Below are 81,777 nucleotides of genomic sequence, written 5' to 3'. Positions count from 1 at the left end.
CGCGGGGTGACGGGGGCGAGCAGGTCGAGCAACTCGGTCTGCAGGGCCTCGACATGGGCCGAGTGCGAGGCGTAGTCCACGGTGACCCGGCGGGCCTGGGTGCCGTCGGCGGCGCACCGCCGCAGCAGCTCGTCCAGGGCGTCGGCGTCACCGGCGACGACGGCGGAGGAGGGGCCGTTGACGGCCGCGACGGAGACGCGGTCGGCCCACGGCGCGATGGTGGCGAGCGCGTCCTCGGCGGACTGGGAGAGCGACACCATGCCGCCGTTTCCGGCGATGGCGGTGATGGCCTGGGAGCGCAGGGCCACGACCCGGGCGCCGTCCTGGAGGGTGAGCGCGCCGACGACGGTGGCGGCGGCGATCTCGCCCTGGGAGTGGCCGATGACGGCGTCGGGCTCGATGCCGTGCGCCTGCCAGAGGGTGGCGAGGGAGACCATGACGGCCCAGAGGGCGGGCTGGACGACGTCCACCCGGTCGTAGCCGGGTGCGCCCTCGGCGCCGCGCAGGACGTCGACGAGGTTCCAGTCGGTGAACTCGGCGAGGGCGTCGGCGCATTCGGCGATCCGTGCGGCGAACACCGGCTCGCTGTCGAGGAGTTCGACGGCCATGCCGGCCCACTGGGAGCCCTGCCCGGGGAACACGAAGACGGTCCCGCCGGTGGCGTCCGCCGTACCGGTCAGCACGGTGGCGCTCTCGGTGCCCTCGGCGAGCGCCCGGAGGCCTTCGGTCAGCTCGGTACGGTCCGAACCCAGCACCACCGCACGGTGGTTGAACAGCGAGCGGGTCGTCGCCAGCGAGTGGGCGAGGTCGAGCGGGGCGGCCTCGGAGTCCTGGAGCAGCGCGGCCTGGGCGCGCAGGGCGTCCGCCGACTTCGCGGACAGCAGCAGCGGCAGCACGCCGTGCGCGGCGGGCTCGCCGGTGGGGCCTTCCTCCACGACGGGCTGTTCGATGATGACGTGGGCGTTGGTGCCGCTGACGCCGAAGGAGGAGACGCCGGCCCGGCGGGGACGGCCGGTCTCCGGCCACTCCCGGTCCTCGGTCAGCAGCTCCACCGCGCCCGCCGTCCAGTCCACGTGCGGCGTCGGCGCGTCCACGTGCAGGGTCCGCGGCAGCACCCCGTGCCGCATCGCCAGCACCATCTTGATGATGCCGCCGACCCCGGCGGCCGCCTGGGCGTGCCCGATGTTCGACTTCAACGAGCCGAGCAGCAGCGGAAGTTCGCGGCCCTGGCCGTAGGTGGCGAGGAGGGCGTTGGCCTCGATCGGGTCGCCCAGCTTCGTGCCGGTGCCGTGCGCCTCCACCGCGTCGACCTCGGCCGGGGCCAGGCCCGCGGCGGCCAGCGCCTCGCGGATCACCCGCTCCTGCGCCGGGCCGCTCGGGGCGGTCAGCCCGTTGGACGCGCCGTCCTGGTTCACCGCCGTGCCGCGGACCAGGGCCAGCACCGGGTGCCCGTTGCGCCGGGCGTCCGACAGCCGCTCGACCAGCAGCACGCCCGCACCCTCGGCCCAGCCGGTGCCGTCGGCGGAGGCGGCGAAGGACTTGCAGCGCCCGTCCTCGGCGAGGCCGCGCTGGCGGCTGAACTCGACGAACACCTCGGGCGTCGCCATCAGCGCCACGCCGCCCGCCAGGGCGAGGTCGCACTCCCCGCGCCGCAGGGCCGCGACCGCCAGGTGCAGGGCCACCAGGGAGGAGGAGCAGGCGGTGTCCACGGTGATCGCCGGGCCCTCGAAGCCGAAGGTGTACGACACCCGGCCGGAGGCGACGCTGCCCGCGGTGCCGGTGCCGAGGTACCCCTCCACCTCCTCGGGCACCCGGGGCAGCCGGCTGGCGTAGTCGTGGAACATCACGCCGGTGAACACGCCGGTCCGGCTGCCGCGCAGGGCCTCCGGGTCGATCCCGGCCCGTTCCATGGCCTCCCAGGAGGTCTCCAGCAGCAGCCGCTGCTGCGGGTCCATGGCGAGGGCCTCGCGCGGGCTGATACCGAAGAAGTCGGGGTCGAAGTCGGCGCTGTCGTAGAGGAATCCGCCCTCCCGGACCGAGGAGCTGCCGACCGATCCGGGGGCGCCGCCGAACAGGGCGTCGGTGTCCCAGCCGCGGTCCGTCGGGAACTCCGAGACGGCGTCCCGGCCCTCGGCGACCAGCTGCCACAGGGCCTCGGGGGTGACGGCTCCGCCCGGGTAGCGGCAGCTCATCGCGACGATCGCGATCGGGTCCTCGTCCGCCACCGCCGGACGGGCCGGGGCGGCCGGGGCCGGTGCCTCGTCGAGGAGTCCGGCGAGCAGGAAGCCGGCCAGCCGGGCCGGGGTGGGGTGGTCGAAGACCACGGTCGCCGGGAGGCGCAGGCCGAGCGCGGTCCGCAGCCGGTTGCGCAGCCGGACGGCCGAGGCGGAGTCCACCCCGAGGTCCTTGAAGGCCCGCTCGGGCGCGATCGTCCGCGGCAGGCCCCGGCCGAGCACCCCGGCCGCCTCGGCCCGCACCAGGCCGAGCAGCGTCTGCCGGGCCTCCGCCCGGGGCAGCGCGCGCAGCCGGGCGGCGAACACGGTGTCCGCCGCGCCGTCGGCGGCGGCCGGGTCGCGGAAGAGGACGCCGGTGGTGTCCCGGGTGGCGACCACGGGGGTGTCGGCGCCGCCCAGCGCGGAGTCCAGCAGCGCGCCCAGCTCGGCGTCGGACACGGCGCCCGGGTCGGTGGTGTCCCAGGCCAGCGACACGGCGTGCCGGCCGGTGGCGCGGCGGTGCTGGGCCAGCGCGTCCAGGAACGCGGCGCAGCCGCCGCGGTCGCCGTCGTCCGCGCCCCGCAGGGCACCGGTGGAGGAGACCAGCAGGAAGGCCGTCAGGTCGAGCCCGGCGGTGAGCTCGTGCAGGGCCACCGCGCCGTCGACGCCGGTGCGCACCCAGCGGTCGGCCTGCCCGCCGGCGGCCAGCCCGGGGGAGCCGGCCGCGTGCACCACCGCGGTGAGCGGGTGCTCGGCCGGGACGCCCGCGAGCAGCTCGGCGACGGACGCGCGGTCGGCGGCGTCGCAGGCGGCCAGGGTGACCTCCGCGCCGGACCCGCTCAACTCCACGGCCAGCGCGGCCGAGTCGGGGGTGGTGGAGGCCAGCACCAGGTGCCGGACGCCGTGCTCGGCGACCAGCCGCCGGGCGATCGCGGCCGCGGCCGTCCCGCCGGCGCCGGTGACCAGCACGGTGCCGTCGAGGCGGCGGCCGGACGCGGCGGCGGTGACCGGCACCAGGCGGGGCGCCCGCAGCACCCCGCCGCGGACGGCGAACTGCGGCTCGCCGGTGGCCAGACCGGCCGGCAGGGCGGCCGCGGAGGCGGCCTCGCCGTCCAGGTCGGCCACGGTGAAGCGGCCGGGGTGCGCGGTCTGCGCGGCGCGCAGCAGCCCCCAGAGCGGAGCCTGCGCCAGCCCCGGGACCTCCTCGCCCGGGTGCACGGCCAGCGCGCCCCGGGTCAGCACCACCAGGCGGGTCTCCCGCAGCCGGTCGTCGGCGAGCCAGCGGGTCAGCAGCTCGGCGGCCTCGCGGGCGGTCCGCCGGGCCGCGTCCGCGACCGGCTCCGCGCCGGCGGCGGGCCAGGGCAGGTAGACGACCTCGGGCGCACCGGCCGCGGTGAGCTCCGCCAGGTCGGCGTAGCGGTCGACCGCCAGGCCGTCCGGGCCGTCCGGGCCGTCCGGGCCGTCCGGGCCGTCCGGTCCGTCCGGTCCGTTCAGGCCGTCCGGTCCGTTCAGCCGGGCGGCTCCGTCCGACGGGCTCGCCAGCAGCGCGGCGCGCACCGGCTCCACGGACCCGGCGGGCAGCGGCACCCAGTCCATCCGGTACAGCGACTCCTGCCGGACGCCCCGGGCGCCGAGCAGGGTGCCGGGCTGGTCGAACAGCCGGTGCCGGGTGACCTTGCCCGAGGCGGTGCGCGGCACGGCGGCGATCGCCCGGACCTCCTGCGGCACCTTGAACCAGGACAGCTGCTCGGCGCAGGCGGCGAAGACCAGTTCGGCGTCGACGCCCTCCGGCGCGGTGACCACGAACGCGACCGGCACCTCGCCGAGCACCTCGTCCGGCCGGCCCGCCACGGCGACGTCCAGCACGCCGGGCACCGTGCGGACGACGTCCTCGATCTCGCCCGGGTGGATGTTCTCCCCGCCCCGGATGATCAGCTCCTTGCGCCGCCCGCTGATCGTCAGCTGGCCGCCGGCCGCCCGGACCGCCAGGTCGCCGGTCCGGTACCAACCGTCCCGCAGCGCCTCGGCGGTGGCCTCCGGCCGGTTGTTGTAGCCCTGCATCAGGCTCGGCCCGCGCACCCACACCTCGCCCTCCGTCCCGGGGGCGGTGTCGATCCCGGTCTCCGGGTCGACCACCCGCACCTCCAGGCCGGGGACCGGCAGGCCGCACGAGCCGGAGACCCGCTCGGCGCCCGGCGCCTCGGTCGCGATCGCGCCGCAGGTCTCGGTGGAGCCGTAGCTGTTGAGCAGCGGGATGCCGAACGCGTCCTCGAAGTCCCGGGCCAGCGAGGCCGAGGTGACCGCGCCGGTCGACAGGCAGACCCGCAGCCGCGGCATGTCCAGCCGGCCGGCGTCGGCCTCCCGCAGCAGGTGGTGGTAGAGGGCGGGCACCCCGGCGAGGAAGGTGTACGCGTCGCCGCGCAGCTCGGCCAGCACCTCGTCCGCGGAGAAGCCCGGCATGATGCGCGCGGTCGCGCCGGTCGCGGTGACACCGACCACGCAGACGATGTGCGCCAGGCTGTGGAACAGCGGCAGCGGCCAGAGCACCAGGTCGTCGCGGGAGAGTCCGAGCAGCGGTGCGTAGCAGGACGCCACCGACCACAGGCAGCTGCGCTGGGTCGACAGCACGCCCTTGGGGGCGCCGGTGGAGCCCGAGGTGTAGAGCATGAAGGCGGTCTCGTCCAGGCCGAGGTCGTCGCGCGGCGGCACCGGGGGCTCGACGGTGGCCAGCGCCTCGAACGACGGCAGGTCCCGCGCCGCCTGCGGCCCCTGCGGCCCCTGCGCCGTCGGACCGGAGACGACCACCAGCAGCCCGGGCCGGTCGGCCCGCAGCCGCAGCACCTGGTCCAGGTGGCGGGTGTCGGTGACGACCACGGCGGCGCCGCTGTCGTCCAGGATGTGGGCCAGCTCCTCGTCGCTGGAGTGCGGGTTGACCGGGACGGCGACACCGGCGGCCCGGACGGCGGCCAGGTAGGCCTCCACCACCTCGACGCCGGCGTCCAGGTGGATCGCCACCCGCCCGCCGCGGTCCAGGCCCAGGGCCGCCAGGTGGCCGGCCAGCCGTCCGGTCCGGAGCTCCAGCTCGGCGTAGCCCACGGACCGGCGGCCGTCCCGGAAGGCCGGCTTGTCGCGCAGCGACGCGGCCTGGGAGCGCAGCAGTTCGGGCAGCGGCCTGATCAGCTCGGTACGCGGCATGTCAACGGCTCCTTGGGCACGCGGAAACAGCACGGGAGGCTGGGGGCTCCCGGAGAACAGAGAGGGGTGACGCATCATTCGGTATCCCGTGGCAGTCTCGTCCAGCCGTCCGCGGGGGCCGCACCCCTACGGTTCCCCTACGGGCCCTTGTCCCGGCCGGCTCCGCCGCGGGAGAAGGGGGGTGGTGGTGAGGGGTTGTCCGGCCGTCCGGCCTGCACCAGGCTCGGAGTGGGGAGGACCCGCCGGCGGGGCGAGGACCCCGTCCAGAAGGGACCACCGGAACACCATGACGCTCACCGACGGCGCGGCCGACAGCTGGATCCGCCGCTTCCACCCGGCCCCGGACGCCCGCGTCCGCCTGGTCTGCCTGCCCCACGCGGGAGGGTCGGCGAGCTACTGGTACCCGATGTCCGCCGCCACGGCGGCCGGGATCGAGGTCCTCGCGGTCCAGTACCCGGGACGGCAGGACCGGCGCCACGAACCCTGCGTCGAGACCGTCGAGGCGCTGGCCGAGCAGGTCACCGAGGCGCTGCTGCCCCACCGCGACCTGCCGCTCGCCCTGTTCGGCCACAGCATGGGCGCGGTCGTCGGCTTCGAGGTCGCCCGGCGCCTGGAGGACCTCGGCACCCCGCCGGTCGCCCTGTTCGCCTCCGGCCGCCGCGCACCCTCCCGGCACCGGGACGAGGACGTCCACCTCCGGGGCGTCGACGGCATCGTCGCGGAACTCCGCAAGCTGGACGGCACCGACCCGCGGGCCCTGCAGGACCCGGAGCTGCTGCGGATGATCCTCCCCGCGGTCCGGGCCGACTACAAGGCCGTCGAGACCTACCGCTACCGGCCGGGGCCGCCGCTCTCCTGCCCGGTCGACGTCCTGGTCGGCGACAGCGACGAGAAGGCGACCGTCGACGAGGCCGGGTCCTGGCGCGACCACACCACCGGCGGCTCCGCCCTGCACGTCTTCCCCGGCGGCCACTTCTACCTGGCCCACCACCAGGGCGAGATCGTCCGCATCGTCACCGACCGCCTGCTGCCGCCGGTCTCCTGAACCCGGCGGGCCGCGCCGCGGCCGGTACGCCGCCGCGCCGGTACGCCGCCGCGCCGGTACGTCGCCGTGAGGGCGCCGGGGTTGCGGAGCCGGCGCCTCCGCGAGCGGTCCGGGGCCCTTCCCCCGCGCGTCCCAGGAGACTCATTCACCCCCTGCGCACCATCTTGGGTGCGTTGTGGCGGCTTTGGCCGAAGTTCGCCTCCGGCAGGTCTACGATCTCCCAACGTCGGACCGAACCAAGGCCGTTGACGATCTTTGGGGGGTGACATGGGCCTGCTCGGCGATGACCTGCCGTTCGCCCGTACCCTGAGCGCGCACGACCATGAGGCGTTTCTCGCACTCGGAGCCCCGAAGACCTACGCTCCCGGGCGGCACCTGGTCTCCGAGGGGGACCGCACCACCCACGTCCTCCTGGTGCTGGCCGGCTGGTCCATGGTCTACGTGGCCACCGACCGCGGGGCCACCCGGCTGGTCCTCGGCCTGCGCGGCCCGGGCGAACTGGTGGGCGAGCTGGCCGCGTTGGACGAGCGGCCGCGCAGCGCGACCGCACAGGCGCTCGGCACGGTCCAGGCGCTCGTGATCCCCGGCGACCGGTTCCGGCGGTTCCTGGCCGAGACCCCCCGGGTCGGCAGTCAGGTGATGTCCCAACTCGCCTCGCGACTCAGGGAGTCCGACCGCGAGCGTTCGGCCTTCGCCTCGCTCACCGTGGTCCAGCGCCTGGCCAGGCGCCTCGTCGAGCTCTCCGCCACCGGCGCCACGGCCCGGACGGCCGACTCTCGTGGCCCCTGCGGCGGTTCGACCGCCGTCGTGCACCTGGCGCAGGACGACCTCGCGGCCACCGTCGGTGCCACCCGCGAAGCGGTGGCCAAGGCCCTGAAACTGCTCCGCGACCAGAGACTGGTGCGCACCGGCACCCGGATGGTCGAGATCCTCGACCCCGCCCCGCTCCTGCTGCTCGCCCAGGGGCCGTACGGGCCGGGATCGGGGAGCCGTCCGAACACCTGAGACCCGAACGCCTGGGACCGGTGTGGAGGGACTCCGGCCCGCATGTAAAGCATCACAGACAACCCGGCATGCGGCGCCGGATTCTGGCGGCATGTCGAAGACAACCGCGGGGGTGACCGTGCTCGACCACGCAGTCGACGCCGTGTACAAGCTGGTGGTCAGCGTGGACGTCCGGAGGTCCGGCGCCTACGACGACGCCAGCAAGACCCGGATGCGCCGGCGGCTGTACGCCGTGATCGACCAGGCGTTCACCGAGGCCGCAGTGCCGGCCGGCGCCGTCCACCGGGAGGACCGGGGCGACGGCATCCTGGCGGCCCTCGGCCCCGGCATCGCGCCGGCCCGGATCCTCGGTGTCTGGGTCACCGAGGTGCATGAGCAACTACGTCAGCTGAACGCGGAGTTGGCGACGCGGCTGGGGCTGCGCATCGCCCTGCACGTCGGCCCGGTGATGCACGACGCCCAGGGCATCAGCGGCCACGCCGTCGACCTCGCCTGCCGGCTCGCCGACGCGGAGGCGGCCCGCCGGCTGCTCGACCGGGACCGGGCCGACCTGGTCGTGGTCGTCTCCGACTCGCTCTACCGCGAGGTGGTCTGCCACGGCGGCCGTTTCGTCGACCCAGAGGACTACGCTCCGGCCCGGCTGCGCCTCAAGGACGGCGCCACACCGGCCTGGGTCCGGCTGCCCGGCCGGCCCCGGCCGGCACCGCTGCCGGACGACGGGGGGCCGGAGGAGCCCGGCTCCGACGGCCCGCCCGACAACCGGCCCGCCGGCCCGCCGGGCCCCGCACCGGGTGCGGCGCCGGGCGGGGCGGACGACACCCTCGCGGCCCCGCACGCGCCGGGCGGGGTGTACGTGGGGGGTGATGCGTCGAACAACGAAGGCAACGTCTACCACGGGCCGGTGCACATCGGCCGCACCGTCAGGGGGACGTACCGTGCCTAAGCCGCTGAACGTCGTCAAGGCACCCGAAGTGAGCCTGTGGAAGCCGCCGCTGGGCGACGACCGCCCCGAGGCCGGCTCCGACCCGAACGGCTCCGACGCCGGCCGTCCGCGGACTCCCGCCGACCAGGGCCCCGCCCCCGTCGGCGGGGGAGCGGGCGCGGGGGCGAACGCCGGGCCGGGCGCCGGAGCCGGCGTTCCGCAGCCGGAAGGCCACGTCGGGGACGGCCGCCGTCCGGACCCCGAGGAGCAGGAGCGCGCCGAACGCGAGCAGGCCGCCGGCCGGTTCCGCGAGCGCAGCCGCGACAGTCTGCTCGACGAGGAGGACGACGAGGGCGGGCCCGCCGCCGGCCTGGGGGCGACCTCCCGGGCCCACCGCGAGGCCCGCGGCTCCTACCGGGTGGCCGGCGACCACAACCTGTTCGACCGCACCGTCTTCCACCAGGCCCACATCGGCGACATCCACCTGCGGCTGGACAGCCGGCAGGCGGTCGGCGGGGTCGGCGGACCGGTCCCCGAGGCGGAGCTGCGGCGGGTCCGCCGGATCTACCGGGAGCCGGCGGGCTACGTCGAGCTCCAGCGGACGCTGCGCCGGCAGCGGGTCCTGGTGCTCGCCGGCGCCCCCGGCACCGGGCGGACCTGCACCGCGCTCGCCCTGCTCGACGAGCTGACGCAGCACCGGCCGTCCGCCGAGGGCGCCGCGCAGGACGCTCCGACGGACGGCCCCGCGGCCGGCGCCGTCGCGGAGCCGTCGTCCCGGGTCTCCCGGGTCTCCCCGGAGACCGCCGTACGGCAGCTGGCCGCCACCGTGTCCGACGACGCCCGGCGCGGGCACGGCTACCTGCTCGAACTCCCCTTCGTCCGCGGCGGCGTCGCCGAGCCCCCGGGCGAGTTCGAACTGGACGCCCTCGCCACGGCGCTCTCCGCCTCCGGCTCCTTCGCCGTGCTGGTGGTGGCCGCCGGTCCGACGGCGACCCCGCTGCTGTCCGGCCGGTACGGCCTCATCTGCCCGCCGGCCCCCACGGAGGAACTGCTGCGGGCCCGGATCGCCGTCCACCTGGCCGACGGGGCCGCGGCCGCCGCGGAGTCCCCCGAGGACCTGGTCGCGCGGGCCGACGAGCTCGTCGACGACGCCGAACTGCGCTCCGCGGTCGGCCTGGAGGACCTCCGACCCGCCGAGGCCGAGCTGCTCGCCGACCTGACCGCCGCCCACGTGCTCGGCCGGCTGACCCTCGCGGAACTCCTCGCGGGCTGCGCCAGCCTGGCCCCGCAGCAGGCCCAGGAGTGGTTCGCGGGCGCGGACCGCGAGATCGCCGACCCGGCCGATTCCCCCGGCCCGTCCACCCGCCGGGCCTCCGGGCAGTCGGCCGCCGCCGTCCTGCACCCGACCGCCTCCCGGATCGCCCTGGCGGTCCTCAACGGTGCCGCCCACAGTGCGGTGGCCGAGGCCGCCCGCCTGCTGACCTGGGAGCTCGCGGTGGCCCGCGACCCCGGCAACACGCCCGCCCGCCCGCTGTTCTGCGACGACCCGGTCTCCGATCTCGCCTCCCTGCGCGCCGAGCTGACCGACGGCGAGGTGGAGACGGCGGGCATCCGGGCGCCGGCCCGGATCGTCCGCTACCGGGGCTCGGCCCTGTCCGGGGCAGTGCTCGCGGAGGTCTGGGACCGGCACCACCCGGCCCGCGAGCCGGTGGTCCGCTGGATGCGGCTGCTCGCCGACGACCCCCGGCCCGAGATCTGGGTGCGCGCCGCGCTCGCCTCCGGCGAGCTCTGCGCGCGCGACTTCGCCACCGGCTACGAGAAGCTGGTCCGGCCGATGGCGACCGCCCGCGCCGCCCGGCGCCGGGCCTTCGCCGCCACCGTGCTGGACCAGGCGGCCCGGCACGAGAGCCACCGGCCGGCCGTCCACGCCCTCGTCGGCGACTGGAGCAGGTCGCCCTCCGCGCACCTGCGCTGGACCGCCGCGCTGGTGCTCGGCTTCGGCCACGCCTCGCCCGTGGAGGCCGCGCTCGACGGCCTGGCCCGGATCGGCACCCACGAGGACGGTGACAAGGCGCCGATCGCCTCGCACGGCATCGTCCGGCTGCTCGCCGGCCCCGACGACCGGGCCGTGCTGCGCCGCCTCGCCGAATGGACCGCCGACAAGCGGGTGCCCTACCAGGACCTGGGCCTGCTGGCGGTCGTCCGGCTCGCGGTGACCACGGTCGGCGAGGTGTGGGACGGCGAGGCCTGGCCGGACCTGGGCCGGTACCTGGAGTGGCCGCTGCCGCTGGCCCTCGCGGCCACCCGCCCCGACCGCGCCGTCCCGCTGGCCGACCTGCTGTGGACGGCGCTGCGCACACCGCGCTCCTACGAGGCCGCCACCGACTGCCTGGAGTTCTGGCTGCGGACCGCCGTCGACGAGGACGGCCCGGACACCAGGGCCGGCCTGGCCGCACTGCTCCCGGCCCTGGTCGGCACCGACCGCGAACGGCGGCTCCTGGACTGGCTGTTGCGACGCATGATGAGCGACCCGGACGAGCCGCTGCCGACGGCGCGGGCCCGCGAGCTGTGGGACCTCGCCACCGGCGGCCGCCCTGACGGCGACCGGCGCGGCGGACCGGAGCGGCCCTCGGACCGCCGTGAGGACGGGCGGCCGGGCGAGGGCACCAGGGAAACGGAGGAACGACGATGACGGACGATCCACAGGCCGCCGGCCCACCGGCCCTCGCCAAGGCGGGCCGGCCCGAACGGCCGGCCGGACCGCTGCTGAAGGAGTACGGGAGCCCGGCCGAGTGCACCCGCAAGCCGAGCGCCGAGGTCGCCCTGGTGCACTTCTACCGCAACGGCGGCCACAGCGTGGTCACCGCGATGGGCACCGAGCACGTCGACCGCCCGCGCTTCGCCCGGCCGGTGACGATCTGCGAGGTGGCCCGGGGCACCCACCTCTGCCAGCTGTCCCTCCAGATCCCGGCGGTCGGCAGCGCCACCTTCTTCGAGGTGGAGGTGGACGTGCACTGGTCGGTCGTCGACTACCGCAAGGTGGTGGACGGCCAGGTCAGGAACGTCGCGGAGCGCCTGAAGGGGCCGCTGCTGGAGCGCCTGCGCGCGATCTGCTCCGGCTACCCCGTGACCGCCGCCGCCGAGGTCGACCGCGCGGCCAACTCCGCCTGCCGCACCGGGCAGTGGAACGACCTGGGCTACGACCTCGGGCTGCACGCGGACGTCTACGTGCGGGTCGCGGTGGACAGCACGACCATCCGGCACGCCGACGCGGACCGGAACTCCGCCTACGAGGACCGCACGACGGCCCGGGACTACGACCGCGAGGTGGCGGCGGAGCACCACCGCACCGGTTTGCTCCAGATCCGCATGCGCACCTTCCGGGCGATGCTGGACGGCGGTGAGTGGAACCAGATCTGCTTCATGCTCTCGGACAACCCGGACCAGGCGCGCGCCTTCATGGAGCTGCTGCGCCAGGAGTCCCGCGCGGACAAGCACGAGCTGCTGGAGCACACCCTGCGGCTGGTCGAGAAGGGCGTCATCCAGTCGGCCGAACTGGAGTCGCAGGTGCGGGAGTTGCTGGGCACGCCCGCGTATCGCATCGAGGGCTCCTTCGGCCGGCCGCCGATCCGGGAGCCGGCGGCGAGGCCCGAGCTCCCGGGGAGCGGCCACGGCGGCCGGGACGACCGCCGGGACGGCGGCCCGGCGTTCACCCCTATGTGGGTGCAGGCCGAACCCGCCCCCCGGGACCGGATCCCCGCGCAGGCTCCGCCCGCGCGCCGGCCCAGCGAGGCCTTCGACGACTGGGGCCGCACCGGTTCCGACACCGCACCGCAGGACCACGCCGCTTCCGAGGACGACCGCCGCAGGGACCGCCACGACGACCACGACGACGACCGGGACCGCCGCCCGTGGTCCCCCGGTGACAGGAGCTGACCGCTCATGACCGCTACCGGACCCGCCCCAGCACCCGCGCCCGCCCCCGAACCCGCCCCCGCGCCCGCCCCCGAACCCGTCCCCTGCTCGGACGAGGCCCGCTTCGTCGCGGACCGCCTCCTGTGCGTCGTCCGCGAGGACATCGGACGGGCCGACACCAAGTCCTCGATCCTGCTCACCGCCGCCCTCGGCCTGCCCGCCCTGCTCCTGGACCGCAACTGGGCCGACGGCCGGCCCGGGACGCTCGCCGCCGTCCTGCTCGCGCTCGGCGGCGTGTTCTGGGCCGCCGGGGCGGTCGCGCTGGTCCGGGCGATCCTGCCCCGCACCGGAACCCTGCGCGACCACGACGGCGTGACCTTCTTCGGCGACCTGCTCACCTCCGAGGGCCGGCCCGCGCTCACCGAACAGATCGTCGCGGCCGGCCGGGACCCGCTCGACTGGCTGCTCGTCCAAGCCGTCGACGTCAGCACCATCCTGGCCGCCAAGTACCGCCGAATCCGCTGGGGCGTCGCCTGCCTGGCCCCCGGCTCGGTCCTCGCCACCGCCGGAATCCTGCTCACCTGAGCCGCCCGGCCCCGACCGCCCCACCTCGACCGCCAGACCCCGACCGCCTGCCACCGGCCGACGCCTGTCCGTCCGCCGACCGGTGGAACGCACCCCCGATCCAGAGGAGACGACGGTGCCACACCTGCTCTTCGCACGCCCTCCCGGGCGCGGCCCGACCGGCGCACGGGCCCGTGGGCGCCGGCGTGCCACCGGCGGACTCGGGCGGGCCGCCGCCCTCACCGCGGCGTCCCTGCTGACCGTCGGCCTCCTGCCCGGCCCGGCCTCCGCCGAGCCGAGCCCCACGGCGGCCCCCACGACGGCCCCCGCGCCGACGAGTGCACCGCCGGCCGCCGTCGGCCCGGTCGACTACGCGATCGCCGTGGACGAGTCGGGCAGCCTCAAGCCCGCCGAGGTCGACCGCGAGCGGGCCGCCGCCGTGGGGATCGCCCTCGGCGAGGTCCACCCGAAGTCGACCGTCACCGTGCTCGGCTTCGCCAGCGCGGACAACGAGTCCCAGCACCCGGTGGACGAGGTCTGCCCGCCCACCGTCCTGGACGGCGCCGGCCGCGACCGGATCGGCAGGTGCATCAGCGACCTGCGCAGCCGCAGGCCCGACGAGGGACAGGGCACCGACTTCCCGAACGCCGTCCTCCAAGGGGTCAGCCGGCTCGCCGCCGGGGCCGACCCGGCCACGCCCCGGGTCCTGTTCCTCCTCACCGACGGCAGGCTCGACGTCGGCGACAGCCCGGCCTACGGCGACCCGGCCCACCGCGCCGCTGCCGGCGAGGAGGCGCTGACCCGCGCCCTCGCCGCCGCTCAGGCCGCCCGGATCCAGGTCTGGCCGCTCGGCTTCGGCTCGGACATCGACCGGGCCGCCCTGGACCGGATGGCGGCCGCGGGCTTCCAGGGCGGCTGCGTCGACCTGCCCGACGCCCAGCCCCGGGCGACCGTGGTACCGGACGCCACCGCCGTCGCCGACGCGATGCGGACCGCCTTCGCCGCCGCCCACTGCCTGCGCGCCACCGCAGGCGGCACCGGCCACCCGCCGATCGACATCGAGGTGCGGATCTCCCCGCTCACCACCGTGGGCAGCATCGTCGTCGACAAGGGCGACCCCCTCGTCACCGCCACCTACGTCGACCCCGACGGCCGCGAGATCACCGGCACCACCACCGACCCGGTCTCGAAGTTCGAACTCTCGCCCCGCGACCAGACGGTCGAGTCGCTGCGCATCACCGACCCCAAGCCGGGCCAGTGGCGGGTCCACCTGGACGCCCCGGCGGACCACCGGGCGCAGCTGGCCACCGTCAACGTGCTGTGGCGCGGCGCGCTGCGCGGCTCCATCACCATGGCGCCGCCCTCGCCGCGGGCCGGCGAGCGGGCCGTGGTGACACTCAGGCTCCAGACCCGCCAGGGGGTGGAGGTGACGGATCCCCAGGACCTGAAGGACCTGCGGGTCAGCGCCGTCCTGAGCGGCGAGGGGTTCGCGCCCGTGCCGGTCAAGCTGGCCGACGACGGCTCCGCCCCGGACGGCAGGGCCGGCGACGGCGCGTTCAGCGGGACGGTGACCGTACCCGCCGCGGCGACCGGCCGGATCAAGGTCTCCGGCACCCTCGCCGCGTCCGGGCTGACAGCCGACGAGGACCGCTCGCAGGGCACCCTGGTGGCCCCGGCGGTGCCGCTGGTGACCGCAGCCCTCACCCTCGACGACGGCGCCGGGCGGCGGCTCCACCCCGGGGACGAGCTGGCCGGCAGCCTCGCCCTGCACAACGCGGACGGCGCCCCGCACACGCTGCGGCCGGCCCTCCGGGACACCGCCCCGGGCCTGCTGGCCGTGACCCCGGAGGAGATCACCCTGGCGCCCGGCGAGTCCCGCCGGGTGGACGTCGCGGTGACGGCGGCCCGGCCTGGCGCGTTCCACGGACTGCTCGACGGCGGCGACCTGCGGCTCGGCGGCAAGGTCACCGTGGTCGACACCACCGACCGGGACCGGGTCCTGGTCGACAGCCCCCTGTCGCTGACGATCACCCGGCCGCCGACCTTCTGGGAGACCTGGTGGTGGGCGCTGCTGCTGGGCGGCCTGGTGGCGGTGCTGGCCGTCCTGGCCGGGCTGGCCCTGCGCCTGCGGGCGCGGCTGGGCAAGGACCCGGCGGGGCTCAGGCTGCTCCTGTTGGACCCGGAGGGCCGCCAAGTCGCCGACATCGCCGCGGACTCCGGCACCAAGCGCTGGTACGCGTTCGACGTGCACGGCCTCGGCGGCCCCGACCCCCGGCTCGTCCGGCAGCCCGGCGGACCGTACCGGGTGCAGCGCAGCCTGGACGGCGGAGTGGTGCTGGAGCGGCGTGGGCAGGCGAGGGCCCGGATCCAGCCGGACCGGCCGGTGCCGCTCGCGGGCGGGCTCGCCGTGGGGATCCGGGACGAACGGCGCGGCAGGACCCGTCCCGCGGGGCGTCCCACACCACCCGACGCCGGCGCGCAGACCGTCGTCGACGACTACATCTGAGCTCCCCCGTCCCTGAGGACCCGTTCCACCACCCCTGACCCGTGCCGGTCGATACCCGAGCCGGCCGCGCCCGCGCGGCCGGATGAAGGCGGAACCCATGAAGATCTTCCAGCCGATGCTGTTCGTCGGCCTGGGCGGTACCGGCGGCCTCGTCGGCGCCGAACTGGAGCGGCGCCTGCGCGCCGAACTGTGCGGCCCCGACGGCACCGCACTCACCCACATCGGCGGCATGGCGCCCCACCAGCTGCCGGACTGCCTGCAGTTCGTCTACGCCGACTTCAGCGAGGCGGACCTGGCCCACCTGCCGCTCGCCACCGCCGATCCGGCGCTGCGTGCCGCGTACAGCCGCACCTCGCGCGCCACCCCCAACCTGCTGCCGAACTACGACAGTTCGCCCGACATCACCAAGATGTTGCGGGCCAGCCTCTCCGACGAGACGGCCTCCTGGCTGCCGCCGCGCGCCAACGAGCCCAGGGTCGTCCCGCTCAAGAACGGCGCCGGGCAGCTGCCGACGGTCGGCCGCGCCGGGTTGTTCGGCACCCTCCGCGACGGGCTGGACCCGGTGCTGGCCCCGCTGACCGACGCCATCGACGTGCTCGCGCGCGCCGGCGGTGTCCTGAGCCAGCTCGGCGGCGGCCAGGTGACCGGCTGCGACGTCTTCGTGGCCTTCTCGGTCGCCGGTGGCACCGGCGCCGGGATCTTCCTGGACTACCTGCACCTGATCAACCACGCCTTCCAGGAGAAGCGCCTCGACGGAGTCAAGATCCACCCGCTGGTGGTGATGCCCTCCGCGTTCCCGGCGGCGCGCGGGGGCGGCCGGGAGGCGGAGCTGAACTCCGCCCGTGCCCTGGTCGACCTGTTCCGGCTGGTGGACGAGCAGAACGCGCCGATCGAGGGGGCCGAACTCGGCGACCTCGACAAGGACCTGACGCTGCGGATCCGCTACCCGCACACCGCGCCGATCCGGCTGCGCAGCGGCATCCTGCCGACCGCCTTCCTGTTCAGCCGCACCGCCGGCATCCGCCAGGACGACCTGCGCCGCTCGATGGTCTCGCTGGTGATGTCGCTGATCGGCACCGAGCTCGGCGACGGCCGGGAGAACGGGCGGTCCCGGGCCGACGACGACTACCAGACCTTCGCCCAGAGCTTCATCAACCGCGGGGTGTCCCGGTCGATCGTGTCCGACGCCGGGATCGGCCGCAAGGGCGTCTCGACCAGCCTGGTCGCCTCGATGACCGCGCCCGTGGACGAGTTGGCGTCCCTGGTCTCGGGCCGCTTCCTGCGCGCCTCGGTCGAGCAGTTGAGCAGCGGCTCCCGCCGCACCCACCGGCCCGCCGAGGAGCTGGTGAAGCAGATGTTCGCGGACTCCGGTCTGGAGGAACTCCTGGAGCGCCGGGCGTTGGAGCTCCAGCCGTTCGCCTCGGAGCCGCGCGGTGGTTCGGCGATCGAGGCCGCGCTGATGGCCCGACAGGGCGACATGCAGCAGGCCCTCGCCGACCTGGCCCGCCGGGTGGCGCAGCGCACCGCGGACATGGCGCAGAACTTCGCGCCCCGGCGGGCGGTGGACAAACTGCTCGCCACCGTCGACCCGTTCACCGTCGAGCGGATCGTCAAGGGGGTGCCGGAGGAGGCCAACGACCTCGCCCGCCTCGGCTTCCTCGGCCTGCTCGACAACCGCACCCGGCGCCCGGCCCTGCCCCCGGGCACCCCGGACCAGCCGCCGCCGGTGCCCCGGATCAGGCGCCGGGCCTACGGGCTCGCCCAGCCGCGCTGGGGGGACGAGGACGTCCAGACCGTGCTGCGCGAGCAGGACGCCTGGTACCGCTGGCGCGGCCGACAGATCTGGCACGACGGCTGGCGGGACCAGCAGCAGCGCTGGGAGCCGGCCGCCCGGGCCCTGGAGCGGGAGGTCACCCGCCTGGTCGAGGCCCTGCACCGGCACTCCGCGCAGGAGCCGAAGGCCTTCGCCGAGCAGTCCCGGGTGCTGTACGAGGACCGGACCGGCGTCTCCTACCTGCTGCCGCCGCAGCGCGACCTGCGGCACTTCTACGACGACCTGGTCGCCAGGCTCGCCACCAGCCAGGGCCTGGCCGACAGCGGGGACCAGGCCGCCCTGCTGCTGCGGCTGGTCGGGGGTGACGAGTGGCGCACGGCGCACGCCGCGAGCCGGCGCGACCCCGACGGCGCGGTCGGCGGGGTCAAGGCGATCGTGGAGGCCGGCGTCAAGCGGCTCTTCGCGGATGGCGGCGAGCAGTTGGAGGAGCGTCCGCTGCTGCCGTCCATGGGGGTCCTGCTGGCCGCGGCGGCGGGCAGCGCCGAGGCCGGCGACCAGGTCAGCAGGGAGGCCCTGGAACAGTTCGGCCGCAAGGTGGCCGGCCTGCTGCCGGCCGGCTTCGTGCCGGAGGGCACCGGGCCGCTCAAGGCGCTGGTGACCTACCCGAAGGTCGGGAACGTCGACGAGGCAGTGGACTACCTGCGCCGGGCGCTGCGGCTGCCCGGGGACGCGCGGGCGGAGTTCCGCGGCGTCGAGACGGAGTCGATCACGGTCGTGCTGTTCCGCAGCGAGATGAGCCTCACCGAGGTGCCCGAGGTCCGCAAGGTGCTGCGCCAGTGGGCCAAGGCGAGGGAGGGGGAGCAGGCCGAGGACGTCCTGCGCTGGCGCCAGCGCCTGGGCCACCGGGACGACTGGCTGGTGTCCACCGAGGCGGACCGCCGGCACGTGCTGCACCGGCTGCTCTGCCTGCTGTGGAACGGCCAGGTGGATGTGCTGGAGGGCTCCGAGGACTCGCCCCGGGTGATCCGGCTGCGGCTGCACCGCGAGCGCGGCACCGACGCGCCGGGTGTGCGGCTGCGCCTCGGCGCGCAGCACGACGGCGTCTCCAGCTGGGCCGAGCTGCTGCGCGCCTACGAGCGCTGGACCGTGCTGGACGACGAGCGGACGGTCTGGGACTACTGCGAGCAGCTGATGGAGGCCCGTCCGGTCGGGCTGACCCGGTCGGTCGGCCGTCCCGACCCGCTGTTCGTCCGGCTGGTCGAGCAGATCGCGCCGCAGCAGCTGCGCCTGCTCGCGTCCCGCCGGGAGTCGGGCGGGGAGCGCGTCGAGGGCTGGTTCCGCCCGCTGTGGGAGTTCTGGGCGGAGACCCTGCCGGAGGCGCTGAAGGCGGAGTTCCCCGACCACCGCGCCGTCGAGCCGAACCTGGGCCGGCTCCTGGAGGCGGTCCAGCGCGGCGAGCTGTCGTCGCGTCCGGTCGAGGAGATCGAGGAGGTCGAGGACGACGGGCCCGCGCGGCTTTCGCGCGGCGAGGAGAACGACTGGGGCACCGTCCGGCCCGCCGACGGCGGTGGCCGGCGCGAGACCGGTCCGGACCGGGAGCGGGAGAGCGGGCCCGAACAGGACCGGCACCGGGCGCGGGAGCGGGACGGCAGGTGGGAGCGTGAGCCCGAACGGGTTCGGGCCTTGGAGCAGGACCGCGACCGCGACGATGAGCGCCGGGGTGCCCCCGACCACCGGCACGAGAACGGCGGGCCGTACCGCAAGCCCGCCGAGCCGTACGGCAAGCCGGCCGAGCCGCAGCACGGGCCCGCCGAGCCGCCGTCCTGGTACTACGACGACCTCGACGGACAGGCCGGCGGCCGTGACGGAGGCGAATCGGCATGAGTGAGTCGATCCGTCCTCACACCCCGGTCGTCCACCTCGACCTCCGCACGGCCGAACTCGCCGGCACCGACCCGGCCGACCTGCGGAACGCCGTCACCGCCCGGCTCCCCCGGCCGCGGCCGCACGACCACCGCTTCCTGGTCGTCGACACCCCCGCCGGCCTGGTCGGACACCGCACCAGGTACGAGCAGCTGATGGGGTACCCCGCGCCCGGCCGGGTGCGGGTGCTCTGCCTGCTGGTCGGCGACCTGACCGCCCATCCCCCCGAGGGCCACCCGGCCGAGCGCCGACTGGTCCGTCCCGACACCCTGCGCGGCCCCGAGGCCGGGCTGATCTGGGCCGGCGACCTCCACGCCGGCGACGGCCGGCCCGGGGCCGCCGCGCCCGACGACCCGCACGCGCTGGCCGTCCTGGTCGACCTGCTCGGACTCCCCGAGGTGTTCGACGAGACCCTGGACGTGCTGGGCGCGCTGCCCGAAGGGGTGGCCGCGCCCGGTCTGCGGGTGCTGGAGCACGGCCTGGCCCCGGAGGTCCGGAGCCAGGCGTGGAGCGAGGCGCTGCTGCGGTTCGCCGGTTCCCGCACCGCCGCCCCGGCCGGGGCGGCGGCCCACACCGGCGCCGACCTGCCGCCCGCCCTCTCCACGCTGGCCGTCGGCGCCGCCTCCGGCAGCCCCGGCCGGCGGGAGGAGGGCGGAGACGCCGCCCGGGCCCACGACGCGGCGGCCGAGGCCCTTGCCGACGCGGACGCCGGACTGCTGGCCTTCGGCAGGCCCGCCGGCCTGCTCACCGGCGCGGGCCGCGCCGAGCTGGAGTCGGCGCTCGGCCGCGCCCGGCAGGCACTGGACCGCTACCACGATGTGGTCGGACAGGTCCTGCGCAGCGACGGGGGGACGGCCGGTGCGCAGCCCGCCGCCGAGTCCGCGGCCCGGCTCGCCCGGCTCGGGGTGGCCGTGGCGCCCGCCGCCACCAGCGGCGAGCGGATCGGCGACAGCCTGCGCAGCCTCGCTCTGGGGCTGTTGCGCGACGGGCTGCCGCTGCGCGCGGTGGCGCAGCGCTTCGCCCAGCTCGCCGAACAGGTGCAGCCGTTGTCCAACACGCCGCTGCTCGCCGCCCTCGACAGGCTGCGCGCGGGCGGACCGGACGGCCGGCGCCCGGAGCCCGACCCGCCGGGGGCCGGCGTCCTCGCCCTCACGGCGCTGACCGGCGTCCTCGGCGGGCTGTGGAGCGGGGCGGCCCTGCCGGCCGCGCTGACCGTCCCCGTGCTGGTCCTGGTGGGCGTGCTGCTGGTCGCCCGCCGGTTGCCGGGCGGTTCGGCGCGGGCGGTGTACGCGTCGTGGTTCGGCGCGGCCGCGCTCGTCGGCGCCGCCGGGGGCGTTGCGGGCGCCTGGCTGACCGGTCTGCCGGTCTGGGCGGCCGCGCTCGCCCTGCTGCTCGCCCTCGGCTGCTGGGGCCGGCTGCTGCTGGGGCTGTGGCACGGCTACGCCCAGCGCTGGGGCCGGGAGCGCGGCGTCGTCCCGCTGCGGGGCGAACTCGACGGCCTGGACGCCCTGTTGACCCGCGCGCTGCGCGAGTTCTGGGCCGTCGAGGAGCGGCGCTACTGCGCGGACGCCGCGCTGGCCGTGGTCGGGGTGCTGCGGACGACGGCCGACACCGCGGAGGAGGAGGCGGCGCGCGGCCTCGCCGCCGACCGGCCCGAGGCGGCCGAGGGAGCCGAGGGCTCCGAGGAGGGGGCCGAGCTCTGGCTGTACGAGTCCGGTGAGGAAGGGCCCGAGTTCGACGAGCCGTCGTGGACGGAGGACTACGACTGGAACCTCGAACCGCCGCGGTCCGCGGGGGAGTTCGGCGCCGCGGGCGACAGCGGCTCCGGCTTCGGGGTCGGCTTCGGGGCCGACGGGTCCGGCGCCGGGGCGGATCCCGGGCCCACCGCGGTCGTGCCGCCCTGGCTGGAGCGCGGCGAGGCCAAGGGCGGCCCCGACCTCGTCACGGTGCTGACCGGCGATCTGACCGACGCCGCCCTGACCGCGCTGGAACCGTACTGGGGCGCGGTCGAGCGCGGCCACGTCGGCGACGCCGCCCAGGAACGGATCGCCGAGCGGGTCCGGGAGCTCCTCGGCGTGGCCCGCGACCACCTGCGGCACAACGACGTGCTCTCCGCCCCGCCCTTCGCCTCGCCGCACCGCGACCGCGGCGGGCCGGTCGGCCTGCTGGGCATCGACGCCCGACGGGCCGCCGACTCCACCGCCCTCGACCCCGACGGGCACACCGTGGTCCAGCTGAACGCGTCGGAGCAGCTCGACCTGCTCAGCCGCGATCCGTCGGCCGTCGCGCTGATCCGCTTCGGCCCGGAGGCGGCCCGCGACACCGTCGGACCCGACACGCCCTACGGTGACGGGTACTTCGGCGGCGCGCCGGGCCCGCGGGGGGAGCGGGAGGTGCTGACCGCGGCCGGCCGGTACGCGGGCCTGCTGCGGCTGACCGGCCTGAAACCCGGTGTCGTCAGGACCGTCCGGCAGTGGCACGACGAAGCACCGGAGAGCGAGGAGTACGAGTGGTGACCACCCCGGGGCCCGGTCCGCGGTCCGGCGAGCCCGCCCGCGCGAAACACGTCGAGCTGTCCTTCCTGACCCCCGACGGGCGGCGGAACCGGACCTGGGCCCGGTTCGGCCCCGACTCCGGCCCGCTCTCCCGCGGCCCGGTCCGGACCCGCAACACGCTGCTGAACAACACCGTCAAGTGCGTCCAGGTCCGGGCCGCCGGGACGGACGCGCCCGGCGGCGCCCAGGCGGCCTTCGCCTCCTCCGCGGCCATCGACGCCGAGACCGCGGTCGCGCTGCGGCTGCACCGCGCGCTCGGAGCCCCCGGCGCGAGCGGGCCGTTCCCGGTCCTGATCGGCTACGAGCTCGACGCGGCCGAGCCGTTCGCGCTCTACCGGCCGCCGCGCGGCCGGACCGTCGAGCGGATGCACGGGCTACCCGGCGCCCAACTGCGCGTCATCGAACAGGAGTTGGTGGACGCCCTCGCCGTGCTGGCCGAGCTCGGCCTGGTCCACCACGGGATCGCCCCGGAGACGGTCCGCTGGGACGGCCGGCGGATCCAGCTCTGGGGCCTCGACGCGGTGACCCACACCGGCCGCCCCCGCACACCGCGCGGCGCCGCGCCGTACGCACCGCCGGAGGTGCGCGAAGGGGCCGGTCGCAGCGACCCCCGCGACGGCCTGTGGAGCGCCGCCCAGGTGATGTACAGCCTGGTCACCGGCCGGCCCGGCGCCCCGGACCGGCCGCCGCCCGACCTGGCCGACCACCGCTCGCTCGCGCACACCATGGGCTCCTCCTTCGCCCCGCGCGCCGCCGACCGCCCCACCCCGGCCGCCCTGCTCGCCCTGCTCGCCCCCGACCGGGCCCCCGCCGCCGACCGGCTGCCCGCCGACGGGCTCGCCGCGCACCGCGCCGGGTACGACCGGGCGCTGGCGTCGAAGCGTCCGGCCGGCGCGGTGGCGCCCGGCGAAGCGGTCGGCGAGGCCGTCGGCCACCCGGCCGGTGCTCCGACCGGCGAGGTGCTCTGCCCGTACTGCCTGGAGCCGATCCGCTACGACCCGACCGCCCTCCACACCCCCGACGCCGTCCAGGAGCTCCGCCCCTACAACCCGCACGCCCAGCCCAACCCGCGACTGCTCGCCGACGAACTGCGCGGCGCCTTCCAGCTCTGCCCGGGCAACGGCACCGTCCGGGAGCACCACATCCCCGTCCCCTACCTGACCAACGGCCGCCCGCTGACGGTGGCCATGATCGGGCAGTCCAACACCGGCAAGAGCCACCTGCTCACCCAGATGGTGGCCGAGATCGCCGACGACCGGCTGAAGCCTTACGGCATCAGCTGGCAGTCCGTCAACCCGCGCCAGCACGCCGGATTCCTGAACAGCCGGGTGGTGCCGCTGCGCGACGGCCGGGTGCTCGCCCACACCGCCGGCCTCGGCCAGGACGAGACCGCCCGGTTCGTCGAGTCCCTGCTGATCACCGACGCGTCCGGACGGACCAGGCCGCTCGCGTTCTTCGACCTCGCCGGCGAGGACCTGCTGCGCACGGACGCCCTGCTGCGGTTCCTGCTGGGCATCGACGCCCTGATCTTCGTCGTCGACCCCACGATCGCCATGCCGCTCGCCCAGCTCGACGAGGTCCGCACGACGCTCGACCAGCACGTCAACCGGGACGGCGACCCGGCCTTCGCCACCGTCCTGGACCGCGTCCCCCGCACCGGCCCCTACCTGACCGTCCCGTCCGCCGTGGTCGTCGCCAAGGCCGACCTGCTGCGGTCCGAACCCCCCGTCGACCGCTGGCTCGGCGAACCGGGCCACACCGCACTGAGCCGCCGACGGCTCCACGAGGAGAGCCGCGACGTGTACGCACTGCTCGACCGCGATGCCGGAAAGGCCTGGCTGCGCCCCTTCGACACCGCTCTGCACTGCACCCTGCACGTGGCCTCGGCGACCGGTGGCCGGCAGGAGGACAGCCGCTACCCGCGCGGCGTCCGTGCCCAGCGGGTCCTGGAACCCCTGCTCTCGCTGTTCGCGATGCACGGCATCGTCGAACTCCCCGAGGGCCGACCCGTCGACGAGGTGGACCGATGAGTGCTCAGGGCCCCGGCTCCGACCGGGACGCCGTCGACCAGATCGTCTTCCGCTGGCAGGGCAACCAGGGCCGGCGCAGCGCCGGCCTGACCGCCGCCGCCTGGTCCTGCCCCGAGGAGGACGCCGAGGAGCTCGGCCAGGAGCTCGCCCCGTTCCTGCGGGTCGACGGCGCGCCGTGCCCCAGCGTGGTCCGCACCCGGCTGCGGGACGATCGCGCCGCCCTCGTCCAGCGCTGGCCCACGGCCGACCCGGGCGGGCGGCCCAACACGGCCGCCCACGTCCTGGTCGGGCCGACCGGCCTGCTCGGCCCCCGCACCTGCCTGGCCCTGCGCGACTGGACGTGGAGCGGGCAGGAGTTCGCCGAACAGGCCCACGGTGGGCAGCCCCGGCTCGCGATGGCGGACCTGGAGGCGACCGTGGTGCCGGCCTGGGCCGACACCCTGGCCCTCCTGCCGGACGTCCGTGACACGCTCACCGCCGCCACCGCCGCCCTGCTGCGCCACCCGCAGTGCCGCCTCTCGCTGCGCAGTGACGCCCTGCCGGGGTGGCCGGAGCAGAACCGGTCCGGCGTGGTCGTCGCGGGCCTTCTCCAGATCTTCGGGCTGTGGCTGGGCCGCCCCTGGACCTTCGCCACCCACGACATGACGGATCGCCACGATCTGCTGGCCACCTGGGTCTCCGACTGGTCGACCGACGGCGGCCGGCAGCGGGCGCGCTACCGCGTCGACCCGAGGCGGCCCGAGGACGACCGCGCGCACGAGCTCGCGGCCCGCCTGGTCGGCCGCTGCCTGGCCGCGGTCGAGCGCGGGCCCGGCGGCGCCGGCCTGCCGGAACTGAAGGACGGACTGCGGGACGGCGCGAGCCTGCCGGCGGAGGAGCGGCTGCGGAGGCTCGCGCGCGTCCTCGACACGAACCGCCGCCCGGAGTCCCGCGATCCCGGCGAGGGGCCGGGGGACGACGGGGGGTCGGTGTACACGGAGCCCCGGCCGCCGTCCGCCGCACCGTCCCCACCTGAGCCACCCGCCCCTTCGCCCGCGTCCGGACGGTTGCACGCGGTCCTGCGCAACCCCCGCCCCGACCCGGCCGAAGCCGAGGAACTGGACGGCTGGATCCGCCGGTTGACCGGCCGTGAGGCACTCCTGCTGCTCCGGGAGGAGGACCTCTCCTACCGGGCGACCACCGAGTTGCTCTGTCACCTGCACCGGGGCCGGGGGCACCGGAACGCCGAGGCGGCGGCCGCACTCTGCACGGAGGTCCTGCGCCAGCGGCTCTACCTCTTCCGCGCGGGGCCCGACCAGGGCGGTGGCTCCCGCGCCGACGACGGCGAACTCTCCCGGCGCTCCGTCTGGGTGTTCGCCTGGGCCGTCTCGCCGTACGTCCGGGAGGAGCGCCACGCCGCGGCGCTCGACCGCTGGCTCACGGGACTCCTCGTCTCCAGCTCCGCCCTGGAGACCGAACTGCTCCGCGGCCTGGTGCCCCCGCCGGGCGGGCCGTCCCCGGAGGGCCTCCCGCCCGACCTGCCGCCCGTGCTCTGGCAGCGGCTGCTCCACGGACTCCCACCGGTCGCGCCGGTGCGGGCGCACACGCCTCCGGCCCCGCCCCCGCCGAGCCCGCCGCCCCGGCCGGCCCCGCCGGAGGAGGCGGCCGTGGAAGGACCGGCCGAGGCCCCGGCCCTCCCGGTGCCGACCCGACCGGAGGACCCGCCCCCACCGCAACCCCCGCCGGCCCCGGCACCGGCGGGCCCGTCGCTCCTCCCCGCGCGCGGCCGGCGGTACCCCGGAAAGCCCGACCAGGGCGACGACAGGGACCTGATCGCCATCGTCCTCTTCTTCCTGCTGGCCGCGCTCGTGGCCATCGGCACGATCTGGATCGTCCGGAGCTGACGCGCCGGCCGCCCGCCGGCACCGGGTGGCCGGGTCTGCCACGAAGCGGAATCCGACATGTCGGATTCCGCTTCTGTTACTTCTGTGACTTGCGTGACTCTTGTGATGGATGTGAGTGCAGGGAATGGCGTGAACTGGTGGGTCAGGAAAGTGTTGCGTTTCCGTGACAGCCGCGCCTATGATCAACGGAAAGCTTCGATATTGATCGAACCCCGGGGGGGTGTTTGGACAGCGGGGGCCAGTCGGGTGTTCAACTGATGTCGCGTCGCAGTTGAACACCGGTCGGCCGCGGAGGGGTGGGCGGGGATAGGGGCGGAAGGATTGGGCTCTGAATCCCGCTGCCGGGTTCCGCGAATGAAGCAATCAATTTGCCGGTGATTCCGCGGGTGGTGTTGTACCGGCGCGATGGGGACTTGGGTCGGCGTGTTCTGAAGGGGGAGTTCAGCATGGGGGAGCGCCTGCGCACCGCTCCGACTCCGGTCGGTGCGGATGGCGGCCGGGGTCCGGGAGGTCCGGTCGGAGCATCCGAAGCGGCCTCCGGGGGCGGCCGGCCGGCGGAGCGGGCCGCGCGCGCCGAGGCGGCGTTGCGGATCCTCCAGGCCCATCCCTCGCTGTCCGACCGGGCGGTCGCGGAGTCGACCGGCCTTGGCGCGCGAACCGTTGCCGAGCTGCGGCGCCTGTCGGAATCCGTGGCGGAATCCGGATTCCGGATCGGCCGGGACGGCAAGTCCCGCCCGTTGAACGGCGCGGCCGGGCGGCTGCGCGTGGCGGAGCTCCTCGGGGAGAACCCGAAGGCCTCGCTGCGCCAGTTGGCCAGGACGGCCGGGGTGTCGCCCGCGACGGCGCTCGATGTGCGGCGGCGGCTGGAGCGCGGTGAGGAGCCCGTCCCGGTGAAGCGGGCCGCCATTGCGCCGGGGGTTTCCCCGAAGGGTGCCGCGCCGGCCGGGGGGAATGGCTTCGCGGGGGGTTTCGGCCGGACCGGCTGATTTCCCGTCGGCGTTAATCGATTTCTAATCCCCGCCGTAATTCCGATCGGATCTTGTGCCTTTGTCGGACCGCCGATAAAGTCGAAGTCGGCCTGCAGTATTCCTGCGCCTTGCCTGAAATATAATCTCGCATCCACCAGAGGAGCGGCCAATCATGACGCACCGATTCTCGCTTGTCCTGAACCGAGAAGTGAACGATCAGGAGAAGGTCACCCTGAAGGAGGCGAGCCGCGCCGACATCGCGTTCGTCGACGACACCCTCCCGACGAACGCCGACGTCCCGGTCACCCGGATCGAATTCGAGGACGGGGTCACGGCCACGCTCGCCGAGGCCATCGAGGCCGGCTTCGAGGCCGTCAAGGCCGTCCCGGACCTGTCCGTCCCGGGCCTGAGCGTGCCCGCCCAGCCGGCCGCGGCCGAGGGCGGCGAGGAGGCCGTCAACGAGGCGGCCGAGGCCGTCTCCTGACGGCACGCACGTCCCCGCCCCGCGGGGACTGAGGCCGACTCCTGCGCGGAGGCCGAGCAGCAACCGCGCGGGAGCCGGGCGCCGTTCCCGCGGCAACCGCGCGGGAGCCGGACAGTGATCCCGCGGCAGGCGCGCGGGATCCGCGCCGCAGCACCGCCGGGCACCGGGGGAGGAGCGCGGCCGCCGCGAGGAGCGGTCGGCCGCGGTCTTCCGCGTGCCCGCCCGCCCGGCGGGAGCGGTGCGGTGGCAGCACCGTGAAGAACACGTACTCCAGTGGCAGGGCCGCGCTCGTCGTGCACGCGCGCGGTCAGCACGTCGACTCGCAGTTCACTACGGGGGGAGCAGGGCCGCCATGGCCGACGAACAGCAGCTTCGCGACTACCTCAAGGTCGTGACGGCCAAACTGCGCAGCACCCGGACGGAACTGGACCGGCTCAGGCACGAGCCCATCGCCGTCGTCGGCATGGGCTGCCGCTACGCCGGCGGCGTCGACAGCCCCGAGGCGCTGTGGCGGCTGGTCGCGGACGGCGCCGACGCCGTCGCCGGCTTCCCCGCCGACCGGGGCTGGGACACCGCGGGGCTCTACGACTCGCCCGACCTGCCGGGCTCCACCACCCGTGAGGGCGCCTTCCTGTACGAGGCGGCCGAGTTCGACGCCGCCTTCTTCGGGATCAGCCCGCGCGAGGCCCTCGCCATGGACCCGCAGCAGCGGCTGCTGCTGGAGACCTCCTGGGAGGCCGTCGAGCGCGCCGGCATCGATCCGGCCACCCTGCACGGCTCCCGCACCGGCGTGTTCACGGGCGTCTACTCCTCCGCCGCGGCCTACGGGAGCGACGCCGGCCTGGACTTCGCGGAGGCCACCGGCCACCTGCTGACCGGCACCGCCAACAGCGTGCTCTCCGGCCGGATCTCCTTCACCCTCGGCCTGGTCGGCCCCGCCGTGACGGTGGACACCGCCTGCTCCTCCTCCCTGGTCGCCCTGCACCTGGCGGTGCAGGCGCTGCGCGCCGAGGAGTGCGACCTGGCCCTGGCGGGCGGCGCGACCCTGATGTCCTCGCCGGTGCTGTTCCGCGAGTTCTCCCGCCAGCAGGGCCTGGCCGCCGACGGCCGCTGCAAGCCCTTCTCGGCGGACGCCGACGGCACGGGCTGGGGCGAGGGCGCCGGCATGGTCGTCCTGGAGCGGCTGTCGGACGCGCGCCGCAACGGGCACCCCGTCCTGGCGGTGATCAGCGGCAGCGCGGTCAACCAGGACGGCGCCTCCAACGGGCTGACCGCGCCCAACGGCAGCTCGCAGCGCGTCGTCATCCGGGCCGCCCTGGACAACGCCCAGCTGACGGCGGCCGACGTGGACGCCGTGGAGGCGCACGGGACGGGCACCCGGCTGGGCGACCCGATCGAGGCCCAGGCCCTGCTGGAGACCTACGGGCAGGCGGCGGGCCGCGCCGACGACCGGCCGCTGTGGCTGGGCTCGGTGAAGTCCAACATCGGCCACACCCAGGCCGCGGCCGGTGTCGCCGGTGTGATCAAGATGGTGATGGCGCTGCGGCACGGCGTGCTGCCCCGAACCCTGCACTCCGAGCGGCCCTCGGAGTACGTCGACTGGACGGCCGGCCGGATGCGGCTGCTGCAGCGGCCGGTGGACTGGCCCCGGCCCGCGGACGACACCCCCCGGCGCGCGGCCGTCTCGGCGTTCGGCATCAGCGGCACCAACGCCCACCTGGTGCTGGAGGACGCGCCCGAGCCGCAGGCCCCGGCCGCGGAGTCGGCGCGGGCCGCCGCCCCGGCCGTCCTGCCCGGGTCGAGCGCCTGGGTGCTGTCCGGGCGCACCCCGCAGGCGCTGGCCGCGCAGGCCCGCAAGCTCTCCGCCCACCTCGCCACCCGCCCCGGGGCGCGGGCCGCCGAGGTGGCCTGGTCGCTCGCCACCACCCGGACCGCCTTCGAGCACCGCGCCGTGCTGCTGGACCCGGAGTCGGCCGGGGGCCTGGCCGCGCTCGCCGCCGGGGAGCCCGCCGCGGACGTCGTGACCGGGCAGACCCGCGCCGAGGGCACCGGCCGGACGGTCTTCGTCCTGCCGGGCCAGGGCAGCCAGTGGGTCGGCATGGGCCGCGAGCTGGCCGAGGCCTCGCCGGTGTTCGCGGCCCGGCTGGCCGAGTGCGCCGAGGCCCTCGCGCCGTACGTGGAATGGCAGTTGGACGATGTGCTGGCGGGCCTTCACGGTTTCGAGGCCGCCGACGTCGTGCAGCCCGCGCTGTGGGCCGTGATGGTCTCGCTGGCCGCGGTCTGGGAGGCGGCCGGCGTCGTCCCCGACGCGGTGGTGGGCCACTCCCAGGGCGAGATCGCCGCCGCCGTCGTCGCCGGGAGCCTGTCCCTGGCGGACGCCGCCAAGGTCGTCGCCCTGCGCAGCCGGACCCTGACCGCCCTCGCCGGGCGCGGCGGGATGATGGCCGTCGACGGCGCGGCCGACACCGTCCGCGGCTGGCTGGAGCCGTTCGGGGAGCGCCTGTCGGTCGCGGCCGTCAACGGCCCGTCCGCCACGGTGGTCGCCGGCGACCCGGACGCGCTGCACGAGCTGGCCGCGCTCCACCCCGACGTGCGCACCCGCGTCCTGCCGGTGGACTACGCCTCGCACAGCGCCCACGTCGAGGAGCTGCGCGAGGACGTCACCGCCGCCCTGGAGGGGATCGAGCCCCGTACGGCCCGGATCCCGATGGTCTCCGCGATGGACGGCCGCCGGCTCGCCGGGCCGGAGCTCGACCCCGCCTACTGGTACGCCAGCCTGCGCGAGACCGTCGAGTTCGCCCGCGCCGTGCGCACGCTCGGCGACGACGGCTACGACACCTTCGTCGAGGTGTCCCCGCACCCCGTGCTGGCCATGGCCGTCGGCGAGGAACTGGCGGACCGCGACCCCGTGGTCGTCGGCACACTGCGCCGCGACGACGGCGGCGCCGCGCGGCTGCTCGCCTCCCTCGGCGAGGCGTACGCCCACGGCGCGCCCGTGGACTGGACCGCCGTCCTGCCCCGCGCCGAGCGGGCCGACCTGCCCACCTACGCCTTCCAGCGCGGCCGCTACTGGCCCCGCCGGGTCGAGGCCGCGCCGCAGGCGGCGGTCACCGCCGCCGAGGACGGCTGGCGCTACCGCACGGCCTGGGAGCCGCTCGGCCCCACCGCCCCCGCCCTGGCCGGGACCTGGCTGGTCGTCGCCCGTGAGGACAGCGACCCGGCCCGGCACGTCGAGGCCCTGACCGCGCACGGCGCCGAGGCCGTCGTACTGCGCACCGACGCGGTGCTGCGCGAGGCGCTCGCCGCCGAGCTCACGGCCGCGCTCGCCGCTTTCCCCGGGGCGCCCGCGAAGCCGGCCGGCGTGCTGTCGCTGCTCGCGCTGGACCCCCGGCCGCTGCCCGGCGCACCCGCCGTCCCGCACGGCACCGCCGCGACCCTGGCCTTGGTGCAGGCCCTCGGCGACGCCGGGGTCGACGCCCCGCTCTGGGCGCTCACCCGCGGCGCCGTCCGGGTCGCCGCCGACGACGCCCCGCCCGCCCCCGTCCAGGCCCAGGTCTGGGGGCTCGGCCGGGTCGCCGCGCTGGAGCACCCCGACCGCTGGGGCGGACTGGTCGACCTGCCCGAGCAGTGGGACGAGCGGGCCGCCGCCCGGCTGGCCGCCGTGCTCGCCGACGGTGCCGAGGACCAGGTGGCGCTGCGCCGCGCCGGGGCCTTCGCCCGGCGGCTCGTCCACGCGCCCCGCACCGCCCCCGGCCCGGCCGGGCCGGACGGCGGCTGGTCCCCGCGCGGCACGGTGCTCGTCACCGGCGCCACCGGCTCCATCGGCCCGCACCTGACCGCCTGGCTGGCCGGCCGCGGCGCCGCGCGCCTCGTGCTGCCCACCCGCTCCGGGCCGGGCCCGCGGCTCGCGGCCCACGCCGCCGCCCTCGCCGAGGCCGGCACCGCCGTCGACGTGCTCGCCTGCGACCTCGCCGACCGCTCCGCGCTCGCCGCCCTGCTCGACCGCGTCGCCGCCACCGGCCCGCGGCTGTCCACCGTGCTGCACGCGGCCAACGCCTTCCACCTCACCCGCCTCGACGACACCGACCCCGAGGGCCTGGCCGCCTCCCTGGCCGGCAAGGCGGCCGGCGCCGACCACCTCGACGAACTGGTCGCCGACGCCGACGAGTTCGTCCTCTTCTCGTCGATCGCCGCCGCCTGGGGCAGCGCCGAGCACGGCGCCTACGCCGCCGCCAACGCCCACCTCGACGCGCTCGCCGAGCGGCGCGCGGCACGCGGCGCCGGCGCGCTCTCGCTCGGCTGGGGCGTGTGGGACACCCGCGACTGGACGGCACCGGACGCCTTCGGCCCGCACGGGCCGGCCACCATCACCGGCGACGTGCTGCGCCGCCAGGGCACCCGGTTCCTGGACCCGGACCGCGCGCTGGACGTGCTCGGCCGCGTCCTCGCCGACGGAGCCGGCGCCACCGGCCCCTACCTCGCCCTCGCCGACATGGCCTGGGACGACTTCGCGCCGGTGTTCACCGCGGCCCGCCGCAGCGCCCTGCTGGACCGCATCCCCGCCGCCCGCCGGGCCCTCGACGGCGGCGCGGCCGCCACCGGGGCGCCCACGGCCGCCGCCGACGGCGCGGACACCACCGGGAACGACTTCGCCCGCGCCCTGGCCGGCGCCGCCGGCACCCCCGAGCGGGAGCGCCTGGCCACCGACCTGGTCCGCTCCCACGCGGCGGCCGTCCTCGGCCACCGCGACGCGGGCGACATCGCCGGCCAGCGCGCCTTCCGCGACCTGGGCTTCGACTCGCTGACCGCCGTCGAACTGCGCAAGCGGCTGGCCACGGCCACCGGCCTGCGGCTGCCGTCCACGATCGTCTTCGACCACCCCACCCCGGCCGCGCTCGGCGCCCACCTCGCCGCGACGGCCCTCGGCACCGGCGCCGGCACCGACGCCGCCGCGCCCGCCCGGGACGGCGCCGCCGCCGACCCCGACGAGCCGCTCGCCATCGTCGGCATCGGCTGCCGGTTCCCCGGCGGCGTCACCACCCCCGACCAGTACTGGGACCTGCTGGCCTCCGGCGCCGACGTGATCGGCGGCCTGCCCACCGACCGCGGCTGGGACCCGGACCTCTACGACCCCGACCCCGCCCGCCAGGGCAAGTCCGTCACCCACCGCGGCGGCTTCCTGCACGACGCCCCCGACTTCGACGCCGCCTTCTTCGGCATCAACCCGCGCGAGGCCCTCGCCATGGACCCCCAGCAGCGCCTGCTGCTGGAGACCTCCTGGGAAGCCCTCGAACGCGCCGGCATCGCCCCCGAATCGCTGCGCGGCACCCCCGTCGGCGTCTTCGCCGGCGCCACCCTGACCGGCTACGGCGACGGCCTGGCCGACGGCGACCCGGCCGCCGAGGGGTACCTCGTCACCGGCCACTCCAGCAGCATCATCTCCGGCCGCGTCGCCTACGCCCTCGGCCTGGAGGGCCCCGCCCTCACCATCGACACCGCCTGCTCCTCCGGCCTGGTCGCCCTGCACCTGGCCGGCCGGGCGCTGCGCGCGGGCGAGTGCGAACTCGCCCTGGTCGGCGGCGTGATGGTGATGTCCACCCCCAGCCAGCTGGTCGGCTTCTCCCGGCAGCGCGGCCTCGCCCCCGACGGCCGCTGCAAGCCCTTCGCCGCCGGAGCGGACGGCATGGGCCTGTCCGAGGGCGCCGCGACCATCGCCGTCGAACGGCTCTCCGACGCGCGGCGCCTCGGCCACCCCGTGCTGGCCGTCGTACGGGGCACCGCCATCAACCAGGACGGCGCCTCCAACGGCCTCACCGCCCCCAGCGGACTCTCCCAGCAGCGCGTGATCCGCGCCGCCCTGGACGCCTCGGGCCTGACCCCCGACCAGATCGACGCGGTCGAGGCGCACGGCACCGGCACCCCCCTCGGCGACCCCGTCGAGGCCCACGCCCTGCTGGCCACCTACGGCCGGGACCGCCCCGCCGACCGGCCGCTGTGGCTCGGCTCCGCCAAGTCCAACATCGGCCACACCCAGACCGCCGCCGGCCTCGCGGGCCTCGTCAAGATGGTCCTCGGCATGCGGCACGGCACGCTGCCTCGCACCCTGCACGCGGACGAGCCGTCCCGGGAGATCGACTGGGAGTCCGGCGCCGTACGGCTGCTGACCGAGCAGCGGCCCTGGACGACCCCGCAGGACGCGCCGCGCCGCGCCGGCGTCTCCGCGTTCGGCATGAGCGGCACCAACGTGCACGTCCTCATCGAACAGGCCCCCGAACACCTCCCCGCCCCCGCCGGCCCGCCGCAGGACGACCCGGCCGCCCCGGCCGGACCGCCGCTGCTCGCCGCCGGTACGGACGTCACCGCCTGGCCGGTCAGCGCCCGCGGCCGGGACGCCCTGGCCGCGCAGGCCGGCCGCCTGCACGCGTACGCCCTCGCCGCCGACACCCCGCCGCCCGCCGCCGTGGCCCGGGCGCTCGCCACCACCCGCAGCCCCTTCGAGCACCGCGCCGTCGTCGTCGGCGCCGACCCCGCCGGACTCGGCCGGGGCCTGGCCGCCCTGATGACCGGCCAGGACACCGAGCACGCCCTCACCGGCGAGAGCGCCGCCCGCGAGGACCGGAGGGTGTTCGTCTTCCCCGGCCAGGGCAGCCAGTGGGAGGGCATGGGCCGGCGGCTGTCCGCGCAGTCACCGGTGTTCGCCGCCCGGTTCGCCGCGTGCGCGCGGGCCCTGCGCCCGTACGTCGACTGGGACCCGCACGCCGTGCTCGCGGGCGAGCCCGACGCCCCCGCGCCCGACGGCGCCGCCGTCATGCAGCCGCTGCTCTGGGCCGTGATGGTCTCGCTCGCCGCCGTCTGGGAGGCCGCCGGCGTCGTCCCCGACGCGGTCGTCGGCCACTCCCAGGGCGAGATCGCCGCCGCCACCGTCGCCGGCGCGCTCACCCTGGAGGACGCCGCCCGGATCGTCGCCGTCCGCGCCGCCGCGCTGACCGGCCTCGGCGTCGAGGGCGGCATGCTCTCCGTGGTGCTGCCCGTCGAGCTGGTGCGCGAACTCCTGGAACCCTTCGGCGACCGGCTCGCCGTCGCGGCCGTCAACGCCCCCGCCACGACCGTCGTCTCCGGCGAACCCGACGCGCTCGTCGAGTTCGAACGCGTGTTGCGCAAGCGCAAGGCGATGCGCTGGCGCGTGCCCGTCACCGACTTCGTGGCGCACTCCCGGCTGTGCGAGCCGCTGGCGGAGACCCTGCCGCGGCTGCTGGCCGACATCCGGCCGCGCCCCGCCGCCGTCCCGCTGTTCTCCACCGTCCACGGACGGCTGGTGGACGGCGAGGAGCTGGGGCCGCGGTACTGGTACGCCAACGTCCGGCAGACCGTCCGCTTCGCCGAGGCCGTCGAAGCCCTCGCCGCCACCGGCCACCGCACCTTCGTCGAGGTCTCCGCCCACCCGGTGCTGCTGCCCGCCGTCCAGGAGACGCTGGCCGCCCGCACCGACCTGCCCGACCCGCTGGTGATCGACACGCTGCGCCGCGACGACGACGGCGCCGACCGGCTGCTGCGCTCGATCGGCACCGCCCACGTCCACGGCCTGCCCGTCGACTGGACCGCCGTGCTGCCCGCCCCCGCCGACGTCCGGGACGCCGCGCGGCGCGTCGAACTGCCGACCTACGCCTTCCAGCACCGCCGCTTCTGGCCGCCGGCCCGCCCGGCCGCGGCCGCCCCCGCCGCCCACGGCCCGGCCGCCGACCCCACCGACGACTGGCGCTTCCTCGCCGAGTGGGCCCACGCCCCCGAGCCCGCCCCCGCGCGGCTCACCGGCACCTGGCTGGTGCCCACCCCCGCCGGACACCCCGTCCACCCCTGCGCCGCGGCCCTCGCCGAGCGCGGCGCCCGGACCGTCACCGTCGAGCTGGACACCGCCGAGGCCGACCGCGCCGACTACGCGCGCCGGCTCACCACCGCACTGGACGGCGCCCGGCCCGCCGGCGTGCTCTCCCTGCTCGCCCTCGACACCGCCCCGCTCACCGCCCACCCCGCCGTGGCCCGCGGCCTCGCCGCCACCCTGGCCCTGGTCCAGGCCCTCGGCGACGCCGCCGTCCCCGCCCCGCTGTGGCTGCTGACCGCCGGCGCCGTCACCACCGACCCCGGCACCGGCGCCGCCGACCCGCAGCAGGCCCCCGTCTGGGCCCTGGGCCGCACCGTCGCCGCCGAACACCCCGACCGCTGGGGCGGGTTGGTCGACCTGCCCGGGCAGTGGGACGAGCGGGCCGCCGCCCGCCTGGCCGCCGTCCTCGCCGCCCGTGACGAGAACGAGGTCGCGCTGCGCGCCGACGGCCTGCGGCCCCGCCGCCTCGCCCACGCCCCCAGGCCGCCCCGCCCCGCCGACCGGCGGCCGCTCGCCCCCCGCGGCACCGTCCTCGTCACCGGCGGCACCGGCCACATCGGCGGCCACGCCGCCCGTTGGCTCGCCCGCGAGCGCGGCGCCCGCCGCCTCGTCCTCACCAGCCGCTCCGGCCCCGCCGCCGCCGGCACCGCCGCGCTCGCCGCCGAACTCGCCGCCGCCGGCGCCGCCGTGGACGTCCTCGCCTGCGACACCGCCGAACGCCCCGCGCTCGCCGCCGTGCTCGACCGCGTCGCCGCCACCGGACCGGCCCTGTCCACCGTGCTGCACGCCGCCGGCGCCCTGGACGACGGCGTCCTGGACCGCCTGGACGCCGCCCGCCTGGCCCGCACCTTCGACGGCAAGGCCGGCGGCGCCGCCCACCTCGACGAGCTGACCGCCCACCTGGACCTCGACGCCTTCGTCCTCTGCTCCTCCATCTCCGCCACCTTCGGCAACGGCGGCCAGGGCAACTACGCCGCCGCCAACGCCTACCTGGACGCCCTCGCCGAGCAGCGCCGCGCCCGCGGCCTGCCCGCCACCTCGCTGGCCTGGGGCCCGTGGGCGGGCGGCGGCGTCGGCCAGGCCAGCGAAGGCGCCCGCCGGCGGCTCGCCCGCAACAAGTGGGAGGTCCTGATGGAGCCCGAGGACGCGGTCCGCGCCCTCGCCGCCGCCGTCGAGGACCCCGACCCCCGGCTGGCCGTACTGTCGCTGATGGCCGTCGACTTCGCCGCGATGGCCACCGCCCGCGGCCCCGAACAGCTGCGCCGCGCCCCGCTGATGCGCGACCTGCCCGAGATCCGGGCCGCCGACGCGGCCGACGCCGCGGACCCGGTGCCGCGCGCCGCCGAGCCGGAGCACCCGCTGGCCGTCCGGCTGTCGGCGCTGACCTCCGCCGAGGCGCAGGACCGGCTGCTCTGCGACCTGGTCCGGGACGAGGCCGCCACCGTGATGGGGTACGCCTCGGCCGCCGACGTCGAGCCCGGCCGCGCCTTCAGCGAACTCGGCCTGGACTCCCTCACCTCCGTCGAACTGCGCAACCGGCTCAGCACCGCCGCCGGCCTGCCGCTGCCCGCCACCCTGCTGTACGACTACCCGGACCCGCAGGTGCTCGCCGCGCACCTGCGCACCCGACTGGTCGGCGGCGGACCGGACACCGCCGCCCCGGCCGCACCGCGCGCCACCGGCGCGGACCCGCTCGCCGACCCGGTCGCGATCGTCGCCATGGGCTGCCGCCTGCCCGGCGGCATCCACACCCCCGAGCAGCTGTGGCAGCTGCTCGACGCCGGACAGGACGCCGTCACCGGCCTGCCCACCGACCGGGGCTGGGACCTCGCCGCCCTCTACGACCCCACCGCCGAACGGCCCGGCACCTTCTACGCCCGCGAGGGCGGGTTCCTGCACGAGGCCGCCGAGTTCGACGCCGCCTTCTTCGGTGTCAGCCCGCGCGAGGCGGTCACCATGGACCCGCAGCAGCGGCTGCTGCTGGAGGTCGTCTGGGAGACCCTGGAACGCGGCGGCATCGACCCCACCGGCCTGCGCGGCAGCCGTACCGGCGTGTTCGTCGGCGGCTTCGGCTCCGGCTACGACCACCTCACCGCCCGCGCCGCCGGCCACGCCGACCACCGCCTGGAGGGCCAGGCCATGATCGGCACCGCCACCAGCGTGCTGTCCGGCCGGGTCTCCTACCTCCTCGGCCTGGAGGGCCCGGCGTTCACCGTCGACACGGCCTGCTCCTCCTCGCTGGTCGCCCTGCACTCCGCCGCCCAGGCGCTGCGGGCCGGCGAGTGCGACCTCGCCCTGGTCGGCGGCGTCACGGTGATGCCCACCCCGCGCGACCTGGTCGGCTTCTCCCAGCAGCGCGGCCTGGCCGCCGACGGCCGGTGCAAGGCCTTCGGCGAGGGCGCCGACGGCATGGGCATGGCCGAGGGCGTCGGCGTCCTCGCGGTCGAACGGCTCTCCGACGCCCACCGCAACGGCCACCAGGTGCTCGGCGTGGTCCGCGGCAGCGCCGTCAACCAGGACGGCGCCTCCAACGGGCTCACCGCCCCCAGCGGCCCCTCCCAGCAGCGGGTGATCCGCGCCGCGCTGGCCGGCGCCGGCCTCACCGCCGCCGACGTGGACGCCGTCGAGGCGCACGGCACCGGCACCGAACTCGGCGACCCGATCGAGGCCCAGGCCCTGCTCGCCACCTACGGCCAGGACCGGCCCGCCGACCGGCCGCTGTGGCTGGGCTCGGTGAAGTCCAACATCGGCCACACCCAGGCCGCCGCCGGCGTCGCCGGGATCATGAAGATCGTCCTGGCCCTGCGGCACGGACAGCTGCCGCGCACCCTGCACGCCGACACCCCGACCCCGCACGTCGACTGGACCGCCGGGCACGTCGCCCTGCTGCAGCGGCCCGTCGCCTGGGCGCCGGACGGCGAGCGGCCCCGCCGGGCCGGCGTCTCCAGCTTCGGCGTCAGCGGCACCAACGCCCACGTCATCATCGAGGAGGCCCCCGCCCGGCCCGCGCCCGCGACGCCGGACGCGACGCCGGACGCCGGCCCCGCCCCGGTGCTGACCGGCGGACCGGTCGCCTGGCCGGTCGGCGCCCGCGACCCGCGCGCCCTCGCCGCCCAGGCGGGCCGGCTGCGCGAGTCCGCGCTGGCCCGCCCCGACCTGCCGGTCGGCGACGTGGCCTGGTCGCTCGCCACCACCCGCCCGCCGCACGACCACCGCGCCGTGCTGCTGGGCGCCGACCACGCCGAACTGCTGCCCGCCGCCGCGGCGGTGGCCACCGGACAGGCCTCGCCCGACGCTGTCACCGGCTCCGTCGCGCCCGGCGGCACCGGCCGCACCGTGTTCGTCTTCCCCGGCCACGGCAGCCAGTGGATCGGCATGGGCCGCGAACTCGCCGAGGTCTCGCCGGTCTTCCGCGACCGGCTGGACGAGTGCGCCCGGGCCCTCGCCCCGTACGTCGACTGGGACCTCGCGGACGTGCTGGCCGGCCGGCACGACTTCCTCGCCGCCGACGTGCTCCAACCCGCCGTCTGGGCGGTCTCGGTGGCGCTGGCGGCCGTCTGGCAGGCCGCCGGGGTCTCCCCGGACGCGGTCGTCGGCCACTCCCTGGGCGAGATCGCCGCGGCGACCGTCGCCGGCGCCCTCACCCTGGAGGACGGCGCGAAGGTCGCCGCCCTGCGCAGCCGGGCCCTGCGCACCCTGGACGGACGCGGCGGCCTGCTCTCCGTCGCCGAGCCCGCCGACACGGTGCGCGAACGGCTCGCCGGCTTCGAGGGACGGCTCGCGCTCGCCACCGTCAACGGCCCCCGCTCCTGCGTGGTCTCCGGCGACCCCGACGCGCTCGACGAGTTCGCCGCCGCCTGCCCGCCCACCTGCCGCACCACCCGCGTCCCGATCGCCTACGCCTCGCACAGCCCCCAGGTGGAGGAGCTGCGCGAGGAGATCCTCGCCGCCCTCGCCGGCATCGAGCCCCGCGCGGCCGACGTCCCGCTGGTCTCCGCGTACACCGGGCAGTGGCAGGACGGCCGGGAGCTGGACGCCCACTACTGGTACGCGAGCCTGCGCGGCACCGTCGAGTTCGAACGGGCCGTACGGACCCTCGGCGACAGCGGGCACCGGGTGTTCGTCGAGGTGTCCGGGCACCCCGCGCTGACCGGCGCCGTCCGGGACACCCTCGGCGAGGCCGCGGTCGTCACCGGCACGCTGCGGCGCCAGGACGGCGGCGCCCGCCGCCTGCTCACCTCGCTCGCCACCGCCTACGTGGCCGGCGCACCCGTCGACTGGGCGGCCGTGCACGGCCCCGGCACCCTCGTCGACCTGCCCACCTACGCCTTCCAGCGCAGCCGCTACTGGCCCGAACCGGCCCGGCCCGCCGCCCCCGAGCCCGACGACGCGCTGACCGGCCTGCGCTACCGGATCACCTGGACCCGGACCGCCGAGAACCCCGCACCCCCGCAACTGACCGGCAGCTGGTTGCTGGTCGGCGCGGCCGCCGACCCGGAGACCGCCCGGAAGGTCGCCCGCGCCCTGGCCGAGCACGGCGCCACCGACGTCCGCACCCTGCCGGACGCCGACCGCACCGCCCTCGCCGCCCACCCGGCGCCCGCCGGCGTGGTCTCCCTGCTCGCCCTGGACGAGTCCCCGGACCAGGGGCACCCGACCATGACCCGGGGCGTGGCCGCCACCCTCGACCTCATCCAGCAGCTCGGCGCCGGCGCCCCCGGCACCCCGCTGTGGGTGCTCACCTCCGGCGCCGTGGCCACCGGCCCCGGCGAGAGCGGCAGCCCCGCCCAGGCCCAGGTCTGGGGACTGGGCCGGGTCGCCGGCCTCGAACACCCCGGGCACTGGGGCGGACTGGTCGACCTGCCGCCCGCCGGCGCCTGGGACGACCGCACCGGCAGCCGGCTCGCCGCCCTGCTGTCCGGCGCCGTCGCCGAGGACCAGACGGCCCTGCGCCCGCAGGGCATCCTGGCCCGCCGCCTGGTCCGCGCCGCCGCGGCCGCCGCCACCCCCCGGCCCGGGCGCGGCACCGTCCTGGTCACCGGCGGCACCGGCGCCATCGGCGCCGAGGTCGGCCGCTGGCTCGCCGGGCGCGGCGCCGAACGCGTCGTCCTCGCCGCCGGCGAACCGCTGACCGCCGACGTCGCCCGGCTCGCCGCCGACGTCGCCGCCTCCGGCGCCGCCCTGTCCATCGCCGCCTGCGACACCACCCGGCGCGCCGAACTCGGCGGCCTGCTACGGCAGATCACCGCCGACGGCGGCCCCGCCCTGCGCGGCGTCGTGCACGCCGTCGGCGCCGGACAGGCCACCGCCGTCGCCGACACCACGGCGCGGGAACTCGCCGACGTCGCCGGCGCCCGGTCCGCCGGCGCCCGCTGGCTCGACGAACTGACCGCCGACCTCGACCTGGACGACTTCGTCCTGTTCTCCTCCGTCGCCGCGACCTGGGGCAGCGCCCTGGTGCCCGGCTACGCCACGGGCAGCGCCTTCGTCGACGCCCTCGCCGAGCAGCGCCGGGCCCGCGGACAGGTCGCCACCTCGGTCGCCTGGGGCCCCTGGGCCGACGGCGGCGCCGGCGCCCGGTCCTCCGTCCGGCACGGCCTGGGCGTCCTGGACCCGGGCACCGCCGTCCGGGCGCTCGGCCAGGCCATGGACGGACGCGACGCGCTCGTCACCATCGCCGACGTGGACTGGCGGACCTTCGCGCCCGCCTTCACCCTGCACCGCCCGAGCCCGCTCCTCGCCGACCTGCCGGAAGCGGCCGCCCCGGCGGCCGAACCGGCCGGCCCGGCCGACGGCGGCACGGCACCCGAGTTCGCCCGCACCGTCCTCGCCCTGCCCGCCGCCCGCCGGCCGGCCGCGGTGACGGACCTGGTGCGCGCCCAGGCGGCCCTGGTGCTGTCGCACGGGAGCACCGCCGACATCGACGCCGAACGCGCCTTCCGGGACCTCGGTTTCGACTCCCTGACCGCCATCGAACTGCGCGACCGGCTCGCCGCCGCCACCGGCGTCACCCTGCCCTCCACCGTCGTCTTCGAGTACCCGACGTCCGCCGCCCTCGCCGCGCACCTGCTGCGCGAGCTCGGCGCCGGCCCGGACTCCGTACGCACCCAACTCGACCGGCTGGACGCCTCGTTGTCGGGCCTGCTGGACCGGCTCGGCGAGGACGGCGACGGGACGGACGGGGACGAGGAGGCCGTCGCGGCGCAGCTCGCCGCACTGAGCGCCAAGTGGCAACGACTCCAGCGCCGTGCCGGCGGCCCCGCCACCGGCGGCGGCAACGGCGCCGGCACCGCCGCCGGCCAGGACGTCTCCGAGCGCCTCGCCGCCGCGGACGACGACGAGGTCTTCGACCTCCTGGGCAAGGAGTTCGGCATCGAATGACCGTACCGCCGACCCTCCCGCGGGCCGCCCGAGCGCTGCCCAGACCGAGTACCCACAGCCCGAGCACCCCGAGGTGGAACGCGTGAGCGAGGACAAGCTCCGGTACTTCCTGAAGCGCGTCACGGCCGAGCTGCACGAGAGCCGCGAGCGCGTCCGCGAGTTGGAGACCGTGACCGGCGAGCCCATCGCCGTCGTCGGCATGGGCTGCCGCTACCCGGGCGGCGTGCGCACGCCGGACGAGCTCTGGAACCTGGTCGCCACCGGCACCGACGCGGTCGGCGACTTCCCCGCCGACCGCGGCTGGGACCCGGGCGAGGCGGCCGCCCACGGCTACGAGACCCGCGGCGGCTTCCTCCCCGACGCGGCCGAGTTCGACCCCGGCTTCTTCGGCATCAGCCCGCGCGAGGCCCTCGCGATGGACCCCCAGCAGCGCCTCGTGATGGAGGTCGCCTGGGAGGCCCTGGAGCACGCCGGACTCGACCCGCGCGCCCTGCGCGGCTCGCACACCGGCGTGTTCGTCGGCGCCAGCGCGTCCGGCTACGACTGGTACGCGCGCGAACACGGCCACGACGAGGGCCACCTGGTCACCGGCAGCGCGATCAGCGTGCTCTCCGGCCGGGTCTCCTACACCCTGGGCCTGAACGGGCCCGCCGTGACCGTCGACACGGCCTGCTCCTCCTCGCTGGCCGCCGTCCACCTGGCGGCCCGCTCGCTGCGCACGGGCGAATGCTCGCTCGCCCTCGCCGGCGGCGTGATGGTGATGTCCACCCCGGTGATGTTCGCCGACTTCGCCCGCCAGCAGGGCCTCGCCTCCGACGGACGCTGCAAGCCGTTCTCGGAGGACGCCGACGGCACCGGCTGGGGCGAGGGCGCCGGACTCGTCCTGCTGGAGCGCCTGTCCGACGCCCGCCGCAACGGCCACCGCGTCCTGGCGGTCATCCGCGGCAGCGCGATGAACCAGGACGGCGCGTCGAACGGCCTGACGGCGCCCAGCGCGCCCGCACAGCGCCGGGTCATCCGGGCCGCCCTCGCCGACGCCCGCCTGACGGCCTCCGAGGTCGACGCGGTCGAGGCGCACGGGACGGGCACGGAGCTGGGCGACCCGATCGAGGCCGGCGCCCTGCTGGCCACCTACGGACAGGGCCGCGACGAGGACCGGCCGCTGTGGCTCGGCTCGCTCAAGTCCAACATCGGCCACGCCCAGCAGGCCGCCGGCGTCGGCGGCGTGATGAAGATGGTGCTCGCCCTGCGGCACGGCACCCTGCCCAGGACCCTGCACGCCGGGGAGCCGACCTCGCACGTCGACTGGGCCTCGGGGAACGTCCGGCTGCTCCAGGAACCGGTGGAGTGGCCGGCGGGCGAGCGGGTGCGCCGGGCGGGTGTGTCGGCGTTCGGCGCGAGCGGGACGAACGTCCACGTGATCCTGGAGGAGGCGCCCGCGCCGACGGCCGGGGAGCCGGCGGTGAACGAGGAGCCGACGCCGGACGAGGAGCGCCCCGCGCCCGTCCTGCCGACGGCGGCGTCGGCCTGGGTGGTGTCGGGCCGCAACGCGACCGCGCTGGCCGGTCAGGCGGGCCGGCTGCGCGAGCACGTGCTGGCGCGGCCGGAGTTGTCGGTCGGCGACGTCGCGTGGTCGCTGGCCACGACGCGGTCGGCTTTCGAGCGGCGCGCGGTGGTCCTGGGCGGCGAGCGCGGTGAACTCGCGGCGGGTCTCGCGGCGGTGGCCACGGGGCAGCCGGCGGCGGGTGTGGTGACCGGGTCGGTGGCCTCCGGCGGCGCCGGGCGGACGGTCTTCGTCTTCCCGGGGCAGGGGAGCCAGTGGCTCGGCATGGGGCGTGAGCTGGCCGCTTCGTCGCCGGTGTTCGCGGCGCGGCTGGCCGAGTGTGCTGCGGCTCTGGCGCCTTATGTGGACTGGCAGTTGGACGATGTCCTGGCGGGCCTTCACGGCTTTGAGGCCGCCGATGTCGTGCAGCCGGCGCTGTGGGCGGTGATGGTGTCGCTCGCCGCTGTGTGGGAGGCGGCCGGTGTCGCACCGGACGCTGTGGTGGGTCACTCACAGGGTGAGATTGCCGCTGCGGCCGTCGCGGGGATCCTGTCCCTCGATGACGCCGCCAAGGTGGTGGCTCTGCGGAGCAAGACTCTGAAGGTGCTGGCCGGTCGTGGCGGGATGCTGTCGATCGCGGAGCCGGTGGAGGGCGTCCGTACCCGGATCGCGTCGTACGGCACCCGCCTTTCCGTCGCCGCCGTGAACGGCCCGTCGGCGACGGTGGTTTCCGGTGACGCCGACGCGCTGCGCGAACTCGCCGACTCCTGCGGGGAGTTCCCGCGTGCCCGGATGATCCCGGTGGACTACGCCTCGCACAGCGCGCACGTGGACGAGCTGCGCGAGGAGATCCTCGCCGTGCTCCAGGGCATCGCCCCCCGCGAGGTGCAGGTCCCGATGATCTCCGCGCTGACCGGCGAGTGGCTGTCCGGCCCGGAGCTGGATCCGGCGTACTGGTACGCGTCCCTGCGCGAGACGGTCGAGTTCGACCGCGCCGTACGGACCCTCGGCAAGGCCGGGCACGGCGTGTTCCTGGAGGTCTCCCCGCACCCGGTGCTGACCCCGGCGATCGCCGACAGCCTGGAGGACCGCTCCCCGACCGTGGTGGGCACCCTGCGCCGCGACGAGGGCGGCGCCGAGCGCCTGCTGACCTCGCTCGCCGAGGCGTACACGGGCGGCGCGGCCGTCGACTGGGCGGCGGTGCTCGGCGGCGGGACGGCGGTCGAGCTGCCGACCTACGCCTTCCAGCGCCAGCGGTACTGGCCGGCGGCCCCGGCCCGGCCGGCGGGCGCGGCGGGCGTCGACGACTGGCGCTACCGGATCCGCTGGCAGCCCGCGGACGCGGACCCGGCCGCCGTACCGGCCCTGTCCGGCACCTGGCTGCTCGTCGGCGAGGGGGACGTGGCCGACGCGTGCGCCCGCACCCTGGCCGACCACGGCGCGCAGGTCGTCCGGACCGGCGTCGAGACCCTCGACCAGGCCGTCACCGGCCCCGTGTCCGGCGTGGTGTCCCTGCTGGCGCTGGAGGAGGGCCACGACCCGGCGTACCCGTGGATCCCGCGCGGCACCGCCGCGACGGTCGACCTCGTCCAGGCGCTGCGCCGGACCGGCGTCGACGCCCCGCTGTGGCTGCTGACCCGGGGCGCGGTGCAGACCGGACCGGACGAGGTGACGACCGCCCCCGTGCAGACCCAGCTGTGGGGCATGGGCCGCGTCATCGGCATGGAACTCCCGGACAGCTGGGGCGGGTTGGTCGACCTCCCGCCGGAGTTCGACGCGCGGACCGGCGCCCGGCTGGTCGCCGTCCTCGCGGGCCGCACGGAGGACCAGGTCGCCCTGCGCCCCTCCGGCACGCTCGCCCGCCGCCTGGTGCGGGCCGAGCCGCGGCCGGCCGGCCGTGCCCCCTGGCGGGCGCGCGGCACCGTGCTGCTGACCGGCGGCACCGGCTCGATCGGGGCCTGCGTCGCGCGCTGGCTCGCCGAGCGGGGCACCCCGCGCGTCGTGCTGACGAGCCGTTCCGGCCCGTCCGCGGAGGGGGCGGTGGAACTCGCGGCCGCGATGGCGACCGCCGGGACGGCCGTCGACATCGTCAGCTGCGACACCGGCGTCCGCCGGGACGTCACCGACCTCGTCGCCCGGATCGAGGCCACCGGACCGGGCCTGTCCACGGTCCTGCACTCGGCCAACACCGGCTACCTGGCCCGGGTCGAGGACACCACCAGGGAGGGCCTGGCGGCGGCGCTCAGCGCCAAGGCCGCCGGGGCCACCTACCTGGACGAGGCGACGGCCGCGCTGGACGTGGACGAGTTCGTGCTGTTCTCGTCGATCTCGGCGACCTGGGGGAGCAACGACCACGGCCCGTACGCGGCGGGGAACGCCTTCCTGGACGGCCTGGCCGAGGACCGCCGGGCCCGGGGCCTGCCGGGCACCTCGATCGCCTGGGGCGTCTGGGACTCCCGGGACTGGGACGCGGTCGACGACCTGATGGACCACAGCCCCGGCCGGGTGACGCCCCGACGGCTCCGCCGGCAGGGGATGAACTTCCTCGAGACCGAACGGGCGCTGACGGCGCTGGACCAGACCCTCGCGGACGACGAGACCTTCATCGCGCTCGCCGACGTGACGTGGGAGAAGTTCGCGCCGGTGTTCCGCGCGGCGCGCCCGCGCCCGCTGCTGGACGCCATCCCCGAGGCCCGGGAGCAGGAGGACCGGGGCCCGGACGCCGCCGGGTCGGACCGGCCGGCCGAGGCCACCGGCGAACTGTTCCGCGCCCTCGTCGGCCTGACCGCCGCCGAGCGCCGCCGCGCGGTGGTCGAGCTGGTCCGCGCGCACGCCGCCGCCGTCCTCGGCCACGGCTCCGCGGCCGAGGTCCCGACCACGCGCGCCTTCCGGGAGCTCGGCTTCGACTCGCTGACCGCCGTCGAACTGCGCAACCGGCTGGGCGGCGCCGCGGGCGTCCGGCTGCCCGCCACGGTCGTGTTCGACCACCCCAACCCGGCCGCCCTGGCCGAGGAGATCCTCTCCCGGCTCTTCGGGGCCGAGGCGGCGGCCGGCGCCGGGCCGGTGCCCGCCGTGGTCGCGGCCCCCGCCGAACCGGTCGCGATCGTCGGCATGGCCTGCCGCTACCCCGGCGGGATCCGGACCCCCGAGGAGCTCTGGGCCCTCCTGGCCGAGCACGGGGACGCGATCGGCGGCTTCCCGACCGACCGCGGCTGGAACACCGAGGGCCTCTTCGACCCCGACCCGGACGCCGAGGGCAAGACCTACGTCGCCGAGGGCGGCTTCCTGACCGGGGCCGCCGAGTTCGACGCCGCCTTCTTCGGGATCAGCCCGCGCGAGGCCCTGTCGATGGACCCCCAGCAGCGGCTGCTGCTGGAGACCTCCTGGGAGGCCGTCGAGCGCGCGGGCATCGACCCGAAGTCGCTGCACGGCTCCGCGACCGGCGTGTTCGTCGGCGCGGCCCGGTCGACCTACCTCGGCGTGGTGGAGGAGACCGCCGGGTCCGAAGGACACCGCATGACCGGCACGGCGATGAGCGTGCTGTCCGGCCGGATCGCCTACGCGCTGGGCCTGGTGGGCCCGGCGATGACGGTGGACACCGCCTGCTCCTCCTCGCTGGTCGCGCTGCACCAGGCCGTGCAGTCGCTGCGGTCGGGCGAGTGCTCGGTCGCCCTGGCGGGCGGCGTGACGGTGATGGCCGACCCGGGCGAGTTCGTCGGCTTCTCGCGGCTGCGGGCCCTGTCGCCGAACGGCCGCTGCCAGGCCTTCGGCGAGGGCGCCGACGGCATGGGCATGGGCGAGGGCGTCGGCATCGTGGTGCTCGAACGCCTCTCCGACGCCCGCCGCAACGGGCACCGGGTGCTCGGCGTGGTGCGCGGCAGCGCCATCAACCAGGACGGCGCCTCCAACGGCCTCACCGCCCCCAACGGCCCCTCGCAGCAGCGCGTCATCCGCGCGGCGCTGGCCAACGCCCGGATCTCGGCGGCGGACGTGGACGCGGTCGAGGCGCACGGGACGGGTACGGAGCTGGGTGACCCGATCGAGGCCGGTGCGCTGCTGGCGACGTACGGCCAGGAGCGGTTCGAGGACCGGCCGTTGTGGCTGGGTTCGGTGAAGTCGAACATCGGGCACGCTCAGCAGGCCGCGGGCGTGGCCGGTGTGATCAAGATGGTGCTGGCCCTGCAAGCCGGTGTGCTGCCGAAGACCCTGCACGCCGATGAGCCGTCCTCGCACGTCGATTGGGAGACGGGCAACGTCCGGCTGCTGCAGGACGAGGTGGCGTGGCCGGCGGGCGAGCGGCCGCGCCGGGCGGGTGTCTCGGCGTTCGGCATCAGCGGCACCAACGCCCACGTGATCATCGAAGAGGCGCCGGTCGAGGCGGAGACCGTCCCCGAGGATGCCGCCGAGGACCTCGCGCCGGTCCTGTCGCGCCCCCTCCCGGCGTGGGTGCTGTCCGGCCGTGACGGGCAGACGCTCGCCGGTCAGGCGGGCCGGCTGCGCGAGCACGTCGCGGAGCGGCCGGAGCTGCCGGTCGGTGACGTCGCGTGGTCGCTGGCCACGACGCGGTCGGCCTTCGAACAGCGCGCGGTGGTGCTGGGAGCGGACCGGTACGAACTGGAGGCGGGGCTCTCGGCCGTCGCCACCGGACAGCCCGCGCCCGGCGTGGTCACCGGCGAGGTCGCCCCGGACGGGGTCGGGCGGACGGTGTTCGTCTTCCCCGGCCAGGGCAGCCAGTGGGTCGGCATGGGCCGCGAGCTGGCGGAGGCCTCCCCGGTCTTCGCGGCGCGGCTGGCCGAGTGTGCCGAGGCTCTCGCTCCGTACGTGGAGTGGCAGTTGGACGACGTCCTGGCGGGCCTTCACGGCTTCGAGGCCGCCGATGTGGTGCAGCCGGCGCTGTGGGCCGTGATGGTCTCGCTCGCCGCCGTCTGGGAGGCGGCCGGTGTCGCTCCCGATGCCGTGGTCGGTCACTCGCAGGGCGAGATCGCGGCGGCCGCCGTCGCGGGGATTCTCTCGCTGGACGACGCTGCCAAGGTGGTGGCTCTGCGGAGCAAGACCCTGAAGGCGCTGGCGGGTCGTGGCGGGATGCTGTCGATCGCGGAGCCGGTGGCGGCTGTCCGCGCCCGGATCGCTTCGTACGGTTCCCGGCTGTCGGTCGCGGCCGTGAACGGTCCTTCGGCGACGGTCGTCTCCGGTGACGCCGACGCGCTGCGTGAACTCGCGGACTCCTGCGGGGATTCGCCGCGTGTCCGGATGATCCCGGTCGACTACGCGTCCCACAGCGCCCACGTGGACGAGCTGCGCGAGGAGATCCTCGCCGTGCTCCAGGGCATCACGCCGACCGACGCCCGCATCCCCATGGTCTCCGCCATGACCGGCGCGTGGCTGTCCGGCCCGGAGCTGGACCCGGCGTACTGGTACGCGTCCCTGCGCGAGACCGTCGAGTTCGACCGCGCCGTGCGGATCCTCGCCGACGCGGGCCACGGGGCATACGTCGAGGTGTCCCCGCACCCGGTGCTCACCCCGGCGATCAGCGACGCCTTCGCGGACCGGACCCCGGCCGTGGTCGGCACCCTGCGCCGCGAGGACGGCGGCGCCGGGCGTCTCCTGGCCTCGCTCGCCGAGGCCTACGTCCGGGGCCTGCCCGTCGCCTGGACCGCGCTCCTGGGCGGCGGCACGACCGTGGACCTCCCCACCTACGCCTTCCGGCGGGACCGGTTCTGGCCGGAGCCCACCGAGGCCCCGACCGTACCGGTCACCGCGGGCACGCCCGCCGAGGCGGGCTTCTGGAACGCCGTCGAGCGCGGTGACGCCGATGCCCTCGCCGACCTGCTCGGCGTCGACCCGGCCGACCCGGCCCTCGGCGCGCTCACCGGCTGGCGCCACCGCGAACGCGCCGAATCGGCCGTCGCCGGCTGGCGCTACCGCATCGCCTGGTCGGCCCTGCCCGAGCACGGCACCGCGCTGACCGGCACCTGGCTGCTCGTCGGCTCCGCGCCGGACGTCGCCGACGCCCTGACGGCCGCCGGCGCCCGCGTCCTCACGGTGCCCGGGGACGGTATCGACACCACCGACCGCGAGGCGCTCGCCGCCGCGCTGCCCACCGGTGTCGCCGACCTCTCCGGCATCGTCTCCGCCCTCGCCCTCGACGACGAGGCGGCCGCGCCGCTCGACGCCCACCCCGGCGTCCCGCGCGGCCTGGCCGCCACCCTGGCCCTGGCCCAGGCCGTCGCCGACCGGCGCGGGGACGGGGACGACACGCCCGCCGCCCCGCTGTGGGTGCTGACCCGGGGCGGGGCCGCCGCCACCGACGGCGAGCCGGCCGGCCCGCCCGTCCACGCCCAGATCTGGGCCCTCGGCCGGACGGCCGCCCTCGCCCACCCCGACCTGTGGGGCGGCCTGATCGACCTGCCGCAGCGTCCCGAGGACACCGGCCCCGCCCTGCGGCGCCTGGCCGCCGTCCTCACGGGCGGCGACGGCGAGGACCAGGTGGCGCTGCGCCCGTCCGGCGCGTACGGGCGACGGCTGGTGCGCGCCGCGCAGCCGCAGGCCCCGGCGAACGGCACCGCGTGGACCCCGCGCGGCACCGTCCTGGTCACCGGCGGGACCGGCGCCATCGGCGAGCACGTCGCGCGCTGGCTCGCCGACCGCGGCACGCGGCGCGTCGTGCTGACCGGCCGTCGCGGCCCGGCCACCGAGGGCGTCGCCGCCCGCGCCGCCGAACTCGCCGCCCGCGGCACCGGCGTCGACGTCGTCGCCTGCGACGTCGCCGAGCGCGCCGAGGTCGCCGCCCTGCTGGCCCGGATCGACGCCAGCGGCGGCCCGGCCCTGTCCACGGTGCTGCACACCGCGGGCGTCGGCCAGGGCGGCACCGTCGGCGAGACCACCGCGGCCGGGCTGGCCGAGGTCTGCGCCCCCAAGGCGGGCGGCGCCCGCTGGCTCGACGAGCTGACCGCCGACCGCGGCCTCGACGACTTCGTGCTGTTCTCCTCCGGCGCCGCCGTCTGGGGCGGCAGCGACCAGGCCGGCTACGCCGCCGCCAACGGCTACCTCGACGGCCTCGCCGCCGAACGCCGCGCCGCCGGCCGCCCCGCCACCACGCTCTCCTGGGGCCTGTGGGACGGCGGCGGCATGGGCGGCGGCAGCGTGACCACCCGGCTGACCCGCTACGGCGTCCGGGCCATGGCGCCCGAACTCGCCGTCCGCGCCCTCGGCCAGGCCCTGGACGGGGGAGAGGACGCCGTCACCGTCGCGGACATCGACTGGTCGGTGTTCGGCCCGACGTTCACCCTGCGCCGTCCCAGCCGCCTCCTCGCCGACCTGCCCGACGCCGGGACCCGACCGGAACCCGCGGACTCCGGCCCCGGCACCGGGAGCGGCGCACCGGACGGCACCGGCCTGGCCGACCGACTCGCCGGCCTGCCCCACGCGGAGCAGCTGCGCCGACTCGTGGAGATCGTCTGCGACCAGGCCGCCGCCGTCCTCGGCCACACCGCCGGAGCACTGCCCAAGGGCCGGCCGTTCCGCCACCTCGGCTTCGACTCCGTGATGGCCGTCGACCTGCGCAACCGGATCACCGACACCACCGGGCGGCGGCTGCCCGCCACCCTCGTCTTCGACCACCCGACCCCCGCCGAACTCGCCGAGTACCTGCACGGCGAACTCGGCCTGCGAGCCGCGCCCGCCGACGACACCCGGGCCGCCCCCGGCACCGACCCGGTGCTCGACGGGCTCGACCGCCTGGAGGCCGCGCTCGCGGCGGTGCCCGGCGGCAGCGGCGCCCGGCGCGACGTGACCCTGCGGCTGAGGAACGTGCTCTCCCGCTGGCTGGGCGACACCGAGCAACCACGGCAGGACGAGCAGGAGCAGCAGACGCTGGCCGGGCGACTGGACGACGCCGACGCCGGCGAGGTCCTGGACTTCATCAACAAGGAATTGGGGCTTTCGTGATGACCGGTGGTGCGCAGGCGGCGGGCGGCGACAAGCAGCTGCTCGACACTCTGAAGAAGCTCGCCGCCGACCTGTATCGGACCCGCGAGCGCGTCAAGGAACTGGAAGCCGGCGAGCGCGAGCCGATCGCCGTCGTCGGCCTCGGCTGCCGCTACGCCGGGGGCATCACCGGCCCCGACCGGTTCTGGGACCTGCTCTCCGCCGGGACGGACGCCATGGGCGGCTTCCCCACCGACCGCGGCTGGGCGGAGTGGGAGCGCGCCTACGGCAACCCGGACGCGCGCGCCGGCGAGGAGTACGCCCGGGTCGGCGGATTCCTCTACGACGTGGCCGACTTCGACCCCGGGTTCTTCGGGATCAGCCCGCGCGAGGCCCTGGCGATGGACCCGCAGCAGCGGATCCTGCTGGAGACCGCCTGGGAGGCGGTCGAGCGGGCCGGCATCGACCCGATGTCCCTGAAGGGCTCCGACACCGGCGTGTTCGTCGGCGCCAGCGGCACCGCGTACGGCTCGGGCGTGGGCGGCAACGGCAGCGGCGCCGAGGGCTACAAGATGACCGGCGGCCTGACCGCCGTCGTCTCCGGACGCATCTCCTACACGCTGGGCCTGACCGGCCCCGCCGTGACGATCGACACCGCCTGCTCCTCCTCGCTCGTGGCGCTCCACCTCGCGGTGCGCTCGCTGCGCTCGGGCGAGTGCTCCCTCGCCCTGGCGGGCGGCGTCGAGGTGCTGGTCATGCCCGACGCGTACATCGAGTTCTCCCAGCAGGGCGGCATGGCCGCCGACGGCCGGTGCAAGTCCTTCGCCGCCGAGGCCGACGGCATCGGCTGGGGCGAGGGCGCCGGCATCATCGCGCTGGAGCGCCTCTCCGACGCCCGCCGCAACGGCCACCAGGTGCTCGGCGTGATCCGCGGCAGCGCCGTCAACCAGGACGGCGCCTCCAACGGCATCACCGCCCCCAACGGGCCCTCGCAGTACCGCGTCATCCACTCGGCGCTGGCCGACGCCGGCCTGACCGCGGCCGACGTGGACGTGGTCGAGGCACACGGGACGGGCACCACGCTGGGCGACCCGATCGAGGCGCAGGCGCTGCTCGCCACCTACGGGCAGGCCGAGGACCGCGCCGCCGACCGGCCGCTCTGGCTGGGCTCGGTGAAGTCCAACATCGGCCACTCCGGCTGCGCGAGCGGCGTCGCCGGTGTGATCAAGATGGTGCTGGCGCTGCAGCACGGCGTGCTGCCGAAGACCCTCTTCGCCGGGAACCCGTCGCCGCACGTGGACTGGGCCTCGGGCAACGTCCGGCTGCTGAGCGAAGCGGTGGCGTGGCCGGCGGGCGAGCAGCCGCGCCGGGCGGGCGTGTCCGCGTTCGGCGTCAGCGGCACCAACGCGCACCTGATCCTGGAGGAGGCGCCGGCGGGCTCGGGCCGTCCGGAGGTCGTGGCGGGCGCCGCGCCGCGCGTCCTGTCCGGCGAGGGCCTTCCCGCGTGGGTGGTGTCGGGGCAGAGCGCCGCGGCGCTGGCCGGTCAGGCGGGTCGGCTGCGTGAACACGCGGCGGAGCGGCCGGAGTTGTCGGTCGGAGATGTTGCGTGGTCGCTGGCCACGACGCGTGCGGCGCTGGAGCACCGGGCCGTCGTGCTCGGCGGCGAGCGGAGCGAGTTCGCGGAGCGTCTGGCGGCGGTGGCCACGGGGCAGCCGGCGGCGGGCGTGGTGACCGGGTCGGTGGCTGCTGCCGGGGTGGGGCGGACGGTGTTCGTCTTCCCCGGCCAGGGGAGCCAGTGGGTCGGGATGGGGCGTGAGCTGGCGGAGGCCTCGCCGGTGTTCGCGGCGAAGCTGGCGGAGTGTGCTGCGGCTCTTGCGCCGTACGTGGACTGGCAGTTGGACGATGTGCTGGCCGGGCTTCACGGTTTCGAGGCTGCTGATGTGGTGCAGCCGGCGCTGTGGGCGGTGATGGTCTCGCTCGCGGCGGTGTGGGAGGCGGCGGGTGTTGCTCCGGACGCGGTGGTGGGTCACTCGCAGGGTGAGATCGCTGCCGCCGCGGTGGCCGGGATTCTCTCCCTCGATGACGCCGCCAAGGTGGTGGCTCTGCGGAGCAAGACCCTGAAGGCCCTTGCTGGTCGCGGCGGGATGCTGTCGATCGCGGAGCCGGTGGCGGGTGTGCGGGCGCGGATCGCCCCGTACGGTTCCCGTCTGTCGGTCGCGGCCGTGAACGGTCCTTCGGCGACGGTCGTCTCCGGTGATGCGGACGCGCTGCGTGAACTCGCGGACTCCTGCGGGGATTCGCCGCGCGCTCGGATGATCCCGGTGGACTACGCCTCGCACAGCGCCCATGTGGACGAGCTGCGCGAGGAGATCCTCTCGGTTCTCCAGGGCATCACGCCGACCGAGGCCCGGATCCCCATGGTCTCCGCGCTGACCGGCGCGTGGCTGTCGGGCCCGGAGCTGGACCCCGACTACTGGTACGCGTCCCTGCGCGAGACCGTCGAGTTCGAGCGGGCGGTCCGCATCCTCGCCGAGTCCGGGCACGGGGTGTTCGTGGAGGTCTCCCCGCACGCGGTGCTGACCGGCGCGGTGGGCGACGTCGTCGAGGACGTCGAGGGCTCGGCCGTGGTCGGCACCCTGCGGCGCGAGGAGGGCGGCGCCGGGCGTCTTCTGACCTCGCTCGCCGAGGCCTACGTGCGGGGCCTCCCCGTCGACTGGGCCGCGCTCCTGGGCGGCGGCACGGTCGTGGACCTGCCCACCTACGCCTTCCAGCGCCGGCGCTACTGGCTCGGCGCCGTGGCCTCCGTCCAGGCCGCCGGCCCGGACACCTCGGTGGACGACTGGCGCTACCGGATCGTCTGGCAGGCGGCCGACGCGAACCGGGCCGCCACGCCGTCGGGGACCTGGCTGCTGGTCGGCGACGGCCCCGACCGGGAGGCGGTCGCGAACGCGCTGACGGCCCGCGGTGCGAGCGTCGTCGCCGTCGCGGGACCGGAGGACGTCGACGCGGCACTGGCCGAGGGCGTGGCCGGTGTGGTGTCGCTGCTGGCCCTGGACGAGACGCCGCTGGCGGAGCACCCGTCGGTTCCGGGCGGTCTGGCCGGGACGGTCGACCTGGTCCGGGTGCTGGTCGAGACCGGTGTCACGGCCCCGCTGTGGGTGCTGACCCGCGGTGCGGTGGCGGTCGGCGCCGACGAGGTGACGACCAGTCCGGTGCAGGCCCAGGTCTGGGGTCTGGGCCGGGCCGTGGGCCTGGAGCACGCGGACCGCTGGGGCGGCCTGGTCGACCTGCCGCCGGTGCTGGACGCCGAGGCCGCCGCTCGTCTGGTCGGTGTGTTCGCGGACGGCGGTGAGGACCAGGTCGCGGTGCGGCCGTCGGGTGTGTTCCTGCGCCGTCTGGTGCGGGCGGAGGCCCGGCGCGTCGAGTCGGCTGACTGGTCTCCGCGCGGCACCGTCCTGCTGACCGGCGGTACGGGGTCGATCGGTGTCTGCATCGGCCCGTGGCTTGCGGAGCACGGCGCGCCGAGGGTGGTTCTGACCTCCCGCTCCGGCCCGTCGGCGCCCGGGGTGGCGGCGCTGGCCGCTGCCGTGGCGAACGGCGGATCGGCCGTCGAGGTCGTCAGCTGCGACCTGGCGGACCGGGGCCAGGCGACCGGCCTGGTGGCCTGGATCGAGGCCTCCGGCCCCGGCCTGTCCACCGTCCTGCACTCCGCCAACGCGCCCTACCTGGCCCGGGTGGAGGACACCAGCCGCGAAGGCCTGGTCGCCGCGCTCGGCGCGAAGGCGGCCGGCGCCGTCCACCTGGACGAGGCCACGACCGGCCTGGGCATCGACGAGTTCGTCCTCTTCTCGTCGATCTCGGCGACCTGGGGCAGCAACGACCACGGCGCCTACGCCGCCGGCAACGCCTTCCTCGACGCGCTGGCGGAGGACCGCCGGGCCCGCGGCCTGCCCGGCACCTCGATCGCGTGGGGCGTCTGGAACACCCGCGACTGGGACGCCGTCGATGCGGTGATGGACCAGGCTCCCGGCCGGGTGACGCCCCAGCGTCTGCTGCGGCAGGGCATGAACTTCCTCGACACCCAGCGGGCGTTGACGGCGCTCGGCGAGGTGCTCGCCGACGACGAGACCTTCATCGCCCTCGCGGACGTCGAGTGGCAGAAGTTCGCGCCGGTCTTCACGGCCGCGCGCCCGCGCCCGCTGCTGGACACCATCCCCGAGGCCCGGGCCGAGACGGCCGCCGCGACGGCCGCCGACGAGCGCGGCGAGTTCGCCTCGCGGCTGGCCGGGCTGTCGGCGGCCGAGCGGCGCCGGAGCGTCGTGGAACTGGTGCGCTCCCACGCCGCCGCGGTCCTCGGCCACGAGTCGGCGGACGAGATCGTCGCGACGCGGGCCTTCCGGGAGCTGGGCTTCGACTCGCTGACCGCCGTCGAGCTCCGCAACCGCCTGAACACCGCCTGCGGCCTGCGCCTGCCGTCCACCGTCGTCTTCGACCACCCGAGCGCGTCCGTACTGGCCGAGGAGATCCTGAGCGCGCTGTTCGGGGCGGAGGGCCCCGGCCAGGTGGTCGCGGTGGCCGCCGCGCCCTCGGAGCCGATCGCGATCGTCGGCATGGCCTGCCGCTACCCGGGCGGCGTGCGCTCGCCCGAGGAGCTGTGGGACCTGATCGCCGCCGGCGGGGACGCGATCAGCGGCTTCCCGGCCGACCGCGGCTGGGACGCCGAGGCGCTGTTCGACGCGGACGCCGACGCCGAGGGCTCGACCTACGTCGTGGAGGGCGGATTCCTCAGCGGCGCCGGGGAGTTCGACGCCGGGTTCTTCGGCATCAGCCCGCGCGAGGCCCTCGCCATGGACCCGCAGCAGCGCCTCCTGCTGGAGGCCTCCTGGGAGGCCGTCGAGCGCGCGGGCATCGACCCGCGGACGCTGCACGGCTCGGCGACCGGCGTCTTCATCGGCGCGGCCCCGTCCGGCTACTTCGGCGCGGTCGGGGACGAGGCCGGCGTACAGGCCCACCTGATCACCGGGAACGCGCTGAGCGTGCTCTCCGGCCGGATCGCCTACTCCCTGGGCCTGGTCGGCCCGGCGATGACCGTGGACACCGCGTGCTCCTCCTCGCTGGTCGCGCTGCACCAGGCGACCCAGGCGCTCCGGTCGGGCGAGTGCACGGTGGCACTGGCCGGCGGTGTGACCGTGATGGCCGACCCCGGCGAGTTCGTCGGCTTCTCGCGGCTGCGCGCGCTGTCCTCCGACGGCCGCTGCAAGGCCTTCGGCGACGGCGCGGACGGCATGGGCATCGGCGAGGGCGTCGGCATGCTGGTGCTGGAACGGCTGTCGGACGCCCGCCGCAACGGGCACCAGGTGCTCGGCGTGCTCCGCGGGAGCGCCGTCAACCAGGACGGCGCCTCCAACGGCCTGTCCGCGCCCAACGGCCCCTCGCAGCAGCGCGTGATCCTCTCCGCGCTGGCCAACGCCCAGCTGTCGGCGTCCGACGTCGACGCGGTCGAGGCGCACGGCACCGGCACCACGCTCGGCGACCCGATCGAGGCCGGCGCGCTGCTGGCCACCTACGGCCAGGGACGCGCCGGGGACCGGCCGCTGTGGCTGGGGTCGGTGAAGTCGAACATCGGGCACGCCCAGCAGGCCGCCGGTGTGGCCGGTGTGATCAAGATGGTGATGGCGCTGCGGCACGGCGTGCTGCCGAAGACCCTGCACGCCGAGCAGCCGTCCTCGCACGTGGACTGGGACCTGGGCAACGTCCGGCTGCTCCAGGAGCAGGTGGAGTGGCCGGCGGGCGAGCGGCCGCGCCGGGCGGGCGTGTCGGCCTTCGGGATCAGCGGCACCAACGTCCACGTGATCGTGGAGGAGGCCCCGGCGGCCGTCGAGGCGGCGCCCGAGCCTGGGCCGGCGCTCCCGGCGCTCCCGGCGCTTCCGGAGCTTCCGGTGCTGGCCGGCGGGACGTCGGTGTGGCGGGTCTCCGGTCGTAGTGCGGTGGCGCTGGCCGGTCAGGCCGGTCGACTGCGTGAACACGTTTTGGCGCGGCCGGAGTTGTCGGTCGGCGATGTGGCGTGGTCGCTCGCGACGACGCGATCGGTGTTCGAGCAGCGTGCGGTGGTGCTGGGCGGCGAGCGGAGTGAGCTCGCGGCGGGTCTCGCGGCGGTGGCCACGGGGCAGCCCGCGCCCGGTGTCGTGACCGGCGGACTCGCTCCCGGTGGGGTGGGGCGGACGGTGTTCGTCTTCCCGGGTCAGGGGAGCCAGTGGGTCGGGATGGGGCGTGAGTTGGCCGCTTCGTCGCCGGTGTTCGCGGCGCGGCTGGCGGAATGCGCCGAGGCTCTCGCGCCTTACGTGGACTGGCAGTTGGACGATGTGCTGGCGGGCCTTCACGGTTTCGAGGCCGCCGATGTGGTGCAGCCGGCGCTGTGGGCCGTGATGGTCTCGCTCGCGGCGGTCTGGGAGGCGGCTGGTGTCGCTCCGGACGCCGTGATCGGTCACTCGCAGGGTGAGATCGCGGCGGCTGCTGTCGCGGGGATTCTTTCGCTGGAGGATGCGGCGAAGGTTGTTGCTCTTCGCAGCCGGACCCTGAAGGCCCTGGCCGGTCGCGGTGGGATGCTGTCGATCGCGGAGCCGGTGGCGGGTGTGCGGGCGCGGATCGCCGCGTACGGTGCCCGGTTGTCGGTGGCGGCGGTGAACGGTCCGTCGGCGACGGTGGTTTCCGGTGACGCCGACGCGCTGCGTGAACTCGCCGAGGCGTGCGGGGATTCGCCGCGCGCCCGGATGATCCCGGTGGACTACGCCTCGCACAGCGCCCATGTGGACGAGCTGCGCGAGGAGATCCTCTCCGTCCTTGAGGGGATCCGGCCTCGTGAGGCGCAGGTCCCGATGATCTCCGCGCTGACGGGCGAGTGGCTGGCGGGTTCCGAGCTGGACCCGGCGTACTGGTACGCGTCGCTGCGGGAGACCGTCGAGTTCGAGCGGGCGGTTCGTCTGCTGGGTGAGTCCGGGCACGGTGTGTTCCTGGAGGTGTCGCCGCACCCGGTGCTGACGCCGGCGATCGGTGACGCCCTGGAGGCGCTGTCCCCGGTCGTGGTGGGCACCTTGCGGCGCGACGAGGGCAGTGCGGACCGCCTGCTGACGTCGTTCGCCGAGGCCTACGTCCAGGGCGCCACGGTGGACTGGGTGTCGGTCCTCGCCGGTGGTTCGACGGTGGACCTGCCGACGTACGCGTTCCAGCACCGTCACTACTGGCCCGAGGCGGTGGCCGAGGTTGCCGAGGGCTCCGTCATCGATGCCGAGTTCTGGGCGGCGGTCGAGGGCGGGGACGCCGACGGCCTGGCGGCGGCGTTGAACATCGACGGCGACCGGCTGGGCGAGGTGTTGCCGGCGCTGGCCGACTACCGGCGCCGGGGCCAGGCCGATGCGGCGGTCGCGGACTGGCGGTACCGGGTGTCGTGGGCGCCGGTGAGCGAGTCCGGCGGGGTGCTGACCGGGACGTGGCTGCTGGTGGGGGAGTCCCCGGATGCCGCTGCGGTCGCGGAGGCGCTGGAGTCCCACGGGGCAACCGTGGTCCGTACTGCGGTGGATGCCGTGGGTGAGGCGGTGGCCGCGTGCTCCGACCTGAGCGGAGTGCTGTCGCTGCTGGCGCTGGACGAGTCGCCGGAGGAGGCGGGTCCGTGGGTGTCGCGTGGTGGTGCTGACACGCTCGCGCTGGTTCAGGAGCTTGGCCGGCTCGGTGTGTCCGCTCCGCTGTGGGTGGTCACGCAGGGTGCGGTGGGTGCGGTCGCGGGTGATGTGGTGCGGCCGGTGCAGGCGCAGGTCTGGGGTCTGGGTGCCGTGGCGGGGCTGGAGTTGGCGGGCCGCTGGGGCGGGCTGATCGACCTTCCGGCTTCCGTGGATGCGCGTACGGGTGCGCGGCTGGTGTCGGTTCTCGCGGGTGTCGAGGACCAGGTCGCGGTGCGTGCGGGCGGGGTGGTGGCGCGGCGGTTGGTGCGCGCAGGCCGTCCGAATGTGCGCGAGGCGTGGTCGCCGCGCGGTTCGGTGCTGGTGACGGGCGGTACGAGCGGGGTGGGTGCGATCACGGCCCAGTGGGTGGCGGATCGTGGTGCTTCGCGGGTCGTGCTGACGTCCCGTTCGGGTCCTGGTGCCGCCGGTGTGGCGGAGTTGGCGGCCTCGATCGCGGCTCGCGGGACGGCAGTGGAGGTGGTGGCGTGCGACGTCGCCGACCGCGCCTCCGTGGCAAGCCTGCTCGACTCGATCGACGCGACCGGTCCGGTGCTGTCGTCGGTGGTCCACTCGGCGGGTGTCGGTGACCGTAGGCCGGTCGAGGAGATCGAGCCTTCGGACCTGTCCTGGCTGCTGTCGGCGAAGGTCGGCGGTGCCATGGTGCTGGACGAGTTGACGGCCGGCCGGGACCTGGACGCGTTCGTGCTGTTCTCGTCGGGTGCGGGTGTGTGGGGCAGCGGTGGCCTGGGTGGTTACGCGGCGGCGAACGCGCACCTGGACGCGTTGGTGGAGGATCGCCGTTCCCGTGGTCTGGTGGCTTCTTCGGTCGCGTGGGGCCTGTGGGCGGGCGTCGGGATGGCCGCGAGCTCCGGTGGTGAGCGGTTGCGCGAGTTCGGCATGGAGGGCATCGACGGGCGTCGGGGCATGCTGGCGCTGGGCCAGGTCCTGGACGCGGGCGAGGGCGCGATGGTGGTGGCCGGCTTCGACTGGCCGCAGTTCGTGCCGACCTACACCCTGCACCGGCCGAGCCGGCTGCTGGCGGACCTTCCCGAGGTCCGTGCGGTCCTGGCCGCCGAGGCCGCCGTCGAGTCCACCGTCGAGGAAGTCGGCGAGTGGGCAAGCCGGTTGGCCGGAATGCCGGCCGCTGAGCAGCGCCAGGTCCTGACCGACCTGGTGCGCGGTCACGCGGCGGCCGTCCTCGGCCACGAGTCGGCGGACGACGTGCTGCCGCAACGGGCCTTCAAGGAGCTGGGCTTCGACTCCGTCGGAGCGGTCGAGCTGCGGAACCGCCTGTCGAAGGTGCTCGGCGTCCGGCTCGTCTCCACGATGGTCTTCGACCACCCGAACGCCGCCGCCGTCGCGGACTACGTACGCGGCGAACTCGTCGGCGCGGACGAGCAGACGGTCCAGCGGGACGGCGCGGTCCAGGTCGTGGCCGCGGCGATCGGCGAGCCGATCGCGATCGTCGGCATGGGATGCCGGTACCCGGGCGGGGCGGTCGGCCCCGAGCAGTTCTGGAGCATGGTGGCCTCCGGCACCGACACCATCGGCGGCTTCCCGACCGACCGCGGGTGGGACGCCTACGAGGAGGAGTTCGGCAAGGGCCAGGAGTACCGGCGACAGGGCGGATTCGTCCATGACGCGGCCGAGTTCGACGCCGGGTTCTTCGGGATCAGCCCGCGCGAGGCCCTGTCGATGGACCCGCAGCAGCGGCTGCTGCTGGAGACCTCCTGGGAGGCCATCGAGCACGGCGGGATCGACCCCAAGTCGCTGCACGGCTCGGCGACCGGCGTCTTCGTCGGCGCCAACTTCTCGGGGTACAGCTCGGTCCTGCCCGTCGAGGACACCAGCCTGGACGGCTACCGGCTGATCGGGAACGTGACCGCTGTCCACTCCGGCCGGATCTCGTACTGCCTGGGCCTGACCGGTCCTGCTCTGACGGTGGACACGGCGTGCTCGTCCTCGCTGGTGGCGATGCACCAGGCGGTGCAGGCGCTGCGGGCCGGCGAGTGCTCGATGGCGCTGGCCGGCGGCGTGGCGGTGATGGTCTCCCCGGCCGCCTTCATGGAGTTCGCCCAGCAGGGCGGCATGGCCTCCAGCGGCCGGTCGAAGGCGTTCTCGGAGGAGGCCGACGGGATCGGTTGGGGCGAGGGCGCTGGCATGGTGCTGTTGGAGCGCCTGTCCGACGCGCGGCGCAACGGGCACCAGGTGCTGGCGGTGATCCGTGGCAGTGCGGCGAACCAGGACGGCGCCTCGAACGGTCTGGCGGCGCCGAACGGTCCCTCGCAGCGGCGGGTGATCCGTGCGGCGCTGGCCAATGCGCAGCTGTCGGCGGCGGACGTGGACGTGGTCGAGGCGCACGGCACCGGCACGACGCTCGGTGACCCGATCGAGGCGCAGGCGCTGCTGGCCACCTACGGGCAGGCCGAGGACCGCGCCGCCGACCGGCCGCTCTGGCTGGGGTCGGTGAAGTCCAACATCGGACACTCGCAGTGCGCCGCCGGTGTGGCCGGTGTGATCAAGATGGTGATGGCGCTGCGGCACGAGGTGCTGCCGAAGACGCTGCACGCGGACGAGCCGTCCTCGCACGTGGACTGGGAGACGGGCAACGTCCGTCTGCTCCAGGAGGCGGTGGCGTGGCCGGCGGGTGGGCGCCCGCGCCGGGCGGGTGTGTCGGCGTTCGGTGTGAGTGGTACGAACGTCCACCTGATCGTCGAGGAAGTACCGGTCGCGGCGGTCGAGGCCGAGCGCCCGGCGGAGCAGCCGGCGCCGGAGGTCCTCGGGACCGCGCCTTCGGTGTGGACGGTGTCGGGCCAGAGCGTCGCGGCGCTGTCCGGTCAGGCCGGTCGGCTGCGTGAACACGTGCTGGCGCGGCCGGAGTTGTCGGTCGGCGATGTGGCGTGGTCGCTGGCGACGGCGCGTGCGGCGCTGGAGCACCGGGCGGTCGTGCTCGGTGGCGAGCGGAGTGAGCTCGCGGCGGGTCTCGTGGCGGTGGCCACGGGGCAGCCGACGTCCGGTGTGGTGACCGGTTCGGTGGCTCCTGGCGGTGTGGGGCGGACGGTGTTCGTCTTCCCCGGTCAGGGCAGCCAGTGGGTCGGCATGGGGCGCGAGTTGGCGGAGGCCTCGCCGGTCTTCGCCGCGAAGTTGGCGGAGTGTGCCGAGGCTCTGGCGCCTTACGTGGACTGGCAGTTGGACGATGTGCTGGCGGGCCGGCACGGCTTCGAGGCCGCTGATGTGGTGCAGCCGGCGCTTTGGGCGGTGATGGTCTCGCTCGCGGCGGTGTGGGAGGCGGCCGGTGTCGCTCCCGATGCCGTGGTGGGTCACTCGCAGGGCGAGATTGCCGCCGCCGCTGTGGCGGGGATTCTCTCCCTCGGCGATGCCGCGAAGGTCGTGGCTCTGCGGAGCAAGACCCTGAAGGCGCTGGCGGGTCGTGGCGGGATGCTGTCGATCGCGGAGCCGGTGGCGGGTGTGCGGGCGCGGATCGCTTCGTACGGTTCCCGGTTGTCGGTGGCGGCGGTGAACGGTCCGTCGGCGACGGTCGTCTCCGGTGACGCCGACGCGCTGCGTGAACTGGCGGACGCCTGTGGGGATTCGCCGCGTGCCCGGATGATTCCGGTGGACTACGCGTCCCACAGCGCCCATGTGGACGAGCTGCGCGAGGAGATCCTCGCTGTTCTCCAGGGCATCAGGCCGACCGAGGCCCGCATCCCCATGGTGTCCGCGCTGACGGGCGCATGGCTGTCGGGCCCGGAGATGGACCCCGCCTACTGGTACGCCTCGCTCCGCGAGACCGTCGAGTTCGAGCGGGCGGTCCGGATCCTGGGCGCCTCCGGGCACGGGGTGTTCGTGGAGGTGTCCCCGCACGCGGTGCTGACCGGCGCGGTGGGCGACGTGGTCGAGGACATCGACGGTTCGGTGGTGGTCGGCACCCTGCGGCGCGAGGACGGCGGGGCCGAGCGCCTGCTGTCGTCCTTCGCCGAGGCCTACGTCCAGGGCGCTCCGGTGGACTGGGCGACGGTGCTCGGTGGTGGCGAGAGCGTCGGCCTGCCGACGTACGCCTTCCAGCGCCAGCGGTTCTGGCCGGAGCCGCGCACCCCGCAGCGGGCCAGGGCGTCGGTGGACGACTGGCGCTACCGGATCACCTGGCAGCCGGCGACCGGGAGCGGCCCGGCGGTCCTGTCCGGTACCTGGCTGCTGTTCGGGGACGCGGCGGACGCCGGTGTGATGGCCGAGGCGCTGGCGAGTTGCGGTGCCGAGGTCGTGCGGACGACGTTGGCGGGCCTCGACGAGGCCGTCGCCGGTGCGGATGTCCAGGGCGTGGTGTCGCTGCTGGCCCTGGACGAGTCGCTGGACGCCGAGTTCGGGTGGGTCCCGCGCGGCAGCGCCGACACCCTCGACCTGGTGCAGGCGCTGGGCCGGGCCGGGGTCACCGCTCCGCTGTGGGTGCTGACCCGCGGCGCGGTGCAGGCCGCGGCCGGCGAGGTGACGACCAACCCGATCCAGACGCAGGTCTGGGGTCTGGGCCGGGCCGTGGGCCTGGAGCACGCGGACCGCTGGGGCGGTCTGGTCGACCTGCCGCCGGTGGTGGACGCCGATGCCGCGGCCCGGCTGGTCGGCGTGTTCGCCGATGGCAGTGAGGACCAGGTCGCGGTGCGGCCGTCGGGTGTCCTCCTGCGCCGTCTGGTGCGGGCGGAGGCCCGTCGCGTCGAGTCGGCGGGCTGGTCGCCGCGCGGCACCGTCCTGCTGACCGGTGGCACCGGCTCGATCGGCGTCTGCATCGGCCCCTGGCTTGCCGAGCACCGCGCGCCGAGGGTGGTTCTGACCTCCCGGTCCGGCCCGTCGGCGCACGGCGTGGCGGCGCTCGCCGCCGCCGTGGCGAACGGCGGCTCGGCCGTCGAGGTCGTCAGCTGCGACCTGACGGAGCGTGCGCAGGTCACGGCGATGGTGGCGTGGATCGAGAGCACCGGTCCCGGCCTGTCGACTGTCCTGCACTCGGCGAACACCCCGTACCTCTCGCGGGTCGAGCACACGGATCACGAAGGCCTGGCGGCGGCACTGGGCGCGAAGGCGGCCGGCGCCACCTATCTGGACGAGGCGACGACGGACCTGGGCATCGACGAGTTCGTGATGTTCTCGTCGATCTCGGCGACCTGGGGCAGCAACGACCACGCCGCGTACGCCGCCGGGAACTCCTTCCTGGACGGGCTCGCGGAGGACCGTCGCGGCCGGGGCCTGCCGGGGACCTCGATCGCGTGGGGTGTGTGGAACACCCGTGACTGGGACGCCGTGGACGCGGTGATGGACCAGGCGCCGGGCCGGGTGACCCCGCACCGCCTGCTGCGGCAGGGCATGAACTTCCTGGACACCCAGCGGGCGTTGACCGCGCTGGGTGAGGTCCTGGCCGACGACGAGACCTTCATCGCGGTCGCGGACGTCGAGTGGGAGAAGTTCGCGCCGGTGTTCACGGCCGCGCGTCCCCGTCCGCTGCTGGACACCATTCCGGAGGCGCAGGAGGACACCGCCCCCGGCCGTCCGGTCGACGACCAGCGCAGCGAGTTCGCCGCCCGGTTGGCGGGCCTGTCGGCCGCCGAGCGGCGCCGGACCGTCGTGGAGCTGGTGCGGACGCAGGCGGCCGCGGTGCTGGGCCACGAGTCGGCGGACGAGATCGTCGCCAGCCGGGCGTTCCGCGAGCTGGGCTTCGACTCGCTGACCGCCGTGGACCTGCGCAACCGCCTGAACGCGGCCGTGGGCGTCCGGCTGCCGTCCACGGTGATCTTCGACCACCCGAGCGCGTCCGCGCTGGCCGACGAGATCCTGGCCGCGCTGTTCGGGAGCGTCTCGGAGGAGACCACCCCGGTGGTGGTGCAACCGGCCTCGACCGATCCGATCGCGATCGTCGGTATGGCCTGCCGCTACCCCGGCGGTGTCCGGACGCCCGAGGAGCTGTGGGACCTCCTGGCCGCGGGCGGCGACGCGATCAGCGGCTTCCCGGCCGACCGCGGCTGGGACGTCGAGGGCCTGTTCGACCCGGACCCGGACGCCGAGGGCTCGACCTATGTGATCGAGGGCGGATTCCTCGGCGGCGCCGGGGAGTTCGACGCCGGGTTCTTCGGGATCAGCCCGCGTGAGGCGATGGCGATGGACCCGCAGCAGCGGCTGCTGCTGGAGACCTCCTGGGAGGCCGTCGAGCGGGCCGGCATCGACCCGAAGTCGCTGCACGGCTCCGCGACCGGCGTGTTCATCGGTGCGGCCGCCTCCGGCTACATCGGGGTGCTGGGCGACGAAGCGGAGGCCCAGGCGCACCTGATCACCGGGAACGCGCTCAGCGTCCTGTCCGGCCGGGTGTCGTACACGCTGGGCCTGAACGGGCCCGCGGTGACCGTCGACACGGCGTGCTCCTCCTCGCTGGTGGCGATGCACCAGGCGGTGCAGGCGCTGCGGTCGGGCGAGTGCACGGTGGCGCTGGCCGGCGGTGTGACGGTGATGGCCGACCCGGGCGAGTTCGTGAGCTTCTCGCGGCTGCGCGCGCTGTCGGCCGACGGCCGCTGCAAGGCCTTCGGCGAGGGCGCGGACGGCATGGGTATGGGCGAGGGCGTCGGAATGCTGGTGCTGGAGCGGCTGTCGGACGCCCGCCGCAACGGGCACCGGGTGCTCGGTGTGGTGCGCGGCAGCGCGATCAACCAGGACGGTGCGTCGAACGGTCTCACGGCGCCGAACGGTCCTGCCCAACGGCGGGTCATCCGGGCGGCGTTGGCGAGTGCGCAGCTGTCGGCGGCGGATGTGGACGTGGTCGAGGCGCACGGGACGGGTACGGAGCTGGGTGACCCGATCGAGGCGGGTGCGCTGCTGGCGACGTACGGCCAGGAGCGGTTCGAGGACCGGCCGTTGTGGCTGGGTTCGGTGAAGTCGAACATCGGGCACGCCCAGCAGGCCGCGGGTGTGGCCGGTGTGATCAAGATGGTGCTGGCGCTGCAAGCCGGTGTGCTGCCGAAGACGCTGCACGCGGACGAGCCTTCTTCGCACGTGGATTGGGAGACGGGCAACGTCCGTCTGCTGCAGGACGAGGTGGCGTGGCCGGCGGGCGAGCGGCCGCGCCGGGCGGGTGTGTCCGCCTTCGGGATCAGCGGCACCAACGCCCACGTGATCATCGAAGAGGCGCCGGCCGAGGTGGAGACGCCCGTCGACAGTGACGGCGGGAGCGTCGTGCCGGTGCTGTCGGGCGGTGTCCCGGCGTGGGTGCTGTCCGGACGGGACGCCGAGGCGCTGGCCGGCCAGGCGGGCCGACTGCGTGAACACGTGCTGGCGCGGCAGGAGTTGTCGGTCGGCGACGTCGCGTGGTCGCTCGCGACGACGCGTGCGGCGCTGGAGCACCGGGCCGTCGTGCTCGGCGGGGAGCGGGGCGAGTTCGCTGAGCGTCTGGCGGCGGTGGCCACGGGGCAGCCGGCGGCGGGCGTGGTGACCGGGTCGGTGGCGGCCGCCGGTGTGGGGCGGACGGTGTTCGTCTTCCCGGGGCAGGGGAGCCAGTGGGTCGGCATGGGGCGTGAGCTGGCCGCTTCGTCGCCGGTGTTCGCGGCGAAGCTGGCGGAGTGTGCTGCGGCTCTCGCGCCGTACGTGGACTGGCAGTTGGATGGCGTTCTGGCGGGCCGGCACGGTTTCGAGGCCGCTGACGTGGTGCAGCCGGCGCTGTGGGCCGTGATGGTGTCGCTCGCCGCTGTGTGGGAGGCGGCGGGTGTCGCTCCCGATGCCGTGGTCGGTCACTCGCAGGGCGAGATTGCGGCTGCCGCTGTGGCCGGGATCCTGTCGCTGGAGGACGCGGCGAAGGTCGTGGCTCTGCGGAGCAAGACTCTGAAGGCCCTTGCTGGTCGCGGTGGGATGCTGTCGATCGCGGAGCCGGTGGAGGGTGTTCGGGCCCGGATCGCTCCGTACGGTTCCCGTCTGTCGGTTGCGGCGGTGAACGGTCCCTCGGCGACGGTCGTCTCCGGTGACGCGGACGCGCTGCGTGAACTGGCTGACTCCTGTGGGGATTCGCCGCGCGCTCGGATGATCCCGGTGGACTACGCGTCCCACAGCGCGCACGTGGACGAGCTGCGCGAGGAGATCCTCTCGGCTCTCCAGGGCATCGCGCCGACCGAGGCCCGCATCCCCATGGTCTCGGCGCTGACCGGCGAGTGGCTCGCGGGCTCCGAGTTGGACCCGGCGTACTGGTACGCGTCGCTGCGGGAGACCGTCGAGTTCGAGCGGGCGGTTCGTCTGCTGGGTGAGTCCGGGCACGGGGTGTTCCTGGAGGTGTCGCCGCATCAGGTGCTGACGCCGGCGATCGGTGACGCCCTGGAGGCGCTGTCCCCGGTCGTCGCGGGCACGCTGCGACGGGAGGAAGGCGGCGCGCAGCGTCTGCTGACCTCGTTCGCCGAGGTGTACGCGCAGGGTCTCCCCGTCGACTGGGCCGCCGTACTCGGCCGCGGTTCGACGGTGGACCTGCCCACCTACGCCTTCCGGCACCGCCACTACTGGCCGGAGGCGGACCGCAAGCGCGCGGACGTCACGGTGGCCACCGGTGCGGAGGCGGGCTTCTGGACCGCCGTGGAGAGCGGTGATGTCACCGCGCTCGCCGATCTGCTCGGGGTGGACCCGGCGGATGCCGCGCTGGGTGCGCTGACCGACTGGCGGCGCCGCGAGCGGGCCGGCTCGGCGGTCGCGGACTGGCGGTACCGGGTGTCGTGGGCGCCGGTGAGCGAGTCCAACGAGGTCCTGGCCGGGACCTGGCTGCTGGTCGGGGACGGCACCGACGCGGCTGCGGTCGCGGAGGCGCTGGACCTTCCGGGTGCGCGGGTCGTCCGCTCGACTCCGGACGGTGTCGCCGCTGCGGTGGCCGCGCACTCCGACCTGCGGGGTGTGGTCTCGCTGCTGGCGCTGGACGAGTCGCCGGAGGAAGCGTTCCCGCTGGTTCCCGGCGGTCTGGCCGCGACGGTCGCGCTGGTTCAGGAGCTTGGCCGGCTCGGTGTGTCCGCCCCGCTGTGGGTGGTCACGCGGGGTGCGGTGGGTGCGGTCGCGGGTGATGCGGTGCGGCCGGTCCAGGCGCAGGTCTGGGGTCTGGGAGCCGTCGCGGCACTGGAGTTGGCGGGCCGCTGGGGCGGCCTGATCGACCTGCCGGCCACCGTGGACGCCCGCGTCGGTGCGCGGCTGGCGTCCGTCCTGGTCGGCGATGAGGACCAGGTCGCGGTGCGTGCGGGCGGTGTGCTGGCGCGGCGATTGGTGCGCGCAGGCCGTCCGGTCGTCCGCGAGGCGTGGTCGCCGCGTGGGTCGGTGCTGGTGACGGGTGGCACGAGCGGCGTCGGTGCGATCACCGCCCAGTGGGTGGCGGATCGTGGTGCCTCGCGGGTCGTGCTGACGTCCCGTTCGGGACCTGGTGCCGCCGGTGTGGCGGAGCTGGCGGCCTCGATCGCGGCTCGTGGATCGGCAGTCGACGTGGTGGCGTGTGACATCGCCGACCGCGCTTCTGTGGCGGAGGTCCTGGACCGTATCGATGCGGCGGGCCCGGTGCTGTCGTCGGTGGTCCACTCGGCGGGTGTCGGTGACCGTAGGCCGGTCGAGGAGATCGAGCCTTCGGACCTGTCCTGGCTGCTGTCGGCGAAGGTCGGCGGCGCCATGGTGCTGGACGAGTTGACGGCGGGTCGGGATCTCGACGCGTTCGTGCTGTTCTCGTCGGGCGCGGGTGTGTGGGGCAGCGGTGGCCTGGGCGGTTACGCTGCGGCGAACGCGCACTTGGACGCGTTGGTCGAGGATCGCCGTTCCCGGGGCCTGGTGGCCTCGTCGGTCGCGTGGGGCCTGTGGGCCGGCGTCGGCATGGCCGCGAGCTCCGGTGGTGAGCGGTTGCGCGAGTTCGGTATGGAGGGCATCGACGGGCGTCGGGGCATGCTGGCCTTGGGCCAGGTCCTGGACGCCGGTGAGGGTGCGATGGTGGTGGCCGGCTTCGACTGGCCGCAGTTCGTGCCGACCTATACCCTTCACCGGGCCAGCCGTCTGCTGACGGACCTCCCCGAGGTTCGGGAGGTGCTGGCCGCCGAGGCCGGCACCACCACGACCGAGGAAGTCAGCGAGTGGGCGGGCCGGTTGGCCGGAATGCCGGCCGCTGAACAGCGCCAGGTCCTGACCGACCTGGTGCGCGGTCACGCGGCCGCCGTCCTCGGCTACGACTCGGCGGACGACGTGCTGCCGCAACGCGCCTTCAAGGAGCTGGGCTTCGACTCCGTCGGAGCGGTCGAGCTGCGGAACCGCCTCTCGAAGGCGCTCGGTATCCGACTGGCCTCCACGATGGTCTTCGACCACCCGAACGCCACCGCCCTCGCGGAGCAGATCCTGCGCGAGTTCATGCCGGAGCAGGCCGCTCCGGAGGGTGACGCCGACGAGCCGGCCCTCAGGGAGGCCATCTCGGCGATCCCGCTGGCCCGCATCCGGCAGGCCGGCCTGCTGGACCTGCTGCTGCAACTCGCCGACCCGGCCCAGGACAACGGCGCGGACAGTCGAACGGATACGGAGTCCATCGACGGCATGGACGCCGAAGACCTCATTCGCATAGCCCTCGATGGCAAAGACTCCTGACGCCCTCGTTGATTCGGAGCACATGATCATGGAAACGACCAACGACAGGCTCGTCGAAGCACTTCGCACCTCCCTCAAGGAAGCCGAGCGGCTCCGGCAGCAGAACAGCGCGCTCCTTGCGGCGTCGAGCGAGCCGATCGCGATCGTGGGTGCGGGCTGCCGGTTCCCGGGCGGTGTGACGGGTCCCGAGGAGTTCTGGGACCTGGTGGCCGGCGGTGTCGACGCGGTGGGCGCCTTCCCCGCCGATCGCGGCTGGGAGGCCTTCGAGGAGGCGTTCGGCCGAGGGCAGACGTACCGGCGACAGGGCGGATTCGTCTACGACGCGACCGAGTTCGACGCGGGGTTCTTCGGGATCAGCCCGCGTGAGGCGCTGGCCATGGACCCGCAGCAACGGCTGCTGCTGGAGACCTCCTGGGAGGCCATCGAGCACGGCGGGATCGACCCGAAGTCGCTGCACGGGTCGATGACCGGTGTGTTCATCGGAGCGAACACGTCGGGGTACAGCTCGGTTCTGCCCGTCGAGGACGAGAGCCTGGACGGCTACCGGCTGATCGGCGCGGTGTCGGCGGTCGCCTCGGGTCGGATCTCGTACTGCCTGGGTCTGACCGGTCCGGCGGTGACGGTGGACACGGCGTGCTCGTCGTCGCTGGTGGCGATGCACCAGGCGATCCTGGCGCTGCGGGCCGGTGAGTGCTCGATGGCGCTGGCCGGCGGCGTGGCGGTGATGGTGTCGCCGGGTGCGTTCATGGAGTTCGGGCGTCAGGGCGGTATGGCGTCCAGTGGCCGGTCGAAGGCGTTCTCGGAGGAGGCCGACGGGATCGGCTGGGGCGAGGGCGCGGGCATGGTGCTGTTGGAGCGCCTGTCCGATGCCCGGCGCAACGGGCACCAGGTGCTGGCGGTGATCCGTGGCAGCGCGGCGAACCAGGACGGTGCGTCGAACGGTCTGGCGGCGCCGAACGGTCCCTCACAGCGGCGGGTGATCCGTGCGGCGCTGGCGAACGCGCAGCTGTCGGCGGCGGACGTGGACGTGGTCGAGGCGCACGGGACGGGCACGACGCTGGGCGACCCGATCGAGGCGCAGGCGTTGCTGGCCACCTACGGGCAGGCCGAGGACCGTGCCGCCGACCGGCCGCTCTGGCTGGGGTCGGTGAAGTCCAACATCGGGCACTCGCAGTGCGCGGCCGGTGTGGCCGGGGTGATCAAGATGGTGATGGCGCTGCGGCACGAGGTGCTGCCGAAGACGCTGTTCGCCGAGGAGCCGTCCTCGCACGTGGACTGGACGTCCGGGAACGTGCGGCTGCTCCAGGAACCGGTGGCGTGGCCGGCGGGCGAGCGGCCGCGTCGGGCGGGTGTGTCGGCGTTCGGTGTGAGCGGGACGAACGTCCACCTGATCGTGGAGGAGGCTCCGGCGGCCGTCGAACCCGAGGCGCGGGAGGCCCGGGTGCTTCCGGTGTTCGCCGGTGGGGCGTCGGCCTGGCCGGTCTCCGGTCAGAGCGCTGCGGCGCTGGCGGGGCAGGCGGGTCGGCTGCGTGAACACGTGGCGGAGCGGCCGGAGTTGTCGGTCCGCGATGTGGCGTGGTCGCTGGCGACGACGCGTGCGGCGCTGGAGCGCCGGGCCGTCGTGCTCGGCGCGGACCGGGATGAGCTGGCGGCGGGGCTGACGGCCGTTGCCACCGGGCAGCCGGCGGCGGGTGTGGTCACGGGGTCGGTGGCGGCCGCGGGTGTGGGGCGGACGGTGTTCGTCTTCCCGGGGCAGGGGAGCCAGTGGGTCGGGATGGGGCGTGAGCTGGCGGAGTCGTCGCCGGTCTTCGCCGCGAAGTTGGCGGAGTGTGCTAAGGCTCTGGCGCCTTATGTGGACTGGCAGTTGGACGAGGTGCTGGCGGGCCGGCACGGCTTCGAGGCAGCTGATGTGGTGCAGCCGGCGCTGTGGGCGGTGATGGTCTCGCTCGCCGCCGTCTGGGAGGCGGCGGGTGTCGCTCCGGACGCTGTGGTGGGTCACTCGCAGGGCGAGATCGCTGCCGCCGCGGTGGCCGGGATTCTCTCTCTCGACGATGCCGCGAAGGTCGTCGCTCTGCGGAGCAAGACCCTGAAGGCCCTTGCTGGTCGTGGCGGGATGCTGTCGATCGCCGAGCCGGTGGAGGGTGTTCGGGCGAGGATCGCGTCGTACGGCACCCGCCTTTCCATCGCGGCGGTGAACGGCCCGTCGGCGACGGTCGTCTCCGGCGATGCTGACGCGCTGCGTGAACTCGCGGACTCCTGCGGGGATTCGCCGCGTGCCCGGATGATCCCGGTGGACTACGCGTCGCACAGCGCCCACGTGGACGAGCTGCGCGAGGAGATCCTCTCGGTTCTCCAGGGCATCGCGCCGACCGAGGCTCGTATCCCCATGGTCTCCGCGCTGACCGGCGAGTGGCTGTCCGGCCCCGAGCTGGACCCGGCCTACTGGTACGCGTCGCTCCGGGAGACCGTCGAGTTCGACCGCGCGGTGCGGATCCTCGGCGACGCGGGTCACGGCGTGTTCCTGGAGGTCTCGCCGCACCCGGTGCTGACCCCGGCGATCGGCGACAGCCTGGAGGACCGCTCCCCGGTCGTCGTGGGCACCCTGCGGCGCGACGAGGGCGGCGCCCAGCGCCTGCTGACCTCGCTCGCCGAGGCCTACGTCCAAGGCGCCCCCGTCGACTGGGCGGCGGTGCTCGGCGCCGGCACGGCGGTCGCGCTGCCGACCTACGCCTTCCAGCGGCGCCGCTACTGGCCCGAGGCCCCGGCGGTGGAGCGCGCGAAGCTGTCGGTGGACGACTGGCGCTACCGCATCACCTGGCAGCCCTCCACCGCTCGTGGCCCGGCGGACCTGTCCGGCACCTGGCTGGTCGTCGGCGACGGCCCCGAGGCGGCGACGGTCGCCGAGGCGCTGGCCGGTCAGGGTGCCGAGGTCGTGACGGCCGCCGGCCCGGAGCGGCTTGGCGCGGTGCCGGCCGAGGGCGTGGCCGGTGTGGTGTCGCTGCTGGCCCTGGACGAGACGCCGCTCGCCGACCACCCGTTGGTTCAGCGCGGGCTGGCGGAGACCGTCGAGCTGGTGCAGGCGTTGGGCCGGGCCGGGGTCACGGCTCCGCTGTGGGTGCTGACCCGCGGCGCGGTGGCCGTCGGCCCGGACGAGGTGACGACCAGCCCGGTGCAGACCCAGGTCTGGGGTCTCGGCCGTACGGTCGGCCTGGAGCACGCGGACCGCTGGGGCGGTCTGGTCGATCTGCCGCCGGTGGTGGACGCCGATGCGGCCGCTCGTCTGGTCGGCGTCTTCGCCGATGGCAGTGAGGACCAGGTCGCCGTACGGCCGTCCGGGGTGTTCCTGCGCCGGCTGGTACGGGCGGAGGCCCGGCGCGTCGAGTCGGAGGACTGGTCGCCGCGCGGCACCGTCCTGCTGACCGGCGGCTCGGGTGCGATCGGCGTGGTCCTCGGTCCGTGGCTTGCCGAGCACGGCGCGCCGAGGGTGGTTCTGACCTCCCGCTCCGGCCCGTCGGCGCCCGGGGTGGCGGCGCTCGCGGCCACGCTGGCGCAGGCTGGTTCGGCCGTCGAGGTCGTGTCGTGCGACCTGTCGGTGCGCGAGCAGGTGACCGGCATGGTGACGTGGATCGAGGCCTCCGGCCCCGGCCTCTCCACCGTCCTGCACTCCGCCAACGCGCCGTTCCTCGCACGGCTGGAGGACACCGACCGCGACGGGCTCGCCCTGGCGGTCGGCGCGAAGGCGGCCGGCGCCGTCCACCTGGACGAGGCGACGGCGCACCTGGGCATCGACGAGTTCGTGATGTTCTCGTCGATCTCGGCGACCTGGGGCAGCAACGACCACGCCGCGTACGCGGCGGGCAACTCCTTCCTGGACGGGCTCGCCGAGGACCGTCGCGCCCGGGGCCTGCCCGGGACCTCGATCGCCTGGGGTGTCTGGAACACCCGCGACTGGGACGCCGTCGACGCGGCGATGGACCAGGCTCCCGGCCGCGTCACCCCGCACCGCCTGCTGCGGCAGGGCATGAACTTCCTCGACACCCAGCGAGCGCTGACCGCGCTCGGCGAGGTCCTCGCCGACGACGAGACCTTCATCGCCCTCGCGGACGTCGAGTGGGAGAAGTTCGCACCGGTCTTCACGGCCGCCCGCCCGCGCCCGCTGCTGGACACCATCCCCGAGGCCCAGGAGGACACCGCCCCTCGTACGGTCGACGACCAGCGCAACGAGTTCGCCGCCCGGCTGGCGGGCCTGTCGGCCGCCGAGCGGCGCCGGACCGTCGTGGAGCTGGTGCGGACGCAGGCGGCCGCGGTGCTGGGCCATGAGTCGGCGGACGAGATCGTCGCCAGCCGGGCGTTCCGGGAGCTGGGCTTCGACTCGCTGACCGCCGTCGAGCTCCGCAACCGTCTCAACGCGGCCGTGGGCGTCCGGCTGCCGTCCACGGTGATCTTCGACCACCCGAGCGCCTCGGCGCTGGCGGACGAGATCCTGGCCGCACTGTTCGGTACGGACGCGGACGAGGACCAGACCGTGACGGCGGCGGCGGTGTCGACCGATCCGATCGCGATCGTCGGTATGGCCTGCCGCTACCCCGGTGGCGTCCGGACTCCGGAGGAGCTGTGGGACCTCCTGGCGGCGGGCGGGGACGCGATCGGCGCGTTCCCGGCCGACCGCGGCTGGGACGTCGACGCGCTCTTCGACCCGGACCCGGACGCCGAGGGCTCGACCTACGTGGTCGAGGGCGGATTCCTCAGCGGGGCCGCGGAGTTCGACGCCGGGTTCTTCGGCATCAGCCCGCGCGAGGCCCTCGCCATGGACCCGCAGCAGCGCCTCCTGCTGGAGACCTCCTGGGAGGCCGTCGAGCGGGCCGGCATCGACCCGAAGTCGCTGCACGGCTCCGCGACTGGCGTCTTCGTCGGCGCGGCTTCCTCCGGCTACATCGGCGCCGCGAGCGGCGAGGCGGGAGCCCAGGCCCACCTGATCACCGGCAACGCGCTGAGCGTGCTCTCCGGCCGGATCTCGTACTCCTTGGGCCTGGTGGGCCCGGCGGTGACGGTCGACACGGCGTGCTCCTCGTCCCTGGTCGCGCTGCACCAGGCGGTGCAGGCGCTGCGGTCGGGCGAGTGCGACGTCGCCCTCGCCGGCGGTGTGACGGTGATGGCCGACCCCGGCGAGTTCGTCGGCTTCTCGCGCCTGCGGGCGCTCGCCTCCGACGGCCGCTGCAAGGCCTTCGGCGAGGGCGCGGACGGCATGGGCATCGGCGAGGGCGCCGGCATGCTCGTGCTGGAGCGGCTCTCCGAGGCGCAGCGCAAGGGCCGTCGGGTCCTGGGCCTGGTGCGCGGCTGCGCGATCAACCAGGACGGCGCGTCGAACGGTCTCACGGCGCCGAACGGTCCTGCTCAACGGCGGGTCATCCGGGCGGCGTTGGCCAACGCCCGGATCTCGGCGGCGGACGTGGACGTGGTCGAGGCGCACGGGACGGGTACGGAGCTGGGTGACCCGATCGAGGCGGGTGCGCTGCTGGCGACCTATGGTCAGGAGCGGTTCGAGGACCGGCCGTTGTGGCTGGGGTCGGTGAAGTCCAACATCGGGCACGCTCAGCAGGCCGCGGGTGTGGCCGGTGTGATCAAGATGGTGCTGGCGTTGCGGGCCGGGGTGCTGCCGAAGACCCTGCACGCGGACGAGCCGTCCTCGCACGTCGATTGGGAGACGGGCAACGTCCGTCTGCTCCAGGAGCAGGTGGCGTGGCCGGCGGGCGAGCGGCCGCGCCGGGCCGGTGTCTCGGCGTTCGGCATCAGCGGCACCAACGCGCACGTGATCATCGAAGAGGCCCCGGCCGCGATCGACGCGAGCGCCCCGGATCCCGCCACGGCGGTGGAGAGCGGGGTCCAGGCGTGGGTGGTGTCCGGTCGCAGCGCGACCGCGCTGGCCGGTCAGGCCGGTCGACTGCGTGAACACGTGCTGGCGCGGCCGGAGTTGCCGGTCGGCGACGTCGCGTGGTCGCTGGCGACGACGCGTGCGGCGCTGGAACACCGGGCCGTCGTGCTCGGCGGCGAGCGGAGTGAGCTCGCGGCGGGTCTCGTGGCGGTGGCCACGGGGCAGCCGGCGGCGGGTGTGGTGACCGGGTCGGTGGCGGCCGCCGGGGTGGGGCGGACGGTGTTCGTCTTCCCCGGCCAGGGGAGCCAGTGGGTCGGCATGGGTCGCGAGCTGGCCGAGTCGTCCCCTGTCTTCGCCGCGAGGTTGGCGGAGTGTGCCGAGGCTCTCGCGCCTTACGTGGATTGGCAGTTGGACGATGTGCTGGCTGGTCGGCACGGTTTCGAGGCCGCTGACGTCGTGCAGCCGGCGCTGTGGGCCGTGATGGTCTCGCTCGCGGCCGTGTGGCAGGCGGCGGGCGTCGCTCCAGACGCTGTGCTGGGTCACTCGCAGGGTGAGATCGCCGCTGCCGCCGTCGCGGGGATTCTCTCCCTGGAGGACGCCGCCAAGGTGGTGGCTCTGCGGAGCAAGACCCTGAAGGTGCTGGCCGGTCGTGGCGGGATGCTGTCGATCGCGGAGCCGGTGGACGGTGTCCGCGCGCGGATCGCGTCGTACGGCTCTCGCCTGTCGGTCGCGGCGGTGAACGGTCCGTCGGCGACGGTGGTTTCCGGTGACGCCGATGCGCTGCGTGAACTGGCGGACGCCTGTGGGGATTCGCCGCGTGCCCGGATGATCCCGGTGGACTACGCGTCCCACAGCGCGCACGTGGACGAGCTGCGGGAGGAGATCCTCTCGGTTCTCCAGGGCATCGCTCCGACCGAAGCCCGGATCCCGATGGTGTCGGCGCTGACCGGTGCGTGGCTGTCCGGCCCCGAGCTGGATCCGGCCTACTGGTACGCGTCGCTCCGGGAGACGGTGGAGTTCGACCGTGCCGTGCGGATTCTGGGCGACGCGGGACACGGTGTGTTCCTGGAGGTGTCGCCGCACCCGGTGCTGACCCCGGCGATCGGCGACGCCCTGGAGGACCGTTCCCCGGTCGTCGTGGGCACCCTGCGACGCGACGAGGGCGGCGCCCAGCGGCTGCTGACCTCGCTCGCCGAGGCCTATGTGCGGGGGCTCCCCGTCGACTGGGCCGGGCTCCTGGGCGGTGGTTTGACGGTGGACCTGCCGACGTACGCGTTCCAGCACCGTCACTACTGGCCCGAGGCGGTGGCCGAGGTTGCCGAGGTCTCCGCTGTCGACGCCGAGTTCTGGGCGGCGGTCGAGGGCGGGGACGCCGACGGCCTTGCGGCCGCGTTGAACATCGACGGTGAGCGGCTGGGCGAGGTGCTGCCGGCGCTGGCCGACTACCGGCGCCGTGGCCTGGCCGGCTCGGCGGTCGCGGACTGGCGGTACCGGGTGTCGTGGGCGCCGGTGGGCGAGTCCGGCGGGGTGCTGACCGGGACGTGGCTGCTGGTCGGGGACGGCACCGACGCGGGCGTCGTGGCGCAGGCGTTGGCGGATCACGGTGCCGATGTCGTCACTGCGGACCGTCCTGACCGGATCGGTCAGACCGTGTCCGCGCTCGGTGATCTGCGGGGTGTGGTGTCGCTGTTGGCGCTGGACGAGTCGCCGGAGGAGGCGGGTCCGTGGATGTCGCGTGGTGGTGCTGACACGCTCGCGCTGATCCAGGAGCTTGGGCGGCTCGGTGTGTCCGCTCCGCTGTGGGTGGTCACGCAGGGTGCGGTGCGGGCCGTCGCGGGTGATGCGGTGCGGCCGGTCCAGGCGCAGATGTGGGGTCTGGGTGCCGTCGCGGCGCTGGAGTTGGCGGGCCGCTGGGGCGGGCTGATCGACCTTCCGGCTGCCGTGGACGCCCGTGTCGGTGCGCGGCTGGCGTCGGTCCTGGTCGGCGATGAGGACCAGGTGGCGGTGCGTGCGGGCGGGGTGGTGGCGCGGCGGTTGGTGCGCGCTGGCCGTCCGGTCGTGTGTGAGGCGTGGTCGCCGCGTGGGTCGGTGCTGGTGACGGGTGGTACGAGCGGCGTGGGTGCGATCACCGCCCAGTGGGTCGCGGATCGTGGCGCGTCTCGGGTGGTGCTGACGTCCCGTTCGGGTCCGGGTGCCGCCGGTGTGGCGGAGTTGGCGGCCTCGATCGCGGCTAGCGGGACGGCGGTGCAGGTGGTGGCGTGCGACGTCGCCGACCGCGCCTCCGTCAAGGGCCTGCTCGACTCGATCGACGCGACGGGTCCGGTGCTGTCGTCGGTGGTTCACTCGGCCGGGACGGGCGGGCGGACGCCGGTGGAGCAGCTGGCGGTGGCCGAGCTGTCGCGGCTGCTGTCGGCGAAGGTCGGCGGCGCCATGGTGCTGGATGAGTTGACGGCAGGTCGGGATCTCGACGCGTTCGTGCTCTTCTCGTCGGGCGCGGGTGTCTGGGGCAGCGGTGGCCTGGGCGGTTACGCTGCGGCGAACGCGCACCTGGACGCGTTGGTGGAGGACCGCCGTTCCCGTGGTCTGGTGGCCTCGTCGGTCGCCTGGGGCCTGTGGGCCGGCGTCGGCATGGCGGCCGGCTCGGGGGGCGACCGGTTGCGCGAGTTCGGTATGGAAGGCATCGACGGACGTCGGGGCATGCTGGCGCTGGGCCAGGTCCTGGACGCCGGTGAGGGTGCGATGGTGGTGGCCGGCTTCGACTGGCCGCAGTTCGTGCCGACCTACACCCTCTACCGGGCCAGCCGTCTGCTGGCGGACCTTCCCGAGGTCCGCGCGGTCCTGGCCGCCGAGGCCGCCGTCGAGTCCACCACCGAGGAAGTCGGCGCGTGGGCGGGCCGGTTGGTCGGGATGCCGGTCGCTGAGCAGCGCCAGGTCCTGACCGACCTGGTCCGGGGCCACGCGGCCGCTGTCCTGGGCCATGACTCGGCGGACGACGTGCTGCCGCAACGCGCTTTCAAGGAGCTGGGCTTCGACTCCGTCGGAGCCGTCGAGCTGCGGAACCGCCTCTCCAAGGAGGTCGGTGTCAAGCTGGCCTCCACGATGGTCTTCGACCACCCGAACGCCACCGCCCTCGCGGACTACCTGCGGGGCGAACTCGTCGGCACCGGCGGAGCGGACGACGGCGATCCGGTGCTGGAGACCCTGGAGCGGCTGGCCGCCGAACTGGACTCCGTCGACGGGGGAGCCGACGCGCGCCAGGACATCACCGAGCGCATGCAGACCCTGCTGTCCCGGTGGATGCGGCGCGGCGCCCCCGGCGCCGGCGCGGAGGACGGTGGCGCCGCCGTCACCCGGCAGACCGTGGCCGGACAGCTCAACGAAGCCTCGGCCGACGAGGTTCTGGACTTCATCAACAAGGAACTGGGGGCGTCGTGATGATCTCCGGTGCTCAGATCAAGACGACGTCGAGGAGGACCCACGATGGCCGATGAGAAGCAGCTGCTCGACGCTTTGAGGAAGCTGGCCGCCGAGCACTTCGAAACCCGTGAGCGGGTCAAGGAGCTGGAGTCCGGCGCCCGCGAGCCGATCGCGATCGTGGGCATGGGGTGCCGGTACCCGGGCGGGGCGGTCGGTCCCGAGGAGTTCTGGAACCTGGTGGCCGACGGCGTCGACGCGGTGGGCGGGTTCCCGTCCGACCGCGGCTGGGAGGCGTTCGACAACCAGGGCGGATACCGCCGGCAGGGCGGATTCGTCTACGACGTGGCCGACTTCGACGCGGGGTTCTTCGGGATCAGTCCGCGTGAGGCGCTGGCGATGGACCCGCAGCAGCGGTTGCTGCTGGAGACCTCGTGGGAGGCGATCGAGCGCGCGGGGATCGACCCGCGGTCGCTGCACGGCTCGGCGACCGGCGTCTTCGTCGGTGCGAGCCACGCCGGTTACGAGGCCAGCCTGCCCGTCGAGGACGCCAGCCTGGACGGCTACCGGCTGATCGGTACGGTGTCGTCCGTGGCGTCGGGTCGGATCTCGTACTGCCTGGGTCTGACCGGTCCGGCGGTGACGGTGGACACGGCGTGCTCGTCCTCGCTGGTGGCGATGCACCAGGCGATCCTGGCGCTGCGGGCCGGTGAGTGCTCGATGGCGCTGGCCGGCGGTGTCGCGGTGATGGTCTCGCCCGGTGCGTTCATGGAGTTCGGGCGTCAGGGCGGTATGGCGTCCAGCGGTCGGTCGAAGGCGTTCTCGGAGGAGGCCGACGGGATCGGCTGGGGCGAGGGCGCGGGCATGGTGCTGCTGGAGCGCCTGTCGGACGCCCGGCGCAATGGCCACCAGGTGCTGGCCGTGATCCGTGGCAGCGCGGCCAACCAGGACGGCGCGTCGAACGGCCTGTCCGCGCCGAACGGTCCCTCGCAGCGGCGGGTGATCCGCGCGGCGCTGGCCAACGCGCAGCTGTCGCCCTCCGACGTGGACGCGGTGGAGGCCCACGGCACGGGTACGACGCTCGGTGACCCGATCGAGGCCGGTGCGCTGCTGGCGACGTACGGTCAGGAGCGGTTCGAGGACCGGCCGTTGTGGCTGGGGTCGGTGAAGTCCAACATCGGGCACTCGCAGTGCGCCGCCGGTGTGGCCGGGGTGATCAAGATGGTGATGGCGCTGCGGCACGAGGTGCTGCCGAGGACGCTGTTCGCCGAGGAGCCGTCCTCGCACGTGGACTGGACGTCCGGGAACGTGCGGCTGCTGAGCGAACCGGTGGCGTGGCCGGCGGGCGAGCGGCCGCGTCGGGCGGGTGTGTCGGCGTTCGGTGTGAGCGGGACGAACGTCCACCTGATCGTGGAGGAGGCCCCGGCGGCCGTCGAGGCGGCGGCTGAGCCGGCGGGCCAGGAGAGCCCGGTGCTCACCGGGGCGGCGGGTGTGGCCTGGCCGGTCTCCGGTCGCAGCGTGGCGGCGCTGGCCGGTCAGGCGGGTCGACTGCGTGAACACGTCGCGGAGCGGCCGGAGTTGTCGGTCCGCGATGTGGCGTGGTCGCTCGCGACGACGCGTGCGGCGCTGGAGCACCGGGCCGTCCTGCTCGGCGCGAACCGGGATGAACTGGCGGCGGGGCTGACGGCCGTCGCCACCGGGCAGCCGGCGGCGGGTGTGGTCACGGGGTCGGTGGCGGCCGCCGGGGTGGGCCGGACGGTGTTCGTCTTCCCGGGGCAGGGGAGCCAGTGGGTCGGCATGGGGCGTGAGCTGGCCGAGTCGTCCCCGGTCTTCGCCGCGAAGTTGGCGGAGTGTGCTAAGGCCCTGGTGCCTTATGTGGACTGGCAGTTGGACGATGTGCTGGCGGGCCGGCACGGCTTTGAGGCCGCTGATGTGGTGCAGCCGGCGCTGTGGGCGGTGATGGTGTCGCTCGCCGCCGTCTGGGAGGCGGCGGGTGTCGCTCCGGACGCGGTGCTGGGTCACTCGCAGGGTGAGATCGCCGCTGCGGCCGTCGCGGGGATCCTGTCCCTCGATGACGCCGCCAAGGTGGTGGCTCTGCGGAGCAAGACCCTGAAGGTGCTGGCCGGTCGTGGCGGGATGCTGTCGATTGCCGAGCCGGTGGACGGTGTCCGCGCGCGGATCGCGTCGTACGGCACCCGCCTTTCCGTCGCGGCCGTGAACGGCCCGTCGGCGACGGTGGTTTCCGGTGACGCCGACGCGCTGCGCGAACTCGCCGACTCCTGTGGGGAGTCCCCGCGCGCCCGGATGATCCCGGTGGACTACGCGTCCCACAGCGCGCACGTGGACGAGCTGCGCGAGGAGATCCTGACCGTCCTCGACGGGATCCGGCCTCGTGAGGCGCAGGTCCCGATGGTCTCCGCGCTGACCGGTGCATGGCTCGCGGGCCCGGAGCTGGACCCCGCCTACTGGTATGCGTCGCTCCGCGAGACGGTGGAGTTCGACCGCGCCGTGCGGATCCTCGGCGACGCGGGCCACGGCGTGTTCCTGGAGGTGTCCCCGCACCCGGTGCTGACCCCGGCGATCGCCGACAGCCTGGAGGACCGTTCCCCGGTGGTCGCAGGCACCCTGCGGCGCGAGGAGGGCGGCGCTCAGCGCCTGTTGACCTCGCTCGCCGAGGCGTACGTCCAGGGCGCCCCCGTCGACTGGGCGGCGGTGCTCGGCGGCGGTACGACCGTCGCGCTGCCGACCTACGCGTTCCAGCGGCGCCGCTACTGGCCCGAGGCCCCGGTGCTGGAGCGTACGAAGCTGTCGGTGGACGACTGGCGCTACCGCATCACCTGGCAGCCGGCCGCCGCGAGCGGCTCGGCGGACCTGTCCGGCACCTGGCTGGTCGTCGGCGACGCCCCCGACGCGGCCACGATCGCCGAGGCGCTGACGGCGCGTGGTGCCGAGGCGGTGCGGACGACGCTCGCGGGCCTCGACGAGGCCATCGCAGGAGCGGGCGGGGACGTGCGCGGTGTGGTGTCGCTCCTGGCGCTCGACGAGTCGCCGGACGCCGAGTTCGCGTGGCTGTCCCGGGGCAGCGCCGACACCCTCGACCTGGTCCAGAGGTTGGGCCGGGCCGGGATCACCGCTCCGCTCTGGGTACTGACCCGTGGCGCGGTGCGGGTCGCCGCCGACGAGGTGACGACCAGCCCGGTGCAGACCCAGGTCTGGGGTCTCGGTCGTACGGTCGGCCTGGAGCACGCGGACCGTTGGGGCGGTCTGGTCGACCTGCCGCCGGTGCTGGACGCCGATGCGGCCGCTCGTCTGGTCGGCGTCCTCGCGGACGGCAGTGAGGACCAGGTCGCCGTACGGCCGTCGGGTGTGTTCCTGCGCCGCCTGGTGCGGGCCGAGGCCCGGCGCGTCGAGTCGGAGGACTGGTCGCCGCGCGGCACCGTCCTGCTGACCGGTGGCACCGGCTCGA

19 protein-coding genes (1 of these 19 running past the window's edge) are annotated in these 81,777 nt (G+C 75.5%); 18 read left to right on the top strand and 1 reads right to left on the bottom strand.

Annotated features, from left to right (window positions below; all coding sequences use genetic code 11):
• Positions 1-5,408: SDR family NAD(P)-dependent oxidoreductase (locus tag ACFVU7_RS09740; RefSeq protein WP_388044835.1), on the bottom strand; the 5,408-nt coding region annotated here is incomplete at its 3' end.
• Positions 5,409-5,694: 286 nt separating this feature from the next.
• Here ACFVU7_RS09740 and ACFVU7_RS09735 point away from each other — a divergent pair.
• The 18 genes from ACFVU7_RS09735 to ACFVU7_RS09650 form a co-directional block, all read left to right on the top strand.
• Positions 5,695-6,453, top strand: coding sequence for a thioesterase II family protein (locus tag ACFVU7_RS09735; RefSeq protein WP_074004764.1), 759 nt, complete (start codon positions 5,695-5,697; stop codon positions 6,451-6,453).
• Between the two features lie 267 nt (positions 6,454-6,720).
• Positions 6,721-7,458 carry a Crp/Fnr family transcriptional regulator gene (locus tag ACFVU7_RS09730; protein ID WP_388044834.1) on the top strand — a complete coding sequence of 246 codons (738 nt, stop codon included), beginning with the start codon at positions 6,721-6,723 and terminating at the stop codon, positions 7,456-7,458.
• Positions 7,459-7,549: 91 nt separating this feature from the next.
• On the top strand, positions 7,550-8,401 hold the full coding sequence (locus ACFVU7_RS09725) for a hypothetical protein (RefSeq protein ID WP_388044833.1): 852 nt from the start codon (positions 7,550-7,552) through the stop codon (positions 8,399-8,401).
• Positions 8,394-11,072: a hypothetical protein gene (locus ACFVU7_RS09720; protein ID WP_388044832.1), complete on the top strand. Its 2,679-nt coding sequence runs from the start codon at positions 8,394-8,396 to the stop codon at positions 11,070-11,072. The genes ACFVU7_RS09725 and ACFVU7_RS09720 overlap by 8 nt, the downstream gene beginning before the upstream one ends.
• On the top strand, positions 11,069-12,316 hold the full coding sequence (locus tag ACFVU7_RS09715) for a hypothetical protein (protein WP_388044831.1): 1,248 nt from the start codon (positions 11,069-11,071) through the stop codon (positions 12,314-12,316). The genes ACFVU7_RS09720 and ACFVU7_RS09715 overlap by 4 nt, the downstream gene beginning before the upstream one ends.
• A gap of 6 nt (positions 12,317-12,322) precedes the next feature.
• Positions 12,323-12,880, top strand: coding sequence for a Pycsar system effector family protein (locus tag ACFVU7_RS09710; protein WP_380741289.1), 558 nt, complete (start codon positions 12,323-12,325; stop codon positions 12,878-12,880).
• 115 nt (positions 12,881-12,995) lie between these two features.
• The gene (locus tag ACFVU7_RS09705) at positions 12,996-15,365 is read left to right on the top strand and encodes a choice-of-anchor X domain-containing protein (protein WP_388044830.1); all 2,370 of its coding nucleotides are present in this window, start codon (positions 12,996-12,998) and stop codon (positions 15,363-15,365) included.
• Positions 15,366-15,462: 97 nt separating this feature from the next.
• Positions 15,463-19,023, top strand: coding sequence for a tubulin-like doman-containing protein (locus ACFVU7_RS09700; RefSeq protein WP_388044829.1), 3,561 nt, complete (start codon positions 15,463-15,465; stop codon positions 19,021-19,023).
• Positions 19,020-21,578 (top strand): hypothetical protein, encoded by a 2,559-nt coding sequence (locus ACFVU7_RS09695; RefSeq protein ID WP_388044828.1) that lies wholly within the window; start codon positions 19,020-19,022, stop codon positions 21,576-21,578. Before ACFVU7_RS09700 ends, ACFVU7_RS09695 begins: the two co-directional genes overlap by 4 nt.
• Complete coding sequence (locus tag ACFVU7_RS09690; RefSeq protein WP_388044827.1) at positions 21,575-23,647, top strand: hypothetical protein; 2,073 nt, start codon at positions 21,575-21,577, stop codon at positions 23,645-23,647. The genes ACFVU7_RS09695 and ACFVU7_RS09690 overlap by 4 nt, the downstream gene beginning before the upstream one ends.
• Positions 23,644-25,530, top strand: coding sequence for a hypothetical protein (locus ACFVU7_RS09685; protein WP_388044826.1), 1,887 nt, complete (start codon positions 23,644-23,646; stop codon positions 25,528-25,530). Before ACFVU7_RS09690 ends, ACFVU7_RS09685 begins: the two co-directional genes overlap by 4 nt.
• Positions 25,531-25,976: 446 nt before the next feature.
• Positions 25,977-26,516 carry a hypothetical protein gene (locus ACFVU7_RS09680; RefSeq protein ID WP_380779176.1) on the top strand — a complete coding sequence of 180 codons (540 nt, stop codon included), beginning with the start codon at positions 25,977-25,979 and terminating at the stop codon, positions 26,514-26,516.
• 154 nt (positions 26,517-26,670) lie between these two features.
• Entirely contained in the window at positions 26,671-26,982 is a 312-nt protein-coding gene (locus tag ACFVU7_RS09675) for a hypothetical protein (RefSeq protein WP_049659805.1), read from the top strand.
• A gap of 352 nt (positions 26,983-27,334) precedes the next feature.
• Positions 27,335-41,242 carry an SDR family NAD(P)-dependent oxidoreductase gene (locus ACFVU7_RS09670; protein WP_388044825.1) on the top strand — a complete coding sequence of 4,636 codons (13,908 nt, stop codon included), beginning with the start codon at positions 27,335-27,337 and terminating at the stop codon, positions 41,240-41,242.
• 82 nt (positions 41,243-41,324) lie between these two features.
• The gene (locus tag ACFVU7_RS09665; RefSeq protein WP_388044824.1) at positions 41,325-50,732 is read left to right on the top strand and encodes a type I polyketide synthase; all 9,408 of its coding nucleotides are present in this window, start codon (positions 41,325-41,327) and stop codon (positions 50,730-50,732) included.
• Positions 50,732-69,025, top strand: coding sequence for a type I polyketide synthase (locus ACFVU7_RS09660; protein ID WP_388044847.1), 18,294 nt, complete (start codon positions 50,732-50,734; stop codon positions 69,023-69,025). Before ACFVU7_RS09665 ends, ACFVU7_RS09660 begins: the two co-directional genes overlap by 1 nt.
• A gap of 28 nt (positions 69,026-69,053) precedes the next feature.
• On the top strand, positions 69,054-78,332 hold the full coding sequence (locus ACFVU7_RS09655) for a type I polyketide synthase (protein WP_388044823.1): 9,279 nt from the start codon (positions 69,054-69,056) through the stop codon (positions 78,330-78,332).
• Positions 78,333-78,341: 9 nt separating this feature from the next.
• Positions 78,342-81,777: the 5' end (the start) of a type I polyketide synthase gene (locus tag ACFVU7_RS09650; protein WP_388044822.1), read on the top strand. The gene runs 10,295 nt beyond the window's last position; only the first 3,436 of its 13,731 coding nucleotides appear in the window; it begins with the start codon at positions 78,342-78,344; its stop codon lies off the right edge, out of view.

The organism is Kitasatospora sp. NPDC058046 (assembly GCF_042885595.1).
Taxonomy (GTDB): domain Bacteria; phylum Actinomycetota; class Actinomycetes; order Streptomycetales; family Streptomycetaceae; genus Kitasatospora.
Note: the sequence above shows the minus strand (reverse complement) of the source record. Positions and strands in the feature narration are given on the sequence as shown.

Bases quoted from the DNA above. Each gene is read 5' to 3' on its own strand.
- ACFVU7_RS09735 (WP_074004764.1), top strand. From the start codon at position 5,695: ATGACGCTCACCGACGGCGCGGCCGACAGCTGGATCCGCCGCTTCCAC.
- ACFVU7_RS09660 (WP_388044847.1), top strand. From the start codon at position 50,732: ATGACCGGTGGTGCGCAGGCGGCGGGCGGCGACAAGCAGCTGCTCGAC.
- ACFVU7_RS09670 (WP_388044825.1), top strand. From the start codon at position 27,335: ATGGCCGACGAACAGCAGCTTCGCGACTACCTCAAGGTCGTGACGGCC.
- ACFVU7_RS09675 (WP_049659805.1), top strand. From the start codon at position 26,671: ATGACGCACCGATTCTCGCTTGTCCTGAACCGAGAAGTGAACGATCAG.
- ACFVU7_RS09710 (WP_380741289.1), top strand. From the start codon at position 12,323: ATGACCGCTACCGGACCCGCCCCAGCACCCGCGCCCGCCCCCGAACCC.
- ACFVU7_RS09725 (WP_388044833.1), top strand. From the start codon at position 7,550: ATGTCGAAGACAACCGCGGGGGTGACCGTGCTCGACCACGCAGTCGAC.
- ACFVU7_RS09680 (WP_380779176.1), top strand. From the start codon at position 25,977: ATGGGGGAGCGCCTGCGCACCGCTCCGACTCCGGTCGGTGCGGATGGC.
- ACFVU7_RS09685 (WP_388044826.1), top strand. From the start codon at position 23,644: ATGAGTGCTCAGGGCCCCGGCTCCGACCGGGACGCCGTCGACCAGATC.
- ACFVU7_RS09655 (WP_388044823.1), top strand. From the start codon at position 69,054: ATGGAAACGACCAACGACAGGCTCGTCGAAGCACTTCGCACCTCCCTC.
- ACFVU7_RS09695 (WP_388044828.1), top strand. From the start codon at position 19,020: ATGAGTGAGTCGATCCGTCCTCACACCCCGGTCGTCCACCTCGACCTC.
- ACFVU7_RS09730 (WP_388044834.1), top strand. From the start codon at position 6,721: ATGGGCCTGCTCGGCGATGACCTGCCGTTCGCCCGTACCCTGAGCGCG.
- ACFVU7_RS09700 (WP_388044829.1), top strand. From the start codon at position 15,463: ATGAAGATCTTCCAGCCGATGCTGTTCGTCGGCCTGGGCGGTACCGGC.
- ACFVU7_RS09715 (WP_388044831.1), top strand. From the start codon at position 11,069: ATGACGGACGATCCACAGGCCGCCGGCCCACCGGCCCTCGCCAAGGCG.